106 protein-coding genes (2 of these 106 only partly in view) are annotated in these 112334 nt (G+C 64.2%); 52 read left to right on the top strand and 54 right to left on the bottom strand.

Features of this window, described 5'->3' with window-relative positions; translation table 11 throughout:
- The 4 genes from ACFQ3C_RS17395 to ACFQ3C_RS17380 all read left to right on the top strand — a co-directional run.
- On the top strand, positions 1 to 1509 hold the 3' portion of the coding sequence (locus ACFQ3C_RS17395; RefSeq protein WP_380794536.1) for an adenosylcobalamin-dependent ribonucleoside-diphosphate reductase. Its footprint begins 753 nt before the window's first position; 1509 of the gene's 2262 nt are visible here — the last part of the coding sequence; its start codon lies beyond the left edge, outside the window; the stop codon is at positions 1507 to 1509.
- A 33-nt stretch (positions 1510 to 1542) separates the two neighbouring features.
- A complete protein-coding gene (locus ACFQ3C_RS17390) occupies positions 1543 to 2853 on the top strand; it encodes a DUF2254 domain-containing protein (RefSeq protein WP_380794534.1) in 1311 nt (436 codons plus the stop codon).
- Positions 2854 to 3088: 235 nt separating this feature from the next.
- Positions 3089 to 3475: a c-type cytochrome gene (locus ACFQ3C_RS17385; RefSeq protein WP_380794531.1), complete on the top strand. Its 387-nt coding sequence runs from the start codon at positions 3089 to 3091 to the stop codon at positions 3473 to 3475.
- Between the two features lie 248 nt (positions 3476 to 3723).
- Positions 3724 to 4041, top strand: coding sequence for a hypothetical protein (locus ACFQ3C_RS17380; protein ID WP_380794528.1), 318 nt, complete (start codon positions 3724 to 3726; stop codon positions 4039 to 4041).
- A 57-nt stretch (positions 4042 to 4098) separates the two neighbouring features.
- Here ACFQ3C_RS17380 and ACFQ3C_RS17375 read toward each other — a convergent pair whose 3' ends face one another.
- From ACFQ3C_RS17375 to ACFQ3C_RS17355, 5 genes are all read right to left on the bottom strand, one after another.
- Positions 4099 to 4554, bottom strand: a complete 456-nt coding sequence (locus ACFQ3C_RS17375; protein ID WP_380794525.1) for a universal stress protein — start codon at positions 4552 to 4554, stop codon at positions 4099 to 4101.
- Between the two features lie 143 nt (positions 4555 to 4697).
- Positions 4698 to 5561, bottom strand: a complete 864-nt coding sequence (locus ACFQ3C_RS17370; RefSeq protein ID WP_380794522.1) for a branched-chain amino acid aminotransferase — start codon at positions 5559 to 5561, stop codon at positions 4698 to 4700.
- A gap of 90 nt (positions 5562 to 5651) precedes the next feature.
- Complete coding sequence (locus ACFQ3C_RS17365; RefSeq protein WP_380794520.1) at positions 5652 to 6215, bottom strand: GDYXXLXY domain-containing protein; 564 nt, start codon at positions 6213 to 6215, stop codon at positions 5652 to 5654.
- Entirely contained in the window at positions 6212 to 7489 is a 1278-nt protein-coding gene (locus ACFQ3C_RS17360; RefSeq protein ID WP_380794517.1) for a DUF2157 domain-containing protein, read from the bottom strand. Before ACFQ3C_RS17360 ends, ACFQ3C_RS17365 begins: the two co-directional genes overlap by 4 nt.
- 387 nt (positions 7490 to 7876) lie before the next feature.
- The gene (locus ACFQ3C_RS17355; RefSeq protein ID WP_380794514.1) at positions 7877 to 8365 is read right to left on the bottom strand and encodes a VOC family protein; all 489 of its coding nucleotides are present in this window, start codon (positions 8363 to 8365) and stop codon (positions 7877 to 7879) included.
- Positions 8366 to 8596: 231 nt separating this feature from the next.
- Here ACFQ3C_RS17355 and ACFQ3C_RS17350 point away from each other — a divergent pair, with 231 nt between their 5' ends.
- The gene (locus ACFQ3C_RS17350; protein WP_380794511.1) at positions 8597 to 9172 is read left to right on the top strand and encodes a L,D-transpeptidase; all 576 of its coding nucleotides are present in this window, start codon (positions 8597 to 8599) and stop codon (positions 9170 to 9172) included.
- 46 nt (positions 9173 to 9218) lie between these two features.
- Here the strand turns inward: ACFQ3C_RS17350 and ACFQ3C_RS17345 are convergent, their stop codons facing one another.
- The 3 genes from ACFQ3C_RS17345 to trpS all read right to left on the bottom strand — a co-directional run bounded on the left by ACFQ3C_RS17345 (position 9219) and on the right by trpS (position 13326).
- On the bottom strand, positions 9219 to 10961 hold the full coding sequence (locus tag ACFQ3C_RS17345) for a PHA/PHB synthase family protein (RefSeq protein ID WP_380794648.1): 1743 nt from the start codon (positions 10959 to 10961) through the stop codon (positions 9219 to 9221).
- Positions 10962 to 11176: 215 nt separating this feature from the next.
- On the bottom strand, positions 11177 to 12280 hold the full coding sequence (locus ACFQ3C_RS17340; protein WP_380794508.1) for a hypothetical protein: 1104 nt from the start codon (positions 12278 to 12280) through the stop codon (positions 11177 to 11179).
- Positions 12280 to 13326, bottom strand: a complete 1047-nt coding sequence (gene trpS, locus ACFQ3C_RS17335) for a tryptophan--tRNA ligase (RefSeq protein WP_380794505.1) — start codon at positions 13324 to 13326, stop codon at positions 12280 to 12282. Before trpS ends, ACFQ3C_RS17340 begins: the two co-directional genes overlap by 1 nt.
- A 76-nt stretch (positions 13327 to 13402) precedes the next feature.
- On the opposite strand from trpS, the gene ACFQ3C_RS17330 reads away from it, so the two are divergent.
- The gene (locus tag ACFQ3C_RS17330; protein WP_380794501.1) at positions 13403 to 14107 is read left to right on the top strand and encodes a rhomboid family intramembrane serine protease; all 705 of its coding nucleotides are present in this window, start codon (positions 13403 to 13405) and stop codon (positions 14105 to 14107) included.
- A 133-nt stretch (positions 14108 to 14240) separates the two neighbouring features.
- Positions 14241 to 14882 (top strand): phosphoribosyltransferase, encoded by a 642-nt coding sequence (locus ACFQ3C_RS17325; RefSeq protein ID WP_380794497.1) that lies wholly within the window; start codon positions 14241 to 14243, stop codon positions 14880 to 14882.
- A 4-nt stretch (positions 14883 to 14886) separates the two neighbouring features.
- On the opposite strand, the gene murJ is transcribed toward ACFQ3C_RS17325, so the two are convergent.
- From murJ to ACFQ3C_RS17310, 3 genes are all read right to left on the bottom strand, one after another.
- A complete protein-coding gene (murJ, locus tag ACFQ3C_RS17320) occupies positions 14887 to 16467 on the bottom strand; it encodes a murein biosynthesis integral membrane protein MurJ (protein ID WP_380794491.1) in 1581 nt (526 codons plus the stop codon).
- A gap of 166 nt (positions 16468 to 16633) precedes the next feature.
- Entirely contained in the window at positions 16634 to 19456 is a 2823-nt protein-coding gene (locus tag ACFQ3C_RS17315; RefSeq protein WP_380794488.1) for a [protein-PII] uridylyltransferase, read from the bottom strand.
- Positions 19416 to 20588, bottom strand: coding sequence for a penicillin-binding protein activator (locus tag ACFQ3C_RS17310; RefSeq protein WP_380794645.1), 1173 nt, complete (start codon positions 20586 to 20588; stop codon positions 19416 to 19418). The genes ACFQ3C_RS17315 and ACFQ3C_RS17310 overlap by 41 nt, the downstream gene beginning before the upstream one ends.
- A gap of 174 nt (positions 20589 to 20762) precedes the next feature.
- Between ACFQ3C_RS17310 and rsmI the strand changes: the two genes are divergently transcribed.
- From rsmI to gshB, 3 genes are all read left to right on the top strand, one after another.
- Positions 20763 to 21647 carry a 16S rRNA (cytidine(1402)-2'-O)-methyltransferase gene (gene rsmI, locus ACFQ3C_RS17305; protein WP_380794485.1) on the top strand — a complete coding sequence of 295 codons (885 nt, stop codon included), beginning with the start codon at positions 20763 to 20765 and terminating at the stop codon, positions 21645 to 21647.
- Positions 21631 to 22197, top strand: a complete 567-nt coding sequence (locus ACFQ3C_RS17300) for a YraN family protein (RefSeq protein WP_380794482.1) — start codon at positions 21631 to 21633, stop codon at positions 22195 to 22197. Before rsmI ends, ACFQ3C_RS17300 begins: the two co-directional genes overlap by 17 nt.
- 114 nt (positions 22198 to 22311) lie before the next feature.
- Complete coding sequence (gshB, locus tag ACFQ3C_RS17295) at positions 22312 to 23247, top strand: glutathione synthase (RefSeq protein WP_380794480.1); 936 nt, start codon at positions 22312 to 22314, stop codon at positions 23245 to 23247.
- A gap of 6 nt (positions 23248 to 23253) precedes the next feature.
- Here gshB and ACFQ3C_RS17290 read toward each other — a convergent pair whose 3' ends face one another.
- From ACFQ3C_RS17290 to cobU, 3 genes are all read right to left on the bottom strand, one after another.
- Positions 23254 to 24768, bottom strand: coding sequence for a YifB family Mg chelatase-like AAA ATPase (locus tag ACFQ3C_RS17290; RefSeq protein WP_380794643.1), 1515 nt, complete (start codon positions 24766 to 24768; stop codon positions 23254 to 23256).
- Between the two features lie 96 nt (positions 24769 to 24864).
- Entirely contained in the window at positions 24865 to 25437 is a 573-nt protein-coding gene (locus tag ACFQ3C_RS17285; RefSeq protein ID WP_380794477.1) for a histidine phosphatase family protein, read from the bottom strand.
- The gene (cobU, locus tag ACFQ3C_RS17280; RefSeq protein WP_380794475.1) at positions 25434 to 25967 is read right to left on the bottom strand and encodes a bifunctional adenosylcobinamide kinase/adenosylcobinamide-phosphate guanylyltransferase; all 534 of its coding nucleotides are present in this window, start codon (positions 25965 to 25967) and stop codon (positions 25434 to 25436) included. Before cobU ends, ACFQ3C_RS17285 begins: the two co-directional genes overlap by 4 nt.
- Before the next feature lie 114 nt (positions 25968 to 26081).
- Here cobU and ACFQ3C_RS17275 point away from each other — a divergent pair, with 114 nt between their 5' ends.
- The 3 genes from ACFQ3C_RS17275 (at position 26082) to coaBC (ending at position 29038) form a co-directional block, all read left to right on the top strand.
- A complete protein-coding gene (locus tag ACFQ3C_RS17275) occupies positions 26082 to 26960 on the top strand; it encodes an RNA polymerase factor sigma-32 (protein WP_068287517.1) in 879 nt (292 codons plus the stop codon).
- 68 nt (positions 26961 to 27028) lie between these two features.
- Positions 27029 to 27766 (top strand): ChaN family lipoprotein, encoded by a 738-nt coding sequence (locus ACFQ3C_RS17270; protein WP_380794471.1) that lies wholly within the window; start codon positions 27029 to 27031, stop codon positions 27764 to 27766.
- A 78-nt stretch (positions 27767 to 27844) separates the two neighbouring features.
- Positions 27845 to 29038, top strand: coding sequence for a bifunctional phosphopantothenoylcysteine decarboxylase/phosphopantothenate--cysteine ligase CoaBC (gene coaBC, locus ACFQ3C_RS17265; protein WP_380794468.1), 1194 nt, complete (start codon positions 27845 to 27847; stop codon positions 29036 to 29038).
- 7 nt (positions 29039 to 29045) lie between these two features.
- Here coaBC and ACFQ3C_RS17260 read toward each other — a convergent pair whose 3' ends face one another.
- Complete coding sequence (locus ACFQ3C_RS17260) at positions 29046 to 29894, bottom strand: FG-GAP repeat domain-containing protein (RefSeq protein WP_380794465.1); 849 nt, start codon at positions 29892 to 29894, stop codon at positions 29046 to 29048.
- 346 nt (positions 29895 to 30240) lie between these two features.
- On the opposite strand from ACFQ3C_RS17260, the gene dut reads away from it, so the two are divergent.
- From dut to ACFQ3C_RS17245, 3 genes are read left to right on the top strand one after another with little or no spacing between them, the layout of a single operon-like run.
- Positions 30241 to 30702, top strand: a complete 462-nt coding sequence (gene dut / locus ACFQ3C_RS17255) for a dUTP diphosphatase (RefSeq protein ID WP_380794463.1) — start codon at positions 30241 to 30243, stop codon at positions 30700 to 30702.
- 3 nt (positions 30703 to 30705) lie between these two features.
- Positions 30706 to 31791 carry a HesA/MoeB/ThiF family protein gene (locus ACFQ3C_RS17250; protein WP_380794461.1) on the top strand — a complete coding sequence of 362 codons (1086 nt, stop codon included), beginning with the start codon at positions 30706 to 30708 and terminating at the stop codon, positions 31789 to 31791.
- On the top strand, positions 31772 to 33784 hold the full coding sequence (locus ACFQ3C_RS17245; RefSeq protein WP_380794458.1) for a M3 family metallopeptidase: 2013 nt from the start codon (positions 31772 to 31774) through the stop codon (positions 33782 to 33784). The genes ACFQ3C_RS17250 and ACFQ3C_RS17245 overlap by 20 nt, the downstream gene beginning before the upstream one ends.
- A gap of 55 nt (positions 33785 to 33839) precedes the next feature.
- Here ACFQ3C_RS17245 and ACFQ3C_RS17240 read toward each other — a convergent pair whose 3' ends face one another.
- From ACFQ3C_RS17240 to ACFQ3C_RS17225, 4 genes are read right to left on the bottom strand one after another with little or no spacing between them, the layout of a single operon-like run.
- Positions 33840 to 35336 carry a phosphomannomutase/phosphoglucomutase gene (locus ACFQ3C_RS17240; RefSeq protein ID WP_380794455.1) on the bottom strand — a complete coding sequence of 499 codons (1497 nt, stop codon included), beginning with the start codon at positions 35334 to 35336 and terminating at the stop codon, positions 33840 to 33842.
- A gap of 29 nt (positions 35337 to 35365) precedes the next feature.
- Positions 35366 to 36199, bottom strand: coding sequence for a 3-deoxy-8-phosphooctulonate synthase (kdsA, locus tag ACFQ3C_RS17235; protein WP_380794453.1), 834 nt, complete (start codon positions 36197 to 36199; stop codon positions 35366 to 35368).
- Between the two features lies 1 nt (position 36200).
- Positions 36201 to 38045, bottom strand: a complete 1845-nt coding sequence (locus ACFQ3C_RS17230) for a capsule biosynthesis protein (RefSeq protein ID WP_380794450.1) — start codon at positions 38043 to 38045, stop codon at positions 36201 to 36203.
- Positions 38023 to 38682: an ABC transporter ATP-binding protein gene (locus tag ACFQ3C_RS17225; RefSeq protein ID WP_380794447.1), complete on the bottom strand. Its 660-nt coding sequence runs from the start codon at positions 38680 to 38682 to the stop codon at positions 38023 to 38025. Before ACFQ3C_RS17225 ends, ACFQ3C_RS17230 begins: the two co-directional genes overlap by 23 nt.
- 231 nt (positions 38683 to 38913) lie before the next feature.
- Between ACFQ3C_RS17225 and ACFQ3C_RS17220 the strand changes: the two genes are divergently transcribed.
- Positions 38914 to 39513 carry a uracil-DNA glycosylase family protein gene (locus tag ACFQ3C_RS17220; protein WP_380794445.1) on the top strand — a complete coding sequence of 200 codons (600 nt, stop codon included), beginning with the start codon at positions 38914 to 38916 and terminating at the stop codon, positions 39511 to 39513.
- Positions 39506 to 40300 carry an SseB family protein gene (locus ACFQ3C_RS17215; protein ID WP_380794443.1) on the top strand — a complete coding sequence of 265 codons (795 nt, stop codon included), beginning with the start codon at positions 39506 to 39508 and terminating at the stop codon, positions 40298 to 40300. The genes ACFQ3C_RS17220 and ACFQ3C_RS17215 overlap by 8 nt, the downstream gene beginning before the upstream one ends.
- A 13-nt stretch (positions 40301 to 40313) precedes the next feature.
- Here ACFQ3C_RS17215 and ACFQ3C_RS17210 read toward each other — a convergent pair whose 3' ends face one another.
- The 6 genes from ACFQ3C_RS17210 to ACFQ3C_RS17185 are packed head-to-tail and all read right to left on the bottom strand — an operon-like array spanning position 40314 to position 46871.
- Complete coding sequence (locus tag ACFQ3C_RS17210) at positions 40314 to 41246, bottom strand: 2-hydroxyacid dehydrogenase (RefSeq protein ID WP_380794440.1); 933 nt, start codon at positions 41244 to 41246, stop codon at positions 40314 to 40316.
- A 6-nt stretch (positions 41247 to 41252) separates the two neighbouring features.
- Positions 41253 to 42392 (bottom strand): rod shape-determining protein RodA, encoded by a 1140-nt coding sequence (rodA, locus tag ACFQ3C_RS17205; RefSeq protein ID WP_380794437.1) that lies wholly within the window; start codon positions 42390 to 42392, stop codon positions 41253 to 41255.
- Complete coding sequence (mrdA, locus tag ACFQ3C_RS17200) at positions 42389 to 44332, bottom strand: penicillin-binding protein 2 (protein WP_380794435.1); 1944 nt, start codon at positions 44330 to 44332, stop codon at positions 42389 to 42391. Before mrdA ends, rodA begins: the two co-directional genes overlap by 4 nt.
- Positions 44329 to 44868 (bottom strand): rod shape-determining protein MreD, encoded by a 540-nt coding sequence (locus tag ACFQ3C_RS17195; RefSeq protein ID WP_380794432.1) that lies wholly within the window; start codon positions 44866 to 44868, stop codon positions 44329 to 44331. The genes mrdA and ACFQ3C_RS17195 overlap by 4 nt, the downstream gene beginning before the upstream one ends.
- Positions 44861 to 45793: a rod shape-determining protein MreC gene (gene mreC / locus ACFQ3C_RS17190; protein ID WP_380794429.1), complete on the bottom strand. Its 933-nt coding sequence runs from the start codon at positions 45791 to 45793 to the stop codon at positions 44861 to 44863. Before mreC ends, ACFQ3C_RS17195 begins: the two co-directional genes overlap by 8 nt.
- A gap of 31 nt (positions 45794 to 45824) precedes the next feature.
- Positions 45825 to 46871 (bottom strand): rod shape-determining protein, encoded by a 1047-nt coding sequence (locus ACFQ3C_RS17185; protein WP_380794426.1) that lies wholly within the window; start codon positions 46869 to 46871, stop codon positions 45825 to 45827.
- A 156-nt stretch (positions 46872 to 47027) separates the two neighbouring features.
- Here ACFQ3C_RS17185 and ACFQ3C_RS17180 point away from each other — a divergent pair, with 156 nt between their 5' ends.
- On the top strand, positions 47028 to 47813 hold the full coding sequence (locus ACFQ3C_RS17180) for a 23S rRNA (adenine(2030)-N(6))-methyltransferase RlmJ (protein WP_380794424.1): 786 nt from the start codon (positions 47028 to 47030) through the stop codon (positions 47811 to 47813).
- A 135-nt stretch (positions 47814 to 47948) separates the two neighbouring features.
- Here ACFQ3C_RS17180 and ACFQ3C_RS17175 read toward each other — a convergent pair whose 3' ends face one another.
- Entirely contained in the window at positions 47949 to 49523 is a 1575-nt protein-coding gene (locus tag ACFQ3C_RS17175; RefSeq protein WP_380794421.1) for a 2-isopropylmalate synthase, read from the bottom strand.
- Between the two features lie 263 nt (positions 49524 to 49786).
- Between ACFQ3C_RS17175 and ACFQ3C_RS17170 the strand changes: the two genes are divergently transcribed.
- Together ACFQ3C_RS17170 and ACFQ3C_RS17165 are read left to right on the top strand one after the other, a co-directional pair.
- Positions 49787 to 50452, top strand: a complete 666-nt coding sequence (locus ACFQ3C_RS17170; RefSeq protein WP_380794418.1) for an SDR family NAD(P)-dependent oxidoreductase — start codon at positions 49787 to 49789, stop codon at positions 50450 to 50452.
- Positions 50449 to 51975 carry a cryptochrome/photolyase family protein gene (locus ACFQ3C_RS17165; RefSeq protein ID WP_380794415.1) on the top strand — a complete coding sequence of 509 codons (1527 nt, stop codon included), beginning with the start codon at positions 50449 to 50451 and terminating at the stop codon, positions 51973 to 51975. The genes ACFQ3C_RS17170 and ACFQ3C_RS17165 overlap by 4 nt, the downstream gene beginning before the upstream one ends.
- A gap of 68 nt (positions 51976 to 52043) precedes the next feature.
- On the opposite strand, the gene ACFQ3C_RS17160 is transcribed toward ACFQ3C_RS17165, so the two are convergent.
- On the bottom strand, positions 52044 to 53513 hold the full coding sequence (locus ACFQ3C_RS17160; protein WP_380794412.1) for an MORN repeat-containing protein: 1470 nt from the start codon (positions 53511 to 53513) through the stop codon (positions 52044 to 52046).
- A 166-nt stretch (positions 53514 to 53679) separates the two neighbouring features.
- On the opposite strand from ACFQ3C_RS17160, the gene ACFQ3C_RS17155 reads away from it, so the two are divergent.
- Positions 53680 to 55344: an NAD+ synthase gene (locus ACFQ3C_RS17155; RefSeq protein WP_380794409.1), complete on the top strand. Its 1665-nt coding sequence runs from the start codon at positions 53680 to 53682 to the stop codon at positions 55342 to 55344.
- Positions 55345 to 55418: 74 nt separating this feature from the next.
- Here the strand turns inward: ACFQ3C_RS17155 and ACFQ3C_RS17150 are convergent, their stop codons facing one another.
- Positions 55419 to 55814 carry a metallopeptidase family protein gene (locus ACFQ3C_RS17150; protein WP_380794407.1) on the bottom strand — a complete coding sequence of 132 codons (396 nt, stop codon included), beginning with the start codon at positions 55812 to 55814 and terminating at the stop codon, positions 55419 to 55421.
- Between the two features lie 142 nt (positions 55815 to 55956).
- Between ACFQ3C_RS17150 and ACFQ3C_RS17145 the strand changes: the two genes are divergently transcribed.
- The gene (locus ACFQ3C_RS17145) at positions 55957 to 56508 is read left to right on the top strand and encodes a 2OG-Fe(II) oxygenase (protein ID WP_380794405.1); all 552 of its coding nucleotides are present in this window, start codon (positions 55957 to 55959) and stop codon (positions 56506 to 56508) included.
- A gap of 12 nt (positions 56509 to 56520) precedes the next feature.
- Here ACFQ3C_RS17145 and ACFQ3C_RS17140 read toward each other — a convergent pair whose 3' ends face one another.
- The 3 genes from ACFQ3C_RS17140 to ACFQ3C_RS17130 all read right to left on the bottom strand — a co-directional run bounded on the left by ACFQ3C_RS17140 (position 56521) and on the right by ACFQ3C_RS17130 (position 58372).
- Complete coding sequence (locus ACFQ3C_RS17140; protein WP_380794403.1) at positions 56521 to 57597, bottom strand: 5-(carboxyamino)imidazole ribonucleotide synthase; 1077 nt, start codon at positions 57595 to 57597, stop codon at positions 56521 to 56523.
- Complete coding sequence (gene purE / locus ACFQ3C_RS17135; RefSeq protein WP_380794400.1) at positions 57590 to 58078, bottom strand: 5-(carboxyamino)imidazole ribonucleotide mutase; 489 nt, start codon at positions 58076 to 58078, stop codon at positions 57590 to 57592. The genes ACFQ3C_RS17140 and purE overlap by 8 nt, the downstream gene beginning before the upstream one ends.
- Positions 58079 to 58147: 69 nt before the next feature.
- Positions 58148 to 58372 (bottom strand): YdcH family protein, encoded by a 225-nt coding sequence (locus ACFQ3C_RS17130; RefSeq protein WP_380794397.1) that lies wholly within the window; start codon positions 58370 to 58372, stop codon positions 58148 to 58150.
- A gap of 224 nt (positions 58373 to 58596) precedes the next feature.
- Here ACFQ3C_RS17130 and ACFQ3C_RS17125 point away from each other — a divergent pair, with 224 nt between their 5' ends.
- Positions 58597 to 59010, top strand: a complete 414-nt coding sequence (locus tag ACFQ3C_RS17125; RefSeq protein ID WP_380794395.1) for an Hsp20 family protein — start codon at positions 58597 to 58599, stop codon at positions 59008 to 59010.
- Between the two features lie 3 nt (positions 59011 to 59013).
- Entirely contained in the window at positions 59014 to 59241 is a 228-nt protein-coding gene (locus ACFQ3C_RS17120; protein ID WP_380794393.1) for a DUF1150 family protein, read from the top strand.
- Between the two features lie 80 nt (positions 59242 to 59321).
- Here the strand turns inward: ACFQ3C_RS17120 and ACFQ3C_RS17115 are convergent, their stop codons facing one another.
- Complete coding sequence (locus tag ACFQ3C_RS17115) at positions 59322 to 61028, bottom strand: bifunctional sulfate adenylyltransferase/adenylylsulfate kinase (RefSeq protein WP_380794390.1); 1707 nt, start codon at positions 61026 to 61028, stop codon at positions 59322 to 59324.
- A 178-nt stretch (positions 61029 to 61206) separates the two neighbouring features.
- The gene (gene trxB / locus ACFQ3C_RS17110; RefSeq protein ID WP_380794387.1) at positions 61207 to 62151 is read right to left on the bottom strand and encodes a thioredoxin-disulfide reductase; all 945 of its coding nucleotides are present in this window, start codon (positions 62149 to 62151) and stop codon (positions 61207 to 61209) included.
- 195 nt (positions 62152 to 62346) lie between these two features.
- Here trxB and ACFQ3C_RS17105 point away from each other — a divergent pair, with 195 nt between their 5' ends.
- Positions 62347 to 62847 carry an Lrp/AsnC family transcriptional regulator gene (locus ACFQ3C_RS17105; protein ID WP_068287597.1) on the top strand — a complete coding sequence of 167 codons (501 nt, stop codon included), beginning with the start codon at positions 62347 to 62349 and terminating at the stop codon, positions 62845 to 62847.
- A 54-nt stretch (positions 62848 to 62901) separates the two neighbouring features.
- On the opposite strand, the gene ACFQ3C_RS17100 is transcribed toward ACFQ3C_RS17105, so the two are convergent.
- The 5 genes from ACFQ3C_RS17100 to lgt all read right to left on the bottom strand — a co-directional run bounded on the left by ACFQ3C_RS17100 (position 62902) and on the right by lgt (position 67383).
- Positions 62902 to 63855 carry a Hint domain-containing protein gene (locus ACFQ3C_RS17100; RefSeq protein ID WP_380794385.1) on the bottom strand — a complete coding sequence of 318 codons (954 nt, stop codon included), beginning with the start codon at positions 63853 to 63855 and terminating at the stop codon, positions 62902 to 62904.
- 334 nt (positions 63856 to 64189) lie between these two features.
- Positions 64190 to 64339, bottom strand: a complete 150-nt coding sequence (locus ACFQ3C_RS17095) for a hypothetical protein (RefSeq protein WP_380794382.1) — start codon at positions 64337 to 64339, stop codon at positions 64190 to 64192.
- Between the two features lie 291 nt (positions 64340 to 64630).
- Complete coding sequence (gene pgeF / locus ACFQ3C_RS17090) at positions 64631 to 65386, bottom strand: peptidoglycan editing factor PgeF (protein WP_380794379.1); 756 nt, start codon at positions 65384 to 65386, stop codon at positions 64631 to 64633.
- Between the two features lie 6 nt (positions 65387 to 65392).
- Positions 65393 to 66487, bottom strand: coding sequence for a class I SAM-dependent methyltransferase (locus ACFQ3C_RS17085; protein WP_380794377.1), 1095 nt, complete (start codon positions 66485 to 66487; stop codon positions 65393 to 65395).
- Complete coding sequence (gene lgt, locus ACFQ3C_RS17080; RefSeq protein WP_380794375.1) at positions 66484 to 67383, bottom strand: prolipoprotein diacylglyceryl transferase; 900 nt, start codon at positions 67381 to 67383, stop codon at positions 66484 to 66486. The genes ACFQ3C_RS17085 and lgt overlap by 4 nt, the downstream gene beginning before the upstream one ends.
- Positions 67384 to 67481: 98 nt before the next feature.
- On the opposite strand from lgt, the gene ACFQ3C_RS17075 reads away from it, so the two are divergent.
- Positions 67482 to 67730, top strand: coding sequence for an accessory factor UbiK family protein (locus tag ACFQ3C_RS17075; protein WP_380794372.1), 249 nt, complete (start codon positions 67482 to 67484; stop codon positions 67728 to 67730).
- Positions 67731 to 68242: 512 nt separating this feature from the next.
- Here the strand turns inward: ACFQ3C_RS17075 and ACFQ3C_RS17070 are convergent.
- The 3 genes from ACFQ3C_RS17070 to ACFQ3C_RS17060 form a co-directional block, all read right to left on the bottom strand.
- On the bottom strand, positions 68243 to 74866 hold the full coding sequence (locus ACFQ3C_RS17070) for a Hint domain-containing protein (protein ID WP_380794370.1): 6624 nt from the start codon (positions 74864 to 74866) through the stop codon (positions 68243 to 68245).
- Positions 74867 to 76302: 1436 nt separating this feature from the next.
- Entirely contained in the window at positions 76303 to 76944 is a 642-nt protein-coding gene (locus ACFQ3C_RS17065; protein ID WP_380794368.1) for an NAD(P)-dependent oxidoreductase, read from the bottom strand.
- A gap of 141 nt (positions 76945 to 77085) precedes the next feature.
- Entirely contained in the window at positions 77086 to 77496 is a 411-nt protein-coding gene (locus ACFQ3C_RS17060; RefSeq protein WP_380794365.1) for a DoxX family protein, read from the bottom strand.
- A 134-nt stretch (positions 77497 to 77630) separates the two neighbouring features.
- Between ACFQ3C_RS17060 and ACFQ3C_RS17055 the strand changes: the two genes are divergently transcribed.
- From ACFQ3C_RS17055 to ACFQ3C_RS17030, 6 genes are all read left to right on the top strand, one after another.
- The gene (locus ACFQ3C_RS17055) at positions 77631 to 78533 is read left to right on the top strand and encodes a LysR family transcriptional regulator (protein ID WP_380794362.1); all 903 of its coding nucleotides are present in this window, start codon (positions 77631 to 77633) and stop codon (positions 78531 to 78533) included.
- Between the two features lie 267 nt (positions 78534 to 78800).
- Positions 78801 to 79301, top strand: coding sequence for a type III secretion system chaperone family protein (locus ACFQ3C_RS17050; RefSeq protein WP_380794360.1), 501 nt, complete (start codon positions 78801 to 78803; stop codon positions 79299 to 79301).
- 38 nt (positions 79302 to 79339) lie between these two features.
- Positions 79340 to 80155 (top strand): pyrroline-5-carboxylate reductase, encoded by an 816-nt coding sequence (gene proC, locus ACFQ3C_RS17045; protein WP_380794358.1) that lies wholly within the window; start codon positions 79340 to 79342, stop codon positions 80153 to 80155.
- Positions 80148 to 80486, top strand: coding sequence for a tRNA-binding protein (locus ACFQ3C_RS17040; RefSeq protein ID WP_380794355.1), 339 nt, complete (start codon positions 80148 to 80150; stop codon positions 80484 to 80486). Before proC ends, ACFQ3C_RS17040 begins: the two co-directional genes overlap by 8 nt.
- On the top strand, positions 80486 to 81439 hold the full coding sequence (locus ACFQ3C_RS17035; RefSeq protein ID WP_380794353.1) for a 2-hydroxyacid dehydrogenase: 954 nt from the start codon (positions 80486 to 80488) through the stop codon (positions 81437 to 81439). The genes ACFQ3C_RS17040 and ACFQ3C_RS17035 overlap by 1 nt, the downstream gene beginning before the upstream one ends.
- Positions 81440 to 81533: 94 nt before the next feature.
- On the top strand, positions 81534 to 82655 hold the full coding sequence (locus tag ACFQ3C_RS17030; protein WP_380794350.1) for a beta-ketoacyl-ACP synthase III: 1122 nt from the start codon (positions 81534 to 81536) through the stop codon (positions 82653 to 82655).
- Here the strand turns inward: ACFQ3C_RS17030 and ACFQ3C_RS17025 are convergent.
- Together ACFQ3C_RS17025 and carB are read right to left on the bottom strand one after the other, a co-directional pair.
- The gene (locus ACFQ3C_RS17025; protein WP_380794348.1) at positions 82619 to 83257 is read right to left on the bottom strand and encodes a thymidine kinase; all 639 of its coding nucleotides are present in this window, start codon (positions 83255 to 83257) and stop codon (positions 82619 to 82621) included. The genes ACFQ3C_RS17030 and ACFQ3C_RS17025 overlap by 37 nt on opposite strands.
- A gap of 409 nt (positions 83258 to 83666) precedes the next feature.
- A complete protein-coding gene (gene carB / locus ACFQ3C_RS17020; protein ID WP_380794346.1) occupies positions 83667 to 86996 on the bottom strand; it encodes a carbamoyl-phosphate synthase large subunit in 3330 nt (1109 codons plus the stop codon).
- 365 nt (positions 86997 to 87361) lie between these two features.
- On the opposite strand from carB, the gene bchJ (ACFQ3C_RS17015) reads away from it, so the two are divergent.
- The 4 genes from bchJ (ACFQ3C_RS17015) to aspS all read left to right on the top strand — a co-directional run bounded on the left by bchJ (ACFQ3C_RS17015) (position 87362) and on the right by aspS (position 92201).
- Positions 87362 to 87988, top strand: a complete 627-nt coding sequence (bchJ, locus tag ACFQ3C_RS17015; protein WP_380794343.1) for a bacteriochlorophyll 4-vinyl reductase — start codon at positions 87362 to 87364, stop codon at positions 87986 to 87988.
- A 63-nt stretch (positions 87989 to 88051) separates the two neighbouring features.
- Positions 88052 to 89716 carry a magnesium-protoporphyrin IX monomethyl ester anaerobic oxidative cyclase gene (bchE, locus tag ACFQ3C_RS17010; RefSeq protein ID WP_380794340.1) on the top strand — a complete coding sequence of 555 codons (1665 nt, stop codon included), beginning with the start codon at positions 88052 to 88054 and terminating at the stop codon, positions 89714 to 89716.
- A gap of 3 nt (positions 89717 to 89719) precedes the next feature.
- The gene (bchJ, locus tag ACFQ3C_RS17005) at positions 89720 to 90379 is read left to right on the top strand and encodes a bacteriochlorophyll 4-vinyl reductase (RefSeq protein ID WP_380794337.1); all 660 of its coding nucleotides are present in this window, start codon (positions 89720 to 89722) and stop codon (positions 90377 to 90379) included.
- Positions 90380 to 90407: 28 nt separating this feature from the next.
- On the top strand, positions 90408 to 92201 hold the full coding sequence (gene aspS / locus ACFQ3C_RS17000) for an aspartate--tRNA ligase (protein WP_380794334.1): 1794 nt from the start codon (positions 90408 to 90410) through the stop codon (positions 92199 to 92201).
- A gap of 108 nt (positions 92202 to 92309) precedes the next feature.
- Here the strand turns inward: aspS and ACFQ3C_RS16995 are convergent, their stop codons facing one another.
- Positions 92310 to 93026 carry a response regulator gene (locus tag ACFQ3C_RS16995; RefSeq protein WP_380794331.1) on the bottom strand — a complete coding sequence of 239 codons (717 nt, stop codon included), beginning with the start codon at positions 93024 to 93026 and terminating at the stop codon, positions 92310 to 92312.
- Between the two features lie 229 nt (positions 93027 to 93255).
- Between ACFQ3C_RS16995 and mce the strand changes: the two genes are divergently transcribed.
- Both mce and ACFQ3C_RS16985 read left to right on the top strand, forming a co-directional pair.
- The gene (gene mce, locus ACFQ3C_RS16990; protein WP_380794329.1) at positions 93256 to 93660 is read left to right on the top strand and encodes a methylmalonyl-CoA epimerase; all 405 of its coding nucleotides are present in this window, start codon (positions 93256 to 93258) and stop codon (positions 93658 to 93660) included.
- Complete coding sequence (locus ACFQ3C_RS16985; RefSeq protein ID WP_380794327.1) at positions 93660 to 93935, top strand: DUF1467 family protein; 276 nt, start codon at positions 93660 to 93662, stop codon at positions 93933 to 93935. Before mce ends, ACFQ3C_RS16985 begins: the two co-directional genes overlap by 1 nt.
- A gap of 19 nt (positions 93936 to 93954) precedes the next feature.
- On the opposite strand, the gene ACFQ3C_RS16980 is transcribed toward ACFQ3C_RS16985, so the two are convergent.
- From ACFQ3C_RS16980 to ACFQ3C_RS16965, 4 genes are all read right to left on the bottom strand, one after another.
- Positions 93955 to 94680: an EI24 domain-containing protein gene (locus ACFQ3C_RS16980; RefSeq protein WP_380794325.1), complete on the bottom strand. Its 726-nt coding sequence runs from the start codon at positions 94678 to 94680 to the stop codon at positions 93955 to 93957.
- A gap of 1 nt (position 94681) precedes the next feature.
- Positions 94682 to 95260 (bottom strand): nitroreductase family protein, encoded by a 579-nt coding sequence (locus tag ACFQ3C_RS16975; protein ID WP_380794322.1) that lies wholly within the window; start codon positions 95258 to 95260, stop codon positions 94682 to 94684.
- Between the two features lie 62 nt (positions 95261 to 95322).
- A complete protein-coding gene (locus ACFQ3C_RS16970) occupies positions 95323 to 96444 on the bottom strand; it encodes a class II histone deacetylase (RefSeq protein WP_380794320.1) in 1122 nt (373 codons plus the stop codon).
- A gap of 167 nt (positions 96445 to 96611) precedes the next feature.
- A complete protein-coding gene (locus tag ACFQ3C_RS16965; RefSeq protein ID WP_380794318.1) occupies positions 96612 to 96848 on the bottom strand; it encodes a hypothetical protein in 237 nt (78 codons plus the stop codon).
- Between the two features lie 159 nt (positions 96849 to 97007).
- Between ACFQ3C_RS16965 and ACFQ3C_RS16960 the strand changes: the two genes are divergently transcribed.
- The 4 genes from ACFQ3C_RS16960 (at position 97008) to ACFQ3C_RS16945 (ending at position 98664) form a co-directional block, all read left to right on the top strand.
- Positions 97008 to 97700 carry a M48 family metallopeptidase gene (locus ACFQ3C_RS16960; RefSeq protein WP_380794315.1) on the top strand — a complete coding sequence of 231 codons (693 nt, stop codon included), beginning with the start codon at positions 97008 to 97010 and terminating at the stop codon, positions 97698 to 97700.
- A 121-nt stretch (positions 97701 to 97821) separates the two neighbouring features.
- Positions 97822 to 98094, top strand: a complete 273-nt coding sequence (locus tag ACFQ3C_RS16955; protein ID WP_380794312.1) for a DUF6455 family protein — start codon at positions 97822 to 97824, stop codon at positions 98092 to 98094.
- Between the two features lie 34 nt (positions 98095 to 98128).
- Positions 98129 to 98410 carry a DUF6455 family protein gene (locus ACFQ3C_RS16950; protein WP_380794641.1) on the top strand — a complete coding sequence of 94 codons (282 nt, stop codon included), beginning with the start codon at positions 98129 to 98131 and terminating at the stop codon, positions 98408 to 98410.
- Positions 98410 to 98664: a DUF6455 family protein gene (locus tag ACFQ3C_RS16945; protein WP_380794310.1), complete on the top strand. Its 255-nt coding sequence runs from the start codon at positions 98410 to 98412 to the stop codon at positions 98662 to 98664. The genes ACFQ3C_RS16950 and ACFQ3C_RS16945 overlap by 1 nt, the downstream gene beginning before the upstream one ends.
- A 5-nt stretch (positions 98665 to 98669) precedes the next feature.
- On the opposite strand, the gene ACFQ3C_RS16940 is transcribed toward ACFQ3C_RS16945, so the two are convergent.
- The 3 genes from ACFQ3C_RS16940 to ACFQ3C_RS16930 form a co-directional block, all read right to left on the bottom strand.
- Positions 98670 to 99041, bottom strand: coding sequence for a thiol-disulfide oxidoreductase DCC family protein (locus ACFQ3C_RS16940; protein WP_380794308.1), 372 nt, complete (start codon positions 99039 to 99041; stop codon positions 98670 to 98672).
- A gap of 76 nt (positions 99042 to 99117) precedes the next feature.
- Entirely contained in the window at positions 99118 to 99828 is a 711-nt protein-coding gene (locus tag ACFQ3C_RS16935) for an ABC transporter permease (protein ID WP_380794306.1), read from the bottom strand.
- Entirely contained in the window at positions 99825 to 100718 is an 894-nt protein-coding gene (locus tag ACFQ3C_RS16930; protein ID WP_380794303.1) for an ABC transporter ATP-binding protein, read from the bottom strand. Before ACFQ3C_RS16930 ends, ACFQ3C_RS16935 begins: the two co-directional genes overlap by 4 nt.
- Before the next feature lie 50 nt (positions 100719 to 100768).
- On the opposite strand from ACFQ3C_RS16930, the gene ACFQ3C_RS16925 reads away from it, so the two are divergent.
- Positions 100769 to 101620, top strand: a complete 852-nt coding sequence (locus tag ACFQ3C_RS16925; RefSeq protein WP_380794301.1) for a LytTR family DNA-binding domain-containing protein — start codon at positions 100769 to 100771, stop codon at positions 101618 to 101620.
- 18 nt (positions 101621 to 101638) lie between these two features.
- Here ACFQ3C_RS16925 and rimO read toward each other — a convergent pair whose 3' ends face one another.
- A complete protein-coding gene (gene rimO / locus ACFQ3C_RS16920; protein ID WP_380794299.1) occupies positions 101639 to 103018 on the bottom strand; it encodes a 30S ribosomal protein S12 methylthiotransferase RimO in 1380 nt (459 codons plus the stop codon).
- Positions 103019 to 103255: 237 nt separating this feature from the next.
- Between rimO and ACFQ3C_RS16915 the strand changes: the two genes are divergently transcribed.
- From ACFQ3C_RS16915 to ACFQ3C_RS16900, 4 genes are all read left to right on the top strand, one after another.
- Positions 103256 to 105103, top strand: a complete 1848-nt coding sequence (locus tag ACFQ3C_RS16915) for an ABC transporter ATP-binding protein (RefSeq protein WP_380794296.1) — start codon at positions 103256 to 103258, stop codon at positions 105101 to 105103.
- A 210-nt stretch (positions 105104 to 105313) separates the two neighbouring features.
- Positions 105314 to 105601: a 50S ribosomal protein L28 gene (rpmB, locus tag ACFQ3C_RS16910; RefSeq protein WP_380794293.1), complete on the top strand. Its 288-nt coding sequence runs from the start codon at positions 105314 to 105316 to the stop codon at positions 105599 to 105601.
- Positions 105602 to 105751: 150 nt separating this feature from the next.
- Complete coding sequence (locus ACFQ3C_RS16905; protein WP_380794291.1) at positions 105752 to 106102, top strand: hypothetical protein; 351 nt, start codon at positions 105752 to 105754, stop codon at positions 106100 to 106102.
- Positions 106103 to 106152: 50 nt separating this feature from the next.
- Positions 106153 to 106644 (top strand): copper chaperone PCu(A)C, encoded by a 492-nt coding sequence (locus tag ACFQ3C_RS16900; RefSeq protein WP_380794288.1) that lies wholly within the window; start codon positions 106153 to 106155, stop codon positions 106642 to 106644.
- Between the two features lie 59 nt (positions 106645 to 106703).
- Here ACFQ3C_RS16900 and ACFQ3C_RS16895 read toward each other — a convergent pair whose 3' ends face one another.
- Complete coding sequence (locus tag ACFQ3C_RS16895; protein ID WP_380794286.1) at positions 106704 to 107396, bottom strand: NAD-dependent deacylase; 693 nt, start codon at positions 107394 to 107396, stop codon at positions 106704 to 106706.
- A gap of 217 nt (positions 107397 to 107613) precedes the next feature.
- Here ACFQ3C_RS16895 and hisD point away from each other — a divergent pair, with 217 nt between their 5' ends.
- Genes hisD through ACFQ3C_RS16880 form a run of 3 tightly spaced genes read left to right on the top strand, consistent with a single transcriptional unit; the run spans position 107614 to position 110650 of the window.
- Positions 107614 to 108915: a histidinol dehydrogenase gene (gene hisD, locus ACFQ3C_RS16890; protein ID WP_380794283.1), complete on the top strand. Its 1302-nt coding sequence runs from the start codon at positions 107614 to 107616 to the stop codon at positions 108913 to 108915.
- A 9-nt stretch (positions 108916 to 108924) separates the two neighbouring features.
- Positions 108925 to 109929 (top strand): D-cysteine desulfhydrase, encoded by a 1005-nt coding sequence (locus tag ACFQ3C_RS16885; RefSeq protein WP_380794281.1) that lies wholly within the window; start codon positions 108925 to 108927, stop codon positions 109927 to 109929.
- Positions 109907 to 110650, top strand: a complete 744-nt coding sequence (locus ACFQ3C_RS16880) for an aspartate/glutamate racemase family protein (protein ID WP_380794279.1) — start codon at positions 109907 to 109909, stop codon at positions 110648 to 110650. The genes ACFQ3C_RS16885 and ACFQ3C_RS16880 overlap by 23 nt, the downstream gene beginning before the upstream one ends.
- A gap of 45 nt (positions 110651 to 110695) precedes the next feature.
- Here ACFQ3C_RS16880 and ACFQ3C_RS16875 read toward each other — a convergent pair whose 3' ends face one another.
- Positions 110696 to 111019 (bottom strand): hypothetical protein, encoded by a 324-nt coding sequence (locus ACFQ3C_RS16875; protein ID WP_380794277.1) that lies wholly within the window; start codon positions 111017 to 111019, stop codon positions 110696 to 110698.
- Between the two features lie 268 nt (positions 111020 to 111287).
- Here ACFQ3C_RS16875 and lepA point away from each other — a divergent pair, with 268 nt between their 5' ends.
- Positions 111288 to 112334, top strand: partial view of a translation elongation factor 4 gene (lepA, locus tag ACFQ3C_RS16870; protein WP_380794274.1) — the 5' portion only. Its footprint extends 753 nt past the window's final position; 1047 of the gene's 1800 nt are visible here — the first part of the coding sequence; it begins with the start codon at positions 111288 to 111290; its stop codon lies beyond the right edge, outside the window.

Here is a 112334-nt window from a genome sequence, read left to right as displayed (position 1 = left end):
GAGGCCAACAACCTCAACTATGTCGAAACCATTGCTGCGACAAATCCCTGTGGCGAGCAGCCGCTGCCACCCTATGGCGCGTGCCTGCTGGGGTCGATCAACATGGCGCGTCTGGTGACGGATCCCTTCGGCAAGAAGGCCCACCTTGATCCCAAACAGCTGACCGATCTTGTGGCCGTGGCCGTGCGGATGATGGATAACGTCGTCGATGCCAGTCGTTTCCCGCTGGAGGCGCAGGCCCAGGAAGCGCAGGCCAAGCGCCGCATCGGCCTGGGTGTGACAGGTCTGGCGGATGCGCTGCTGATGGTGGGGCTGCGCTATGGCAGCGAGGAGGCGGCGCGTCAGACCGAGGAATGGCTGCACGCGATCGCCCGCGCCGCCTATCTGGCCTCGGTGGACCTGGCGAAGGAAAAGGGCGCATTCCCGCTGTTCGACGCAGAAAAGTATCTGGCGTCCGGCACGATGCGGGCTATGGACGCGGATGTGCGCGACGCGATCCGCACCCATGGCATCCGCAACGCGCTGCTGACCTCGATCGCCCCCACCGGCACGATCAGCCTTTATGCGGGCAACGTGTCGTCAGGCATCGAGCCGGTCTTTGCCTATGCCTACAAGCGCAAGGTCCTGCAGAAGGACGGCAGCCGCACCGAGGAGGAAGTCGTCGATTACGCCGTGCAGATGTGGCGCGAGAAATTCGGCGATGCCGCATTGCCCGACTATTTCGTCAATGCCCAGACGCTGGCCCCGCTGGATCACGTGCGGATGCAGGCGGCGGCACAGAAATGGGTCGACAGTTCGATCTCGAAGACCATCAACTGCCCCGAGGACATCAGCTTTGACGCCTTCAAGGAGGTCTACATGGCCGCCTATGAAACAGGCTGCAAGGGCTGCACCACCTACCGGCCCAATGACGTGACCGGCTCGGTGCTCAGCGTGTCCGAGGCCACGGACAAGACGCCCGAGGCCGATCAGGGCGCGGAAGTGATCTACATGTCCGAACCGCTGGACCGCCCCCAGGAACTGGAGGGCAACACCTACAAGCTGAAATGGCCCGACAGCGAACATGCGATCTACCTGACCGTCAACGACATCGTGATCAACGGCCATCGCCGCCCCTTCGAGGTCTTCATCAACTCCAAGAACATGGAGCATTTCGCCTGGACGGTGGCGCTGACGCGGATGATCTCGGCCGTGTTCCGGCGTGGCGGGGACGTGTCCTTTGTCGTGGAAGAGCTGAAAGCCGTGTTCGATCCGCGCGGCGGGGCCTGGATGGGGGGCAAATATATCCCCTCGATCCTGGCGGCCATCGGCGGCGTGATCGAGCGTCACATGATCTCGATCGGGTTCATCGAAGGTGAAGGGATGGGCCTGAAGACCGATCCCCAGGCCAATGTCGTGGGCCTTGACGCGCCGCGCGGCAAAGCCTGCCCGTCTTGCGGGCAATACGAAATGCGGATGGTCGAGGGCTGCATGACCTGCGCCAGCTGTGGCCATTCGAAATGCGGCTAGGCCGCGTCTGAGACCGCTCTGACAGGTCGCCGCATGCTGATGCGGCGGCGTGCCGGATGCATGGCATGGGGGCAGCGAGCGATGGTGTCGCGTTACACATGGTACCTGCGGGAGATCCTCAAGAAGGTCTGGGTGCGCGTCGTAGGCTTCGCTTTCCTTGCGCTGCTTTCCGTCGGGCTGGCGCATGTTCTGTCACCCTACCTGGCCGAGGATCTGGCCATCAGGGCCGGGGCTGATGCGGTCGAGCAGCTTCTGGGGGTTCTGACCTCTTCGATGCTGGCGGTCACGACCTTTTCACTCTCCATCGCGGTATCGGCCTTTGCCGCCGCCGCCAGCACGGCCACCCCCCGCGCTGCCGTGCTCTTGCAAGAGGATCGCACGACGCAAAACGTGCTGGCCACCTTCCTGGGGGCTTTCCTGTTCGGGTTGGTGGGATTGGTGGCGCTGAATGCCGATCTTTACGACGCGGCCGGCCGGGTGGTGATTTTCCTGTTCACCATCGTGGTCATCGGTTTCGTCGTGCTGGCGCTGTTCCGCTGGATCGGGCACCTGATGCAGTTCGGTCGCATGGGCGACACGCTGGACAGGGTCGAAGCCGCGACCGCCGCCGCGCTGGAGCTGCGCCTTGCCGATCCCTACATGGGCGGGCGCATTCTGTCGGGCGAACCCGATCACGGGATGCACGGGGTCGATGCCCGGACGACGGGCTATGTGCAGCATGTGGACATGCAGGCGCTGCACGACTGCGCCACAGCCTACGGGGTGCAGGTCTACCTGCGATGCCTGCCTGGCAGTTTCGTCACCATGGGTGCGCCCCTTGCCCGGCTCAGCGGTGCGGCGCCGGATCCCGCGCTATGCGATACGATCTGCCGCGCAATCACCATCGGCAAACGCCGCACATTCGAGGGGGATCCCCGTTTCGGTCTGATCGTTCTGGCCGAGATCGCCTCGCGGGCGCTGTCACCGGCGGTCAATGATCCGGGCACCGCCATTGATGTTCTGGGCCGCTTCGTGCGTATTCTGTCGCTCTGGCGCGACCGGGCCGCACCCGAGATCCGCTTTCCCGATATCTTCGTGCCGCCCATCCTGCCGCGGGATGCGATCGCCGATGCGTTCCGCCCCTTGGCGCGCGACGGCGCCGGCCTGGTCGAGGTGCAGGTCCGCCTGCAAAAGGCGCTGACCGACCTGCGGCGCATCGCGCCGGATACTTTCGGGCAGGCCACCACCCGCATGGCACAAGATGCCCTGGCGCGCGCCGAAGCGGCGGCGCCTGCCGCATCCGACCTTGCCGATATCCGCGCGGCGGCCAGGCTGGTGCCTACACCTGCCGGCGCCCCCGAATGATCAAGCTCGGCCGCCCTGTCCGCGGACCGGTCGGGCGCCTGACGGCGGCCGCGGCGGTGGCGCCGGGGCCTTGCATCAAGTGACGCGTGGCCATGGGGGCGATACACATGGCATAATTGAATATACAACCCATGGGTGATTGAAAGGTCGCAGGATTCATGTCCAACTGGAGGTGGGAAGAAAACGCGCTTTAATATCAGGGGATGGAAAGATGACTCTTTCACGGCTCGTAAGAATGACGGCTGTAACAAGTGCGCTTGTGTTCGCGTCAGTTGCACATGCGCAGAACAAGGAAATCGGCGAAGGTCTCTACGCCGACTATTGCTCGGTATGTCACGGTGATTCAGGCAAGGGTGATGGCGATATGGCCAATGTCCTCACGATACCTTCGCCGAACCTGACCTTGCTGTCGAAAGCCAATGATGGGGTGTTCCCCATGTTGAAGGTCATCCACATCATTGACGGTCGCACCGGCGTGCGTGCCCATGGTGGCCCGATGCCGCTTTTCGGCACCATGTTCTCGGAGCAGAGTGTTGCTGGACCGGATGATTATGGCAGCGTTCTGGAAACGCGCGGACGCGTGCTGTCGCTAGCACTTTACCTAGAATCGATCCAGCAATAATCCATGATCCCATTCGGAGCGGCGCGTTCCGTGCCGCTCCGGCTCTTGCTCCGTGACGATCCCATGCGCCGCAAGGCCATGGCGCAGGCGTCCAACTTCGCTCTATAAAAGGGCGCCTCGCGTGTTGTTTGCATGGGCGTCATGAACATTCTGATTGTCGAGGATAACCACGATCCGGGCGAGATCATCGAGCGGCGCTTGCGCGCGGCCGGGCATCAGATGACTGGAATGCCGACAGGGGCGATGTCATGGACATGCTGATGCATGATGATTTCGACGCCATCATCCTGGACCTGACCTTGCCGCTGGACGACGGTATCAGCATCCTCAAGCAGATGCGCCGCTTCGGCTATCCGCTGGCGCCGGCGCTGGTGGGGGCGATCCCCGGGCCGCTGGCCGAGGAACAGTTGCGGCGCGGCCTTATGATCAATCGCGGCGAAGGGAGCTTTCTTGTCACCTCGAAGATCGCGCTCTTGATCTATGCCATCGCGATCCTTGCGGTTTTCGGCCCCCGGATCTGGGCCTTGCTGCGCAACCGGGGCAAGGGGCAGGTCAGCCGCGCCTGAGCCCAGTATGTCTGGCGGCGGCAAGGGGGCACAAGCCCCGGTCGCCGCCATCCGGCCTCAGGTGATCGCCTCAAGCCGTTCCTTCGACAGATCGCCCGGCACGATCGTGATCGGAACCGCTAGCGAGCCTGCGCTGCGCGTCAACTGGGTGACCAGCGGGCCAGGACCCTTCTTGTCAGTTCCCGCACCAAGAACCAGCACGCCGATATCCTCGTCCTCGCTGATCTGGGCCAGGATCTCGGTCACCGGCTCGCCCTCGCGAATGACCAGTTCCGGATCAACGCCCTGCTTGTCGCGCATCCACTTTGCGAAGACTTCGAAATGCGCATGGATCCGCTCCCGCGCCTCCTCGCGCATGATATCGCCCACGCCGATCCAGTGATTGAACTCCTCCGGAGGGATCACCGACAGGATCTCGACCCCGCCGCCCGTGCGCGCGGCGCGCATTGCTGCAAAGCGCATCGCGTTCAGGCATTCACGGCTGTCATCCAGCACCACCAGAAACTTTCGCATCATGCATTCTCCCTTGGCCGCGATCATGGCGGATGGCACCGATCCGCGCAACTGTCTGCACGCGCGGCGCCTGTTTCTTCTTGCTGCAAATATCCCCGCGCGGAGCGCGTTGCGCCGCGGCCGACCCCGCGCCGCGCGCGGTTTCAGCCCGCGCTGGCCGCCCAATCCCAATAAAGAGCGCGGGCGCGCATTGTGATCGGTCCCACCGGATAGATCGTGTCGTCAAAGGCCGTCACGGGGGTGATCTTGCTCATGTTGCCCGTCAGGAACACCTCGTCCGCGGCGTGGAAATCGTCGAATGTCAGCACCGTTTCACGCACCTCGATCCCGTCCGCGCGCAGGTTGGAAATGTGGCGCGCCCGCGTGATGCCGGCAAGGAAGGTGCCATTCGCGACGGGGGTCAGCACGACCCCGTCCTTGACCATGAAAACATTGGCGGTGGCGGTTTCGGCCACGTTGCCCAGCGCATCGGCCACCAGCGCATTGCCGAACCCTTTGGCGCGCGCCTCTGTCAACATCCTCGCATTGTTGGGGTACAGACAGCCCGCCTTGGCATTCACGACCGCATCCTCCAGCACCGGGCGGCGAAAGCGCGTGCGAGTCAATGTGGTCGAGGCCCCCTCGGCCGGCATCGGGATTTCCTCAAGACAGATCGCGAATCCGGTCCGGTCAGGCGCGGGCACGATCGCCGTCGGATCGCCATCGATGGCCCAGTACATCGGCCGGATATAGACAGCCGCCTCGCGCGGATAGAGTGCCAGCCCCTCGCGCACGATGCCGATCATTTCCTGCGTGGCCACGGTGGGGGTGATCATCAGCGCCTCGGCCGAGCGGTTGACGCGGGCGCAATGCGCCTCAAGATCGGGCGCCATGCCGTTCACGTAGCGCGCGCCGTCAAAAACGGTGCTGCCCAGCCAGCTGCCATGGTCGGCGGCCTTCATGACCGGCACGTCTCCCGCATGCCATGTGCCGTCGAAATAGGTGCGGATATTCGTGCCTGTCGCCATAGTCGGTTCCTTTCGGTGCCTCGCGACTTTAGCAGCCGATCCGGTGCAGTAAAGCCGCGAAGGCCACCGCGCATGGCAAGTTGCCCCACGTCAGTAAAGTGGTTCCTCGTAGACCCGTTGCCCGTCGATCATCAGACCCTTGACCGCCCCATGGCCGGTCGCATCCAGCGCCAGGATCACCCCCATCCGGCCATCGCGGTTGATCCCCTCAAGCTCAAGCGCGCGGTCTTTCGGGGCGAAGTAGCGGTCGATCGGAAAGGACAGGATGATCTCTGTATCAAGCGCGTATTCGAAGGTGCCGCGCAGCAGCGGAACCGGGCTGTCCGGTGGCGCGGCCAGAAGGGTTTCGGCCTCCCAGAACCCGGCGGGGCCAGGGCCCAGCACCACGTAGACGGGCATGCCGGGTTCCAGTGCCGGATCGATCTGAACACTGTCTTGCGCGATGCGGGTGATTGTCAGGTTCAGGATCGTGTAATGCCCGCGAAACAGGTCGCGCGGATCTATGGCGCCGGTTTCCAGAACGACCTCGAACCCGTCCCGCAGCAAGGCTGCGCGATCGGTGACCATCTTTCCCAGGGCCGCGGTCTGTGCCAGGGCCGCCGCGATGATCGCGGCCACCAGCCAGCGGCGGGGCAGGGCGCGCGCGCCGTTCATGATCCGCCCCTTTTTTTCGGGTCCAGCCGCGTGGCCACCCAGGCCCCGCCCAGCAGGATCACTCCCGCGCCAAGATAAAAGCCGCTTGTGCCGATCAGGCTGCCCACGGTTTCACCGTAGACCACCAGAAGCGCCAGCACGAACCCGGTCATGCCGATGCTGCGCAGGCTGCGCAGGTCCAGCCGCCAGCCCATGCGCGTGACCCAGATGAAGGGCACCAGCAGCAACGCTTCCGAGAGAAGCGGTATTTTCGGCAACAGATGCACCACCAGAAGTATCAGGCCCAGGGCCGCGCATACGACAAGATCATAGGCCTGCGACCAGCCCCTGATCCGTGCCAGCAGCGCCAGCACCAGCGCGGGGGCCAGTGTGGCGGCCAGCAGACCCCATAGCGCGCCATGCACCTTGCCATCGCCAGGGATCGGCCGGTCGAAGGCATCATGCGTCAGCGTCAGGTAAAAGACGATCAGCCCAAGGACCAGCGCGGCATAGGCCAGCACCGGGGCCTCGAATCCACGCAACAGGCGTGGACCGGACAAGGATGCCAGCATCGCCGAGATGACGCTGACCGTCCCAGTCAGCAGGATCAGGGCCGCTGCATGCGGTGACTGCACCGTCGCCAATGCGCTCAGCGACCAGAAACACAGGGCCAGCACGCAAAGATGCGCGGCCAGGCGGCTGCGCTGCCACCAGGCCAGCCCGGCCCCTGCCAGCCACCAGACCAGGTAGGGCAGGTTCAACGCATGCGCTGCGGCAGAGATGTCGATCTGCAGGCCATGCCAAAGACCGAAAAGCCCGATGGTCAGCGCCAGCACCATCTGTCCCCGCGTCAACGCGGCCGCCAGCAGGCTGCCCAGCGCCCACAGCCAGACCGCATCGGCGGCATTCCCCTGGATATGATAGATCTGGCTGACCAGCATGATGCCGGCCCCGAAAACCCCGCAACCCAGCAGCATCAGGGCTTCGTGCCACCAGTGAAGGCCGCGCAGACCCGCCCATAGGGCCGCGCCCCAGGCCATCCAGAGCGTCAGCAGCACCAGTCCCAGCCGCAGCAGACGGCTCATCTGTTCCCAGTTCGCCGCGACAAAGGTCATGGCCGCAAAACACAGGCAAACGACCCCGGCGGTGATGATGAACGCGTTGAAACTGTAGCGGGTCTTGCCCTGCTCAAGGTCGTCTTTCAGGCGCTGCGCGGTCGTGGCGTCCAGCATTCCCCTGCTGCGCCAACCCTCCAGCGCCTCGGTGATGACCGCGTTCTTGCTTTTGATATGCATACAGACCTGTCCCTGAAGGTGGTCATGAACCGTGACATCCGGTCCAGCCGATCTTGCCCATATACTGTACCAGCAGGGCCGTTCGGGTAAAGACGCAAGAGCCGTCGGTTTTGCCCGCATGGGGGGCGCGCCGGACCGTTTCATGAAATACACCCGGCCCAAGGGATAGGGGCCGGGCGTCATATGCTGAGAAATCCAAGTGAACAATCAGACCGTCAAAGACACCCGAATAGGGCCGCACGCGTTACACAACGGCACCAATGACAGGCGCGACACGCAAGTCCCTGCCTGTCAGGCACGTGACGCGACGATTGCATGGCGACTAGTCATTTTCATGGCACTCACGGCGCGTTTTTCCGGCATCCCGCAACCTCTGGGCCACAGGGGTCAGCGCGCCTCGGCCAGCAGGGCGTTCAGATCCAGCCTTTTGTTGACCATCTCCAGCTGCCCCTCGGCATTGCGCGGCCAGTCTTCGGGCGCACGGTCGCGGTAGATCTCGATCCCGTTGCCATCGGGGTCGCGAAAATAGACCGCCTCGGACACGCCGTGATCGGCGGCGCCGTCAAGCTCCACCCCGGCCTCGAGCACCTGCGCCAGCGCCGCCCCCAGCGAAGCGCGGTCAGGGTAGAGGAAAGCGGTGTGATAAAGCCCCGTGTGCCCATGCGGGGCCGCGACGCCGCCGCGGCTTTCCCAGGTGTTCAGCCCGATATGGTGATGATAGCCGCCCGCCGCCAGAAAGGCGGCCTGATCGCCATAGCGCTGTTGCAGGGCAAAGCCCATCACGTCGCGGTAAAAGGCAATGGCGCGCTCCAGATCCGCCACCTTGAGGTGAATATGTCCGATGCGGGTTTCGGGATGGGTGCTGTAATCGACCATGTCGTGATCTCCTGTTCTGGCACCAGAATAAGCCCTTCAGGCCCTTCCGATAAGTCCGATTGCTGCACCGCTCTTGTGCACGGGTGCAGATGTGGGAACGGGCGATAACGCGCGCCGCGCGGCATCGTGATTTGCGATTTCGGTCCTGTTGGGGCTCACAGGGCGCGGGTCCGGCCGGCGGCGGGACCCCACCATGACAACACAGGGCCAGGGCAGCCCGAAGGAGGCAGGATGACACATCAATGGACAAGACGGACCCTGCTGGCCGGCGGCGCGGCCGCGCTGCTGGCCGGGCGTGCCGGGGCCGCACAAGACCCGCAGACCCGGCCGGATGGACAGGGGGTCCGCAACAACCTGTCGTCGTTCCGCATGATGCGCTGGCAGGATCATTTCGAAACCCTTGAGAATGGCGTGATCCTGGCCGATACCCGTTCGCGCGCGCTGCATTTCTGGTCCGAGGACGAAAGCATCTACAGGCTTTACCCAAGCTCCGTGCCCGCCAGCGATGACCTGACGCGCCTGGGGCATACGCGGATCGTACGCACCCGCGTGGGGCCGACCTGGACGCCGACACCCTCGATGCGGGAACGCGATCCCGGCTTGCCTGTCACGGTCGCGGCGGGGCCAGGCAATCCGCTGGGCACGCATGCGCTTTACCTCGGGTGGCAGTATTACCTGATCCACGGCACCCATGATACGCGCAAGATCGGGCGCGCCTCGTCCGATGGCTGCATCGGGCTTTACAACCAGCATATCGCAGAGCTTTACAGCCTGGCCAAAGTCGGCACCCAGGTGCGGCTGATCTGACCCGCGCCGGTCGGACAGCCTGTGCAAATGCCGGCTCGCCCGGGCCTCAACCCTGGTGGATATAGGTTCCGGGCGCATCGCACAGGGCAGGATAGCCCTTGTCCCGCGCGCCCATCGCCGGCGGCGCCACTTGTGCCCCGCTGTTCTGCTCCAGCCAGCAGGTCCATTCCTGCCACCACGATCCGGGCCGTGGGTCATGCCCCTTCAGCCAGCTGTCCGGCCCCATGTAAGGCGCGCCCGCTCGGCGGTGGCTGATGCGGTAGTGCCGCCCCTTGTGCCCCGGTTCGCTGAGGATGCCGCCATTGTGCCCGCCCTTCGTCAGCACGAAGGTCAGATCATTATCGGTGAAAAGCTGCGTCTTGTAGACTGACCGCCAAGGCGCGATGTGATCGCTTTCGGTCGCCACCACGAACATCGGCGCGGTGATATCCTTGAGCGCGATCACCTTGCCTTCGACGGCAAAGCGCCCGGCCGTGATCCGGTTTTCAAGGAAGATCCCGCGCAGATATTCCGAATGCATCCGGGCGGGCATCCGCGTCGTGTCGCCATTCCAGACCGTGATATCCGAAGGCAGATCCTCGATCCCCAGGAAATAGCGCCGCACGGCGCGGGTATAGATCAGGTCTTCGGCCCGGATCGCGGCAAAGGTGCGTGCCATCTGGGGCCGGTCCAGATAGCCCTGTTCCCACATCATGTCCTCGAGGAATGCAACCTGGCTTTCATCCAGAAACAGCAACAGCTCACCCGCTTCGATGAAATCGACCTGTGCCGCCATCAGCGTGACCGAAGCCAGCCTGTCATCACCATCGCGCGCCATGCTGGCAGCCGCGATCGCAAGCATCGTGCCGCCCAAGCAATAGCCGTTGGCATGCACTTGTCGCCCCGGCACGATCGCGTTGATTGCATCCAGCGCCGCCAGAACGCCGCGCTTGCGGTAATCCTCCAGCGAAAGATCCGCCTGGTCGGCGGTGGGGTTGCACCAGGAGATGCAGAAAACCGTGAAGCCCTGCGCGACCAGGTGACGGATCAGCGAGTTTTCCGGGGAAAGATCCAGAATATAGTATTTCATGATCCAGGCAGGCACGATCAGAACCGGTTCAGGATGCACCAGGTCGGTCTGGGGGCTGTACTGGATCAGCTCCATGATATCGTTGCGGTAGACGACCTTGCCGGGGGTACAGGCCAGGTGCTTTCCCAATGCGAACTCTTCCGGGATCGGGCGTTTCGCTTGCGTCAACGTCTGAACCACATCGGCGGCAAGATGTGCCGCCCCTTCGGTCAGGTTCTGGCCACGGGTCTGCAGCGTCTTTTCGATGATCCCGGGGTTCAGGGCCGGAAAGTTCGAGGGCGCGACCGTATCCAGCATCTGCCTGATCATGAACCCGGTGCGTTCCGCGCTTTTGTGGCGCAGGCCGCGCAGATCATCGGTGGCATGGTCCCACCAGTCCTGCAGGGCCAGAAAGCCTTGTTGCCATTGGCTGAAAGGCGGCTTGGCCCAATCGGGATGGGTCCATCGCGTATCATTGGCCTTGGGCGCGAATGGCGCGTCCTGGGCCTTGCCGGTCATCTCGGCCGCTGCGTGCTGCATCAGCCTGAGCGTGTTCTGCTGGGCCTTTTCGATCAGCTCCAGCTGTCGGCCCGGCGCGCGGGCCATGTGCAGCCACCAATCGGTCCAGGCATCGGCGACGGCATGGGGCGACACGCCGCCCGTAAGCTGCGCCATTGCCGCCATGACGCTGCGGTCAAGGTTCTGATGCGGGTGTGAGGGGCGTTCATCCTGCGCCGCCATGGTCGGGACGGCAGGCACCACCGCCGGAAGCTGCGGATCACGCGCAGGCGCGGCCTTGCGGGCCCTGGGCACCCCGGGTGCCCTGGGCGCCCTTGTCCGCGTCACACCTGATTTTGCGCCTTTGTCAGCCATCTCGACACCCCATGCGAAAAAGCCATCCTAACCCTCGTGTCCGCGACCGGCTTTGACCTGCGTCAAGCATCAGGCGTCAGGCATCAGGCCCCGCGCAGGTGGCCGGGCTTTCGCCCGGACCCGCGCAGCCGCCGGGACAGGGCCGAAAAGATCAGGGATTGCAGCAGGGCCAGCGCCGCCGCCAACGCTCCGATCAGGCCGCTGAAGATCAGCCAGACCTCATCGGCCATCCGCATGGTCAGCCGCATCACGCGGCTTTTGCCCAGAACCTCGATCGTGCCCACCATCCGCGGACCCAGCGCGTCCGACGCGCGGGCCATGCGCGACAGATCGGCAGGATCGTCGACATATTTCATCAGGTGCAGCCCGTCGCGGACCGAGGTCTTGCCGATCATCTGTCCGGCGTCTTCCGCGATCCTTGCGGCAGGGCGCATCACGTCGGGGCGCAGAAGGCCAACCAGATCATCGAGGCGACGCACCTGGCTGATGCCGTCCCAGGCCACGCCTTCGCGAAAGCTGCGGATCAGGGGGCGCGTGATCGCGTCGGGAAGACGTTTCATGGATTTCGCCAGCTTGGCAAAGCTTGCCCCCGCCTTGACCGTCAGGCTGCCGCCACCGCTTGACGCCGCCAGAGCAAGGGCGGTCAGTCCGACGACCGACAGGATGACCTCGACCTCGTCCACCTCGCGGCCGGCCACGTAATCAAGCCCGCCTCTGACCACCCCGGTCAGATCCCCGACCGCCGACAGTTCGATCGGGGCGCGACACATCAGGACAAGGGTCATGTCGCACGTCGCGGCATCCCGGATGCACTGCAGGCAGGCGACTGCCACTGTCCGCAAACCGCTGTCCTCGTCCCAGGCCTCCGCGCGCCGGTTCAGCAGGTCGGCAGGCAGGGCGATCCCGCGCTCTGCCGCCAACGCCGTGACCGCGTCGATCGCCAGCCAGTTGCGCGGCGCCTCGGCCAGAAGCGCATCAAGCCGGGCTGCAACGGCTGCGGGGGTGGCGTGCACGGCCAGCGCATGTTCGGTCGCCGCCGCGATTCCGGCCGTGCCACGTGCGACGAAGGCCGCCCCGACGGGCGCCTTCGCCAGCGCCGACAGGTTGGTTGCCGATACCGCAAGGGATGCGATCATCAAGCCGGTCAGCAGCAGCCGCGCCAGCCCGCGCACCGCACCGCCCGCCATCAACTGCGGATCATCCCCACGATCTCGTAGGTCTTTTGCAGGATCGGGCTGGCGATCGCGCGGGCGCGGGCGGCACCGTCGCCCAGGATGCGGTCGATTTCCGCCGGGTCCTGCATCAGCCGGGCCATCTCGGTCGAGATGGGTGACAGCCTGGCCACGGCCAGATCGGCCAGCATCGGCTTGAATTCGGAAAACTGCTTGCCGCCCACATCGCGCAGCACCGCATCCACCGTGCTGTCGGACAGCGCGGCATAGATGTTCACCAGGTTGCGCGCATCCGGGCGGCCCTCCAGCCCTGCGGCTTCCGACGGCAAAGCCTCGGGGTCGGTCTTGGCCTTGCGGATCTTCTTGGCGATCGTGTCGGCATCATCGGTCATGTTGATGCGACTTGCGTCCGACGGATCGGATTTCGACATCTTTTTCGATCCGTCCCGCAGGCTCATGACGCGGGTGGCGGCCCCTTCGATCACCGGCTCTGTGATCGGAAAGAAATCGACGCCGTAATCGTGGTTGAACTTGGCCGCCACATCGCGGGTCAGTTCCAGATGCTGCTTCTGATCCTCGCCGACCGGCACATGCGTCGCATGATAGAGCAGGATGTCCGCGGCCATCAGCGCAGGGTAGGCAAACAGGCCCAGCGAGGCGTTTTCGGCATTCTTGCCCGCCTTGTCCTTCCACTGGGTCATCCGGCCCATCCAGCCCATGCGCGCGACGCAGTTGAAGATCCAGGCCAGTTGCGCGTGTTCGGGCACCTGGCTTTGATTGAAAAGGATGGACCTGGCCGGGTCCAGACCGGCGGCGATATAGCCCGCCGTCAGCTCGCGGGTCTGGCGCCGCAACGCGGCGGGGTCTTGCCAGACGGTGATGGCATGCAGGTCGACCACGCAATAGATCGTGGGCGTGCCGCTGTCCTGCATCTGCACGAAGCGCTTGATCGCGCCCAGGTAATTGCCAAGGGTCAACCCGCCCGAGGGCTGGATCCCCGAGAAGACGCGCGGGGTGAAGGCCGCGTTCGGGTTGGATTGCGTGTGGACCGCATCCGCCATGATGACATCTCCGTCTGGATTTATGGGTGCGGCTGGCTTACCCATGCCCCCGAGCCCCGTCAAGCAAAGGTCCGTCATGCAACCTCACCGTCAGAGCCAGGGTGGCTTCAACCCCAGCCCCATCAATCCGCTGCCGCGGGTGGTCATCGCGCTTTTTGCGGTGGTCATGGGCATCGAGGCGCTGTTCAGCCTGGGCGCGCAGGGCATCGTCGGCGGACCGCAGGCCATCGGATGGCGCCTGGGCGCAATCCAGGGCTATGCGTTCTCGGCCGAAATCTTCCAGTGGATGTTGACCAACGGCCGCTGGCCGACCGAGCATCTGGCCAGGTTCGTGACCTATCCCTTCATCCACGGCAGTTTCACCCATGCGCTGTTTGCCGCTGTCATGCTGCTGGCGCTGGGCAAATTCGTGGGCGAAGTGTTTCGGGGCTGGGCCGTTCTGGCGGTGTTTTTCGGGTCCTCCGTCGGTGGCGCGCTGATCTATGGTCTGCTGGCAGGATCGCCGATTCCGCTGCTGGGGGCCTTTCCCGGGGTCTATGGCCTGATCGGCGCCTTCACCTATCTGCTGTGGCTCAGGCTTGGGCAGGAGGGCGGGCCGCAGATCCGCGCGTTCACGCTGATCGCCTTTCTGATGGGGATCCAGCTTGTCTTCGGCATCCTGTTCGGCGGCAGCCGCGACTGGATCGCGGACCTGTCGGGATTCGTCTTTGGCTTCGCGCTGTCCTTCGTGGTCAGCCCGGGCGGGTTTGCCCGGCTGAGGGAAAGACTGCGCCACGACTGATGTCGACCCGGCGCAGGGCGGAAGCGCTCCGCGCGGGGATATTTGCAGCAAGAAGAAACAGAATCGGCTAGACTGCCTGCGGGCGGGTCGGACTGGCTTTGTCCCGGCCGCAGCCCCTTTGGGGAGGTATGCGATGCGTTTTGCCGATCGGACGGATGCAGGGCGACAGCTGGCCGTGGCCGTGGCCGCACTTGATCTGGAGGATCCGGTTGTTCTGGCGCTGCCACGGGGCGGGGTGCCCGTGGCGGTCGAGGTGGCCCGCGTCCTGAAGGCGCCGGTGGATCTTGTCATGGTGCGCAAGATCGGCTTGCCAAGCCAGCCCGAGGTGGCGCTGGGTGCCGTTGTGGATGGACCACGCCCGGATCTGGAAGTGAACGAGGACATCGCGCGGCACGCGGGCTACAACCGGCTGGATATCGTCAAGCTTGCCGAGCCTGCCCTGGCCGAGATCGCGCGACGGCGGGGCGTTTATCTGGCTGGCCGCGATCCTGTGCCCCTCGCCGGGCGCACGGCAATCATCGTGGATGACGGGATCGCGACCGGGGCCACGATCAGGGTGGCGCTGCGGTCTGTCAGGCGGCAGGGCCCGGCGCGACTTGTGCTGGCCGTGCCGGTCGCCCCGCCCGAGGCGCTGGCGCAACTTGCGCCACTGGCCGACGATGTGATCTGCCTGCTGCAACCCGCCAGTTTCATGGCGGTCGGCGCGCATTACGCCGTTTTCGACCAGGTGGACGATGACAAGGTGATTGCCTTGCTGGCCGCGACTGCGGGTTGAGGGATCAGGCGCTGCCACCGCGCTGGAAGGCGCGGCGGAACTCGCCCAGGCGGAAGGCGCCGATCAGCTGGCCAATTCCGAAATAGCTGACGATGCCGATCAGGATCAGCCCGAGCAGCGCCAGGTAGCGCCATCCGGCCATCGCAAAGAAGGGCGACATCCAGACCGTAGCCAGCCAGAGCGCGGCGCCCATCGCGACCGAAGCCCCGATAATCCGCCAGATCCGCCCGTGAAACCGCGCGTCGAACCGCGCGACCTCGCCCATCGGGCGTGTCCCGCGCGCCAGCAGCGCCACCATCACCCAGGCGGCCAGCGTGGTGGCGATGGCGCAGGCGATCCAGCCGATCACGGGCGCAAGCCCGATGGCAAGTACCGCGTTCACGACCATGGCCACGACCGCATAACGGAACGGGCTGCGCGTATCCTCACGCGCGAAATACAGCGGCTGCAGGATCTTCTGCACCACGAAGGCGGGCAGCCCCAGCCCATAGACCGCGACTGCCATGGCGATGGCGGCGCTATCGTCGGATGTGGTGGCCCCGCGTTCGAACAGGACCGAGACAAGCGGCAGCGGCACGACCACCAGGGCCACGGCGGCAGGGATCGTCAGCGCCAGCGAGATCTCGGCGGCGCGGCTGAGCGCATTGCGCCCGCCTGCCGCGTCATCTGCCGCCAGCCGACGGGACAGATCGGGCAGCAGCACCACGCCGATGGCGATGCCCACGACACCCAGCGGCAGCTGGTACAGCCTGTCAGCCGCATAGAGCCAGCCGACGGCCCGGTCGAAATAACTGGCGACCTGCTGGCCGACCAGAAGATTGACCTGCACGACACCCCCGGCCAGCGCGGCCGGAATGGCGATACGTACGAGTCGCCGCATCTCGGGTGTCCAGCGCGGGCGGCGGGGCATCAGGGCAAACCCCGCCTGGCGCGCCGCATACCAGACCAGGGCCAGCTGCGCGACACCGGCGAAGGGGATGCCCCAGATCAGCGCTGTCCCCACATCGAGCCCGGAAAAGGCGGTGAAAGCGGTATCGAGGCCCGCAAAGGCGGCCAGGGTCATCGCCGCGATGAGGATCACGTTCAACAGGACCGGCGCCGCGGCGGCGGCGGCGAAGCGCCCCGTGGCATTCAGCACCCCGGACAGAAGCGCCGCCAGAGAGACGAACAGGATATAGGGAAAGACGATCCGTCCGAATTCGACCGAAAGCGCGAACTGTTCCTGACCGGCAAATCCGCTGGCCATGCCGTAGATCAGCCATGGCATGCACAGCTGTGCGACCAGCGTCAGCACGATCAGGACCGACGCAAGACCCGAAAAGGCATTTTCGGCAAAGCCCTGTGCATCCTCTCCGGCCTCGTATTTCTTCGAGAACATCGGCACGAAGGCCATGTTGAACGCGCCCTCGGCAAAGAAGCGACGGAACATGTTGGGAAGGCGGAAGGCCACGACGAAAGCCTCGTAGGCGGGGCCGGTGCCAAGGTAGGCCAGAATCATCGCGTCGCGCACGAAACCCAGAACGCGGCTGGCGAGGGTCCAGAGCCCCACGGTCATGAAGCCGGCGATCAGGCGGATAGGTTTCATGGCGGGCAGCCTTTCAAGCAGATGCACAGGCAGTATCGCATGCCCTTGCGGGTTGGAAGAGCCTGCCTTGCGGGCGCGGCGCGCGGGGTCAGAAGCCCCGCAGGCTTCTGCCGCCTTGCCTGCACGCGAATGCCGTGCCGAAGGGTGCCGCGGAACCCGCCCGCCGTCACGAGATGGCGCGTTCCACGCCCTTCTCGATCGCGTCGCGCAACTTGCGCTCAAGCGCCTTCTGCTTGGGCAGCGAATGGAATTTCAACCCGAACATGTCCTTGACGTAGAAGGTATCGACCACCTGTTCGCCATAGGTCGCGATCACGGCGCTGGCGATATAGACATTCGCGTTCGCCAGGGTGCGGGTCAGGTCGAACAGCAGGCCGGGACGGTCGCGCGTGTCCACCTCGATGATGGTGTAGATCTCGGAACCCTCGTTGTCGAAGGTGATGGAGGTGGCGACCCGGAAGGCGCGTTCGCGCTTCTTGATCTTGTCGCGGCTCTTGATGGCTTCGGTTGTGACGACCTCGCCTTTCAGGGTCTTGCCGATCATCTGGCGCAGCCGGGGCAGGCGCGTGGCGTCATAGGGGCTGCCGCTTTCATCCTGGATCCAGAAGACGGCCGTGGCAAAGCCGTCCTTGGATGTATAGGTGCGCGCATCGACCACGTTCGCCCCCACCAGCGCCAGCGCCCCCGCAAGACGCGAGAAGATGCCCGGATGATCGGACAGGGCGAAACAGGCGCGGGTTGCGTCGCGATCCTCGTCCGGGACCAGGTCGATCCTGATCTCGTCATCGGGAAGGTCGCGCAGCATATTGGCAAAGACCACCTGCGTGCGGGTGTCGAGACCCTGCCAATAGGGTGGATAATGCCGCCCCAGTTCGGTCTTGAGCGCTGCGGCCTCCCAACCCTTGAGGGCATCGCGCAGGGCCGCTTTCGCCTCGGCGCCGCGGTGTTCACGGTTCAGATCCTCCAGCCCGTGTTCCAGCGCGCGTGTCGTCTCGCGGTGAAGCTGCCGGATCAGCATGGCCTTCCAGTTGTTCCAGGTGTTGGGACCCACGCCGCGAATGTCGCAGACCGTCAGCACCGTCAGCAGATCAAGCCGCTTGCGGGTTCGCACGGCCTTGGCGAAATCGCGCAGGGTGCGCGGATCAGAGAGGTCGCGTTTCTGCGCCATGTCGGACATCAGCAGGTGATAGCGCACCAGCCATTCCACCGTTTCGCAATCCGCCTTGTTCAGGCCAAGGCGCGGCGCCACCTTGCGCGCGATCTGCGCGCCCAGCACGGAATGATCCTCGGCCCGGCCCTTGCCGATGTCATGCAGCAGCAGCGCGACATAGAGAACCTTGCGGTTCACCCCCGCACGCAGGATCCCCGAGGCGACGGGAAGCTCCTCGACCAGTTCGCCCCGTTCGATCTGAGCCAGGTTGCTGATGCACTGGATCGTATGCTCGTCCACCGTGTAGCTGTGGTACATGTTGAACTGCATCATCGCCACGATGGGTTCGAATTCGGGGATGAAGGCCGCCAGCATGCCCAGCTCGTTCATGCGGCGCAAAGCGCGTTCCGGGTTGCCGTGTTTCAGCAGCAGATCCATGAAGATCTGCTGCGCCTCGCGGGTGGTGCGCAGATCGTCGTCGATCAGGTGCAGGTTCGCCGTGACCAGGCGCATGGCATCGGGGTGGATCAGCATGCCCGTCCTGAGGGCTTCCTCGAACAGGCGCAGCAGGTTCACCTTGTCCTTGAGAAACTTTGCCTCGTTCTCGATCGCAAGCCTGTTGTGGATCACCTGGTAGCCGGGCTTGACCTTTGGCACGCGCCGGAAAATCCGCTCCAGCAGCGGGCCGGACTTGACATGCAAGGCTTCCAGCTTCGTCAGGAAGATCCGTGTCAGATCGCCGACAGAAGTCGCATGGCGGAAGTAATCCTGCATGAAATGTTCGACCGCGCGGCGCCCGCCCTTGTCGACATATCCCATCCTTTCGGCGACCTGCACCTGCAGGTCAAAGGTCAGCTGATCGGCGGGGCGCCCGGTGATCAGGTGCAGGTGGCAGCGCACGGCCCAAAGGAAATTCTCGGCCTTCTGGAAGGTCGCGAATTCCTCGGGGCGGAACATCTTGAGGCGGACAAGCTCTGCGGGGTTCTGGACACCATGCAGGTATTTGGCGATCCAGAACAGCGATTGCAGGTCGCGCAGGCCGCCTTTGCCCTCCTTCACGTTAGGCTCGACCATGTAGCGCTGGCCACCTTGCTTTTCGTGGCGGGAATCCCGTTCGTTCAGCTTGGCCTCGATGAATTCCCGCGCGGTCCCCTTGAACAGTTCGGTCTTGAGGCGCCGGTCAAGCTCGGCCGCCAGCTCTGCATCGCCGGCAAGGTAGCGATGTTCCAGAAGGGCCGTGCGGATCGTGAAATCCTCGTCTCCCAGCCGCAGGCAATCCTTGATGGTGCGGCTGGCATGACCAACCTTCAGGCGCAAATCCCACAGGATATAGAGCATCGTCTCGATCACGGATTCGGCCCAGGGCGAGATCCGGGTCGGGCTGAGAAACAGCAGGTCCACATCCGATTGCGGCGCCATCTCGCCGCGGCCATAGCCGCCGACCGCGATCAGCGCCAGACGCTCGCCAGACCCTGCGGGTTTTTGCGGATGTATCAGTCGGATCGCTACATCCTGCGCGCTGGCCACGATGCAGTCGGTCAGCCAGCAATAGGCACGGGTGACCGGACGCGCATCGAAGGGGCGCGCGGAAAACGCTTCGGCGATCGCGGCGCGGCCTTGCTGCAACGCCTGCGACAGGACAGGAACGACCGCCGCGCGGATCTGCCCCGGCTCAAGCCCCGCCGTGGCCGCGGCAAGCGCCTGTGCGACGGCTGGCGCGTCGAAGATCGACGCGGCAGGACAGATCAGATCGTCCGGAGCGGAGCGAAGCGGCAGCGGGACAGCGGTCAGCGCCGGATCACAATCCGGCACCGCCAAAGGTTCTTGGGGCAGGGTCAATCACAACCACCTGTCTGTCGCGAATCTGGGCCACGGCCAGTCCGCGTTCGTTGGTACCATCCGCGCGCAGCCGGAAAATGCCGTTCACCCCCTCGAAGCCGGCGCCTTGTGTCAGGCTGGCCCGGCTCAGCGCATCGGGCCGTCCGGAACTGACCAGGGCACCGATAGCCGCAATGCCGTCATAGGCCAGCCCGCCGATCGCATGTGGCGTCTCGCCATAGGCGGTCTGATACCTGTCACGGAACTGCGCGGTCATGATCGGATCGGGGATGGCGAACCAGCCGCCCTGAACCCCCGGAAGGTCCAGGGTCTGGCTGGGAACGTCCCAGCGGGTCAGCCCGATATATTGCGTGACCGCAGGCGAGATGCCCGCCTCGGGCAACAGCTGCGTCAGCAGGGGCAGCGCGCCAGCGGTGTTGGCGGTCAGAAAGACCGCATCGGCGGCGCCGTTCCGCACGCTGCTGACGATTTGCGGAATCGCCTGCACCACCCCGTTTTGCGAAAACGCGTGCCCGACACTGCCAACAACCGTGCCGCCGCTGCGCGTCAATGCGACCTCGATCGCCTGGCGTCCCGCCTGGCCATCGACATCCTCGGAATAGACCACGACGGCGCGGCCTTTTCCCTGGCGCACCGCATAGCTGGCCAATCGCTGGGCCGTGTTCTCGAAGGTGTGCCCAAGGATGAACAGGTTCCCGCCCGCGATCGAGGCGTTGTTGGTGAAGGCCAGAACGCTGACCCCGCTTGAGGCCACGGCCACTGCCGCAGCATTTGCGTTCTCGCCGTAGACCGGACCCAGGATGATCGCGGCCCCGTCAGCAACGGCCTGAAGTGCTGCTTGCTGTGCGTTGGCCGCAGAGCCGGCGGTGCCGTAGACACGCAGGTCGATGGCCACATCGCCCAGATCCGCGATCGCCAGGCGCGCCGCGTTTTCCAGCGACCGGGCCAGCACCTCGTCGCTGGCATTGGCGGAACCGCGCGGCACCAGCAAGGCAACGGGCACCGGCGTCGATGTGTCAAGAGCCGCGCCCGGTCGCCCCAAGGAGGTGTCGATCGGCTCGCATGCGGCGATGGCACCGATGGCGGCCAGCGCCAGAATGGCACCGCCCTGCGGCAGGATCGCCCGCGACATGCGGCGCATCACGCGGCCCGCGCCCTCGACGATTTCAAGGGCAGGTGTCAGGAATGACTTGCGGGGGGGTGACTTGAACGCGAACATGAAACAGACTTCTCCCTCGACATAAACGGTGATCTGCGCCACCGGCACGCGAAATCATCATAAACACCACGCCGGAGGGGTCCAGCATTGAATTCGAAATCCGTGAATCTCTCACCGGGGCTTTACCTCGTGTCCACACCGATCGGATCGGCGCGCGACATCACGCTGCGTGCGATGGACATTTTGGCAAGCGCCGACGTGCTGGCGGCCGAAGACACCAGAACGCTACGCAAGCTGATGGAAATACACGGCATTCCACTGGGAGATCGCCAGATCTTCGCCTATCACGACCACAATGGCGCGCAGATGCGGCCGCGGCTACTGGATCTTCTGGCGCAGGGGCGCAGCCTGGCCTACGCGTCCGAGGCGGGCACGCCCATGGTGGCCGATCCGGGTTTCGATCTGGCGCGCGCGGCACGAGAGGCAGGGTTTGCCGTCACCGCGGCACCGGGCGCGTCGGCCGTGATCACGGCGCTGACCGTCGGCGGCTTGCCGACAGACCGCTTCTTTTTCGCAGGTTTCCTGCCCAATAGCGCCAGCCAGCGCAAGACGGCACTGCGCGGCTATGCCGATATCCCCGGAACGCTGGTCTTTTACGAATCGCCGAAACGGATCGGTGCAATGCTGCGAGATTGCGCCGAGGTCCTGGGCGAAGACCGCAAAGCCGCGCTGTGCCGAGAACTGACCAAGAAATTCGAGGAGGTCATATCCGGCACCTTGCGGGAGCTTGGCGATATCTGCGCCACCCGAAGCCTGAAAGGCGAGATCGTGGTGCTGATCGAGAGGAAGTCTTCGGAGAATGTTAGGGAATCTGATGTAGAACTGATGCTTGCAGAGGCGTTGAAGGAAAAATCGGTGCGCGATGCGGCGGATATCGTGGCGGCGCGGACCGGGCTGGCGCGCAGGCAGGTCTACCAGATGGCCCTCAAGCTGGAGCAGGAAAGGAGCAGGAAAAATGACACTTCGCTTTGATCCGGCAGGGGTTTCGGCCCGGCCAGTCCAGCTTGATCTGCCACTGGCCATGCCTCTGGCGGCGCCGCTGTCCATGCCGGGGGCGCCAGGGCTGAAAAGCCGGGCTACGGTGTCGTCGCAGCCCAAGCCATGCCCCAAGCCATCCCCCAAGACACCCGTGGCATCCCCTTCGGTACAGCAAGCGCGCCAGACACGTGGCCGGCTGTCATACCTGTCGGGACTTGCCGCTGAAGATGCTGTCGAAAAAGCCTATGTGCAAAAGGGGCTGAAGCCTGTTGTGCGTCGCTGGCGCGGATCGCGGGCGGAAATCGACATGATCTTTTCGGATGGGGATGCGCTTGTGTTCGTCGAGGTCAAGAAAAGCCGCAGTTTCGATACGGCGCTTCGATCCCGTGGTCGCGCGCAATGCGACCGCATTCTGGAGGCGGCTACGGAATTTCTGGGGCAGACCCAGAGATCGCAACTGACGCAGATGCGATTCGATCTGGCCACGGTCAACAGCTTTGGCGCGCATTTCATCCTGGAAAACGCCTTCGCCCTGGAATGCTGAAGATATGGGTCAGGCACGCCCCGGCCTGAACTGCGCGCGGCGGTTGCGGCATTTCGGATTGTCTCGCCGCTTTGGTTGCGCCATGTAAAGGCTCTATCCTCAGGGGAGCCGGACATGAAAATCGCCTTTCAGATGGACCCGATCGGGCCGATCAACATCAATGCCGACAGCACGTTCCGCCTGATGGAGGAAGCCCAGGCGCGTGGTCACGAGCTGTTCTACTACACCCCCGACCAGCTGGCCTACCAGGAGGGTCGAATCACGGCGCGTGGCTGGCCGGTCACCGTGCAGCGGGTGCAAGGCGACCATTATCGGCTGGGCGCGCAAACCGAGGTTGACCTGTCGGAATTTGACGTGGTCTGGCTGCGCCAGGACCCGCCGTTCGACATGTTCTACATCACGACCACGCATCTGCTGGACCGGATCCACCCCAAGACCCTTGTGGTGAACGATCCTTTCTGGGTGCGTAATTCGCCCGAGAAACTGCTGGTTCTGAATTTCCCTGACCTGACCCCGCCCACGACGATCGCGCGAGATCTGGCAACCATACGTGCCTTCAAGGATCGCCATGGCGATGTGATCCTCAAGCCGCTTTATGGCAATGGCGGTGCGGGTGTGTTCCGGCTGACCTCGGATGACCGAAACCTGTCCTCGTTGCACGAACTCTTCACCGGCTTCAGCCGCGAGCCGCTGATTGTGCAGAAATATCTTCCCGATGTCAGCAAGGGCGACAAGCGTGTCATCCTTGTGGATGGCGAAGCGGTGGGCGCAATCAACCGTGTGCCGGCTGCGGGCGAAACCCGGTCCAACATGCATGTGGGTGGACGTCCTGAAAAGATCGGCCTGACGGAACGCGATCTTGAGATATGCGCGCGCATCGGCCCGGTTCTGCGTGAAAAAGGCCAGGTTTTCGTGGGCATCGACGTGATCGGGACATGGCTGACCGAGATCAACGTGACCTCGCCCACTGGCATTCAGGAGCTGGAGCGGTTCGACGGTGTGAACATCGCGGCCGGAATATGGGAACGGATCGAGGCGCGGCGCGCCTGATCGGGATCAACTTTCCCGGACACCCACAAGACGATAGCTTGCGGCCTCGGCCACATGTGTGCTTGCGACGCCTTCGGACCCTTCCAGATCCGCAATGGTGCGCGCAACCCGCATGACGCGGTGATAGCCGCGCGCGGTCAGGCCAAAGCGTTCGGCGATACGCCCCAGCAGCGCCCGCCCCGCCGCATCGGGTGTCGCGACGCGATCCAGCACCGCCCCCTCTGCATCGGCGTTCAGATGCATGTCTGCCACCTCGGCAAAACGCGTGGCCTGGATCTGCCGTGCCGCAGCCACACGCGCTGCGACCTGCACCGAGCTGTCGCCCGATGCGGGCAGATCAAGGTCGGTATAGGCGACGGGCGGCACTTCGACACGCAGGTCGAAGCGATCCATCAGCGGGCCGCTGATCCGTCCGATGTAATCCTCGCCGCAGATCGGGGCGCGGGTGCAGGCCCTTGCCGGATCGGTCAGATAGCCGCATTTGCAGGGGTTCGCCGCCGCGACCAGCATGAAGCGGCAGGGATAACGGACATGCGCATTGGCCCGCGCCACCATCACCTCTCCGGTTTCGATCGGTTGGCGCAGGGTCTCCAGCACACCGCGCGGGAATTCGGGAAACTCGTCCATGAACAGCACCCCGTGATGCGCCAGGCTGATCTCGTCGGGCCGTGCGGAGCGCCCCCCGCCCACGATCGCGGCCATGGAAGCCGTATGATGCGGCTCGCGGAAGGGCCGTGCGCGTGAAATGCCACCCTCGTCCAGCAATCCGGCCAGCGAATGGATCATCGAGGTTTCCAGCGCCTCGGCCGCCGTGAGCGGCGGCAGGATGCCGGGAATGCGCGCCGCCAGCATCGACTTGCCCGATCCGGGCGTGCCCAGCAGCAGCAGGTGATGCCGCCCGGCGGCGGCGATTTCCAGCGCGCGCTTGGCGCGTTCCTGTCCCTTCACATCGCGCAGGCAGCGCGCATTTGTCAGGCCCGTGACCTCGCCGGGTTCGGCCGGCGCGATGGGCGACTGCCCGGTGAAATGACGCACCACATCCATCAGGCTTGCCGCTGCGATGACCTGGCAGCCACCGACCCAGGCCGCTTCTGCCCCCGAGGCGCGGGGACAGACCAGAATGCGGCCTTCCTCTGCGGCGGTCATGGCTGCGGGCAGGGCGCCCAGCACGCCGACAAGGGATCCATCCAGCGACAATTCCCCCAGCGCGGTAACGCCTTCGACCGCATCGGCGGGAATGATGTCAAGCGCGGCCAGCAGCGCCAGCGCGATCGGCAGGTCGAAATGGCTGCCTTCCTTGGGAAGATCCGCAGGCGACAGGTTCACCGTGATCCGCTTGCTGGGCAGGGCAATCGCCATGGCGCTCAGCGCGGCGCGTACCCTGTCGCGCGCCTCGGACACGGCCTTGTCGGGCAGGCCCACGACCGAAAAGCCCGGCAAGCCCGGCGTGACCGCGCATTGCACCTCGACCGTCCGGGCCGAGACGCCTTCAAAAGCCACCGTATAGGCGCGCGCCACCATCCCCGACCCCATCCTTCACCATGGTTAATGGCTAAGCTGTTTTTCTTTCGGAATGATTAACGAAGATCCGCCGCGCCATTGGCGCCGGGCGCGTGATCAGGGCAGGTGGTTGATCCGCAACGCGTTCCATGACCCGTCCTGGTGGTGCAGTTCGGTCAGCGACAGATTGGCGATCCGGTGCGAAAACGCCGCGTAGGCGCCGATTTGCAGGGCCTGCTGCACCTGTGTCAGGATCACGCCGAAATGGGCCACCGCGATGATGTCCCGGCCGGGATGGTCCGCCATCAGCCGGGCCACGGCGCGGTCAACGCGGGCGCAGACCTCGTGCCAGCTTTCACCGCCGGGCGGGCGGATGTCGCCGGGAGTCTCCCAATAGGCGCGCAAGCGGGCCTGATCCTCGACCTCGTCGAAATGTGCAAGCTCCCATTCACCGAAATGGATCTCGCGCAGGTCCGGATCATGCGGCAGGCGTTGCCGCCCGGCCGCAATCGCATCCGCCGTGGCGCTGGCGCGCACCAGGTCCGAGGAGATCACGAGGGCCTCGGCGGGCAGGACGCCCGACAGCCGCGCCAACTGCGCGCTGTCCGACAGGTCGGCCGGCAGATCGGACCAGCCGACCATGGTCTTGGCATGGGTCGGCCCGTGGCGCACCCAGAAAAAGCGGCTCATGCCCGACACCCCGGCAAGGTGCCTTTCAGTACCAGCGGCAGACCGGCCATCACCGCCACGACAAGCGGCGCCTGGGCTGCAAGCCTCTGGTTCAACTCGCCTTGTGCCTGGCGAAAACGGCGGGCCAGGGCATTTTCGGGCACCACGCTCATGCCGATCTCGTTGCTGACAACCACGACCGGGGCAGCACAGGCATCCAATGCCGCCAGCAGCGCTGTTTCCTGCGCCGCAAGATCATGATCGGCCAGCATCTGGTTGGTCAGCCACAGGGTCGCGCAATCCAGCAATACCGCCTGATCCGGTCGCGCCGCCGTCAGGGCAGGGGCCAGATCCAGCGGCGCCTCATGGGTCAGCCATCCCGCGCCCCTGGCGTTGCGATGGCGTGCGATCTTGCCGCGCATCTCTTCGTCCCAGGCCTGGGCCGTGGCCAGGTAGACAGGCGCCAGCCCGCTGTCCAGAACCAGCCGTTCCGCAAAGGCGGATTTCCCTGAGGCGGCCCCTCCCAGAACCAGGGTCAGCTTTGGCAACATGTCAGACTCATGTTTTTTGATCCGATCGGTTTCTGCCTGCGTATCAAACATCAAGACAAAGAAAAACGGCCCTCTGGCGTCCCTGGCGCACCGGGCCATTGTTAGGGGGTAAAAATGGCACTTGATGCACCAAATGACATGACCCTGTCGCGCAAAGCCATGAAGGCCGAGCTTCTGGATGCCGAGACAGAGCTGAAACTTGCCTACGCCTGGCGCGATCACCGTGACGAGGCGGCGCTGCACCGCCTGATCACCGCCTATATGCGCCTTGCCATTTCGATGGCGTCGAAATTCCGCCGCTACGGCGCGCCGATGAACGACCTGATCCAGGAGGCCGGTCTTGGCCTGATGAAGGCGGCCGACAAGTTTGACCCGGATCGCGGCGTGCGTTTTTCGACCTATGCGGTCTGGTGGATCAAGGCCAGCATCCAGGATTACGTGATGCGGAACTGGTCGATGGTCCGGACCGGATCGACATCCAGCCAGAAATCGCTGTTTTTCAACCTGCGTCGTGTGCAGGCCCGGCTTGAGCGTGAGGCGCAGGCGCGGGGCGAAGAGCTGGATCGCCACCAGATGCGCCAGATGATCTCGACCGAGATCGGCGTACCGCTGCATGACGTCGAGATGATGGAGGGCCGGCTGTCGGGCTCGGACTTCTCGCTCAACGCCACCCAGTCCTCCGAGGATGAGGGGCGCGAATGGATCGACACGATCGAGGATGAGGGCAGCCAGGCCGCCGATATCGTCGAGACCGCGCATGATACAGCGGCCCTGCGCAACTGGCTGCTTGACGCGCTGGCAGCACTGAATGACCGCGAACGGTTCATCGTACGCGAGCGCAAGCTGCGCGACGATCCGCGCACCCTTGAAAGCCTGGGCGAAGAACTGGGCCTGTCCAAGGAACGTGTGCGTCAGCTTGAAGCCGCGGCCTTTGCCAAGATGCGTAAAAAGCTGGAAAGCCAGTCGCGCGAGGTGCAAGACTTCCTCGCATGAGATGTCTTGCCCTGATCGCTGCACTCGCGTGTGGGCCCGCTTTTGCGGGCCCTTTGCCTGATGACCTGATGGAACGCGCAGCCGCAGCCCCTGTGATCATCGTGGGCGAGGTGCATGACAACCCGGCCCATCATGACGCGCAGGCCGCCCTTGTCGCCCATATCCGGCCCGCCGCGATCGTCTTCGAGATGCTGACCACGGAACAGGCGGCGCGGGTCACACCGCAGAACCGCAATGATCAGGCGATGCTGGCCGATGTGCTGGGCTGGGCCGAAAGCGGCTGGCCCGATTTCACCCTGTACTACCCGATCTTTGCCGCGGCACCGCAGGCCGCGATCTACGGCGCCGCCGTTCCGCGCGATGCCGCCCGCGCCGCGATGCAGGCCGGCATTGCCGAAAGTTTCGGCGATGATGCATCCGCCTATGGTCTGACAGATCCCTTGCAGGCCGATTTGCAGGCCGCGCAGGAGGATTTGCAGCAAGAGGCTCATTGCAACGCCATGCCGCCCGAAATGCTGCCCGTGATGGTCGATCTGCAACGGCTGCGCGACGCGGTGCTTGCCCGCGAAACCCTGCGGGCCCTGGATGCGACGGGTGGCCCTGTCGTGGTGATCACCGGCAATGGCCATGCCCGTCAGGATTGGGGTGTGCCCGCCTACATTGCGGGGCTTCGTCCGGACCTGCCGGTTTTCACGATCGGCCAGCAGGAAGACGGGGCGGGTACGCCGGGGGGCTTCGACGCGGTTCTGTCTGCCCCGGCGGTCGACCGGCCTGACCCCTGTCTGCAATTCCGCAGCAAGGGCTGATCCGGCAGGCGCGTGACCCGGCCTTGTCAGCGGGCGACGCGGGACATACTGTCGGCCCATCTGGCGGAGGCGCAGAACATGCTGGCAGGCAAACGCATTCTTCTGATCATCGGCGGCGGCATCGCGGCCTACAAGTCGCTTGACCTGATCCGCCGTCTGCGCGAACGCGGCGCGGCGGTGACACCTGTTCTGACCAGGGCAGGCGCCGAGTTCGTGACGCCTCTGTCGGTCTCGGCGCTGGCGGGCGAGAAAGTCTTTACCGATCTCTTCGACCTGACCGACGAGGCCGAGATGGGCCACATCCAGCTGTCGCGCAGCGCTGATCTTGTCGTGGTCGCCCCTGCAACGGCTGATCTGATGGCAAAGATGGCCCATGGCCACGCGAATGATCTGGCATCGACCCTGTTGATGGCGACGGATACGCAGGTGCTGATCGCGCCCGCGATGAATGTGCGGATGTGGGAGCATCCCGCGACGCGGCGCAACCTGGCGCAGCTTTTGGCCGATGGCATCCGTGTCGTCGGCCCCAATGCGGGCGACATGGCCTGCGGCGAATATGGCCCCGGCCGCCTGTCGGAACCGCTTGAGATTGTCGCCGCGATCGAAACCGCGCTGGGGCAGGGCTCCTTGACCGGCAAGCGGATACTGGTGACGTCCGGCCCTACCCATGAACCCATCGACCCTGTGCGCTATATCGCCAACCGGTCATCCGGGGCGCAGGGCACGGCAATTGCCCATGCCCTGGCGGCTCTGGGGGCCCATGTGATCTTTGTCACCGGCCCCGCCGATGTGCCCCCGCCGCAAGGGGTGCAGGTGGTCCGGATCGAGACCGCGCAGCAGATGCTTCAGGCGGTCGAAGCCGCCTTGCCCGCTGATGCGGCCGTTTTTGCCGCCGCCGTGGCGGATTGGCGCGTGGCATCATCCTCTGGTTCCAAGATCAAGAAGGACGCAGGCCGCCTGCCGGTGCTGGAATTCGCCGAAAACCCCGACATCCTGGCTACCGTCAGCCAGCGCAAGGCGGATCGTCCCGGCCTGGTGGTGGGCTTTGCCGCCGAAACCGATGACGTGATTGCCAATGCCACGGCCAAGCGCGCGCGCAAGGGCTGCGACTGGATCGTGGCCAATGATGTCAGCCCCGCTACCGGGATCATGGGCGGCACGGAAAATGCCGTGCATCTGATCACCGCCCACGGGCGCGAGGATTGGCCGCGCATGTCCAAGCAGGATGTGGCCGCGCGTCTGGCCACCCGGATCGCACAGGCGCTGGGCTGATCGCTGTTCAGTTCGCGCAGGTCAGTGCCCTGGTCAGATCCTGCCTGTCCTGCAAGGCGCCCAGATCGCGGCTGACCAGTTCACCCTCCTGCCAGCCAACCGCGACGATGCGGCGCCAGTCGCCCGAGGCCAGTATTGCCTCGACCCGGCCAGCGCAGTCGCGCACGCCGCCTGCGATATCTTCCTCTCCGATCCGATGATTTGTCACGCCTTGAAGCGCGCCGCGCGGGACAAGGCGGTCACCCTCCAGTCCGACAAGGCGCATGGTCTTGCCCAGATGCGGGGTTTCCACATAGGCGATCTCGGGCTTGCCATCGCTGGTGAAGTCGCCGACCCCGAAGGGCGCAAGCCAGCGGAAACGCGTCCCGATGAAATCGGTGCTGGCAAGAAGCGTCAGGTCGGGCGTGCCGGATGCGGTCTTGCCCAGCTCCCACACGGTCAGGCGCGCGCCTTTGCTCTCGTGGCTTTGCACAACGACGATTTCCGGCCGCCCATCGCCCGTGACATCCCACAACCGGGGGGTGGCATCTTCGAACACCAGTGGCGCATCCAGCGTGACACGGATGCCGATCCGGGGTTGCGGGCAGTCTTCACAGACCTGCGCGCTGACCGTCAGGCTGGTGAAGGCGGCAATACGCCCCAGCACGTTATGCGGATAGCGATCGGTCGGACCTGACAGACTGACGGCGACCGGCCAGGGCAGGGACGCGCCCGCCGGAGGTTTGGGGCCGGCGACAGACACCTCTGTCGGTTGCGCGGGCGCCGGCGCGGGCGCGATGATCAATGCCGCAAGAATGCCGACGAAAATTGTGTGAATAAGCAGACTAATTCGCATGATATTGTCATGATCTTTCATAGGGCAGAATTTTATTGCTATATCTTGCATCGGCGCGCTGCTGGGTCGGGTCGTGGCCCATACCTTGATGCCACGCGCACCGCTGACCCGGCAGCCTAGAGGGTGGGGCGGCAACCGCCTAGCCCTTCGTGGCCCTTTTCGATCAAAAGCCGGTGATCCCGGTCGCGTGATCCGCCTGCGCTACCGTCTTGTCCCGCAGGATGGTCCCTGATGCCTTGCAACGCGGGGTCTTTCGGTTATGTCTTCAGGAACAGCCGCAGGCGCCAACAGGCCAACCGCGCGGCGCATCGCCCCGTCCGGCAGGATCGGGCCCGACCATCACGATGCACAAGGCAAGAGGCGTCATATGCTGATCATCCGCTGCACCAGGACGCCCGAGGCCGATCCCGCGCTGCCGTTGCCGACCTATGAAACGGCAGGCGCTGCCGGGGCGGACCTGCGCGCGAATTTTCCGCCCGATCAGCGCGACGGCGTCACCCTTGCCCCGGGCGCGCGCATGCTTGTGCCGACAGGGCTGCGGCTTGAAATTCCCGACGGGTTCGAAGTGCAGATCAGACCCAGGTCCGGCCTTGCGCTGAAACACGGGATCACCCTGCCCAACAGCCCCGGCACCATCGATAGCGATTATCGCGGTCCCTTGGGCGTGATCGTGATGAATGCGGGCAGCGATGCGTTCCACATCGCCCATGGCGACCGCATCGCGCAGATGGTTGCCGCACCGGTGCTGCGCGCCACCTTTGATCTTGTCGACAGCCTTGATCCGACCGCGCGCGGGCAGGGCGGCTTCGGCTCGACCGGGCGGGGCTGAGGCATGGCGCTGGTTCTTGTCATGGCGGGTGTTCTCTGGGGTATCGGGGCCTTCATGGGCACGCCGCGCCGTATGCGGTGGATCATGATTGCTATTCTGTGGGTCGGGGTCGTGGTGATTCACCTGACCCTTCCGCAAACCGCGCCCTTGCGTCTGGCGACAGGGGGCAGTGCCGCGCCCTGGCTGCTGTTGGGGGGCTTTGCCGCCTTGGCAATCGGTTACCGCGCTGTGCTGGCGCGGTTGCGCGCGCGCGCAGATGCGGGCGCTGAAAACCTGGCTGGCCCTGCGACCTCAGGCGCGTTTTCCCCCACGGAACTTGACCGCTACGCCCGCCATATCGTGTTGCGCGAACTGGGCGGCACGGGACAGCGCCGCCTGAAAGAGGCCAGGGTTCTGGTGATCGGCGCGGGTGGGCTTGGCGCGCCCGTCCTGATCTATCTGGCGGCCGCAGGTGTGGGCACGATCGGCGTGATCGACGACGACAGCGTGGACAACTCCAACCTGCAACGGCAGGTGATCCATACCGATGAGCGCATCGGCATGCCCAAGGTCTTTTCCGCCGAGGCCGCGATGCGCGCGCAAAACCCTTTCGTGACGGTGCGCCCCTACAATCGCCGCCTGACAGCCGATGTGGCGACCGATCTGTTCTCTGAATACGACCTGATCCTTGATGGCACCGATGACAGCGCCACGCGCTATCTGGTGAACCAGACTGCCGTCGCTCTGGGCAAGCCGCTGATCTCTGGCGCGCTTTCGCAATGGGAAGGCCAGATTGCCCTGTTCGACCCCGCGCGCGGCGGCCCCTGCTATCAATGCGTCTTTCCGCAAGCCGCAGCGCCCGGTCTGGCCCCCTCTTGCGCCGAGGCGGGGGTGATTGGCCCCTTGCCGGGCGTGATCGGATCCATGATGGCGCTGGAGGCGATCAAGCTGATCACCGGCGCGGGCCAGGATCTGCGTGGGCGCATGCTGATCCACGACGCGCTTCACGCCGAACACCGCACCATCCGCCTTCATGCACGTGCAGATTGCCCGGTCTGCGCCAATATGCGCCCCGCAGGAGAGACAGAAAATGACAAACCCGCTGCTTGATACCTGGACCACGCCTTTTGGCCTGGCCCCTTTCGACCGCGTGGAAGACGCGCATTTCGCCCCCGCCTTCGACGCCGCGCTTGATGCCCACAAGTCCGAGATCGACGCGATTGCCACCAACCCTGACGCCGCTGATTTCGACAACACCATTGGTGCGCTGGAATCGGCGGGCAAGGCGCTGGACCAGGTTCTGTCGGTTTTCTACACCGTCGCAGGGGCCGACAGCACGCCCGCGCGTGAGGAATTGCAGCGCGCCTTCTCGCCCCGGCTTGCGGCGCATTCCGCGGAAATCACCGCCAACAAGGCACTTTTTGCCCGCGTCGCGGATCTGTGGGCGCGTCGCGACGCGCTTGATCTGAGCGCAGAGCAGCAGCGCGTTCTGATGCTGACGCATCGCGGCTTTGTCCGCTCGGGGGCTGCCCTGACCGGGGCCGAGGATGCGCGCATGGCCGCGATCAAGTCGCGCCTGGCCGTGCTGGGCACGCAGTTCACCCAGAATCTTCTGGCGGATGAACGGGCCTGGGCGCTGCCCCTGTCCGAGGACGATCTTGAAGGGCTGCCCGATTTTCTGGTCTCGGCCGCCCGTGCGGCGGGGCGTGAGAAAGGCGCCGAAGGCCCGGTCATCACCCTGTCGCGGTCGTTGATCACGCCGTTTCTGCAATTCTCGCCGCGCCGCGATCTGCGCGAGCTGGCCTGGCGCGCCTATGTGGCGCGTGGCGCCAATGGTGGCGCCACCGACAACCGCAAGATTGCCGCCGAAATCCTGTCGCTTCGGGCAGAGCGCGCGGCACTGCTGGGGTATGACAGCTTCGCCGCTTACAAGCTGGAAACCGAGATGGCCGGAACGCCGCAGGCGGTGCGCGACCTGCTGATGGCTGTCTGGACCCCCGCCCGCGCGCAGGCCCAGGCAGATGCCGCCGTGCTGGAACGCATGATGCATGAAGACGGGATCAACGGCGATCTTGAACCCTGGGATTGGCACTATTACGCCGCGCGCCGCCGTCAGGCAGAACACGATCTGGATGAGGCCACGCTGAAGCCCTACCTGCAACTGGACCGGATGATCGAGGCCAGCTTTGCCTGTGCGAACCGGCTGTTCGGGCTGGAATTCACGCCGCTGAACCTGCCGCTTTACCATCCCGATGCCCGCGCATGGGACGTGACGCGCAATGGCCAGCATGTCGCCGTCTTTATCGGCGACTATTTCGCGCGCGGCTCCAAACGCTCGGGCGCGTGGTGCTCGGCGATGCAGTCACAGGCCAAGTGGCCGCAGGTGCGGCACCCGATCGTGATCAACGTGTGCAACTTCGCCAAAGGCGATCCTGCGTTGCTGTCTTATGACGATGCGCGCACGCTGTTCCATGAATTCGGCCATGCCCTGCATCAGATGCTGTCTGATGTGACCTATCCGTCGATCTCGGGCACATCGGTTGCGCGCGATTTCGTGGAACTGCCCAGCCAGCTTTACGAACACTGGCTGGAAGTGCCGGAGGTGCTGGCCGAATTCGCCACCCATGCCGAAACGGGCCAGCCCATGCCACGTGACATGCTTGACCGGCTTCTGGGCGCCGCGACCTTCGACATGGGTTTTCAGACTGTTGAATATGTCGCCTCGGCCCTTGTCGATCTGGCCTTTCACGAAGGCACCCCGCCCGCCGATCCCATGGCGATGCAGGCTGAGGTGCTGGCCGAACTGGGGATGCCGCGGGCCATCGCGATGCGCCATGCCACGCCGCATTTCGCCCATGTGTTTTCCGGCGACGGCTATTCCAGCGGGTATTACAGCTACATGTGGTCCGAGGTGATGGACGCCGATGCCTTCGCGGCCTTCGAGGAGGCCGGCAGCGCCTTCGACCCGGAGCGGGCCAGGGCGTTGGAGACCTTCATCCTGTCCGCTGGCGGATCGCGCGACCCGGCAGAGCTTTATACCGCGTTCCGCGGGCGCCTGCCGGGCGTCGAGGCCCTGCTGAAAGGGCGCGGACTGGCTGCGTGATACGAAAAAAGGCCCCGGGTGTCCGGGGCCTTTGTCAGTCAGGTTCAGCCTGACCTCAGATCGTCTGGTCGTAGTCGCCCACGCTGGGCTCTGTGCGGATCACCGCGTCGATCTCGGCGAAGATCGCCCGCATCTCGGCTTCGGATTCCGGGCTTTCGCACACCACCACCAGGTTGGGGGTGTTGGATGAGGCGCGCACAAGCCCCCAGCCGCCATTGTCCAGGATCACCCGCGCGCCATTGACGGTGACAACCTGCGCGATCTTGCGCCCGGCCAGCGTGCCCCCGGACTCATGCTTGGCCACCAGCTTGGCGACAAGACGTTCCAGCACCTGGTATTTTTCGGTGTCGGCGCAATAGGGCGACATCGTCGGCGTTGCCCAGGTCTGCGGCAGGGCGCGGCGCAGGTCGGACATGGACATGTCCGGGTTGCGGTCCATCAGCTTGCAGATCTCGACCGCGACGCGCATCCCGCAGTCATAGCCGCGCCCGATGGGGCCGGCCAGAAAGTAGTGGCCCGATTTCTCGAACCCGGCCAATGCGCCCAGTTCCTTGACCCGGCGCTTCATGTGGCTGTGCCCGGTCTTCCAGTAATCCGCCTTGACCCCGTTCTTGATCAACTCGGGGTCCGAGGCGAACAGTCCCGTCGATTTCACATCCGCGACAAAGGTGCTGCCGGGATAGAGTTTCGACAGATCCCGCGCCATGATGACGCCCATCTTGTCGGCGAAAATCTCTTCGCCCTCGTCATCGACCACGCCGCAACGATCACCGTCGCCATCGAACCCCAATGCGAAATCCGCGCCCGAGGCTTTGACGCTGTCGGACATGTCATGCAGCATTTCCAGCGCTTCGGGGTTCGGGTTGTAATGCGGAAAGGTGTAATCCAGCGTGTTGTGGCTGGGGATCACCTCAACCCCCAGGCGTCGGAACAGTTCGGGCGCAAAGGCAGAGGCGGTGCCATTGCCGGTGGCACAAACCACCCGCAGCTTGCGGGTCATGCGGAAATCGCCCACCAGATCGTCCAGATAGGCGTCGCGCACGCCATCGACGAATTCATAGGCGCCGCCGGGGGCAGTCTGGCCTTCGCCGTTCAGAACGATGTCGCGCAGTTCGGCCATTTCGTCGGGACCATGGGTCAGGGGGCGGTCAAAGCCCATCTTGACCCCGGTCCAGCCATTGGGGTTGTGGCTGGCGGTGACCATGGCCACGGCCGGCACATCCAGATGAAACTGTGCGAAATAGGCCATCGGCGACAGCGCAGGGCCGATATCCTTGACCGTGATTCCGGCCTGCATCAGCCCCAGGATCAGCGCATTCTTGATCGACAGCGAATAGTCGCGGTAATCGTTGCCGACCGCGATCACCGGCGCGATGCCGCGCCGCCGCATCTGCGTGCCAAGCCCCAGCCCCAGTGCCGTGATGCCGGGCAGGTTGATCTGGTCTGGGTATTTCCAGCGCGCGTCATATTCGCGAAAGCCGGTCGGCGTGATCATCGCGTCACGCAGGAATTCCCAGGTGTTCGGTGTCACGGTAGGCACGGGTTTGGTCACTTGTTCAATCTCTCTTGTCTGAAAGGAATTCAAAGGCGGATAGGATCGGCCTTGGCCAAACGGTCAAAGGCCATCAGGCTGCCGATCAGCGCCTCCATCCGGTGGAGCGGGATCATGTTGGGGCCGTCCGAGGGGGCATTGTCGGGATCTTCATGGGTCTCGATGAAAACCGCGGCAATGCCCAGCGATACCGCCGCGCGCGCTATCACCGGGGCGAATTCGCGCTGGCCGCCGCTGGATCCGCCCTTGCCGCCGGGCTGTTGCACCGAATGGGTGGCATCCATCACCACAGGATAGCCGGTCGCGGCCATCTGGGGCAGGGCGCGCATGTCGGTCACCAGGGTGTTATAGCCGAAAGACGTGCCGCGTTCCGTCAACAGGATCCGGGTGTTGCCGGTGCTTTCGATCTTCGCGATCACATTCGGCATGTCCCAGGGTGCCAGGAACTGGCCTTTCTTGACGTTGATCACCGCACCGGTCTGACCGGCCGCCAACAGAAGATCGGTCTGGCGGCTCAGGAATGCGGGTATCTGCAGCACATCGCAAACCTCGGCCACGGGGGCGCATTGCGCCTCTGTATGCACATCGGTCAGAACCGGCAGGCCCAGGCTGTCCTTGACCTGTTGCAGCACGCGCAGCCCCTCTTCAAGGCCCATCCCGCGCTGTCCTGACACCGAGGTCCGGTTCGCCTTGTCGAAGCTGGCCTTGAAGATGTACTGCGCGCCGGCCGCGTCACAGATGGTCTGCATCCGCGCCGCGATCATCAGCGCGTGATCCGCGCTTTCCAGCTGGCAAGGCCCCGCGATCACGGTCAGGGGCGCGTCATTGCTGACGTTCAGGGATCCGATCGAGACCATGTTCATGTCAGCTGGACACCTGTTCGCGCAGGATCGAGGCGGTGAGTGAGATCATCAGGTAAATTCCCGAAAAGATGAGGAAGGCAAGGATCGTATTCTCGAACGCGCGCGGATAGGTCGGCTCGTCCGGGGCCACGGGCCGCACGCTGGTGGTCAGGTATCGCACCTGACGGTTCGCCTCAAGCTCGGTCTGCTTTTCGTTCTGCAACGCCGATTGCAGGAACATGTCCGCCGTGGCCAGATCGGCCTGCGCCATCTGGATCTGTGCGGCCATCGCGGCCAGCGAACTTTGCCCTTCGGTCGCGTCATTCAGCCGACGGTTCTGCCTGTCCAGATCGTTCCGCAGCAACTGCACCTCAGAGCGCAGCGCGTCCACCCGTGCCGCGTTGGGCCGCAGGTTGTTCAGCTGCGAATTCAGCGCCAGTTCCTTTTCCTGAAGCTGCAATTCGACCGAATTGATCAGCGCCCGGATGCTGGCAATCTCGCCCTGAGGGTCCAGCATCGACCCTTCCTGCAGGGCAACAAGGCGTTCCTGGGCCTCGCGCCGCTCGGCTTTGGCGGTTTCCAGGCTGGCGCGCGCATCGCGCATCTGGTCTTCGCGCTTGCGCCGTGACAGCTCATCCACCCGGTCTTCGGCATATTGTATCAGATGCGAGGAAAACTCGGCGCTGATCTGCGGGTCGGCGGCGATGACTTCCATGCGGATCACACCTTCGGTGGGATCATATCCGATCTTCACGTTCTTCTTGTAGACCTTGTAGGCCGCTTCATCGGAGGCTTCCGTTTCCAGGCGCTGGATCGGGTCGATCCATTCCTGTTTGAAATGGGCCTTGAAACCCATATCCTCGTTCAGGCGGATCATCGCATCGCGCGACTGCATGTAGGATTGCACCGCGATACTGTCCTGGTTGGTTGCGAATTGCGTCCCGCTGAGCAGACCGCCCAGACCCGAGCCGCCTTGTGCATCCGCCTGAAGGATCAGGAATTCCGATTTGGTGGCATACATCGGCGTCGCATGGACGAAATAATACCAGCCGGCCAGGATCGTCGGCAGAAAGACGAAGGCACTCAGCCGGGTGAGCAGCAGCAGCATCTTGCGCCGCCGACGACGGGCGATGTCGCGCTGGATGTCCATGACGTCGCGCGTCCTGCGCTCTGCCGGGCTGATCTGGGTCGAAGGAAGGTAGGGGTTGCCGGACGGCATGGTTTGCGGCAGTTGCACGCGCCCGATCGGGGTTCCCCCGACGGGGGAGGCCGGGCCTGGCTCGCGCTGCGTCGGGGCGATCCCGTCATCTTCGCCCTCATCCTCGCGCGGCATCACAAGGTCAAGCATGGTGGTGCGCTGGAACGGGTCGATCCCTTCTGCGCGCAGCAGGCGGACCGCGTCGAAATCCGACGTGGGCGCAAGCCCGTGTTTCTGCGCCACCCGGCGCGCCATGCGCAATTGCCGCCCCGTCAGCCCCTCTCGCCGGATCGCGTCGATCTCGTGGCCGGCATCGGCATGGGGCGCGGCTGTCACCAGTTCGGAAAAATCCGGGCCATAATCATCCGGGATTGTGGGCTGGCCCTGCGCCGCGAGGGCTGCGGCGCGGCGGCGCTCGATATGGTCGGCAAGCTCTTCGGTCTGTCTGGCTGTGTCCGGATGCGGCGCGGACATTGCGGCAGGCTGCGGGATCAGCGGACGCGCATTCACGGCCCGTCCTGCGGCATGCCCTGCGGCCCGTTCTGTGGCATGTCCTGCGGCCCGTTCCGTGGCATGTCCCGCCGCGGCATGGCTCTGGCTGATTTCGGCCTCAGGCTCGATCAGGCTGCGGCGGATGCGGAATTTTCTAGCCTTGGGTTTCGTAATCATAGAGCTCTTTCGCTTCTTCCAAGGTGTCAAACATGTGCAGTTTGCCATCCATCAGCACGGCGGCTGACTTGGCAAATTTTTCGATGACCTGGGGCTGGTGCGATACGATGATCACCGTCGTGGTCCGCAGTCTTTCGCGCAGCACGTCGCCAGCCTTGCGATTGAATTCCACATCCGTCGACGCGGGCATCCCTTCGTCGATCAGGTAGATGTCGAAATCCAGCGCCAGCATCAGCGCAAACGAGAACCGCGCCCGCATCCCCGAGGAATAGGTGCCGAGCGGTTGCTCAAAATATTCGCCAAGATTGCAAAGCCAGCGGCAGAAGGCTTCGACATAGTCGGGGTCCAGCCCATAGAGACGCGCGATATAGCGGCTGTTTTCCACCGCCGACACGCGTGAGACGACGCCGCCCATGAAACCCAGCGGAAAGCTGATGCGCGTGCCCCGGCGGATCACCCCCTCATCGGGTTTTTCCAGCCCCGCCATCATGTTGATCAATGTGGTCTTGCCGGTGCCATTCGGTGCCAGAATGCCCAGCGAATTGCCCAATTCCACGCGAAAACTGACGCGGTCAAGGATCACCTTGCGCTGTGTGCCCGTCCAGAAGGACTTGCTGACATTATCGAATTCGAGCATTCAACGCTCCGGTCTGCTCCTGCCCACCCTCTTAACGGGGTTGTGCTAACTCACACTTACCAACGGCTCTGGGCATCTGTCGAGCCGTTGACCAATAATCACACCCTTTCGAGGCCATATTATGGCTTTCGTGAACGACTGTATCTTATCTTGCAAAAATTCGCCAAGCCGAAGTTGCTTCGCGTTCCCGCCGGTATGGAACCATCAAGGCCGCATGCTAGACTGACCCCGATGACCGATCCTGAAAGCGATCTTGCCCGCGATATTGCCGCCTGCACCCTGTGCCGTTCGCGTTTTGCCGCCACGGCCACGGCCCATGCGCCGCGTCCGGTGGTCTGGTTTCGCCCAGGCGCGCGGCTGCTGATCGCAGGGCAGGCGCCGGGAATGCGCGTGCACCTGTCGGGACGGCCCTTCGATGATCCTTCTGGCGATCGGTTGCGCGACTGGCTGGGTTTGTCGCCGGATGAATTCTATGACAGGGACAGGGTTGCGATCGTGCCCATGGCCTTCTGCTTTCCGGGCTATGACGCCAAGGGGGCGGATCTGCCGCCACCAGCGGTCTGTGCGCGCACGTGGCACGGGCAGGTCATGGCCGGGCTTGGGCAGATCAGCCTGCGTATTCTGGTGGGCGGGCATGCCCATCGCTGGCACCTGGGCCACCGCCGGCCCGTGACGCAGACAGTGGCGGATTGGCGCGTGCAGGCCCCCGGGGTTTTCCCCTTGCCTCACCCGTCCTGGCGCAATACCGCTTGGCTTCGCAAAAATCCGTGGTTCGCGGCAGATGTCCTGCCCGAACTGCGCGCCGCTGTCCGGAGAGTGATGGATGACTGACCTGACCCCGCTTGATGCCGCCCATGCCGCGATGGAAGCAGCTCCCGATGATGATGGCGCGCGCCTGCGCTTCTACGAGCGGCTGGCCGATTGCGAGCTGTTCCTGCTGCTGACCGAAGAGGCGCAAGGCGAAAACATCACCCCCGAAGTCTTCGAACTGGCGGATGAAAGCTTTGTCCTGGTCTTCGACCGTGACGATCGCCTGGCGCAATTCGTCGGAAAACCCGCCCCTTATGCCGCGCTGTCCGGGCGTGTCATTGCGGGGTTGCTGGCAGAGCAGGGCATCGGGCTGGGCGTCAACCTGGACGTGGCGCCGTCGTCGATCCTGATCCCGCCGCAGGCAGTTGCATGGCTGGCGGGCACCTTGGGCAATGCCCCCGCAGAGGCCGAAGCCCGGATCGAGGCTGTCGCGCCCCCGCTCGGCCTGCCCGATCTGCTGCTGACTTCGCTTGACGCCAAGCTTGCCAGTGCCGCGGGTCTGGCCGATGCAGCCTATCTTCTGGGTGTCACCTACGAGGGGGGCGGCAAGGGGCATATGCTGGCCTTTGTCGATGCAGCACCAGGCGCGCAGGGCGCCCTTGCGAAGGCCGTGGCCGAGGCGCTGACCTTCTCGGGGATCGAGGCGGGCGCGCTGGACGTGGCCTTTTTCCGCGCGGCCGAACCGATGGCGGCGCGGCTGGCCCAGCATGGCCTGCGCTTTGATCTGCCGCAGCCTGCCGAAGCCGTGCAGGAGGTGCTGCGCATGGCGCCGGGATCAGACCCGGCACGGCCGCCCAAGCTGCGTTAGGCCCCGTCCGGGATCAATAGCCCAGCTTGCGATCCACCAGATGCACGAAAGGCGCGCCTGCTTCGCCGCGCCGCACGTTTTCCGCGATCACGCGCGAGGCCGAGGCGGGGCGCGTCTCGGAGGCGATATGCGGCGTGACCGTGACCGACGGATGCGCCCAGAACGGATGATCGGCGGGCAGCGGCTCCACCCGGAAAACGTCCAGCGTGGCATGGCCGACCTGGCCGCTGTCCAGCGCCGCCAGCAGTGCATCATCGTCGATCAGCGCGCCGCGTCCGGGGTTCAGGATCACCGCGCCGCGTGGCAGCCGCGCCAGGTTTGCAGCATCCAGCAGGTTCTCTGTCGCACCGGTCAAGGGCAGCAGCAGCACCAGGATCTGGGCGCTTGACAGCGCCTGCGCCAAACCCGCATCGCCATGCAGGCAGCGCACGCCCGCCAGATCACGGGGGCTGCGGCTCCAGCCGGTCACGTCGAAACCCAGGCCCGCCAGGGCCGTGGCGCAGGCAGACCCCAGCGCGCCCAGACCCAGGATCGTGACCGCGCGGTCCTCGGCCAGCGGCGGCACATGTTTGTCCCAGCGCCCCTTCAGCCCGTGGATATGCGCGTCCATCCCCAGATGGTGGCGCAGCACATGGCCTGTCACCCATTCCATCATCCCCTGGGTCAGCCCATGATCCACCATGCGCGCCAGCGGCTGGGTCAGCGTGGTGTTGCCGACCACGTTCTCGACCCCGGCCCAGAGGTTTAAAACCGCCTTGCACCGCGTATAGGGGGTGAAATCCTGCACCGTGCTGTTGGGCGCATAGACGATGTAATCCACCTCGTCCGGCGCGAAGTCGGTCCGCAGATCGGCAAAGACGCCCGCATCGCGCAGCGCGGTCTTCAGCGGTGTTTCATAGGCGGCCCAGCTGTCAGGCTTGGCGGCGAAAAGGATATTCACGGTCATGCGGTCTTACCTTGGTTTGTGGATATGGGCGCTTTGAACCAGCCCGAAGGCCACCATCAGCACCAGCATCGCCGATCCGCCGTAGCTGACCAGCGGCAAGGGCACGCCGACGACGGGGGCAAGGCCCATCACCATCGACATGTTCACGGCAAAATAGAGAAAGAAGGTCAGCGCGACCCCCAGTGTCAGCAAGGATGCGAAACGATCCTTGTTCGACAGGGCGCTGGCGACGCAGAAGATGATGATCAGCGCATAAAGCCCCAGCAGAGAGATCCCGCCAATGAAGCCGAATTCCTCGGCCAGGGTGGTGAAGATGAAATCGGTATGTTTCTCGGGCAGGAAGTTCAGCCGGCTTTGCGTCCCCTGCATGAAGCCACGGCCGGTCCAGCCGCCTGATCCCAGCGCGATCTTGGCCTGCGTGATGTGATAGCCCGCGTTCAGCGGGTCCTGCGCCGGGTCAAGGAAGGTGTCGATCCGGCGATACTGATAGTCCTTCAGCAATTGCCATGACGTCCCGCGCGACTGGAACACCGCCACCACCAGCCCCACGCCCGACGCGATGACGGCGGCGAAATAACCCCAATGCACCCCGGCCACGAACATCAGCCCCCCGCCGCCGAACACCAGCAGCAGCGCGGTGCCAAGGTCCGGCTGGGTCAACACCAGGAAGGTGGGCAGCATGATCAGGAACAGCGGAACCGCCACCCAGAACGGATGTGACATCTTCTTCATCGGAAGCCAGTCGTAATAGGCGGCCAGAAACATCACCAGCGTGACCTTGGCCAGCTCCGAGGGTTGCAGACGCATGAAACCCAGGTCGATCCAGCGCTGCGCGCCCATGCCGGTGGTGCCGAAGAATTCGACCGTCAGCAGCAGGGCCAGAGACACCAGATAGGCCACGGCGGCCATGTTGCGCCAGAACCAGATCGGCACAAGCGCCACGATGAACATGGCCACCAGCCCCAGTGCGAAACGCTTCATCTGCGGCTCGACCCAGGGCCGGAAGGACCCGCCCGCAACGGAATAGAGCATCAGAAACCCGACGCTGGCCACGGCAACCAGCAGCAGCACCAGCGGCCAATTGAGATAGAGCACCTTGCGGACGCCCGAAGGCACCGTCTTGACGGTATATTCAAGATAGCTCATGCGCGATCCTGTCCGGGGCGGGCGGACGGCGCGCGTTCACGGCGCAGCCGTTCCTGCAATGCCTGGATGCGGGCACGGTCGCCCTCGGGATAGGCATCAAGCGGCGGGTCGCCCTTGTAAAGCGCCTGCAGCGTGATGTCGCGCGCCACCGGCGCCGCGACAGCGGATCCGCCGCCGCCATGTTCCACCACCACGGCCACGGCGACGCGCGGATCATCATAGGGGGCGTAGTTCACGAAAAGCGCGTGATCGCGCCGTTCCCAGGGCAGATCTTCGTTGCGGATGACGCCGCGCGCCCGTTCGGCCGCCGTGATGTTGCGGACCTGGCTGGTGCCGGTCTTGCCCGCCATGCGATAGCCATCGGTGATGATCCGGCTGCCGTAGGCCGTGCCGCGGCGGTTGTTCGTCGCCTCGAACATCGCGCGACGGATCGCGCGCATGTGGTTTTCGTTGAAGCCCAGCGGTTCCGCGGCGATGACGGGCTGTTCGATCCCGTCGATGCTGCGGATCAGGCGCGGTTCCACCTTGCGGCCAACGGCCAGCCGCGCGGTCATCACCGCCAGATGCAGCGGCGAGGTCAGAACGAAACCCTGCCCGATCGAGGCGTTGACCGTGTCGCCCACCACCCAGTCCTGGCCCACGTTCTCACGCTTCCAGTCGCGGGTGGGGGCACGGCCCCGCGCCACCGCAGACATCGGCAGATCGAAGCGCACGCCGATGCCCAGCTTCTCGGCCATCGCCGACATTGCGTCGATCCCGACCTTCAGCGCCAGATCGTAGTAATAGACATCGCAGCTTTCGCGCAGCGCGGTTTCCAGGTTCATGTGACCATGGCCCGCGCGTTTCCAGCAGTGAAAGCGCCGTCCCGATACTTCCAGGTGACCGGGGCACCAGACGGTTTCCTCGGGGGTGATCACACCCGCATCCAGCGCGGCCAGCACCGTGACCATCTTGTAGGTGGACCCGGGCGGATAAAGCCCCTGCACCGACTTGTTGGCCAGCGGGCGATAGGTATTCTCGGTCAGTTCCGAATAATCCGCGACCGAGATCCCGCGCACGAAAAGGTTGGGATCGAAACTGGGCGCCGAGGCGATGGACAGCAGATCCCCCGTCGCGCAATCCATCACGACAGCGGCGGCGCTTTCGCCCGCAAGCCTGGCCTGGACGTAGGATTGCAAGGCATTGTCCACGGTCAGCTGGATATTCGCGCCGGCCTTGCCCTCCTGGCGGTCGAGTTCGCGCATGACCCGTCCCGCGGCATTCACTTCGACCCGTTTGGTGCCTGCCTTGCCGCGCAACACCTCTTCCATCCGCGATTCAAGCCCGACCTTGCCGATCTGGAAGCGCGGGATTCGCAGCAGGTGATCGGGGTTCTCGATCCGTGCGAGGTCGTAATCGCTGATCGGACCCACATAGCCCACGACATGCGCGAAATCCGGCCCCATCGGATAGGCGCGTGACAGGCCGACCTCGGGGGTGACGCCGGGCAGGGCGGGGGCATTGATCGCAACCTTCGAGATATCTTCCCAACTGACCCGGTCAGCCACGGTGACCTGGGTATCGCCACGGCTGTCGCGCATTTCCTTCAGGGCGCGCTGCTGATCATCCTCGCCAAGGTCGATCAGCGCCGCGAGACGCCGCATCACAAGGTCGATGTCGCCGGCATCCTCGCGCACCATGATGATCCGGTAGCTGGGCTGGTTCTCTGCGATCGTTGCGCCGTTGCGATCATAGATCTGCCCGCGCGCGGGCGCGATCAGCCGGATGCTGATCCGGTTTTCCTCGGCCAGAACGCGGAACTGGTCGGCCTGTTCCACCTGCATGTACCGCATCCTGAGCCCCAGGATTCCCATGAAGGCCAGCTGTGCGCCACCCAGGACCAGCCCGCGCCGGGTGATCCGGCGGGATGAATCGGCGCTGTCCTTCGGATTGCGTCTCATATCCGTTGCCCCAGCCTGTCCAGATCCCCTGGCGCCGCCTTGCGTACGCCAAAGACCCATTGCGACAGCATGACCACGACCGGATAGCAGATCAAGGTCATCATCATGTGAATGATGGTCAGCCCCAAAGGCGCCTGCGGCACCATCAGGATGGCCAGAACCAGCCGGTTCGCCACGGATATCGCCAGGAAGACAACGGCGACGGCAAGCCATTCCATCACGAAGGGTTGATCGCGCAGGTTGCGCGCCCGGTTCCGCAGAGCCTGGGTTCCAAGCACCATCAGGGCCGCCCACAGGCCCGGCGGACGCAGGAACAGAAGATCGGCCAGCAGAACCACAAGCCCGATCGACAGGGCGGGCACGAATTCCGGTCTCCGCAGCACCCAGGCAAAGGTGAAGGCCACCAGAAGATCCGGGCCGGCCCAGGCCTGCGGCTGAAAATCCAGCGGGATCAGCTTTGCGAAGATCAGCGCCAGCGCAAGCGCCAGGTACATCAGACGCATGCCCCAAACGCGGGTGGCGCTACCCTCAGCCATTGCTGTCCTCCGTCTCGGACAGTGTCGCGCCATCCGCGGGCAGGGGGGCGGGGGTCAGACGCTCCTGCCTGGGCGCGACCAGCGCGCCGGGGTCCCTGATCACCTCGGTGCCGGGATTGCGTAGCACGCGCAGGAATTCCAGCCGCTCGTAATCGGCGGCCAGGATCACGCGCAGCCGCCCGCCGGGGTCGGTGGCGACCTGCCCGATCAGCAGGCCGGCCGGAAAGACCCCGCCATCACCCGAGGACACGACCCGGTCACCGGGGCGCACGAGGTCGGGATCCTCCAGGAACGAGATCAACGGCGCGGCCGTATTGTCGCCCTGCACGATCGCGGCCTGGCCCGAAGGTTGTATCGTCGCCGGGATCCGGCTGGCGGGATCGGTCAGCAGTATCACGCGGGACGTATCGCGCCCCACGCCCGAGATCCGACCCACAAGGCCGATCCCGTCCATCGTGGCCCAGCCATCGACGATGCCGTCGCGCGCGCCCACGTTCAGAAGGACCGATTGCCGGAAGGGCGATCCGCTGTCGGCCAGCACGACGCCCGTCACGAAGGTCAGGCGCGGGTCAAGACGGACCTTGTTCAGATCCAGAAGGCGCGCATTCTCCTGCTCCAGCTGAAGCGCGGCCTCTTTCCAGGCCTTCATCTTCTGCAATTCGTTCCGCAGGTCCTGGTTCTGCTGCACGATGCGCTGATAGCTCTGGAAGTCCCTGACCAGGTTCACCGTCGCGGTCACCGGCGCCATGGCCCAGTCGAAACTGGGCACGACGCGGTCCACGACGGCGGCGCGAAAGCGTTCGACACGCGGGCTGTCGATCCGCCACACCAGGAAAAGTCCGACCAGGCACAGGACCAGCACCCCCAGCAGCAATCGCTTGAGGGGGGCCAGGTAGTCTTCAGCCTGCGATTTGTCCTTTGCCAAGTCGGACCCCTGATGTCAGAGGGTGAAAGGATCAGCTGTCGTAATCGATCGCGTGACGCAGCTGTTTTTCGTATTCAAGTGCCTTGCCTGTCCCCAGCGCCACACAGTTCAGCGCCTCGTCCGCGATGGACACGGCCAGGCCCGTCTGTTCGCGCAGCGCCAGATCCAGATCGCCCAGCAGCGCGCCGCCACCCGTCAGCATGACGCCGCGATCCACGATGTCGGCAGCCAGGTCCGGCGGTGTCGCTTCCAGCGCGGTCATCACCGCCTCGCAGATTTGCTGCACCGGCTCGCTGAGGGCTTCTGCCACCTGCGCCTGGCTGATCTCGGTCTCTTTCGGCACGCCGTTCAGCAGGTCGCGGCCCCGGATCATCATCGAGGTGCCGCGCCCGTCATCGGGCATCCGCGCCGTGCCGATCGAGGTCTTGATGCGTTCCGCCGTCGCCTCGCCCACCAGCAGGTTGTGCTGACGACGCAGGTAGTTGATGATCGCCTCGTCCATCCGGTCGCCACCCACCCGGACCGACCGGGCATAGACGATGTCGCCCAGCGACAGCACCGCAACCTCGGTCGTGCCGCCGCCGATATCCACCACCATGTTGCCAGTGGGGTCCGTGATCGGCATCCCCGCACCGATGGCCGCGGCGATGGGTTCGGCGATCAAGCCCGCCTTGCGCGCCCCTGCAGAGAGTACCGACTGCCGGATCGCGCGTTTCTCGACCGGAGTCGCGCCATGGGGCACGCAGACGATGATCTTGGGTTTTGAAAAGGTGGACCGCTTCAGCACCTTGCGGATAAAGTGCTTGATCATCTCTTCGGCCGTGTCGAAATCGGCAATCACACCGTCCCGCATCGGGCGGATCGCCTCGATGCTGCCGGGGGTGCGGCCCAGCATCAGCTTGGCATCCTCGCCCACTGCCAGAACCTTCTTTACACCATCCTTGATATGGTAGGCCACGACCGACGGCTCGCTGAGGACGATGCCCTTGCCCTTGACATAGACCAGTGTATTGGCTGTGCCCAGGTCGATCGCCATATCCGAGGCGAAAATGCTTGGCATCTTATCGAAAAGTGACATCGCGTCAGTCCATTGTTGAATTTGTGCAAGTTGCCTGCGACTCTGCCCATGCAGGCCACTTGCCCTTATAGGGGTAGGGTGGCCCCAGCGAAAGACCCCGCTTGATTCTTCATCAGCGCACTTTCGCCATTCCGGCCGATGGGATATGCAGCGCGGATGCTGTCCTACCAACATATCTATCATGCAGGCAATCCGGCGGATGTTCACAAACATGCGCTGCTCTGCCGCATGCTTGCCTACCTGACGGCCAAGGACAAACCGCTGAGCTATCTGGAAACGCATGCCGGGCGGGGCCTCTACCTGCTGGATGCGCCCGAAGCCCTGAAGACCGGCGAGGCCGCCGCCGGTATCGGCGCGGTCTTGCGCGCTGGCGGAATGGCGGCCGACCATCCCTATCTGGCAGCCCTGGCGCAGGTGCGCGCCGGCCATGGCCCGCAAGCCTATGCGGGATCGCCCCTGCTGGCCGCACAGATCCTGCGACCTGCCGACCGGATGCATCTGGCCGAATTGCATCCGCAGGAACATGCGGCCCTTGAATTTGCCATGTCCCCCCATGGTGCGCGCATCCACCGTCAGGACGGGTTCGCCATGGCCCAGGCCGTTTGCCCGCCGGAACCGCGACGCGGCCTTTTGCTGATCGACCCAAGCTACGAGATCAAGACGGATTACGACACGATCCCCGACCAGATCGGCAAGCTGCACCGCAAGTGGAATGTCGGCATCATCTGCCTGTGGTATCCGATCCTGACCGGGGGCGCCCATGGCCCGATGCTGGCAGCCCTGGAGGCGCAGAACCTTCCCGGCGTGCTGCGCCACGAGGTCCGCTTTCCCCCTGTACGCCCGGGTCACCGGATGGTCGGCTCGGGGATGTTCATCGTGAACGCGCCCTGGGGGATCGAGGCGGAAGCACAGCGTCTGACAGCCATGTTCGGCAAGCGCTGAGTCCGGGTTGGGGGCTGTCTGCCCCCGTCCCTGCGGGACCCCCCCGAGGATATTTCAGGCAAGAAGAAGCCGGAAAAGCAAAAGGCCCGCCGCGGGATGGCGACGGGCCTTCAAGATCATCTCGGCTCACCGGGATCAGCTGACATCCTTGTAGTTGATCTCGCGGCGATCGGCGCCGGGGCCGGCCTTGTCGCGCCGCACCAGAAGGCGGTTGAGCGCGTTCACGTAAGCCCGCGCCGAGGCCACGACCGTATCGGTGTCGGCGGACTGGCCGGTGGCGATCATGCCATCCTCTTCCAGTCGCACACTGACCGTGGCCTGGGCATCCGTGCCCTCGGTCACCGCGTTCACCTGGTAGAGTTGCAGCCGCGCCTTGTTGGGATGCAGCGCACGTACCGCCTTGAAGGTCGCATCCACCGGGCCGTCGCCATGTTCGGTGGCGATCATCTCCTTGCCGTCGACTTCCATCTCGATCGTGGCTTCGGCCGGACCGCCCGTGCCGCAGATCACCTTGAGCGAGACGATCTGAAGCCGGTCATTGCCCGCATCCGCCGTGGCCGAGACGAGCGCCACGATATCCTCGTCATAGACTTCCTTCTTGCGGTCGGCCAATTCCTTGAACCGCACGAAGATATCCTTGAGCTGGTTGTCCCCCACCTCGTGACCCAGCTGGCGCAGCTTGTCGCGCAGTGCCGCGCGGCCCGAATGCTTGCCCATCACCAGGTTCGAGGCCGTCAGGCCGATATCCTCGGGGCGCATGATCTCGAAGGTTTCGGCGTTCTTCAACATCCCGTCCTGGTGGATGCCGGATTCATGGGCAAAGGCGTTCTTGCCCACGATCGCCTTGTTGAACTGCACCGGAAAGCCCGACACGGTGGCCACGCGGCGCGAGATGTTCATGATCTTGGTCGTGTCGACACGGGTGCGGTAGGGCATGATGTCATTGCGCACCTTCAGCGCCATCACCACCTCTTCCAGCGCGGTATTGCCCGCGCGTTCACCCAGGCCGTTGATCGTGCATTCGATCTGGCGCGCGCCCGCCTCGACCGCCGCCAGGGCGTTGGCGGTCGCCATGCCAAGGTCATTGTGGCAATGGGTGGCGAAGATCACCGTATCGGCGCCGGGCACGCGTTCCTTCAGCATGCGGATCAGCGCGGCGCTTTCGCGTGGCGCGGTGTAGCCCACGGTATCGGGAATATTGATCGTTGTGGCGCCTGCCTTGATCGCGATCTCGATGACCCGGCACAGATAGTCATGTTCGGTGCGGGTGGCATCCATCGGCGACCATTGCACGTTGTCGCACAGGTTGCGCGCATGGCTGACGGTCTGGTGGATGCGGTCGGCCATCTCGTCCTGGGTCAGGTTCGGAATGGCGCGGTGCAGCGGCGAGGTGCCGATGAACGTGTGGATGCGGGGGCGCGCGCTGTGTTTGACGGCCTCCCAGCAGCGGTCGATATCGGCGAAATTGGCGCGCGCCAGGCCGCAGATCACGGCCTCCCGCGAGCGTTCGGCGATTTCCTTGACAGCGCGGAAGTCCCCCTCGGAAGCGATGGGAAAGCCCGCCTCGATGATATCCACGCCCATGTCATCCAGCAATTCCGCGATTTCCAGCTTTTCGGAATGGGTCATGGTGGCGCCGGGGCTTTGTTCGCCGTCGCGCAATGTCGTGTCGAAGATCAAGACGCGGTCTTGTGCGGATTTGTCGGTCATGTCGGGTCTCTTTTCATGTCTGCTGATGGTCGTGGCGCGGGGTGCACATCCTCTGAGCGGTCGCGCCAGGCCGGCACGCTCAGAGGCGGCTTAGCGACAGCAGAAGGGCAGCAGCGAAAGCGGCGCGCAAAGCGCGGGACGGGGTCGCATTATGTGCCAGCATCGTCATGACCTCAGGTTATACGCGCGCCACCGCAAATGAAAAGCCCGAATTTCAGGGCGCGCGCATTGAAGACCGCAGTCTTGCGCCTAGGTCCCACGCTATGGAAAAAGCATTGATCATAGGGGCTTCGGGCGGCATCGGCGCCGCGCTCGTGGCGGCCCTGCAGGGGCGCGGTGTGGCCGTGACGGGGCTGTCGCGCCGCGACGATGGGCTTGATGTCACGGATGAGGACAGCGTGGCCGCCGCCCTTGGCGCGCTTGAGCCGGGGTTTGACCTGGTCCTTGTGGCAAGCGGCGCGCTGGTGATCGACGGGGCCGAACCGGAAAAGACGATCCGGCGGGTGACGGCCAAGGCCATGGCCGATCAGTTCGCGCTGAACTGCATCGGGCCGTCCCTTGTGCTGAAACACAGTCTGCGGTTGCTACCCCGCGACAGGCGGGCCGTCTTTGCCGCGCTTTCGGCACGGGTCGGTTCCATCGGCGACAACGCGCTTGGCGGCTGGTACAGCTATCGCACGGCCAAGGCCGCGCTGAACCAGATGATCCATACCGGCGCCATCGAACTGGCGCGCAGCCATCGCCATGCCCTCTGCGTGGCGCTGCATCCGGGCACGGTCGCCACGCGCTTTACCGCCGATTATGCCGCCACCCATGATCGCGTGGCGCCGGATCAGGCCGCAAGCAACCTGCTTGGTGTGATCGCGGGGCTGACACCCGCCGAAACGGGCGGTTTCTTCGACTGGCAAGGCAAGAGGGTAAGCTGGTGACGCGTCTGGTTCTGGTTCTGGGCGATCAGCTGTCCGATGGCATGGCGGCGCTGAAAGCCGCCGATCCCGACCGCGACGTCGTCATCATGGCCGAGGTTGCTGAAGAGGCGGGCCATGTGCCCCATCACCCCAAGAAGATCGCATTCCTGTTTGCCGCCATGCGCAAGTTCGCCGCGCGCCTGCAGGATGCGGGCTGGCGGGTGGACTACACCCGGCTGGACGATCCGGACAACAGCGGCAGCATTCCCGCAGAGCTGCTGCGCCGCTCCGCGCATCACAAGGCCTCCGGCGTGATCGCCACCGAACCCGGCGACTGGCGCTTGCGCGCTGCGCTCGAGGACATGCCGCTCAAGCTGCACATGCTGCGCGATGATCGCTTCATCGCCACCGCGACCGAGTTCGAGGCCTGGGCCAAGGATCGCAAGCAACTGCGGATGGAGTATTTCTATCGCGAGATGCGCCGGAAGACCGGCCTTCTGATGGAGGGCGATCAGCCCGCCGGCGGCCAATGGAACTATGATCATGACAACCGCAAGCCTGCGCCCGATGCCATCACCTTTGACGGGCCGCTGAGATTCGAACCCGATGCCATCACGTCCGAGGTGCTGGATCTCGTCGAGGCGCGGTTTTCCAACCATTTCGGGCAGTTGCGCCCCTTCTGGTTCGGCACGGATCGCGATCAGGCGCTCCAGCACCTTGAACATTGGATCGCGGGCGGTCTGCCGGGTTTCGGCGACTATCAGGATGCGATGCTGGCGGATCAGCCCTTCATGTATCATGCGCTGATCGGGCTTTACCTCAATGCGGGCCTTCTGGACCCGCTGGAGGTCTGCCAGCGCGCCGAGGCCGCGTGGAAAGCAGGCCAGGCCCCCCTGAACGCGGTCGAAGGCTTCATCCGCCAGATCATCGGATGGCGCGAATATGTGCGCGGCATCTGGTACCGCGAGGGGCCCGATTACATGACGCGCAACGCGCTGGGCCACACCAATGATCTGCCCGATCTCTACTGGGGCGCGCCCACCGACATGCGCTGCATGGAACGCGCGGTGACGCAGACGGCCGAAAACGCCTATGCCCACCATATCCAGCGCCTGATGGTGACGGGCAATTTCGCGCTATTGGCCGGGATCGACCCCGCGCAGGTCCAGGACTGGTATCTGGCGGTCTATGCCGATGCTTATGAATGGGTCGAAGCCCCCAACGTTGTCGGCATGAGCCTGTTTGCAGATGGCGGAATCATCGCGTCCAAACCCTATGTGTCGTCGGGCAACTACATCGACAAGATGTCCGATTACTGCGGTAGCTGCGCCTACCGGGTCAAGGACAAGACCGGGCCGCGCGCCTGTCCGTTCAACCTGCTTTACTGGCATTTCCTGATCCGCCACCGGGAACGGTTCCGGTCCAATCCACGGATGGGGCAGATGTATGCCACCTGGGATCGCATGGCCGAGGATCGCCGCGCCACCGTTCTGGCCGAGGCCGATGCCTTCCTGGCGCGGATGCAGGCCGCAAAGCGCATCTGACGGGCCAGGCGCGCCCTTTTTCTTCTTGCTTCAAATATCCATCGCCGCGCTGGCGACCGGGCGCGCCGTCAGTCGGCGGGCACGACCGGCGCATCGCTGGGGGCTGCCTCCGGCGCAGGGGCGGTGGCGGCGCCATCCGTGGCGGGCGGGGCGCCGTTCTGCCACTGGCCCGTCACCTCCTGGCCCGAGGCATAGCGCATCGTGCCTTCGCCCTGGCGGCGCCCTGCGCTGAACATGCCGTCATAGACATCGCCATTGGCATAGGTTGCGGTGCCGCGCCCGTCGATTTCGCCGGCGCGCCATTCGCCCGTGTAGGAAAACCCGTCTGCCATCACGATCTGGCCCTGGCCTTCGCGCTGCCCGTTCACGAACTGGCCGGTGTAGACGGTACCATCGGGATAGGTGGCGACGCCCTGCCCATGGCGCTGACCGTCCAGCCACTCGCCGTCATAGCGATAGCCGTCGGGATAGGTCATCACGCCAGTGCCATGGTTCTTCGCCTCGCGAAACCCGCCCTCGTAGATCAGGCCATTGGCATAGACCGCCCGGCCCTGGCCCTGGATCACGCCGGCCTGCCACGTGCCCTCATAGGTGGATCCGTCGGGATAGGTGATCGTGCCGGTGCCGTCCGGCAGATCCGCGCGGAACTGTCCCTCATAGACCGATCCGTCAGGATAGGTGACGCGGCCTTGCCCGTCGATCCGCCCCGCCACCCATGACCCCTGGTAGACATAGCCGTCGGTCCCGGTAAAGACGCCCTCGCCATGGCGCAGGTCATCGGCGAATCCGCCGACATACGTGTCGCCATTGGCATAGGTGACGCGGCCTTGCCCCTCGCGGCGGCCTTCGACCAATGTGCCCTCATAGACATCGCCATTGGGTTGGGTCAGCCTGCCTTCACCGTTGATCTGCCCGTCTTTCCAGGTCCCCTCGTAGATCAGCCCGTCGGGCATCGTCAGTGTGCCCGTGCCTTCGCGCGCGCCGCGCACCACGGCGCCTTCATAGACAGCCCCATCCGGATAGGTGATCCGCGCATTGCCATCCTTGACGCCGCGATCCCATGTGCCGTCGTAGACATAGCCGCCGGGGCTTTGCATCACGCCGCGCCCGTGGTGCAGGGCTTCCAGGAACCCGCCCTCATAGCGCATGCCGTTGGCATAGGCGGCGATGCCCTGTCCGGTGATCTTGCCATCGACCCACTCGCCCTCATAGGTGCCGCCATCGGTAAAGACGATGCGGCCCACGCCTTCGGGCTTGCCGCGCTGGAACTGGCCCTCATAGACCGATCCGTTGGGAAAGCGCGCCACGCCGTTGCCGCGGATCTCGCCATCGACCCAGTCGCCGGTATATTCGTAACCGTTGGGCAGCCGGTAGGTGCCCGTGCCATGCTGCAGCCCGTTCAGAAACGTGCCCTCATAGACCCCGCCATCGTCATATTGCTTGGTCTGCACATCGCTGGTCTGCTGGGCCGACAGGCTCGTGCCCAGGGTCAGCCCTGCCACAAGGCAGATCCCGAAGATCTTGCGCGTCTGCTTCATGCCATGTCCTTGATCGCTGATGCCCGCCCGGCGCGGACAGGCCTTGCTCAGCCCCGGAACCTAAAGGAGGGCGCGCCGCCAGACAACGCCTTTTGCCGCATATCGGCTTTCCCTTGCCACGTGATCTGCTAAGTCATCGGGTGAATGACCGATCAGAGGGCAGATCATGGCCGCGCGTTTTCGCCTGACACTTGCACAGCTCAACCCCGTCGTGGGCGATCTTCAGGGCAATGCCGCCCGTGCGCGCGCTGCCTGGGAACAGGCCCGTGACGCAGGCGCCGACATGCTGGCGCTGCCAGAGATGTTCATCACCGGCTACAATACGCAGGACCTGGTGATGAAACCCGCCTTTCAGCAAGCGGCCATTTCCCTCATCGAGGCGCTGGCGCGGGACTGCGCCGAAGGTCCCGCCATGGGAATCGGTGGTCCCTGGGTCGAGAAGGGCAAGCTTTATAACGCCTGGTTCATCCTGCAGGGCGGGCGGATCACCGCCCGCGTGCTCAAGCAGCATCTGCCGAACGAGACGGTGTTCGACGAAAAGCGCATTTTCGATGCCGGCCCGCCCCAGGGGCCCTACAGTATCGGCCCCGTCAGGATCGGCAGCCCAATCTGCGAGGATGCATGGCACCCCGATGTCGCCGAAACGCTGGCTGAAACCGGGGCAGAGCTGCTGCTGGTGCCCAATGGCAGCCCGTATTTTCGCGGCAAGATGGAAGTGCGCCAGAACATGATGGTCGCGCGGGTGATCGAAACCGAATTGCCGCTGGTCTATCTGAACATGGTGGGCGGGCAGGATGACCAGGTCTTTGACGGCGGGTCCTTCGTGCTGAACCCCGGCGGTGCGCTGGCCGTGCAACTGCCGCTGTTCGACGAAGCGGTCGTGCATGTCGACTTCACCCAAGGCCCCGACGGCTGGATCGCGACCGAGGGCGCGCGCGCCCATATCCCCGATGCGATGGAACTCGATTACCGCGCCATGGTGGAATCCTTGCGCGATTACATGGGCAAGACCGGATTTCGCACCGCAATCCTGGGGCTGTCCGGCGGGATCGACAGCGCCATCGTGGCCACGATTGCCGCCGATGCGATCGGGGCGGACAATCTGCGCTGCGTGATGCTGCCCTCGGAATATACCTCACAGGCATCGCTGGATGATGCCCGCGCGGTGGCCGATGCGCTGGGCTGCGCCTATGACACGGTGCCGATCAGCGCCGCCCGCGCCGCAGTGACGCAAACGCTTGCGCCACTTTTCGCAGGCCGCGACCCGGATCTGACCGAGGAAAACATCCAGTCGCGCCTGCGTGGACTGTTGCTGATGGCGATGAGCAACAAGTTCGGCAACATGCTGCTGACCACGGGCAACAAATCCGAAGTGGCCGTGGGCTATGCCACCATCTATGGCGACATGGCGGGCGGCTATAACCCGATCAAGGACATGTACAAGACGCGTGTCTTCCAGGTCTGCCGCTGGCGCAATGAAAACCACCGCGCCTGGATGAAAGGTCCGGCGGGCGAGGTGATCCCGACCCGGATCATCGAGAAACCCCCCAGCGCCGAATTGCGACCCGACCAGAAGGACGAAGACAGCCTGCCCCCCTACGAGGTGCTGGATGCGATCCTGATGCTGCTGGTCGATGCCGAAGCCTCGGTCGAGGATTGCGTGGCCGCAGGCTATGACCGTGCCACGGTCAAGCGGATCGAGCATCTGATTTACATCAGCGAATACAAGCGGTTCCAGTCAGCACCCGGCACACGCCTCAGCCCGCGCGCTTTCTGGCTGGATCGCCGCTATCCGATCGTGAACCGCTGGCGCGACGACAGCGGGGCCTGATCCGGGCCTGATCCGGACCAGATCGGAACGGGGCGCGTGACGGGGCGCGTGACGGGACGCGTAACGGGGCGCGCCTATTCCCACCAGCGGTCGATGGCGGCGATGTCATCGTCCGACCAACCGAAATGATGGGCGAATTCATGGATGGTCACATGGGCCACCAGATCCGCGACCGTCACATCGCCGCGTTCGCGCCATTCATCCAGGATCGGCTCGCGGAAAAGCCAGACGGTATCGGGCCCCATCGGCTGATCGAACACCGATTTTTCCGTCATGGGAATGCCGTCGTAGAGCCCCGTCAGATCAAGGGGGTCGTCAATCTCCAGCTCGCGCAGCATGTCGGTATCGGGCCAGTCCACAACGCAGATCGCGACCTGCATCGCCGCGCCGCGGAACGGTGCGGGCAGGCCATCCACCGTGTGGCGGGCCATCTCTTCGATCTGGTCAAGGCTGGGCAAGGTATCGGTCATGCAGGCGATATGGCCTGCCCCATGCGAAAATGAAATCCCTGTCGGGCGGACAAGGTGAAAAACGACCTGCCCGTCGCGTTCAGACAGGCAGCCGCCCGCGCGTTTTGGCACAAGACCGCGTCTTTCACACAAAGGTAACAGGATGATCGCAGTTCATGCGAGGCAGGCGGCCTTTTCCGCCGAGGAATGCGAGCGGATCGTGGCGCTTGCCGATGCCGCACCCGCGCGTGATGCGCGGCTCGTGGGTCAGAACCAGGATCACAACCTGCGTCGCGCCGATCTGGTCTGGCTGGATGACGTGCCCGGCAGCGAATGGGTCATGGACCGCATCATCGACGTGGTGCGCGAGGCCAATCGCGATGTCTTCGGCTTCGATTTGCAGAGTTTCTCGGAAAGCGCCCAGGTCGCCCGCTACGGGGCCGAGCGCGAGGGCCATTTCGACTGGCATTCCGACATCGGTGATGGCCCGCTGGCGCGTCAACGCAAGCTGACGATGGTGGTGCAACTGTCAACGCCCGATGGTTACGCGGGCGGGCGGCTGGAAGTCATGCCAAGCGCCCACGCGCAAGAGGCCAGCCTGGGGCAGGGCGATGCCACGATCTTTCCCAGCTTCCTGCTGCACCGCGTCACGCCCGTCACCAAGGGGCAGCGCCAGTCCCTGACGATCTGGGCGCATGGGCCGGCCTTCCGCTGAAGGCCGCGACCCTCAGCCCTTGGGCGTCACGATCCGGTTGATATGGCCCATCTTGCGGCCGGCCTTGACCTCTGCCTTGCCGTAAAGGTGCAGGGCGGTTGCCGGTTCCCGGGCCAGATCAGGCACACGGTCCATGTCGGCCCCGATCAGGTTTTCCATCACCACATCGGCATGGCGCGACCCGTCGCCAAGCGGCCAGCCCGCAACGGCGCGGATATGCTGTTCGAACTGGTCGATGGTGCAACCGTTCTGCGTCCAGTGACCGGAATTGTGCACACGCGGCGCGATTTCGTTCACGATCAGCCCTTGGGGTGTAACGAAGAGTTCAACCCCCATGACGCCCACATAATCCAGCGCGTTCAGGATCCTGGCAGTCAGCAGCACCGCATCCATCCGCAGCGCGGCCGACAGGCGCGATGGTACCGTGGTCCTGTGCAGGATACCGTCGCGATGCACGTTCTCGCCGGGATCGTAGCAGGCGACATCGCCACGCGTATTCCGCGCGCCGATCACCGAAACTTCGTACTGGAAATCCACGAACCCTTCCAGGATCGCAGGGCTGCCCGCCATGTCGGCCAGCGCGCGGGGCGCATCCGTCGCCGCCATCAGCCGCGATTGCCCCTTGCCGTCATAGCCGAAGCGCCGTGTCTTCAGGATCGCGGGCACGCCAACGGCTGCAATCGCGGCCTCCAGCGACGCGGCATCGTCCACCGCGGCATAGGGGGCGGTCTTCAGCCCCAGCCCGGTCAGGAAATCCTTCTCGGTGATCCGGTCCTGGCTGATCCGCAATGCCTCGCGGCCCGGACGGATCGGACGCAGCGGTTCCAGCAGGTCCAGCGCGGTGGTGGGAATATTCTCGAACTCATAGGTGATCACATCGACGGCGGCCGCGAAAGCGCCCAGTGCGGCCGCATCCTCATAGGGGGCGGTTGTCACCTGATGCGCCACGTCAGCGGCTGGCGGATGCGCGCCCGGCTCGAAGATATGGGTGCGAAAGCCCAGCCTGCTGGCTGCGACCGACAGCATCCGGCCCAGTTGACCGCCACCCAGAATGCCGATCGTGGCGCCTGTTTTCAGCATGTCACTCATCCACCGGCACCTCGGGGATCGACGCGGACAGATCCGCGCGCCAGGCATCCAGACGTGCGGCCAGCGCCGCATCTTGCAGGGCAAGGATGCCCGCCGCCATCAGCCCGGCATTGGCCGCACCCGCCGCACCGATCGCCATGGTCGCGACCGGATAGCCGCGCGGCATCTGCAGGATCGAATAAAGACTGTCCACGCCAGACAGCGCCTTGGTCTGCACCGGCACGCCGATCACCGGCACGCGGGTCTTCGACGCCATCATGCCCGGCAGATGCGCCGCCCCGCCCGCGCCCGCGATGATCACCTGCAAGCCGCGATCCACGGCGGTCTTGCCGTAATCCCACAGCCGGTCGGGCGTGCGATGCGCCGACACGATCCGCGCCTCATAGGGCACGCCAAGCGCATCCAGCATGTCGGCTGCTTCCTTCATGGTGGGCCAGTCCGACTGGCTGCCCATGATGATCCCTACCTTGATATCGGCCATGCGCGCGCACCCCCTGTCAGATTGAGCGCGCACTATAGCCAAGGCGCGGGCCTGTGCAATGGCACGGGATCAGGCGATGATATCGGGGGTCAGGCGGTCCTCGATCCGGGCAATCATGTCCTTGAGGCGCAGTTTCTTCTTCTTGAGCCGCTGTATGGTCAGCTGATCGCCTGTTCCCTTTTCCACAAGGGCGGCGATGGCATCATCCAGATCGCGATGCTCGCGGCGGAAAACCTCCAGCTCCACTCGCAGCACATCGTCCGTCTTCATCGACATATCGCTGATGGCGTTCATGGCGTGAATTTCCCAGGCAGGTGATTCCCCCCCGTGTCCGGCACGGGCGTTCAACATACTGAAAAACCGGCAAATCGCAAAGCGTCTCGGTGCTGCGGGCCATGTCTTGTTTCGGGAGTCATCTGGGGACTTGTGCAGCGCGGGCCCGCGCCCCATATTTCTGACAGACGGGTTGCCGAAAAGGGGCCCGTGCCTGGACGGTCGCTTTTGACAAGGACGTGTCGATGACGAAACTGACGTTGGGGTCGCACCCCTATCTGCTGGGTTTCGACCAGCTGGAACGGTTGCTGGAGCGGAACGCGAAATCCGGCAATGAAGGCTATCCGCCTTTCAATATCGAACAGACCTCGAACAATTCCTATCGGATCACCCTTGCTGTGGCGGGTTTCGCCGAATCCGACCTGGCGATCACGGTCGAGGATCGCCAGCTGGTGATCCGCGGCCGCCAGCGCGACGACGGTGAGGGGCGCGTCTATCTGCATCGGGGCATTGCCGCGCGGCAATTCCAGCGCAGCTTCGTGCTGGCCGACGGTGTCGAGGTGGGCGAGGCGATCATGGAAAACGGTCTGCTGCATGTGGACCTGACCCGCGCCGAACCCGAGACGGTTGTTCAGACCATCAGGATCAGGAAAGGATAAGCCATGGATGTGAAATTCGATTTCGGTGATGAGGGCGAGAACCCCATCGTTTATGTGCGCCCCGTGAAAGTGGCGGACCTGCCCGAGGAAATTCGCCAGCAGGCAATGGGTGTGGACACGCTTTATGCCGTGCATGACGCGACCGGTAATCAGCTGGCCCTGGTCAAGGACCGCCGCCTGGCCTTCGTGCTGGCGCGCCAGAACCAGATGGACCCTGTCACCGTCCATTGACGCGGCTGACATGTCCGGCACATTGAAAAAGGCCGCGTCCCTGGGGATGCGGCCTTTTGCGTTTCAGGACGGGGCGCGGATCAGACCGCGATAAGCCCCATGCTTTCCAGCTTCAGGATCACCTGATGGGCGCAGTTGTCCACGTCCACGTTTTCGGTGTCCAGACGCAGCTCGGGGGTCTCGGGAATATCGTAGGGATCGGAAATCCCGGTGAATTCCTTGATCTTCCCTTCGCGCGCCAACTTGTAGAGACCCTTGCGGTCGCGGCGTTCGCATTCCTCCAGGCTGGTTGCGACATGGACCTCAAGAAAGGCGCCGAACTGCTCGATATCTTCACGCACGGCGCGGCGGGTGGTGGCATAGGGCGCGATCGGCGCACAGATGGCGATCCCGCCGTTCTTGGTGATCTCGGACGCGACATAGCCGATCCGGCGGATGTTCAGATCGCGGTGTTCCTTGCTGAAACCCAGCTCCGAGCTGAGGTTCTTGCGCACGACATCGCCGTCCAGCAGGGTGACGGGGCGGCCGCCCATCTCCATCAGCTTGATCATCAGCGCGTTGGCGATGGTCGATTTGCCCGACCCGGAAAAGCCGGTGAAGAACACGGTAAAGCCCTGCCGGGACCGGGGCGGGCGGGTCCGGCGCAGTTCGGTCACCACCTGCGGGAACGAGAACCATTCAGGGATTTCCAGCCCTTCGGCCAGGCGGCGGCGCAATTCGGTGCCGGAAATATCCAGCACGGTCGAGCCTTCGGGCACTTCATCGGCCGGGAAATACTGTGCCTTTTCCTGCACATAGACCATGTGCTTGAAATCGACCATCTCCAGCCCGATCTCGGCCTCGTGTTCCTTGAACAGGGTCTGCGCGTCATAGGGACCATAGAAATCCTGGCCCGCGCTGTTCTTGCCGGGGCCGGCGTGGTCGCGGCCCACGATGAAATGGGTGCAGCCGTGGTTCTTGCGGATCAACCCGTGCCAGACGGCCTCGCGCGGGCCGGCCATCCGCATCGCGAGGTTCAACAGGCTCATCGTCGTGGTGGCGGAAGGGTACTGATCCAGAACCGCCTCATAGCAGCGGACGCGGGTGAAGTGGTCGACATCGCCCGGCTTGGTCATGCCCACGACCGGATGGATCAGCAGGTTGGCCTGCGCCTCGCGCGCGGCGCGGAAGGTCAGTTCCTGGTGCGCCCGATGCAGCGGGTTACGGGTCTGGAAGGCCACGACCTTGCGCCAGCCCAGCTTGCGAAAGAGCGCGCGCAATTCGTTGGGCGTGTCGCGGCGCGCCTTGAAATCATAATGCACGGGTTGCTGGATGCCGGTGACCGGCCCGCCCAGATAGACCGCTCCGGCGGTGTTGTGCAGATAGTTCACGGCCGGATGGGCGGAATCGTCCGCGCCAAAGACCTTTTCCGCCTCGAGCGCCTTGTTGGGTGTCCAGCGGTCCGTCACGGTCATCGTGGCAAGGATCACGCCTTCCTGATCGCGCAGGGCGATATCCTGCCCGATCTCCAGCTTCTCGGCAAAGCCTTCGGGCACATCCAGTGTGATCGGCATCGGCCACAGCGTGCCATCGGCCAGGCGCATCCGGTCCACGACGCTGTCGTAATCCTCCTGGGTCAGGAACCCCTTCAGCGGGTTGAAACCGCCGTTCATCAGCAGTTCCAGGTCACAGACCTGGCGCGGCGTCAGATCCCAGCTTATCAGTTGACCCGCCTCGATCTTGAGTTTCTGCGCGCTCTCATACGAGACGTAAAGTTCGGGGATCGGGGCCAGGTTGGGGATATACATGACAGGACTTTCAATGCGGACAAGACGGGAACAAGGTCAACGACAAGCGGGGTGCCCGCGCAAAACCCGCGCGGGATCGAGCGCCGTCTAGCGCCTGAAAGGGACGAAATTCAAGCGAACTTCGTCCCAAACTATGATTTCGGACGAAAGTGAGTCCTTTTTGCTGATCTCTGGACGATTATTCCTGATGTTCGGCCAGGAAGCGTTCAGCGTCCAGCGCCGCCATGCAGCCCATGCCCGCCGATGTCACGGCCTGGCGGTATTTGTGGTCCGTCAGGTCGCCCGCAGCGAAGATCCCGGGAATCGATGTTTCCGTGCTGCCGGGCTTGACGGTGACGTAACCGCCATTGTGCAGTTCCAGCACATCCTTGACCAGTTCATTGGCAGGCGCATGGCCGATGGCCACGAACACGCCCTTGCAGGGGATTTCGGTGATGGCGCCGGTTTCGACATGCTTGACCCGCACGCCGGTGACGCCTTTGGGATTGTCCTCGCCAAGGACGTCTTCCAGCTGATGAAACCACAGGGTTTCGATCTTGGGGTTCTTGAACAGCCGCTCCTGCAGGATCTTCTCGGCCCGCAAACTGTCGCGCCGATGGATCAGCGTGACTTTCGAGGCGAAGTTGGTCAGGAAAAGCGCCTCCTCGACCGCGGTATTGCCGCCGCCGATCACCACGATTTCCTGACCGCGGTAGAAGAACCCGTCGCAGGTCGCGCAGGCGGACACACCGAAACCCTTGTAGGCATCTTCCGACGGCAGGCCCAACCATTTCGCGCGCGCGCCCGTCGCCAGAATCACCGCATCGGCCGTGTAGGTCGTGCCGCTGTCGCCCGTGGCCACGAAGGGCCGCACGCTTGTATCCAGCGACACGATGATGTCGCCGATGATTTCGCAGCCCATCGCCTTTGCATGATCCTGCATCCGCACCATCAGGTCGGGGCCTTGCACTTCGGTATCGCCGGGCCAGTTCTCGACCTCGGTCGTGGTGGTCAGCTGGCCACCGGGTTCGATTCCCTGAACCAGGATCGGCTGCAACATGGCGCGGCTGGCATAAACGCCGGCGGTATAACCTGCAGGCCCCGATCCGATGATGAGAACCTTCGTGTGTCGCGTGTCGGCCATGGGTGCCACCTTTGTCTTTGAAACATGTGTTGGCACAGCATATAGACCCGCTACACGAGGGCGAAAAGCCCCAAGCTGGTATCGGGATGATCTGCCAGGCCGGGCATAGTTGAAACGATCTTGCGTATTGGCGAAAGAATATTGCGCGCGCCACTGGCGATGCTATAAGAAACCGTCCTCAAGGAGAGCAGAAACATGGCCGGAACGCGGCTTGACCCGATTGATCGGAAAATCCTCGCGGAATTGCAGGCAGATGGTCGCATGACCAATGTCGAACTGGCAAAGCGCGTCGGCATTTCGGCACCGCCCTGCCTGCGTCGCGTCCGCACATTGGAAGAGGCAGGATATATCCGTGGCTATCACGCCAAGGTCGATCCGCGCGAACTGGGCTTCGAGGTGCAGGTCTTCGCCATGGTCGGCCTGCAAAGCCAGGCCGAGGCGGATCTGTCCGCCTTCGAGGCGCGCTGTCGCGCCTGGCCCCTGGTCCGGGAATGCCACATGCTGAACGGCGAAGTGGATTTCATCCTGAAATGCGTCGCCCCGGACCTGAGCACATTCCAGTCCTTCCTGACAGAGCAACTGACCGCCGCCGACAACGTGGCCAGCGTCAAGACCAGTCTTGTGATCCGCTGCGCCAAGGACGAACCCGGTGTGCCCTTCGACGTGCTGGAAGCCCGTTTGAGCCGTTCTGCCTGATATCGCGATGACGATGAGACAGGGCGCCATTCATGGCGCCCTTGCCCTTTTGCCTTATGCCGCCGTCAGGCTTTCCAGCGTCGCCAGCGAGGCGCGCGGATAGGCCAGCGGCCCGAAGTCGTCCAGGCTGCGGATATGCGGGAACAGCGACAGGAACACCGATAGCGTGTTGGGCCCGATCCGCTGTTCCAGCCCCAGGCCCGGATGGAAGCTTTCCATGTCCAGGCCAGACACCTTGATCGACGCGTGACGGTCCAGGCACAGGTGATACACGGTCACTGGGCGCGGCGGCGTGATGCGGATCGCGTTCATGCCATCCTCGAAATCCGCCACCGGCGTAAAGACCTGGCCTGACCGGGCGCCCTTGCCCTGCAACTCGCGCAAGGCGGCAGGTCTGTGCAGCATGCGCGCACCGGGCCCTGCAAGCACATCCGCCATGGGGCGTCCCATGCCGAAAGTATCCGCCATGATGCGGGTCACGCGTGTCTGGTCAGGATCCTCCGTGGTCGCGTCGGGAAGGATCGTCATCGACCCGATCCACAGGACGGGCCTTGCTCCGAACTCGGCTGTTTCGATCTGCATGCCGGGCAGAAGATCCTCGATCGCGCACAGACCTTCGGTCGTGGTCAGCAGTGTGCCGCGGGCAAATGCGGAAAAGGCCGATTCGAACAGGGGCGTGGCCGGGGCGACATGGCCGCTTTGAACGATGTCGCCGTTCTTTCCCAGGGCGCTCACCTCGTAGCGGCGCATGGCAGGCATCGCGCCAGTCGTCGGTGCCGCGCGCAGCGGTTGCGGCGCGGGACGGGCCTTGGACATCGCGGGCACGTGGCTGTGGAATGCGGATGTGCGTGCCGACTCGCAGGGTGGCTTTGCCGCCGGCGTGTCGCGCGCCTCCTGCAGGACAGAGGCTGCGGCTGAACAGGACGGCATCGCCCCTTGGGCAAGCGTGATGCCGGAAGATGTCTTGTGCGTTGCCAGATACCTGGCCGAGGGGGCGTGCAATGCCATGCGCTTCACCATTATTTGGCGTCGCAGTCGTGTCGGCCCCCACCGACAACACCGAAAGGACTTTGGTTTCATGTCTTTTTCAGTGATTTGAAAGGACCGAATTCCGCCACTTTTGTCAAAAATTCAGGACAATCGAGGGCAGCAAGGCGTCAATCCCGGTTTGTGCAGGTTTTTGTTTCGGCTGTCGGGACAAAACCGCCACATTTTGATTCGACTTGTGTCAGCTTTGCGCGCTACGCCCGATTCCCTGTGCCCGGTCCTGCCGCACTCTGGCCGCACATGAAAAAGGCCGCCCCGGGAGGTGGGCGGCCTTTGTCTTGCACAGGAGGAACGTTCAGGCGTGGCGGACCAATGCCGGCGCGGCGCGCCGCTTCACGATCATTGCTGCGCGCAGTTTGCCGCGTTGCCACGGCAAAGAGGTTTGGGCCATTTCGACACTTTTTGCGGTTTCGAGGACCGACTTGATCCAGCGCTTGTTTTTCATCTGTCTTGTCTCCGTCCTCTGATCCGGCTTGTCCGGCCTTGCCATCAAGGTTTGGCCAGTTCTGGAAACAATCTGACGGATCAATGCGGCATTGTTTTGTCCGATCGCGTGTCAATCTCGTGGCGGGCCGGATTCTGTATCGAATAACGCGGCCTGTCAGGGATGGATTTGAAATAATACAAATAAATCAGTTGGTTGGAATTTCTATTGGAAACAAAGCCAGATGAATCAAGGCGATTGTTTCCCGCATCTTCGGTCAGTACTGCGGGGGGCTGCCGCATTCTTGCCCGATTACAGGCGGATGACCGAGATCAGTCTGCCGTAATCAGCCTCGCCGGCATGGGTGGTGCGCCGGTAGGAAAAGAATCGCTCGGGGTCTGAATAGGTGCAATGGCGTGTCCACTCGGCATGGCCGATCCCGGCACCGCGCAGGCGGTGCAACCCGTAGGCGGGCAGGTCGAACATCATCCTGTCGCCTTTGCCCTGGGCAAAGAAGCGGGCGTTGTCAGTGTCCTCGGCCAGGAAATCCTCGAAGAACTCGGGGCCGACCTCATAGGCTTGCTGGCTGATTGATGGTCCGATCACCGCATGAATGGCGTCGCGGCTTGCGCCCAGCCCCTCCATCGCGGTGATGGTCGCCTCAAGCACACCGTCCAGCGCGCCCCGCCAACCGGCATGTGCGGCACCGATGACCCCGGCCTGCCTGTCGGCAAACAGCACGGGCTGACAGTCGGCGGTCAGTATGGCCAGTGCCACCCCCGGCGTGGCCGTCACCATCCCGTCCGCGCGGGGTTTGTCGCCCGGCGGGCCGGACAGGGACACCACGTCCGGCGAATGGACCTGGTGAACGGTGACCAGGTGATCCGGCGTGACGTCCATCGCTTGGGCGACGCGCGCACGGTTGATCGCCACGATTTCGGCCTGATCCGAGGAACCCGGCCCGCAGTTCAGACCCTGGAACACCCCCGAGGACGCACCGCCGCGACGGGTAAAGAACCCGTGTCTGAGTGGCGACAGCGCCTCTGATGTGATGATTTCCAGCGTCATAGCGGCTCAGGCATCCAGTCCGGGGGGCGGGGGGGCGCCCTTGGGAAACAGCGCCACCACTTTGAAGAGCGTCCCCATTTCCCCAGGGTGCGTCAAGCGCCGATGTGCGGCGATGTGATCATCAAGTGCGGCGCCGGTCAACCGTTCGGCCAGCGCCTGCGCGCGGGGCGTGATGCCCAGCCGTTCCAGGAACACGCCTTGGGTGGTCAGGCGGCTGTGGGCGCAAGGGACATCGGCCAGAAGCGCCTCGAAATCCACATGGGCTGTCAGATCCACCTCGCCGGGCTTGTCGAAGGGAGATGCATATGTCTGCCGCCCCATCGCCTGCAGCGTATCGCCCAGGGACCGCCAGTCGCCATAGTCGTCGATCAGGGCAAGCCCACTATGATCTGCGATACGTTGGCCGACCTGCTGCGCGATTACCGGGGCCGCGGCGCAAATCTCGACGATGTCATTCGCGCGCGTGTCGGCAAGCCGCGCCTGCAGCGCCGGGTTTGCCGGGGCAGGGACCAGCCCGACCACCAGCTGGTCCATCGTCGTGCTGACCACCATCTCAGAGAAACCCGCGTCAGTGCGCAAGAACTGACGGATCGGCAGCGCGTCGAAAAACTCGTTGGCCACAAGGTAAAGCGGCATCTGCGGCAAGCTGTCGACGCCGTCATGCCAGGTGATCCGGTCTTTTGGCGCAAGGCCCGCCAGCGTTCTGGCCTGACTGTCGCGCATCCGGTCCGATGCCTCGACCAGATGCACGTGGGCCGCATCGTGAAACCCCGGCACCTTGCGGGTCACGCGCAGGATATCGGCCATCAGCGTGCCGCGCCCCGGTCCCAGCTCGGCCAGTGCGAAGGGGGTGGGCTGCCCCTGGTCAAGCCAGGCCTGTGCAAGGCAGAGGCCGATCATTTCGCCGAACATCTGGCTGATCTCGGGCGCGGTAATGAAATCGCCGGACGCGCCCAGCGGATCGCGTGTGGTGTAATAGCCCAAGGTGGGATGCAGCAGGCATTCGGCCATGTATTGTGCGATTGTCAGCGGACCCTGTGTCCGGATCCGGTCAAGCAGGATACGCCCCAGCGCATTCGTCTCATGGGGCTTGTCGATCATGCGGCAATGCCCCTTGCCCGCCGCCGCGCCAGCATGATCAGCACCAGGCCCGCGGCCAGCATCGGCAGCGACAGAAGCTGCCCCATCGTGATACCTGCCTCGCCCAGCCGGATCACATGGCCCAGCGGATTGTCCGGTGTGATGAACTGTGCATCGGCCTGCCGGAAATATTCGACCACGAAACGTGCGGCGCCATAGCCTGCCAGAAACACCCCCGTGATCTGGCCCGGCACCTTCAGCGCATCCCGCCGAAACGCCAGCCACAGCATCAGGGCCAGCAGGACGGCGCCTTCCAGGCCCGCCTGATAAAGTTGCGAAGGATGGCGCGCGCAAAGCCCCACCACGCCCGCACAATCCTGCGCGGCAGCGCCCGGAAAGGCCACGCCCCAGGGCAGGTCTGTGGGCCGCCCCCAAAGCTCGGCATTGATGAAATTCGCAAGCCGCCCCAGCATCAACCCCACCGGCACGCCAAGTGCGACCGCATCGGCAGCCGCAAGGCGCGGCACCTTCTGGCGCCAGGCGAAGATCCAGGCCGCCACGACAACACCCAGGAACCCGCCATGAAAGGACATGCCGCCCTGCCAGACCATCGGGATCTGCGCCGGATTGGCCAGATAGTAGCCCGGCTGATAGAAGAGAACGAAGCCAAGCCGACCACCCGCGATGATCCCGATGATGATCCAGGTCAGCAGGTCTTCGACCTGGGCCTTGGTCATGGGCGGTGTGTTTCCATGCCAGAGCGCCGGTCGCCGCAGGGCCGCCAGGGTGATCTGCCAGGCCAGGATGATACCCAGGATATACGCCAACGCATACCAGCGCAGGGCGAACTCCATCCCGAAAAGGCTGATGGAAAAGATTTCGGGCGAAATCTCGGGGAAAGGGATCATGGCGCGCATCTGCGTCTGTCTGCCTCTGGCTTGTAGGGGAAGTCAACCTTGTGGGCCGCCCCGTTGCAGCCCATATAGGGAGGTAAAGGTAACGCTGGAGAGCCGCAATGCAGACGCGCAACAAAATTCTGGACGACATCTCGCAACTGATGACCAATGCCATGGGTGTGGCGCAGGGCGCCAAGGACGAGGCCGAGACGGCCATGAAGTCGATGATCGACCGCTGGCTGGCGGATCGCGATTTCGTGACGCGCGAGGAATTCGACGCGGTCCGCGCCATGGCGCAAAAAGCGCGCGAGGAAAACGCGGCCCTCAAGGCCCGTCTGGATGCGCTGGACGCGCAGCAGACCAAGTAAAGCCCTCCGGTAGCTGGCCGATCGCCGCGACGCGCGTCCCGACAAGGGCGCGCGTTTGCCGTTTCGCCGCATCGCGCCGAGGGGAAAACAGGCGGCACGCCCTGTGCCTGAATATCCGGGTGCAGCGCGAAGCGGGATTCGGCCGGGTTTGACAGGGGAGTTGTCAGCAGCCCGGACGCTGTACAAACTCAAGCGACCTGCCGCCCCCAGGCCAAAGGCGCAGAATCCGCAGGCGTGAACACCTCAAGGCGTTCTGTCTGTCGCCGTTCTCCGGTTCGACAAAGACACCGCAGAAAGCGATGCCCCACATGTTTCGCGCGCGGCCCAAGCCCTGCACGCTGTCGATCCCCATGTTTCGCAGCGGGGCGAAGATCAGCCTTCCCCCTTGCGGGTTCCCGATATGGATGGACCCAGGGGATCGAAAAGAAATCTCTGTCCCGATCAAGAACATGGCCTGTCGCGGGATCCGTTGTGGCGCGGCCGTTGAACCGCGCCACGGATTGGCGGACGTGTCAGGCTGCCTGGTTCTGCCCTCCGTTGGCTTCATCCGGCGACCGCAGAACCGAGTCACGAAGCGCCATGGCCTCCCGCTTGTTCAGGCAAACGCGGCAGGTATCCCCGTAGCTCTTGAACTCGGAAGCGGCCAGTTCCGGGAAGAGAGCATAAAGTTCCTCTCTTGTCGCAACATCCAGACCGTTGACGCCCTGCACCCCGGGATGGAAGCTTTCCGACCGACACCCCTCGGCATAGACGATTTCATGTTGATCGAAGAGGATGTGGAAATATTCCACCTCGCCGCCTTCGACAACGCGAACCCGCTTGCCATCCACAAGATGTTTGGCTGCAACCAGCGCCTCAAGCTCGTCGACGTATAGCTCGACCTGTGCCCCCGAAACGAGCATCCGGTGTTGCGGGGATACCTTTATGGCGCGTGTATTGCCGATCGTGCCCGCGGCGAATTCGATCGGAGCGAATTTGCCGACCGCAGCCACTATCCGCGCGCCGATCCACTTGATGGTCTGGAACCCATGGTCAAGCGTCAGGACCCTGTCGCCAACCTTGAGGTCTTGCACCTCGATCTCGCCACCCATGGTCTTGATGCGGGTTCCCGCCGTAAAGCAGGGTGGCGTAATCAGGTTCTCGATCTCCGAGAAATTGACCGTGATCGTTTCGCCCTGGTCGTTCTCATAGGTGAAAGTGCCCGAGAAAGACCCCGTCCCGTCATCGACAGGCCCGGTAATCCACCGGAACTGGCTCAGGTTCAGACCTGTCACGTCAAGCGTATCGCCCGCATCGCCATTGGCGGTGTCGTCGGGATTGCCGTCGGTCGCATCCGTACCACCATCGATGGTGATCGTGCCCGGCCCGTCGGTATCGGTCCCGTCGAAAGTGATGTAGTCGTCGCCCGATCCGCCGGACACGATATCACCCGACGCCACAACGAAGTCGTCATCGCCCGCGCCGCCGTCCAGCACATCGGCGCCAAGGCCGCCTGTCAGCGTGTCGCTGCCGTCGCCGCCCAGGATGCTGTCATCGCCCGCGCCGCCGATGACCTCGTCATCGCCCGCACCCGCGTCGATCGTGTCATCGCCCGCGCCGCCGGTGACGCTGTCGTCGCCCGCGCCGGTCGCCACATCGATCGGGCCGGTCGCCGCCGTGCCGTCGATCGTGTCGTTGCCGGTGCCGGTGATGATGCTTTCGATCTCGGTGAAGGTGATGTCCGGCGTGCCATCCGCATCCAGACCGTCGACCGTCCCGCTTTCCGGGTTGGCCCCCAGCACCACGTCGAGGTTGGCCGTCTGGTCGCCCAGGTCCAGCACATCGCCCGCATCGCCATTGGCCGCGTCGTCGGGATTGCCGTCGGTCGCATCGGTGCCCCCGTCGAGGGTGACATCGATATCCGTGGCAGGATCGGTCGCGTCCAGCGTGAACACGTCATCGCCGGATCCGCCCGTGGCGGTATCCGCACCGCCCACCGCGATGTCATCATCGCCCGCGCCGCCGTCGAGCACGTCGGTGCCTTCGCCGCCCGCCAGGGTGTCGGACCCGGCGCCGCCGTCCAGCACATCGCCGCCGTCGCCGCCCAGCAAGGAGTCGTTGCCGTCGCCGCCCAGGATGCTGTCGTCGCCAGCACCGCCGGTGATCACGTCATTATCCGCGCCACCGTCGATCGTGTCATTGCCCGCGCCGGCGTCGATCGTGTCATCGCCGCCATTGCCGAGGATCGAGTCGTCGAGGCCATCGACACCGTCGATCTGGTCGTTCTGCGGGTCCGCATAGCCGGGACCCATCAGCTCGCCCGTCTCGGCGCCGTCGACCACGCCATCGGGCAGGCCGAGGACATTCTCGATCTCGGTGAAGGTGACCGTGATCACCTCGCCTTCGGCATTGGTGTAGCTGACCGTGCCCGAGAAGGAGCCCGTGCCGTCATCCACCAGCGGCGAGACGATCGTGACATTGTCCAGCCCGGTGAAGTCGAGCGTATCGCCCGCATCGCCGTTCTCGGTGCCCGCCGGATCGCCGGAGGTCGCATCCGCGCCGCCGTCGATGGTGATCGTGCCGGGGCCGTCGGTATTGGTCGGATCCAGGATGAACGCGTCATCGCCGCCGCCGCCCAGTGCGGTGTCGCCGGCGCCGAGGATGATGTCGTCATCGCCCGCGCCGCCGTCCAGCACATCGGCGCCAAGGCCGCCTGTCAGCGTGTCGGAGCCGTCGCCGCCCAGGATGCTGTCATCGCCCGCGCCGCCGATGACCTCGTCATCGCCCGCACCTGCGTCGATCGTGTCATCGCCCGCGCCGCCGGTGACGCTGTCGTCGCCCGCGCCGGTCGCCACATCGATCGGGCCGGTCGCCGCCGAGCCGTCGATCGTGTCGTTGCCGGTGCCGGTGATGATGCTCTCGATCTCGGTGAAGGTGATGTCCGGCGTGCCATCCGCATCCAGACCGTCGACCGTCCCGCTTTCCGGGTTGGCCCCCAGCACCACGTCGAGGTTGGCCGTCTGGTCGCCCAGGTCCAGCACATCGCCCGCATCGCCATTGGCCGCGTCGTCGGGATTGCCGTCGGTCGCATCGGTGCCCCCGTCGAGGGTGACATCGATATCCGTGGCAGGATCGGTCGCGTCCAGCGTGAACACGTCATCGCCGGATCCGCCCGTGGCGGTATCCGCACCGCCCACCGCGATGTCATCATCGCCCGCGCCGCCGTCCAGCACATCCGTGCCTTCGCCGCCCGCCAGGGTGTCGGACCCGGCGCCGCCGTCCAGCACATCGCCGCCGTCGCCGCCCAGCAAGGAGTCGTTGCCGTCGCCGCCCAGGATGCTGTCGTCGCCAGCACCGCCGGTGATCACGTCATTATCCGCGCCACCGTCGATCGTGTCATTGCCCGCGCCGGCGTCGATCGTGTCATCGCCGCCATTGCCGAGGATCGAGTCGTCGAGGCCATCGACACCGTCGATCTGGTCGTTCTGCGGGTCCGCATAGCCGGGACCCATCAGCTCGCCCGTCTCGGCGCCGTCGACCACGCCATCGGGCAGGCCGAGGACATTCTCGATCTCGGTGAAGGTGACCGTGATCACCTCGCCTTCGGCATTGGTGTAGCTGACCGTGCCCGAGAACGAGCCCGTGCCGTCATCCACCAGCGGCGAGACGATCGTGACATTGTCCAGCCCGGTGAAGTCGAGCGTATCGCCCGCATCGCCGTTCTCGGTGCCCGCCGGATCGCCCGAGGTGGCGTCCGCGCCGCCGTCGATGGTGATCGTGCCGGGGCCGTCGGTATTGGTCGGATCCAGGATGAACGCGTCATCGCCGCCGCCGCCCAGTGCGGTGTCGCCGGCGCCGAGGATGATGTCGTCATCGCCCGCGCCGCCGTCCAGCACATCGGCGCCAAGCCCGCCTGTCAGCGTGTCGGAGCCGTCGCCGCCCAGGATGCTGTCATCGCCCGCGCCGCCGAAGATGATGTCATTATCCGCACCACCGTCGATCGTGTCGTTACCGGCATCGCCATCGATGAAGTCATTGCCGCCATTACCGGCGATGCTGTCATCGCCCGTGGTGATGATGTCACCGCCGCCGTCGGTCGGACCGTTGCTGTCATCATAGCCGAGGATCATGGCCTCGCCGGTCTCTTCACCGTCGACCACGCCATCCGGCAGGGGGCCCTGCGGATCGGTCAGGATCGTCTCGATGCCCTCAAATGTGAGGGTCGAGCCGTCGGCGAATGTCACCGTGCCGGCCGTCGCGCCTGCGTCATTGGCATCGGCTGCGTCGGTGATCGTCACCTGACCCGCGCCGCGCAGGTCAAGCACGTCATTGTCGGTGTTCTGGTCGGGGCCGTTGCCGCCGTCGATCACATCGCCCGCGCCATCGGCGGCCGAGGAGACGATGAACGTATCGTCCCCGCCTTCACCGAACATCGTGTCAGCGCCTTCGCCACCGATGATCTGGTCATCGCCGCCTTCGCCATCGGTGACCACTTCGCCGACACCCGCGCCGAAAAAGGCGGGGCTGATCCACACGGAGTTATCGCCAAAATGGGTGATCGAGACACGCGTAAGCGGTTCGTTGGCCATATAGGTGAAGGTCGTTGCGGGATCCTGGATACCCGCACCGAAGGGTTCATTATTGGTTACGCCAAAGGACCCCCCGTTGGACGTGGGGTCGAGGGTCAGGGCAGACCCCACAACGACCGTTGCTGTGACAAGCTCACCGGCCGCGTTGAAGCCCGAAATGTTGACGGTCTCGCCGGTTTGGATGCCGCCGATGACCACGGCGAACCCTTCGACATCCTCGCCCCCGAAGTCCCAGGAATGAGATTGGGATCCGGTACCATTGTTATCCAGAGAAGAGCGCCAGGCGTTGTCGCTTCGATTCGCGCCCCCGGTGTAGCTGTCGGGCAACTCACCAATGTAGACGGGGAAGGACACACCGTCGTCGCCGCCAACATCGTCAGGTCTCCACTGGGCCGTCACTTCGCCGAAGGTCTGCGTATTGCCAGCGCCAAATTCAAACGTGCGAACGGCCAGACGCGGACCTTCGCCGCTGTCGCCGTAGATGATGTCGTCGCCCGCACCGCCACTGATCGTGTCGTTCCCGGGCACCGTGCCGTTGTCGACGACCACGTCGCTGATCGTCGCGGAAAAATCGCCGTAAAGCTGGTCGTTCCCGGTGTTGCCTTCGATGCTGTCGTTGCCCGAGCCGCCGTAGACCAGGTCGTTGCCCAGGCCTGCATCGATCGTGTCGCCGCCGCCGTTGCCGAGGATGATGTCATTGTTACCATCCGCCCCGTCGATGAAGTCGCCGCCGCTGTTGGTCGCGCCAAGGCCGTCGTTGTAGCCCGGGTTCATCACCTCGCCGCTGTTCTCGCCGTCGACGATGTCGTCCAGAAGACCGCGAAGATCCTCGATTTCCGTGAATTCGACGGTGATCGTCTCGCCTTGGGCGTTCTCGTAGGTCACAACGCCCGAGAAGGACCCGGTGCCGTCATCGACCGGCGCCGAAACGATCGTGACGTTGTTCAGGCCGGTAAAATCGAGAATGTCGCCGGCGTTGCCGTTCTGGTTGCCCGCCGGATCGCCCGAGGTGCCATCTGCGCCACCGTCGATGGTGATCGTGCCGGGGCCGTCGGTATTGGTCGGATCAAGGATGAACTCGTCATCGCCGCCGCCGCCCAGAGCGGTGTCGCCCGCGCCGAGGATGATGTCGTCATCGCCCGCGCCGCCGTCGATATTGTCGGCGCCAAGGCCGCCCGTGATCGTGTCAGACCCGCCTTCGCCCAGGAGGTTGTCAGCACCCGTACCGCCATCAAGCACGTCGTTCCCGCCGCCGCCAAGCAGCGCGTCGTTTCCGTCACCGCCGATGAGGCTGTCGTTGCCTGCGCCACCTATCAGGCTGTCGTTGTCGGCGCCGCCGTCGATCGTGTCATTGCCAGCGTCTCCGTTGATCGTGTCATTGCCGCCGTTGCCACGGATGCTATCGTTGCCGCTGGTGATCTGGTCACCGCCGCCATCGGTTGGGGCGTTGTTGTCGTTGTAGCCCAGCCCCATGTTCTCGGCGAAGTTTTCACCGTCGACCACGCCATCGGGCAGGGCCGACGTGGCCTCTTCAAAGTCGCGCACGACCAGGTTTCCGGCAATGATCTGGGCCGAGCTGGACGGGGACCAAGACCCATCTGGGTTCTGCGTCCATCCGGCGGACTGAAAGGCTGCGACCTGATCGGGACGCAAAAACAGGTTGAGGCCGTCGATGTCGGTAATTGCCGCACCGCCGCCGTCAATCTGCGAAGACCCGACCGCAGTCGCGCTCATGGTGCCAAGGGTAAGCTGGTCGTTACCCGTGGACATATTGATGTTGGCAAGGTCCCAATTATTGCCGATGACGAAAACGTCGGTGTTGGCGTTGGTGCCGGTGATGTTTCCGAGCACCACGGCATTGTCGCCGATCGTCAGGTTTGCGGAAGCGGTGGACGACCCCGAAGCCAGGTTGATGGCGTTGCCGACACTCGCGTTGTCGCCCATGACAACGGTTCTCTCGCCGTTGAAGTGGGTCGAGACGATCTGCCCAGTGATCGTCGCATCGTCGCCGAAGGTGATGCTGGACGTCTGGTCGGCGGCCGACCCGGTCGCGCCGGTGACGGTGCCGCCGATGGTCGCTCCATCGCCAAAGCTGAGCACGGCGGACCCGCCGGCCGTGCCATAGACGGATTCAGCAACATTCGCACCGCTGCCGAAGGAAATATCTGCATCCGCCGGGCCAAGGTTGTTCACATAGCCTTGCACGGTGACGTTGTTGCCCGCAGCCACGGTGAACGTGCCTGTAGACGCCAGATTGCTGCCGTCGATATCACCGATAGTCGCGCCGTCGCCGACATTGACCGTCAGGTTCTGGCCGTTGGCATCAATCGCATAGGGCGATGAGTCGACCCCGGGGGCGATGTTGACGGTCGGCTGGGTTCCGGACCCGAAGACAATCGAGCGCAGGTTGTCGGTCGTGCCACCCGTCAACGAGCTGGCGATGTTGACCGTGAAATTGGTCGCGCCGTTGATCGTGATGTTGCCGGTCGCACCCGCTGCGATGTTGAAGATGTCGCCGGGATTCGCCGTGAACGTGCCGCCGCTGACGGGGATATTGATGATAGCCATGTCTTAGACCTCCGTCTTGGTGTTCGTGCGGCCGGAAAGCGTGATGCTGCGGGCGATGTGGTTGGCAAACTTCAGGACAGGGGTCATGGGACAAATCTTTCGCGCGATGACCTGTCGAGAGGCCAATAAATCATGGGGGAGGGCGCGCCCTTCTGGGCTGCCGGAAAATTCTGGAAGGGGCGTGGGGTTTCTAGCTCAAGCGGCTGGACAACACCGGATCACTCCGACGTTACGACCAACCGAGGCAAGAAAAGGACCCGGGTGCCACGGAAACCGATCTGGTCAGGTCGAAACTGACCGATGGTTTCAGGCTACAGCTGGGTGCTCGATCCTGTGTGATCGAGGTTATCTTCGCGTTGTACTCGTACATAATGCCACCTTTGAGCAGAACCAAAAGCGATGCTCCCGCGCCTGTCTTGCGTGGCATTCGAAACAAGAGGCCCCCACCTCTTACACGTCGTTTCGATCCCGCGTCGCCGGTCAAGAATGTGGCGACGTCTCGCAAGGCGCAAAAACACCTTGGAACCATGAGTAAACTGAAATTGCGGACAAATCATGGCTATGTCGCGTTCAGCATTACGCGATGGTGTCATCACGGGATGGCATGGCGGTTTTTGTCGTTAAACCCTTAGTTTTCTTGGCGTTTGATGGATTTTTTGTCGTGAAATGCGATTGACGACTGTTTCCCCTTGCCTTGATCTACTGTTCGCGTCGCATTTTTTGCCTGCTCTGACGGCTCACGACTGAATCAGCGCTGAAAATGGACGTGGAATGTCGCGACATGCAGCTAGAACACTGAAAAATGATCCCGCAGCACGACTTTGGCGCGCAGTGATCTGCCATTTTCAATAAAAAAGCAGCTTTTCACGTCACCCAAAGGCCACGCCCTTCCAGCTTTGCGGCCAGAAATGCTGGCCAGGGAGGGTGCGCTGACGCAAACATCATGTCACGTGACGGCTTTGTTTACGATTTGAAGATAGTTTTCACGAAAAGGACATAGTCTCGATTCGGATTTGGCCGCACCTTGCGGGCCTGTTTCAGCACTGTTCCTTTTGGTCTGATCTTTCGCGCGCGCAACGGTCGCCCTGACGGCGGCGGCGCCCCAGCCCGATCCGGATCGCAAGACGCAAGGTGAACCAAATCTGGTAAGGCAGCCACGGCCCGGATCTCTGCCGCGTTGCAAGGGGTCTGGGCAGGCGCGGGCTTGTCGCGATGAACAGTCGCCGCACGGGGGGCGCCACGCCGTCGGGCCGCGACCCCGGCGAGGGGCGCGGCCTGGAATAACGATATCAGGAAACGTGATGACAGGGATAAGCCGCGTTTCGGTCCCGTCAGTCAGCCTGTCATTGTATGTAGGCCGGCACGCGCAGACGCGACAGATCCGCCGCCAAATGGTCCGGCGGGCGCAATCGATCGACCGCGCCCGCGGGTCTGCGTCATTTTTCCGAGATCACCGGCGTCTGGCGGACATGGCTGTCCTGTTCGACGCAATCGAGCATGAAGTCCGCAACCGCGCTGCGGCGCACCATCATGCCCGGTTTCGGCTGTGTGGCGGTGCCGACGATCAGGGGCTTTTCCTTGTTGGCGTTGGACAGGCCCATCGCCCGCACAAGCGTCCAGCGCGCATCCGAACCGCGATAGGCCCTTTCGACGCTGTTGTGATCGGCATAGGCGTAGCCAAGATTGGTCCGCCGGATCAGGAAACGCATGATCCAGGGAGAGGTTTCGAAGCTGTCCCCGACACCGGCTGCCGAAAGCGAAACCACTCTTTGACCGCCCAGCGCGATGATGTTTTCGGCAACCTTTGTCAGGATTTTCTCTGTCGTCAGCGGTTTGGCCCAGGGCAAGTCCGAGCTGCGCGGGTTGTTCAGCGCCACCAGAATGGCGTCGCATCCCTCGGCCGCAGCGGCGAGGGCGGCCGCATCGGTTGGTGTGCCCTTCAGAACCGCCAGGCCCGGACGCGCCTGCAGGCTGTCGGGATTACGCACAAGGCTTGTGATCTGATGCCCGCGGGCCAGCCCCTTTTCGACGATCAATTGTCCGGTGCGCCCACTGGCGCCCAATACCAAGAGTTTCATTCTGTTTCCTTCTGAATAAGACGCCGCAACAAAGCCGGCACGCCTTTGTGTTCAGGTCATGTTTGTGAGTGTTGCGATCTTCGTGCGGTGGCGCTTTCGCAATTCAGCGTGGCGCGACGTCTTGCTTCGGGGGCACCCTGTTCAGGCTTGACCTCGCGCAGCAATCGGCGCCTTGCGGCCGCGTCCCCATAGCACGATCAGCGCGAGCGTGATGTAGACGGCGTTTGTCGGCAGCACGACGAATTCCCCGCGCGAGACGTGGAACAGAATGGCCAGAACCTGCAACAGCACACAGCAGGCGGCGGCGATGACGGTCAGGCGCGGCATGATCCGCGTCAGCGATGGCAGCAGCAGGCCAAGGCCGCCGGCAAGGTCGATCACGCCCATGGAGCGGACGAATGTCGCGGAATATTCGCCGGCCCAGGGCATCATGGCCGAAAGTTCGGGGATCGGTGTCATGGTTTTCATCACGCCAGCCATGATGAAGGCCCCGGCGCCAAGGACCTGGGCCGTCCAGATGCCGATGTTCGCACCCTTGGAGACAGAAGGCATTGTAGTAGTAAAGGACATGGGTTTCTCTTTCGTGGAATGTTGAAACGGGACTTCTGCAAAGACGATCTAAGGGAAATGGGTCATCAGAAAAATGGGGATAGTTTCGAAGATCATGTTCGAATAATCTGAACGTCATGGATGCCATCACCCTTGATCAATTCGCGGTCTTTCTTGCCATCGTTGAAGAGGGCAGCTTTGCCGCGGCTGCGCGTCGGCTGGGCCGCGCGCAATCGGCCGTCACCTACGCGGTCCAAAAACTTGAGGATCAATGCGGTGTCACGCTTTTTGACCGCAGCAGTTATCGCCCCACCCTGACCGAGCAGGGCCGCGCCCTGTTGCCGCGCATTCGGCGGATCATGGAGGATCTTGGCGAATTCCGCGTGCAGGCACAAAGCATGGCGCAAGAGGTCGAAGCCGAACTTGTCCTTGTCGTCGAAACCTTTGTGCCGCTATCGCTGATTGCCCCCGCGCTGCGCCAGTTCCACGCCGCGTTTCCGATGGTGCAATTGCGGATCATCGCCGTCCGGCCCCAGGATGCGACCAACCAGCTTGTAGCACATCGGGCGGACCTCGGCCTGTTCATGCAGTCGCCCAACCCCGCGCCGGATCTGGACAGCCGGCGCGTCACCGGGATTGACTTTGTCGCGGTGGCGGCGCCGGACCATCCCCTTGCAAAGCTTCCGCCGCAGTTTCCGAAAGAGGCGATGCGGGACCATCTTCAGATCGTCGTGTCGAACCCCAGACCTTCCGGCGATGCAAGCAGCTATGGGGTTGTCGGTGTGAACCAGTGGCACGTCAGCGAGGTCCGGTTGCGCCACGATCTGATCCGGCAGGGAATAGGCTGGGGGTCGATGCCGCGCCCCATGGTCGAAGCCGACCTCGCGCGTGGTGATCTTGTGGTTCTGCAACCTGCACAATGGGATTCGACCGATACGATGCCAAGCTTCACGATTGTCGTGGCGCGGCGCAAGGAAAAGGCCCTTGGGCCCGCCGGTCGTTTCCTGCTGGCGGCCATATCGGCCCGGCAGACCGGCTGAGCCCTGCACGGCGGACAGCCGGGCAAATCCAGAAGGCGCGGAAAGATGCTGGGCGGGCGCAGCGCCAAAGGATTGATCACGATCCTGTGGTCCAGACTGCTTGATCCACATATTATTGAGGTTATCCCCAAAATATTGCTTTACAGGTCGGACCAGTCATACCACCATATCTAGTAAGGGCGCGGGGAAAAGCCTCCGTCCTTAGAGCAGGCACCTAGCGGTTGAGGCGCTTTGGCGCTTCGATGCTACAGGCAGAGAGGTGGCGCCATGGCACTATCCGAGCATTACCTAGAGGACGACATTCACCCCATCGATATCGTCGAGAATATCGCCGAATATCACGATTGGGATTTCGACCGCATCGGTCAGGACCAGATCGCCATGGCGGTCGAGGGCCAATGGCGGACCTATTCGATCACGCTGGCCTGGTCCAGCTATGACGAGACCCTGCGCCTGATCTGTACCTTCGAGATGGAGCCGCCCGAGGCGCGATTGCCGCAACTTTACGAGACATTGAATGCCGTGAACGACCAGTGCTGGGCCGGGGCCTTCACCTTCTGGGCCGAGCAGAAGCTGATGGTCTGGCGCTATGGCCTGGTCCTGTCGGGCGAGCAGGTCGCCAGCCCCGAACAGATCGACACGCTGATCAACGCCGCTGTCATGAGCGCCGAGCGTTACTACCCGGCCTTCCAGCTGGTGGTCTGGGGCGACAGGTCGCCGGCTGATGCCTTGCAGGTCGCCATTGCAGAGGCTTACGGGCGAGCGTAACACTGCCCCCCGACGCGAACAGCCGAGGGGGACATTCCATGGATATGCAAGAACTTGGCCGCAGGGGGCTGGTCCTTCTGGGCTGTGGTAAGATGGGGTCGGCCATGCTGGCCGGATGGCTGGCGCGCGGCTTGCCACCCTCTGGCGTCTGGGTCATCGACCCCAACCCCTCGGACTGGCTGCGTGCGACCGGTGTGCAGATCAATGCCGATCTTCCCGGCTCTGCCGCCATCGTCATCGTCGCGGTCAAGCCGCAGATGATGGGGGCGGCCCTGCCGACCCTGGCGGCCATGGGCAATGGCGAGACGCTGTTCATCTCGGTCGCGGCAGGCACGCCCATCGCAAGGTTCGAAGAGGTTCTGGGGGCGCTGACGCCGATCGTGCGCGCCATGCCCAACACCCCCGCCGCCGTGGGGCGCGGCATCAGCGCCATTGTCGGCAATGCCCATGCGGGCCCCAAAGGTCTGGACGCGGCCGAGGCGCTTCTGTCTGCCGTGGGGCAGGTGGTGCGCCTGGAGAACGAAGGCCAGATGGATGCCGTCACCGGCCTGTCCGGATCGGGTCCGGCTTACGTGTTTCACCTGATCGAAACGATGGCCGCCGCGGGCGAGGCGCAAGGCCTGTCCCCCGATCTGGCCCTGCAACTGGCCCGCGCCACCGTGGCGGGGGCCGGCGCATTGGCCGAAGAGGCTGATGAAACCCCCGCGCAGCTGCGGATCAACGTGACCAGCCCCAATGGCACCACGCAGGCCGCGCTTGAGGTGCTGATGGACCCTGAAACCGGGTTTCCCGCGTTGCTGGGCCGCGCGATCAAGGCCGCCACCGACCGGTCGAGGGAGCTGTCGCGTGGCTGAGATCAGTTTTGACGATTTCCTGAAGGTGGATATTCGCGTTGGCCGCGTGATCCGCGCCGAACCCTATCCCGAGGCGCGCAAGCCCGCGATCAAGCTCTGGATCGACTTCGGGGACGAGATCGGGGAAAAGAAGACCTCGGCCCAGATCACCGCCCATTACAGCCCCGATGCGCTGCTGGGCAAACAGGTAATGGCCGTGGTGAATTTCCCGCCCCGGCAGATCGGCCGCTTCATGTCGGAAGTGCTGGTGCTGGGGGTCTCTGACGCGCAGGGCGGGATCGTCCTGCTGTCACCCGATCTGGATGTCCCACTTGGTGGAAGGATGCATTGATGCCCAAGGTTCTGATCAGCCGCCGCTTGCCCGATAGCGTGCTCGAGGCGGCGTCGAAGATGTTCGACATGGAATTGCGCGACAAGACCGCGCCGATGACCCCGTCCGAGATGCGCTCGGGCCTCGCGCTTTATGATGCGATCATGCCATCGCTGGGAGACAGGTTCTCGGCCGAGATATTTGCCGAATTCGGTCGCCCCCGCTGCAAGCTGCTGGCGAATTTCGGTGTCGGCATCAACCATATTGACGTCGATGCCGCGCGCGCCCATGGCGTGAAGGTCACGAATACACCCGGTGCCGTCACCGATGCGACCGCCGATACGGCGATGACCCTGATCCTGATGAGCGCGCGGCGCGCGGGCGAGGGTGAACGGCTGGTGCGTTCGGGCAAATGGGAAGGGTGGCATCCCACGCAGATGCTGGGCCTGCATGTGACCGGCAAGACGGTGGGAATCGTCGGTATGGGACGGATCGGGCAGGCCATCGCGCGGCGCTGTCACTTCGGGTTCGGGATGGAGGTTCTGTTCTTCAACCGTTCGCCCAAGACGGTGGAATTCCCGGCGCGCCAGGTGGATAGCCTGCATGACCTGGCGGCTGCGGTCGATATCCTTGTGGTGGCCACGCCAGGCGGTGCCGAGACGCATCACCTGATCAACGCCGATGTGCTGGCCGCGATGCAGCCCCATGCCCATCTGGTCAACATCGCCCGTGGCGATGTGGTGGAAGAGGCCGCGTTGATCACCGCCCTCGAAGGGCGCCGGATCGGTGGCGCGGGTCTGGATGTCTACGAATTCGAACCCCAGGTACCCGACGCGCTGCGCAAGCTGGACAACGTGACGTTGCTGCCGCATCTGGGCACCTCGACCCTTGAAGTGCGCGAAGCGATGGGGCGGATGGTTCTGGACAACCTTGCCGCGCATTTCGCGGGAAAGCCCCTGCCGAACCCTGTCTGACCCAGGGTCAAGCCCGATGCATCCCGGGGCATGAGGTCTTGACCTTCTGCATGCGCCGGGGTGATCTGGGGCAACATCAGGGAAGGGGCGCACCATGTATCAGCCGGTCATCAGCGGGACGGGGGTTTTCACACCCTCGCAGGTCATCACCAATGACGAACTGGTTGTGGCCTTCAACGCCTATGCGGATCGGTTCAATGCCGAACACGCGGACCAGATCGCCGCGGGCGAGGTCGAGGCCAAGGAACATTCCTCGTCCGAGTTCATTTTCAAGGCATCCGGGATCGAACAGCGCTACGTGCTGGACAAGACCGGGGTTCTGGACCCGGCGGTCATGCATCCCGTCCTGCGCCAGCGCAGCGATGAAGAACCGGGCGTGATGGCCGAGATGGCGCTGGACGCCTGCACCAAGGCCCTGTCGATGGCAGGGCTGACCGGGGCGGATGTTGATCTGGTCATCTGTGCAGCCAGCAACATGGAACGCGCATATCCCGCGATTGCCGTTGAAATACAGCAGCTTCTGGGTGCGGGGGGCTTTGCCTTCGACATGAACGTCGCCTGTTCGTCCGCCACCTTCGGCATTCAGGCCGCCGCCGACATGGTGCGCGCAGGCTCGGCGCGCTGCGCGATCGTCGTCAATCCCGAGATCTGTTCAGGCCATCTGGAATGGCGCGACCGCGATTGCCATTTCATCTTTGGCGATGTCTGCACCGCCACCGTGATCACGCGCCAGGAGGATGCGAAAGGCCCGCATTTCCGTATACTGTCCACGCGTTGCGCCACGCAGTTTTCCAACAACATCCGCAACAACAACGGCTTTTTGCGCCGCTCGCGGCCTGACGGTGTGGCGGACCGGCGCGACATGCAGTTCATGCAGAACGGGCGCAAGGTCTTCAAGGAAGTGGTGCCGATGGTGTCAGAGCATATCCTGCACCATATCGAAGCCGAAGGCGTGCAGCCCTCGCAGTTGCGCCGCCTCTGGTTGCATCAGGCCAACAAGACGATGAATGACTTCATCGGCCGCAAGGTGCTGGGCCGGGATCCCGAACCGGGCGAGCAGCCGAATATCCTGCAGGAATACGCCAATACCTCTTCGGCCGGGTCGATCATCGCCTTTGCCAAGCATTCCGCTGATCTGAAACCCGGTGACCTTGGGCTGATCTGTTCCTTTGGCGCGGGTTATTCCGTGGGGTCGGTGCTGATCCAGCGGGTCTGATCGCCGCCCACGGCACTGCGGGGACGATCGCCCACCGCCTCGCGCCAGTGACGTCGGCACAGGCTCAGGTAGGTTTCATTGCCACCGATCTGCACCTGCGCCCCGTCACGCAGCGCACGCCCCGCGGCATCCTTGCGGACCACCATCGTGGCCTTGCGCCCGCAATGGCAGATCGTGCGTACCTCGCGCAGCTCATCCGCCAGCGCCAGCAGCGTGGCCGAGCCGGGGAACAATTCCCCCCTGAAATCGACGCGCAACCCGTAGCACATGACCGGCACGCCCAGATCATCGACGGCGCGCGCCAGATCCCAGACCTGTTCGGGTTCAAGGAATTGCGCCTCGTCGATGAATACGCAGGCGACAGCGCCCTGATCCAGCCTTTTGGCCAGCCGGTCGAACAGGTTGTCGCCCGGGGCGAATGTATCCGCAGCCTCGCCAATGCCGATACGGGATGCAACGCGCCCGTGACCGGCGCGCCCGTCGACTTGCGCGGTCAGCAGATAGGTCTGCATGCCGCGCTCGCGATAGTTATGCGAGGCCTGCAGCAGCACGGTCGACTTGCCCGCGTTCATGGTTGAGAAATTGAAATAGAGCTTCGCCATGCAGCGATCTAGCGCGGCCATTGCGTCAAGCGCAAGACGTCTTGGTCATGATGGCGGCGGGGTATCCAGGGCAGAGGATCAAGCGCATGGGGGGCAAGGAGTGGGCGCGTCGCAGTCAAGCTGTCGCAGTCCGCCGCATGGTCTGCCATTTCTGGCCCTGGCCCTCTCCTTGGGCTGGCATGCGGCGGACTTAACCAGACCCCGATGGAGAATCGAGGCTACTCGTCAAGACTGCGAACTTCGCAGTGACCCCCAGTAATAACCTATGGTCGAAAAAGTGCTACAAGAAATATGTATCCGAAAGTATGTTATTTTCGTGACGCCGAAAAGACACAGCAAAACGCCGCCCCAGGGCATGGGACGGCGTTTTGTTATAAGTATTCAAAAAGTCGTATGTTTTTTTTGCGAGTCAACCCTGAAGCGGCATCACGGTGAAATCGCCCTCTGACCGCGCGCGCATGGCAAGGGCGGCCGCATGGCTTCCCGCTGCGGTTGTAAAGTAAGGGATCTTGTCATATAGCGCCACTTTGCGGATTTCGCGGCTGTCCTCGACCGCTTGCGCGCCTTCGGTGGTGTTCATCACCAATGTGATGCCGCTATCCTTCAGCATGTCGACGATATTCGGCCGGCCTTCGTAGACCTTGTTCACTGTTTCGCAGGCGACACCGTTCTCCTGCAGCCAGGCGGCCGTTCCCCGTGTCGCCACGATCTGCAGGCCAAGCGCTGTCAGGATACGCGCGGTTTCGACCATATCGGCGGTCTTGTCGGCATCACGGATGGAAATGAACACCTTGCCTTCGCGGGGCAGATCGGTGCCGGCACCCAGCTGCGCCTTGAGGAAGGCCAGCGGGAAGGACACGTCCCACCCCATCACCTCGCCGGTCGAGCGCATTTCCGGCCCAAGGATCGTATCGACGCCGGGGAACCGCGCGAAGGGCAGAACCGCCTCCTTGACCGAGAACCACGGCATCGCCGGATCGGCCAGCGTCAGCGGATCGGCCATAGGCAGGGTGCCGGGTTTTGCGTCCTTGGGGTAGGGGCCGCGCAGGGGGAAGTTCGCCATCGGCTCTCCCGCCATCAGGCGCGCGGCAATCGACGCGATCGCGCTGTCCGTCGCCTTTGCCACGAAGGGCACGGTGCGCGAGGCGCGCGGGTTCACCTCGATCAGATAGACTTCATCGTCCTTGACCGCGAATTGCACGTTCATCAGACCCACGACACCCAGCGCAAGGGCCAGCGCCTCGGTCTGCTTGTGGACTTCGTCGATGATGTCCTGGCTCAGCGAATAGGGGGGCAACGAACAGGCGCTGTCGCCGGAATGCACGCCGGCTTCCTCGATATGCTGCATCAGGCCCGCGACATGCACGGTCTTGCCATCGCAAAGCGCGTCCACATCCATTTCGACCGCGCCGGACAGGTAGCTGTCCAGCAAGACGGGGCTGTCACCCGACACCACCACCGCTTCGCGGATGTAGCGTTCCAGATGGGCCATGTCGCGCACGATCTCCATCGCGCGGCCGCCCAGCACGTAAGACGGACGGATCACCAGCGGAAAGCCGATTTCCTCGGCAATGGCCATCGCCTGGGCATCCGTGCTGGCGATGCCGTTGCGCGGCTGTTTCAGGCCAAGGCGCTGGACAAGCTGCTGGAAACGCTCGCGGTCTTCCGCAAGGTCGATCGCGTCGGGCGTGGTGCCCAGGATCGGAATGCCCTCTTCGTACAGCGCATTGGCCAGCTTCAGCGGCGTCTGCCCGCCGAACTGCACGATCACGCCATGCAACGTGCCGTTCTGCTCCTCGACCCGCAGGATTTCCATGACATGTTCAAAGGTCAGCGGCTCGAAATACAGCCGGTCCGAGGTGTCGTAATCGGTCGACACGGTTTCAGGGTTGCAGTTGATCATGATGGTTTCATAACCCACGTCCGACAGCGCGAAGCAGGCGTGGCAGCAGCAATAATCGAACTCGATCCCCTGACCGATCCGGTTAGGGCCGCCGCCCAGGATCACCACCTTCTTGCGATCAGACGGGCGCGCCTCGCATTCCACGTCGCCCATCGCGGGGGCCTCGTAGGTGGAATACATGTAAGGCGTCTGCGCCTCGAATTCCGCGCCGCAGGTGTCGATCCGCTTGAACACGGCGTTCACGCCAAGGTTCTGGCGGGCGCGGCGCACGTTTGCCTCAGACCGGCCGGTCAGGTTGCCCAGCCGTGCATCGGTGAAGCCCATCATCTTGAGCTTGCGCAACCCGTGTTCGGTGACGGGCAGGCCATGCTTGCGGATCTCTTCCTCGGTCTCGACGATCTCGCGGATCCGGGCCAGGAACCAGGGGTCGAACATCGTGGTCGCGTGGATCTCGTCATCGGTCAGCCCGTGCCGCATGGCCTGTGCGATGGTGCGCATCCGGTCCGGGGTGGCCATCGAGATGGCCTTGATCACGGCCGATTTCTCGGGGGCGCCCTCGATCATGACCTCGTCAAAGCCGGTCAGGCCGGTCTCCATCGAGGCCAGCGCCTTTTGCAGCGACTCATGGATCGTGCGGCCAATGGCCATCGCTTCGCCCACCGATTTCATCGCCGTTGTCAGGTTAGGCTGCGAACCGGGGAATTTCTCGAAGGCAAAGCGCGGGATCTTTGTCACGACATAGTCGATGGTCGGCTCGAAACTGGCGGGCGTGACCTTCGTGATGTCATTGTCCAGCTCGTCCAGCGTGTAGCCGACGGCCAGTTTCGCGGCGACCTTGGCGATGGGAAAGCCCGTCGCCTTTGAGGCCAGCGCCGAGGATCGCGACACACGCGGGTTCATCTCGATCACGACCATGCGCCCGTCAGCCGGATTGATCGCCCATTGCACGTTGGACCCGCCGGTTTCCACGCCGATCTCGCGCAGCACGGCGATCGAGCCGTTGCGCATGATCTGGTATTCCTTGTCGGTCAGTGTCAGCGCCGGGGCCACGGTGATCGAGTCGCCCGTATGCACGCCCATCGGATCGACGTTTTCGATGGAGCAGACGATGATGGCATTGTCGGCCTTGTCGCGGACAACCTCCATCTCGAATTCCTTCCAGCCCAGCAGCGATTCATCCACCAGGATCTGCGCCATGGGCGAAGCTTCCAGTCCGGAGCGGCAGTAATATTCATAGTCGTCGCGGTTGTAGGCCACGCCGCCGCCGGTGCCTCCAAGGGTGAAGGCGGGACGGATGATGGCGGGCAGGCCGATTTCCTCAAGCGCGTCCATCGCCTGCTTCAGACCGGCGGCGATGTCGTACTTGCCGTTGTCCTTCTTGGGGGCGGCCACGATGGTTGCCTTTGGGTTTTCCAGCCCGATCCGGTCCATCGCTTCGCGGAACAGTTTGCGATCTTCCGCCATTTCAATGGCCTGGCGGTTGGCGCCGATCAGTTCCACGCCGAATTTCTCCAGCACGCCCATGTCGGCCAGCGCCAGCGAGGTGTTCAGCCCCGTCTGCCCGCCCATGGTGGGCAGCAGCGCATCGGGGCGTTCCTTTTCGATGATCTTGGCCACGACCTCGGGGGTGATGGGTTCGATATAGGTGGCGTCCGCCAGACCCGGATCGGTCATGATGGTGGCCGGGTTGGAGTTGACAAGGATGACGCGGTAGCCTTCCTCACGCAGGGCCTTGCAGGCTTGTGCGCCGGAATAGTCGAACTCGCAGGCCTGTCCGATCACGATGGGACCGGCTCCGATGATCATGATGGATGAGATATCGGTTCTTTTTGGCATGTCGGTCCCCTTTTTCGCGCGGATCGGAAAGCAGCATCCACCCGCGCGGCAGCCCAGCGCGGAGGATGGCCTCCGCGCGCAAATTCTCGTGGGTTATAGACATCCCCGAATGCGGCGCAAGCCCTGTTGGCGGCGAAATTCAGCCTTCCACAATCCTTCAGTGCAGCACTTGACCTCCCCGCAACCGATACCCATGTCAACTTTGATTGACAAGTTATGGTCACGGTTGGCGTTGCGACGCCGCTTTTTCCTTTTTACGCCATACGCGCCCCCTGTTTTCGGGGCTGCCTGCGGGGGGTCCTCCCTGCGGGAAGGAAAGGATTTCGCATGGCCCGATTGGCCCGTCATAAGACTGGGGCGGCGCTGTGACCGCCCCGACGGCAGGACTGCTGCGCCCGCCGCGTCGTCGCGGCATGATGGGCGCGCAGACGGTGCTGCCGCTGGTGGCGGCGGTCGAACGCAATCTTGGTGGCGCCATCGTCGCCCAGTTGCTGGACGAGGCCCGCTTCACACGGCTGCCTGAGCATGGCGAGCATGTGCGCGAACGCCAGGTCGCTGTTCTGCACCAGGCGTTGCGGCGGCAATTCCCCGACCAGGCCGAAATGATCCAGCGCGAAGCCGCGCGTGATGCGGTCGAATGGATCATGTACAACCGCATTCCGGCGCGGGCCCGCCTGCTGATGTCAAGCATGCCCTGGGCCATGGCTGTCTGGATGCTGGGCCGCCATGCCGCGCAGAATTCCTGGGCCTTTGGCGGATCGGGCCAGTTCCAACTGCTGAGCACCAGTGAATTCCAGCTGAAGGACAACCCGCTTGTCAGGGGTGAGCACAGCCCCAACCCGATCTGTGCATGGCACGAAGAGTTGTTTCAGCAGACCTTCCGCCGCATGGCCCACAGCCGTCTGCGTTGCACCGAGACAAGCTGCATGGCGGCGGGGGCGGATGCCTGCCGTTTCCATCTGGTGATGGAGCCTGCCGCGCTCTCCGCTTGATCTGTGTCAATTAAAGTTGACATTCAATGTGTCAGAATTTCTGAAAACCTCAGGGAGTCTGCCATGCGCATTCTGTTCGTTCACCCCAATTATCGCTCGGGTGGGGCCGAGATTGCGGGCACCTGGCCTCCGGCTTGGGTTGCCTATCTGACGGGCAGCCTGCGCCGCGCCGGATTTGATGACATCCATTTCATTGATGCGATGACCGATAATATCGCGGACGAGGATCTGGGACGCCGGATGGCGGCGCTGGACCCCGATGTGGTGGGGGTTACCGCGATCACGCCCTCGATCTACCGGGCCGAGGATGTGTTGAAGCTGGCGCAGGACCATTGCCCGCGCGCGGTCCGCATGATGGGCGGGGTACATGCGACCTTCATGTTCAAGCAGGTCATGTCCGAGGCACCCTGGGTCGATGTGATCGTGCGCGGCGAGGGCGAGGAGATCCTGACCGAATTGATGCTGACGATCCAGGATGGCCGCTGGCCCGCCGACCGCCACAAGATCAAGGGCATCGCCTTTACCGAAGGCGATCAGATCGTGGCCACCCCTGCGGCCAGCACCGTCAAGGATCTCGACGGGATCAACCCTGACTGGTCCATCCTGGAGTGGGAGAAATACAAGTACATCCCGCTGAATACCCGCGTCGCCATTCCCAATCTTGCGCGCGGCTGCCCCTTCACCTGTTCCTTCTGTTCGCAGTGGAAGTTCTGGCGCGACTACCGCGTGCGCGACCCGAAAAAGGTCGTGGACGAGATCGAGGACCTTGTGAACAACCACCAGGTCGGGTTCTTCATCCTTGCGGACGAGGAACCCACGATCAACCGCAGGAAATTCATCGAATTCTGCCAGGAGCTGATCGACCGGGGCCTGCCTGACCGCGTGAAATGGGGCATCAACACCCGCGTCACCGACATCTACCGCGACCGCGAGTTGCTGACGTTCTACCGCAAGGCGGGGCTGGTGCATGTGTCGCTTGGCACCGAGGCCGCAGCCCAGATGAAGCTGGATATCTTCAACAAGGAAACCAAGGTTGAAGAGAACAAGACGGCCATCAAGCTCTTGCGCGATGCCGATATCCTGGTCGAGGCGCAATTCATCGTGGGTCTGGACAACGAAACCCCCGAGACGCTGAACGAGACCTACAAGATGGCCTGGGACTGGCAGCCCGATCTGGCCAACTGGTCGATGTACACGCCCTGGCCCTTCACCCCGTTGTTTCAGGAGCTCAAGGACCAGGTCGAGGTTTTCGATTTCAGCCGCTACAACTTTGTCACCCCCATCATGAAACCCGCCGCGATGACGCGGGACGAATTGCTGGACGGGGTGATGAACAATTACCGCCGCTTCTACATGAAAAAGGCGCTGTTCCATTACCCCTGGCGCGGCACCGGGTTCCGCCGGCGCTATCTGCTGGGGTGTCTGCACGCCTTTCTCAAGGCCGGTTTCGCGCGCACCTTCTATGATCTGGGCAAGGTCGGCTATGCCGGGCCGCAATCCAAAGGGCGGCTGGATTTCCATTTCGATCAGACCCGCACCATCGCCGAGGCGCAGATGGAGGATTGGGACGCCTCCGCCGACAAGGCCGCCCGCGCGGCCGAGCGGCGCGAAGCTCTGCGCGCCCAGGGCAAGGAGCGCGCGATCGAGCGGGCCAAGGATTTCAGGATGCCCAACGGGGCCGAGGTGAAAGCCTGCGGCGGTGGCTCGCAGCAGATGGAGGATGTCTGAGCCATGCAGGCGGGGCAGGGCCGTGGGGTGATAGGGCCAAATGCGGTTCTGCAACTGGTGCCCTTGCTGGACCGTGCGGGCGGGGCCGACTGGCGCCACAGGCTGATCAAGGGCGCGGGTCTTGACGCGCTGCCCGACGGGTCAGGCATGATCCCCGAAGCGCCCGTGGCGCGCCTGCATCAGGTCTTGCGGCGCGACCGGCCTGATCTTGCGGCGGGCCTGGGCTGGCAGGCGGGGCTGGCGACGGGCGATTACATCCTGGCCCACCGTATTCCGCGCGCGGCGCAAGGCCTGCTGAAGGCGCTGCCCCGGAAGCTGTCGGCACGTCTTCTGTCGCAGGCGATCGCGCGCAATGCCTGGACCTTCGCCGGATCGGGGCAGTTCGTGGTCATCAGCCCGCTGGTCTTCGACCTGCGCGCAAACCCCCTGGTGCGGGGCGAAGTGGCGGATCACCCGATCTGCGACTGGCATCGGGGCGTGTTCACGCGGCTTTACCAGCGCCTAGTGCACCCGTCCCTGACATGTGCCGAAGCGCGGTGTTGCGCCATGGGCCACACCGCCTGCCGGTTCGAGATGCATCACGATGCATCCCGATACACGGCATTTCGGGCTGATCCCTTGACTTCCAAGCGCGGGCGCGGTGTATCACGGCCAACCGATTGACGCCGATTGACCCTGAAGGGACCGCCCCATGCACGCCTATCGCAGCCATACCTGCGCCGCTCTGAACATCTCTCACGTGGGCCAGTCGGTCCGCCTTTCCGGTTGGGTGCACCGCGTGCGCGACCATGGCGGGCTGCTGTTCATCGACCTGCGTGACCACTACGGCGTGACACAGGTTCTGTGCGACCCTGACAGCCCGGTGTTCGCACAGGTCGAAAAGGTGCGCTCCGAATGGTGCATCCGTATCGACGGCGAAGTGAAGGCGCGGGATGCCGCGCTTGTGAACAGCAAGATCCCCACCGGCGAGATCGAGGTGTTCATCCGCGATATCGAAGTGCTGGGCGCGGCAAAGGAATTGCCCCTGATGGTTTTCGGCGATCAGGAGTATCCGGAAGAAACCCGCCTGCGTTACCGCTTTCTTGATCTGCGCCGCGAAGCGATGCAGCGCAACATGACCCTGCGCTCGGATGTGGTCGCCTCGATGCGCAAGCGCATGTGGGACAAGGGGTTTCGCGAATACCAGACACCGATCATCACCGCCTCCAGCCCCGAAGGCGCGCGCGATTTCCTGGTGCCCAGCCGCCTGCATCCGGGCAAGTTCTATGCCCTGCCGCAGGCCCCGCAGCAGTTCAAGCAGCTGCTGATGGTGTCGGGCTTCGACAAGTATTTCCAGATCGCGCCCTGCTTCCGCGACGAAGACCCGCGCGCGGACCGCAGCCCCACGGATTTCTACCAGCTGGACATGGAAATGTCCTTCGTCACCCAGCAGGATGTGTTCGACACGATCTCGCCCGTGATCGCCGGTGTGTTCGCCGAGTTCGGCGGTGGTCGCCGCGTCGATGCGCCTGAGGCCTGGCCGCAGATCTCCTACAAGGATTCAGCCCTCTGGTATGGCACCGACAAGCCCGACCTTCGCAACCCCATCAAGATGCAGGTCGTGTCCGAGCATTTCGCAGGCTCCGGTTTCGCCATCTTCGCAAAGCTGCTGGAACAGGACGGCACCCAGATCCGCGCCATTCCCGCCCCCGGTGGCGGCAGCCGCAAGTTCTGCGACCGCATGAACGCCTTTGCCCAGAAAGAGGGTCTGCCCGGCATGGGCTATATCTTCTGGCGGCAGGCCGAGGATGGGTCGGGCATGGAAGCCGCAGGTCCCCTTGCCAAGAACATCGGCCCCGAACGGACCGAGGCGATCCGCCAGCAGCTTGGCCTTGGCGTGGGCGACGCGGCCTTCTTCCTTGGCGGCAAGCCCAAGCAGTTCGAAGCCGTCGCTGGCAAGGCGCGCACGGTGATCGGCGAGGAACTGGGCCTGACCGACAAGGACCGTTTCGCCTTTGCCTGGATCGTGGACTTCCCGATCTACGAGCAGGACGCCGAGACCGGCAAGATCGACTTTGAACACAACCCGTTTTCCATGCCGCAGGGCGGGATGGAGGCGCTGATGGGCGATCCGCTGGCGGTGCGCGGCTATCAGTACGATCTGGCCTGCAACGGCTATGAACTGGTGTCGGGTGCCATCCGCAACCACAAGCCCGAGATCATGTTCAAGGCATTCGAGATCGCAGGCTACGGCAAGGACGAGGTTGAAAAGCGCTTTGGCGGCATGGTCAACGCCTTCCAGTATGGCGCCCCGCCCCATGGTGGCTGTGCGGCGGGCATCGACCGGATCGTGATGCTGCTGGCGGATGAGGCAAACATCCGCGAGGTGATCCTCTTCCCGATGAACCAGCGCGCCGAAGATCTGATGATGGGCGCCCCCAGCGAGCCCTTGGCCCAGCAATTGATGGAGCTGAACCTGCGCGTCATCCCGCAGGATCAGAAATAACCCTCCGGCAGAGTTTAGGTTGATAAATTGCAATTAAGGGGCGACTTTATGTCGCCCCATATGCGTTTTTGGACATGATTTCACAAGCGGCGCTGCGCGCGCATCCTGTCAGATAGCGACGCGGTCGGCGATCCTGTCCTGCAACAGCCCGGCCAGATGCGCCAGGTCAGATCGCAGCGGCTGCCCCGCCGCACGGGCCGCCACCACGGATTGGTTGGCCGCGCGCAGGGGGGTGTCCCCGGCCAAAACGGCGACCCCTTCAAGGAATTGCGTGACATAATCCAGAACACTGTCATCCTCTGCCGCTGACAGCAGATGGGCCACATGGGCGATATCGTCGCGATAGGCTGTCGTGTCGGGGCTGATCGTCTCGTCATGCAGAACGCGCGGCGTGGGTGGCTGATGATCCTGCGGCAGATGGCTCAGGATCAGCTCCTGGAAGAACGCGATGGATCGCAGCGGCTTTTCAAGAAAACCGTCAGCGCCAGCAGCCAGGCAGGCATCGCGCGATTGATCGTTGCCGCTGATCCCCATGATCAGGCCGATCCTGGGGATCGTCTGCGCGGCTTCCGCGATCAGTTCCGCGCCGGACCCGTCCGGCAGGCCGACATCCACGATCAGAACCGACGGTCTGTAGACCTGCAAATGCCGCCGCGCCGAGCGCAGGCAATCTGCACGCCGGATCCGGGCACCCGAACGCATGCAGAGCAGGCGCATCGCCTCGGACGCGAAGCGGCTGTCTTCGACCAGCAAGACCGTCAGACCCAGAAGCGGGCGCGCGGCAGAGGGAAAACGCAGCGGGGCAAAGGGGTCGCGGTCATCCATTGGGGCATCCTTCTGTGAAAACGGGTGTCATGTCGGTCGCACGGCATGTGGCCGATGATTCTGTAAGCGCGGCAGCCAGGGCCATTCCCCATCAAGATTGGGATGACATCCCTAATTTGGGGTTAACGCTGCCCCCTGCGCGCGGATGCCGCCCCCGGTTCATCTTGCCTAAATCGCCCCCGCACCCCATAACCGGCCCGACACCCGCCGCAGAAACAGGAGCTTGCCCATGATCGGACGTCTCAATCATGTCGCCATCGCCGTGCCGGACCTTGCCGCCGCCGCGGCACAATATCGCGATGCGCTGGGCGCCAAGGTCGGCGCACCGCAGGACGAACCCGATCATGGCGTGACCGTCATCTTCATCGAATTGCCGAACACCAAGATCGAATTGCTCTTCCCTCTGGGGGATGACAGTCCGATCAGGGGGTTTCTGGAAAAGAACCCGGCAGGCGGCATTCACCATATCTGCTATGAGGTCGATGACATCATCGCGGCGCGCGATCATCTGCAAGCCACCGGCGCGCGCGTTCTGGGAACCGGAGAGCCGAAGATCGGTGCCCATGGCAAGCCGGTGCTGTTTCTGCATCCCAAGGATTTCAACGGCTGCCTTGTCGAGCTGGAGCAGGTCTGATGGCTGTCACCTCTGCCCTGGTTCTCTATGCGGTCCTGTGGTTCCTGACCTTCCTTGTCGTGATTCCGATCCGGCTGAAGACGCAGGGCGATGTCGGCCAGATCGTTCCCGGCACCCATGCGGGCGCGCCCCATGATCATCAACTGCGCAAGAAGGCATGGATCACCACCGCCGTCGCGGCCCTGCTATGGGCCATCATCGCCTATCTGATCATTTCGGGCACGCTGACCGTCAGGGATATCGATTGGTTCGAGCGCATGGGCCCGCGGTCCTGAACGCGCGCGGCGCCAGGTTTCAGCCTGTCGCGGAACCTGGCCCCACACGGGCGCGCAGCCCGTGGAACAGATGCGTGAAAGTGGCGGCCCCCAGAACCGGGATCGCCAGGTTCACAAGGGGAATCGACAGCGGCATCGCCATCAGCACACCCGCCAGCCAGACAACGCCCGCATGTTGCTTGCGCATGCGGGCAGCCTCGGACCGGCCCAGGTGCCTGATGGCGACAAGCGTGAAATATTCCCGCCCCAGCAGAAAGCCGTTCAACCCCCAGAAAATGAAAAGCGCCACGGGCGAGAAGACCAGATAAAGGATCAGCGCCACCAGGTTGGCCAGGATCATCACGCCCAGAAACCCCAGAGAATCGCGCAGCGCCTCAAGCAGCGGTACGGCGCGCGCCTGTCCCGCCTGCGGGTAATGCCGCGCCTCGACCGCATCGGCCACCCGGTCCAGGAACAGCCCCGAAATGGCCGAGGCGACAGGCACCATCAAGACGACCGACAACAGCAGCATCGCCACGGGGCCCGACCATCCCGCCAGGGTGGCGATCCATTGAACCTCGCCAACAAGCGGCAGCGTCACGCCATCGCCAGCCCACCACAGCAACAGCGCCTGCACCCCGGCCGCGGCCAGGGCCAGCAGCAGCAGCGCCAACCCGATCCCCAGCCATAGCACCCGCGACAGCCGCCGGTCGCCCAGTTGGCCCAGCGCTTTCAAAAAGGATGTCAGCACAAGGGCGGCTGACATCTCAGCTGTCCTGCCAGGTCACGATCCGGTCCAGGTCGGGCCGCGGGCGGTCGGGTGGCGCGCTGGTTTCCGTGCCGATATGGATGAAGCCTGCGATCCGCTCATGCGCGTCAAGCTCAAGCGCTGCGCTCATGAACCCACGGTCATGGCTGGGCCAGCCAGACAGCCAGTTGGCGCCCCAGCCGCTGGCCAGCGCCGCGTTCAGAAGGGCCAGGCAAACGCCGCCGACGGCATAGGTCTGTTCCAGCGCCGGGATCTTGTCCGACGCCTTGTGCACCTCGATCACGGCAATGGCCAGCTGGCCGGTCTCGAATTGCTGCGCGCCCTTGTCGGCCTGTTCCGCCTCAAGGCCCAACGCTGTGGCGCGGGCGCGGGCATGTTCCCCCAGCCGCCGCAATGCCGCACCCTGCAGCACGACAAAGCGCCAGGGTTCCAGCTTGCCGTGGTCGGGGCTGCGGCTGGCGGCGGTCAGGATCCGCATCAGTTCCGCGCGGTCGGGAACCGGCAGGCCCAGGGTCTTGGCGGGGCGTGACCGGCGGGTCAGCAGGAACTCCATCGCGGCGGGATTGGGGTCAGGCATGAGGCGTCCTTTGCTCCGGTCTGTCATGGTTGTGCCCTATGTCGTGCCTCGCCGCCGCGGGGTCAAGGCGCGGGGGGCAGCGGCAGCAGGGTTTCCGCCATCTCGGCAATCAAGGTGCCGACAAAGTCATCCATGCGCGCCGAGGGTTGCCGCGCCGCCACGATCGCGGCCATCGGATCGGGGGCTGCAATCGCGCTACGCGCCATTTCCTGGATCACCGCATGGCCGCAGAAGGGGACATAGGCCTCGGAATAACCACCCTCATGCACCATCACCAGGCGCCCGCCGCAAAGCCTGTCGGCGGCCGCCATGACCTGCCGGGTCATCACGCCGAAGGTCTCGGCCGTGGCCAGCATCCGCGCCAGCGGATCGAAACATCCCGCATCATAGCCGCAGGCGACGATGATCATGTCGGGCTGGTACTGATCCAGGGCGGGCAGCACGATCCGCTCCATCGCCTGCAGATAACTGACATGACCGGCGCCGGGCGGCAGGGGAATGTTCATGTTGAAACCCGATCCGGCGCCACGGCCACGCTCTTCGATGAAGCCGGTGTCGGTCGGATAATTGCGATCCTGGTGCAGGCTGATGGTCAGAACATCCGCGCGATCAAGAAAAATCGCCTCGGTTCCGTTACCGTGATGCACGTCCCAGTCGATCACGGCGATACGCCCGCCATGGCCTGCGGCCCGCGCCGCACCGATGGCGATGGCGATATTGTTCAGCAGGCAAAAGCCGTTTGGCCAGTCGGGCAGGCAATGGTGACCGGGCGGGCGCGACAGCGCATAGGCATTGTCGCATTCGCCCCGCCAGACCGCCAGCAGCGCCGCCTTTGCAAGGCCGGCCGACAGCGCCGCGATCTCGAATCCGCCCCTGGCAAAAGGTGTCCGCAGACCCAGCTCACCCCCACCCTGATCGGAAAGCTCCTTGAACCGGCGCAGGAAACCGTCTGGATGGACGCGGGCCAGATCCTCCCAGCTTGCGGGCGCGGCGCGGCGCATGTCCAGCGCCTCGCTCAGCCCGGTCACATCCAGAAGGTTCTTCAGCCGCCGCTTGGTTTCGGGATTTTCCGGCAGGCCGCCTGCCGCAAGGGGCTGTACCAGCCCGCCCAGTGGCAGTGTCAGCGCGTAATTGCCGCCCGCATGCCAGAAACACCTCTCGTCCCAGAAAAATCCCGTCGCCATCATGCGCTCCACCCGTTTCTTCTTGCGACAAATATCCCCGCCGGAGGCGGAAAGTCCATCTGTGTGATCCCGCATGCTGCCGGGCGAGGGACGACGGGGCAGATGCCTCCGGCGGGGATATTTGCGGCAAGAAGAACCGGGGGTCTGCCTGACCGCAGCCCTGCGGCCTAGTCGGCGGGGCGCAGGTAATACACGCCTTCGGGCAGGTTCAGCGCCGCGGCAAGGTCGCGCAGCTGGGTCATCGAGAGCGTGATTTTCTCTGTCCGCTCAAGCCGGGTGTCGAACTGTTCGATGGTCACGCAATCCTCGAAGGCATTGACGATCACATCTTCCAGAAGATGGCTTTCGCCCTCGTCGACAAGGGTGATCACCGTCGCGTCGAATTCGTGTTCGATGGTAAACATGGGATCAGCTTACGCCGTGCCGTGGCCAATGCAAGCCCGGCCTTCACGCCTTTATCGGCTGCTTTGCGCCGTTTCGCCGTCAACTGCGCGTGAGCAGGGCTGGCGCAGGATCACCGGGCTGCTAATGATGATAGCGAGATGGTTCCGAGGGAGATCGCGATGCGCTGGTTCGTTCTGACGGCAATGATGGGTCTGGCCGGCTGTGTCAGCCCGGTCGAGATGCCACAGGTCCAAAGACCCGTCGCGTCTGCGCCGCCGGCGCAACAGGGGGCGGCGCGCAGCTTCGCGGCAGTGGTGGATCGCGTCAAGCCGGTGGCCGAACAGGAATGCCGCCGCCAGCTTCCGCGTGGAAATTGCGATTTCCAGATCGTCGTGGACACGCGGCCCGGCCAGCCGCCAAATGCCTTCCAGACGCTGGACAGCGCCGGCAGGCCCGTGATCGGTTTTACTGCGGCGCTGCTGGATGACATGCGCAATGCCGACGAACTGGCCTTTGTGATGTCCCATGAGGCGGCCCATCATATCGCCGGACATATTCCGCGCCAACGCCAGAACGCAGCCGCGGGCGCCGTGATCTTTGCGGGTCTCGCGACATTGACGGGGGCGGATGTGAACACCGTCCGCTCGGCGCAGGAGTTGGGCGCCACGGTCGGCGCGCGCAGCTACTCCAAGGAATTCGAACTTGAGGCGGATGCGCTGGGCACCGCCCTCGCCATGCGCGCGGGCTTCGATCCGATACGGGGGGCCGAATTCTTCAACCGTATCCCCGATCCGGGCGACCGTTTTCTGGGCACCCACCCGCCCAATGCCGATCGGGTCGCAACTGTGCGCCGGGTCGCCACCGGCCTTTGACGGGCCGCGCCACCCACAGGCCGAGCGATTGATTCAGGTCAAGGAAGGCGCTTCAGCTTTCGTGTTTCACTGATCCTGCGCCCGATCCTTGAGGAGGTCGGGGCAGGCCAAGGAGACACGGATGCCGTCAAGCAAGACAATTCGCCGACACGCTGCGCTGGTTGACCGGATGGCCAGCACCTTGGGCAATGATCTGGAAGAATTGGTGATGCGCGGCCAACTGGCGCCAGACGCCGTTCCGGACATGGTCCTGCGATGCACGGCCTGCGCCAATCCCGATGGCTGCGAGGCCTGGCTGCAACGACAGGACGCGGCTGCCGCTGCTCCGAAGGCCGCCAGCACGCCCTATTATTGTCGCAACGGGGATATCTTCGATGCCCTCAAGCCCACCTGAATCAACCCAAAAGACGGGTGCAGAGCAAGGTTGCATCATCCTGCACCTGGGAGATCCTGATCGCCATTTCTGGTTGGTCCGCTCGGTCGCGCGGGTGATGGGGATCAGCCTGGGCGAGGCGCTGCTGCAGGGCGCAATGGAGCAGGATGCTTGCCGAAGGATGATTGATCGCTGCCGTACCTGTGCCGTGGTGCGGGCCTGCCATGACTGGCTGGCGGAATCCTCGGGCCGTGCCGATGCGCCGCCCCCCGGATGCGTCATCTCGACAGACCTGAACCGTTTGAAATGCATGACACGAAGCAAAGGAGCCCATTGATGGGATTGCTGGAGAAGATCGACCGCCGGACCGGCGTCATGACACGTATGGCCGACACGCTGGGGGCGGATTTCGCCGCGGCCATCGCGCAGAGGCCAGAGGCCGTGCGCGACTATCGCCAGGCGGTGATGCGCTGCACCGGCTGCGGCCACGAGGGGGAATGCACCGCATGGATGCAATCCCATCCGCAAGCGGAAGAGGCGCCGGACTATTGTCGCAACAAGGATATTCTTGAAAGCCTGGCGAAGGCCTGAACCGCTCAGCCGCGGCGTTGTCGCCGCACATGGGCGTGGTACAGCCAGGGCGCAAGCAGGTGGTCATAGATCAGCGTTGCCATGTGCCGGATGCCCGGCAGCGCCACGACCCGCGCGAGCCACCGATAGCGCGGCATCTGCTGCCAGAGGGCGATGAAGGCCGGAATGCCTGACAGGACCTGGCCTTGCTGCACCACATGCAGGCGGCGCGCGGCCTGATCGGCCGTCACACCCCACATCCCCAGATCGACCCGGTTCAGATCGTCGAACCCGATCGCCAGGCCTTCGCGGCCGGCGTAGTCGGCGTAATGCGTGATCTCTGCCCGGCAGACCGGGCAGTCGTGATTGTAAAGAACGCGGATGTTTGTCTGTTGCATGGCCCAGAGGTAGGGGCGGGGCGGCAGGTGGCAAGGCCCCGTCGCCCCAACCGGCCCGCCGCTGCGGCGGACAGCATCAGGCGGAAAGGCCGCGTCGCCTTGGCAATCTGGTCAGACCCGTCATCGCCGTCGCCGCAAGGGTCCATGTGGCCAAGAGGCCCAGATCCTGCGGCGTCCAGGCCCGTCCCTCTATCGCGGCCCAGGCCAGTTCGCCCATCGCCCTTGTCGGTGTCCATGTCGAGATGGCGTGGATCGTGGCGGGCATGGCCATGGGCGGCACCCAGAGACCGCCCAGATAGGCCAGCGGCACAGCCGTGCGGGCCGAGGCGACGCTGCCCAGGGCAATCCCCATCATCGTGGCCGTCACCGTCGCCATCAGGCAGACCGTGGCCAGCCGGATCCAGGCGCGGGCGGGCAGGTCCACATCCGTCATCACATGTGCAAGCGCGATGACCAGCGCCACGGCAATGGTGACAAAGATCACCGCCGCGAGGATCCGCGCGATCCATTGCGGCATGGCCGAACCCGGCAGGCTGCGCTGCCATGTGGCGAAGGGGCTGGCGCGGTCCTGCGCCACGCTGACGCCGAACTGGAAGAAACCCACGCCCAGCACCGCGTAGACCGCGAAAGAGGCCATCGCATTGGCCGCCCATGTCCCGCCACCGCTGTTTGCGCCGAAAAAGGCATAGAGCATGGCCGGAAACAGCACCGTGGGTATCCAGAACCCCGGTTGGCGGAACAGGATCCGCAGGGTCAAAGCGAGTTCGGCAAACAGGTGGCGGATCATGGGCGCGTCCCTTCTTGGCGCAGGTGATGGATCAGGTCCTTCAGTTCGAGCGGTTGCAGCGTCAGGTTGGCAAAAGGCAGCGCCTCGGCGACCATGCGGCGCAGGGCGGTGTCGCTGTCGGCTGTTTCGGCCTGCCAGCGGGCACCGTCATGGCGGGCCCCAAGCCAGAGGGGCGGCACAAGGTCCGGCGGCAGATCGAACCCAAGCCGGGTGATCCTGGCGCGCGCGCGGATCGCGTCGATCCGGCCGGCCAGCACGGTCTCTCCCCGGTCGATGACAGCGATGGAGGAACAGATCGCCTCGATCTCGTCCCAGTGATGCGAGGTCAGCACAAGCGCCCCGCCTTGCGCGACATAGCCGCGGGCCATGACGCGAAAGGCATCCTGTGCGGCGCTGTCCAGCCCGGAGGTGGGTTCGTCCAGAAAGACCAGCCGGGGCTGGCCCACGAAGGCCAGCGCCAGCGCCACGCGGCGCATCTGGCCGCCCGAAAACCCGGCAACGCGCCGGTCGATCAGATCGCCCAGGCCGAAATCGGCGATCAGGCGGTCGATCGCGGGGGGCACGCCATAGCGCTGCGCCGCATAGCTCAGGATCTCGCGCGGGGTGACCTGATCGGGAAGATCCCTGGCCTGCGGCGTGGCGCCGGTCCATCGGCGGGCGGCCGGGCTGCCCGGGGGATGCCCGAAGACCAGCGCCTGACCTGCATCGGGGACGCGCAGGCCCATCAGCATCGCCAGGGTGGTGGATTTGCCGGCCCCGTTAGTGCCCAGCAATCCCAGCGCCTCGCCGGGGGCAAGATCGAGGTCGATCCGCGCGACGGCCTGTACCGCACCGAAGCGCTTGGCCAGTCCGCGCGCATGGATGGCAAGGTCTGAAGAATGGAGTGTCATGTGCGATCCCGCTGCTTGCAACTTTTCGGGGGGACCCTATTCATAGGGGTATGCGCCAGGCCAAGACAGGTTACGTGTCCGACATGGAAAAGACCGCGAATGACGGACCGGTGGCGTTGACGCTTCGCCAACTGCATCGCCAGCTTCGCGGCCCCGCCTTCTGGATCGTCGTGGGCGGCATGGTTCTGATCGCGGCGGTGGCGGGGCCCTATTACACGCTTGAGCGTCTGAACTTTGCCGAAAGGCTGGTCAATTGGGGCGTCATCATCGGCCCGTCCGCGGTGCTCATGACCTTTTTGTCGGCGCTTGCCCATCGCGTGACCGAGGCGTGGGGATGGAACTGGGCGCTTGTGGCATTGCTGGCCGGGATCGGGGGGATACTGCCGGTTCTGGCCATTGTCTGGCTGGCCGGGGGGCTGGCCGCGGGCTTTGGGATAGGCGGGCCGGGGATTGCCACGCTTGCGGCCTATGTCGCGCCATCGGTGATCGGGGTCACGCTGGCGGTCAATGCCTATATCGAGGTGCAGGACCGGATGACACCGGCGGCACCCGCTATGCCCGCGCCACGGCAGCCCGAGGTGGTGGCGACGGTGTTGCAGGGCAAACTTCCGCATCATCTGGGCCGCGAGATCGTGGCTCTGCGCGCGCAGGATCATTACCTTGAGGTGACGACCGCCAAGGGACAGTGCATGGTGCTGATGCGACTGGGCGATGCGGTGCGCGATCTTGAGGGGGTGAACGGGATGCAGGTGCACCGGTCCTGGTGGATCAGCCTGGACCATGTGGCGCGCGTCGAAAAGGGCGCGAACGGCCCCGAGGTCGTGATGCGCGACGGCCAGCGGGTGCCGGTGGGGCGCAGCTATCGCGCGGCCTTTCGCGCGGGCATGGCGGGCAGGGGCTGATCCTTTGGGGCGGGCGGCCTAGACCACGCGCCCCCAGAGGTCATATTCCCCGGCCTCGTCCACCTCGACCTTGACCACGTCACCCACGGCCAGGGCCTCAGTGCCCTCGTCGATGAACAGGTTGCCGTCGATTTCGGGCGCGTCGGCCCAGGTGCGGCAGGTGGCGATGCCGTCTTCGTCGATATCCTCCACGATCGCCTCGACCACGCGGCCAACCTTGGCGGCCAGTTTCGCCTCGGATATGGCTTGGGCCTTTTCCATGAAGCGGTCCCAGCGGTCCTGCTTGACCTCGGGGGCCACATGGTCGGGCAGGGCGTTCGACCGCGCGCCGGCCACGTTTTCGTATTGAAAGCAGCCGACGCGATCGAGCTGCGCCTCGTCCAGCCAGTCCAGCAGGGTCTGGAATTCATCCTCGGTCTCGCCGGGATAGCCCACGATGAAGGTAGAGCGCAGGGTGATATCGGGGCATTGGCTGCGCCATGCGGCGATCTCATCCAGCGTTTTCGCCGCCGCTGCGGGCCGCGCCATGCGGCGCAGCACATCGGGGTGCGCGTGCTGGAAGGGGATATCGAGGTAGGGCAGCACGCCCGACGCCGGATCCGCCATCAGCGGGATCAGGTCCCGCACATGCGGGTAGGGATAGACGTAATGCAGCCGCACCCAGGCCCCGAGGCTACCCAGATCGCGGGCCAGATCCGTGATATGGGCGCGGTGGCCGTTGGCGGTGGCGTGCTTGATATCCACACCGTAAGCCGAGGTGTCCTGGCTGATCACCAGCAGTTCCTTGACCCCGTTCTGCACCAGCTTTTCCGCTTCGCGGATGACGGCATGGGCGGGGCGGCTGACAAGGCGGCCGCGCATGTCGGGGATGATGCAGAACTTGCACTTGTGATTGCAGCCTTCCGAAATCTTCAGATAGCTGTAGTGGCGCGGTGTCAGCGACACGGCGGATGCGGGCAGCAAGTCGATGAACGGATCGGGCGCGGGCGGCACGGCGCGGTGCACCGCGTCCAGCACCGCCTCGTATTGATGTGGGCCGGTCACGGCCAGCACCTTGGGATGTGCACCGGTGATATATTCAGGCTCCGCGCCCAGACAGCCGGTGACGATCACGCGACCATTCTCGGCCAGCGCCTCGCCGATGGCATCAAGGCTTTCGGCCTTGGCGCTGTCCAGAAATCCGCAGGTGTTCACGATCACCGCATCTGCCCCGGAATAATCGGGGCTGATCGCATAGCCTTCGGCGCGCAGGCGGGTCAGGATACGCTCCGAGTCCACCAGCGCCTTGGGGCAGCCCAGGCTGACCATGCCGATGGTCGGCTGGCCGGGGCGGGGCGCATCCTTGATCAGGGCGCGGGGGGCAAGGTCGGGGCGGAGGCTGGGCGGGTTCTGGGTCATTGCGCGCATATAATGCGGCGCAGCCCGCGTGGGAAGCAGGATTCGGACCCGTCGCGTCGCGCAGGCTTTGCGGGCGTGACAAGCGCGCGCCGGCGGATTAGTCTTTCCGCACTGACGGAGGATGCGCCCCATGTATCGCGGGATCTGGTTTACCTGAGCACATAAGCCCTTGCATGGGCATTGTGGGCGCGTCTGTGCGCCCTAGTTTCTCGTATCCGTTTCCGGAAGGCGCCTTTCATGTTCCGTTTCTTCGAAAACCTTGTCGATCCCTATTGCCCCTATCCTGAAAAGGACACACCCCCGCAGACACTGTGGCGTTTCATGCTGGATTACGCACAGCCCTTCCGCCGCGTCTTCTGGGTCACCGGCTTTCTGTCCGTGCTTGTGGCGGCGGTCGAGATCGCGCTGATCTGGGTGATGGGCTGGATCGTCGATGCGCTGCAAGGTGATCCCGCGCAGTTCTGGGCGGATCATGGCTGGCAGATGATCGGGTTGGTCGTCTTCATCCTTGTGCTGCGTCCGGCCATCCAGGGGCTGGATGTGCTGCTGCTCAACAACACGATCCTGCCGAATTTCGGCACGCTGATCCGCTGGCGGGCCCATGCCCATGTGTTGCGGCAAAGCGTGGGCTGGTTCGAGAACGATTTCGCGGGACGCATCGCCAACCGCATCATGCAGACCCCGCCGGCGGCGGGCGAGGCGGTGTTTCAGGTCTTCGATGCGATCACCTTTTCCATCGCCTATGTCGTGGGCGCGGTCGTGATTCTGGGACAGGCCGATGCGCGGCTGATGCTGCCCCTGATCGCCTGGCTGGTGGCCTATGCCGCGCTGATGCGCTGGGCGATCAAGCGGGTGCAGCCCGCCTCCGAGGCGGCATCGGACGCGCGCAGCGCGGTCACCGGGCGGGTGGTGGACAGCTATACCAATATCCATTCGGTCAAGATGTTCGACCAGCATGGGCGCGAGCTGGACTTCGCGCGCGAGGCGATCGAGGACGCGCGCACCACGTTTCAGGCCGAGATGCGGCTTTATACCAAGATGGATTTCGGTCTGGTCTTTCTGAATGGCCTCTTGATCGTGGGCGTCGTCGGATGGGCCATCTGGCTCTGGATGCAGGGGCAGGCGAGCGTGGGCGCGGTGGCGGCGGCCACGGCGCTGACCCTGCGTCTGAACGCGATGACCGGCTGGATCATGTGGGCCCTGACCACGTTTTTCCGCCAGCTGGGGGTCGTCGCCGAAGGGATGCAGACCATCGCCCAGCCCATTACCCTGCCGGATGCGCCGGATGCCGTGCCGTTGCGCGTCACCAGGGGCGAGATCGTGATGGAGGGTGTGCGCCACAGCTATGGCCGCGCCGGTGGCGGGCTGGAACAGGTCGATCTGCGGATCGCACCCGGTGAGAAGGTGGGGCTTGTGGGCCGATCGGGTGCGGGCAAATCGACTCTGATGAAGCTGCTGCTACGCTTCTACGCAGCCGAAGGCGGGCGCATCCTGATCGACGGGCAAGACATCGCCCATGTCACCCAGGCCAGCCTGCGTGCCCATATCGGCATGGTCCAGCAGGACAGCGCGCTGCTGCATCGTTCGGTCCGTGAGAACCTTCTCTACGGTCGCCCCGACGCCACCGAGGACCAGATGCGCCGCGCCGCCGCACAGGCGCAGGCGCTGGAATTCATCCCCGATCTTCAGGATGGCAAGGGGCGGCGCGGGTTCGACGCGCAGGTCGGCGAGCGCGGCGTCAAGCTGTCAGGCGGGCAACGCCAGCGGATCGCGCTGGCGCGTGTCATCCTGAAGGATGCGCCGATCCTGCTGCTGGACGAGGCGACGAGTGCCCTGGACAGCGAGATCGAAGCCGCCGTGCAGGACACGCTGTACGGCATGATGGCAGGCAAGACGGTGATCGCGATTGCCCACCGCCTGAGCACCATCGCGCATATGGACCGGATTGTCGTGCTGGACCGGGGCCGCATCGCCGAGGAAGGGTCCCATGCCGATCTGCTGGCGGCGGGGGGGCTTTATGCGGCACTCTGGGCGCGGCAGTCGGGTGGTTTTCTGGGCGATGATCTTGAGGAGGGGGCGGCCTGAGGCCCCCACCTTGTCTGTCGCCCAGTCTGTCGCTTTGTCTATCACCCTGTCTGCGGCGTTGTGTGCGGCCGAGTTTGCCGCCGCTTTGGCCTTGACGCCTGTGGCGATTCCGCCTAATCACCCCAAACGGAATTCGGGGCGCCGCCGGTCGCGGTGCCCTTATGTGTTGAAGGCGCCGGATGCGCCCCTGATCAAGACGAGGATAAAGCCATGTCGCGCCGCTGCGAACTGACCGGAAAAGGCCCGATGTCTGGCAACAATGTCAGCCACGCCAACAACAAGACCCGTCGCCGGTTTCTGCCGAACCTGAACGACGTGTCGCTGCAGTCCGAAACACTGGGTCGCACCGTGAAGCTGCGTATCTCCGCAGCCGCCCTGCGCTCGGTCGATCACCGTGGCGGTCTGGACGCGTTCCTGGCGAAAGCCAAGGACGACACGCTGTCCGACGCGGCGCTGAAGATCAAGAAAGAGATCGCAAAGGCACAGGCAACCGCCTGATCGCCTTGACGTGACGACTTCGGGAACAGCCCTGCCGGTTCGGCGGGGCTGTCTCCTTTTGTGCAAGCGTGTCTTAGGGCTGCCGCGATCATGGCCGCTGCGACCGTTTAGGCCCTTTCACGGTTGCAAAGGCTTGCATATATGACGGGCATGAGCCGTCGATACCGCCCCTTTGCTGCCCTTGTGCTGGCCTGTCTTCTGGTCCTGACGGCCCAGTCCATGGCCGTGGCGCGCGGCATGCCGGGGGCGGCGGGGTCAATCGTGCTGTGCACGGGCACCGGACCCGTCACCATCCTGACCGATGCGGAAGGCCAGCCAATCGCGCCGGCCCATGTCTGCCCGGATTGCACCCTTTCGCTGATCGTGGCCGTCGCGCAGGCCGTCCCGGATGCCGTGCGTCCGCAAGGCCGCGCCGATGCGGTGATCCTGCCTGCCGCGCGTCCGGCCCTCCTGCGCGGCAGCTATCCTTTTTCCGCGCGCGACCCGCCGGCGCAGGCCTGATCCAGAACACTCAAGATCAGACCAGACAGCAGACAAAAGGGAGAGACACGATGTCTTTCAAATCCACTATTATTGCGGCCAGTGCTGCCGCTTTCCTGGCCCTTCCCGCATTTGCCGCAGGCATCGAGGTGCATGACGCCTATGCCCGCAGCGCATCCGAGATGGCCGTGACGGGCGGCGCCTTCATGGTCATTCAGAATCAAGGCGGGGAAGCCGACCGTTTGATCGGCGCATCATCGGACGCGGCCGAAAAGGTCGAACTGCATACGCACAAGGAAGACGCCAATGGCGTGATGCGCATGATCCATGTCGAGGAAGGCTTCGATCTGCCTGCGGATGGCGAGATCGTGATGGAACGCGGCGGTCACCATGTGATGTTCATGGGCCTCAAGCAACCCATGAAACAGGGTGACATGATCGACCTGATCCTGACCTTCGAAAAGGCCGGCGACGTGGCCGTGCAGGTCGAGGTGGATCTTGAGCGCATGCCCCAGGCCGGGGCGCATGGCAGCATGAACCATGGCACGATGAAAAAGAACTGACGGGAACACACCCCGCCGGATCGAAAAGGCCGGGCCCCTTTGGGTCCGGCCTTAGTCGTTCAGTCGCCCAGCATCTCTGCCACCCAGGCCGGCACCGCGACCGAGGCCATGCCAAGCCGCGTTTCCGCGAAATCCGACACGACGGCCGATGGCTCTAGATTGATCTCGACCGTATGCGCGCCTGCACGATCCGCATCCTGCACGAAGGCCGCCGCCGGATAGACCTGACCGGATGTGCCGATGGCCGCGAAGATTTCCGCGGCGCGCAGCAGGTCCCATATCCGATCCATGTGATACGGCATCTCGCCGAACCAGACGACATCGGGGCGCGCGGTGGGCGCGGCGCAGGCGGGGCAGGGGTGGCCGGGCTGCATCTCGGGCGGGGCCGCCCAACGATGCCCGCAGGCCGCGCAAAGCGCACCGGCCAGCGTGCCATGCATATGCAGCACGTCGCGCGATCCCGCAGCCTCGTGCAGGGCGTCCACGTTCTGCGTCACGATCGTGACCCGACCGGGATAGGCCGCCTCAAGCCGCGCCAGCGCATGATGCGCGGCATTGGGGCGCGCCGCGGCAGCCTGCTGGCGCCGCGCGTTGTAGAAGCGGTGCACCAGTCCGGGGTCGCGGGCAAAGCCTTCGGGCGTGGCCACATCCTCGATCCGGTGCCGGGACCACAGCCCGCCTTCGTCCCGGAACGTGCCAAGACCGCTTTCGGCGGAAATACCCGCACCTGTCAGGATCACGATCGGTCCCATCTGTCAGCCTTTCCCGTGCAATATGCGATCCAGCCTAACGGCTTTGCGCCGCGTGGCAACATGCCTGACCATGCCGGTGACGGGGGCTGCCGCCGCCGCGGTTTCAGATTTCCCGAAACGCCGTTTCACGGCTTTGAAAATGGGTCCTCGCCCCGATGGAAGATCCTTGTCCCGCAGGGCGATATTCCGCTCAATGCAGGGTGAAAGGACCCCTCCCATGGCTATCAGACACCTCAAATCCGCGCGCCCGCAGCCCCCGGGGGCCCAGGCCGATACCGCCGATGGGGTCCGCATTCTGCTGGCCCAGCTTGCCCAGGGCGGCGAGGACAAGGCCCTTGATCTGGCCCGCAGGCTGGATGGCTGGACCGGACCGATCGTCGTGACCCCCGAAGCGGTGGCCCGCGCCATCGCCACCGTGCCCCAAGGGCTGCGCGATGATATCGCCTATGCCCATGACAACATCCGCCGCTTTGCCGAAGCGCAGCGCGCCACCTGCGCCGACATGCAGCTGGAACTGCGCCCCGGTCTTGTGGCCGGGCAACGCTATGTCCCGCTGGCCGCCGCCGGCGCCTATGTGCCGGGCGGGCGCTATGCCCATATCGCGAGCGCGCTGATGACGATCACCACCGCCAAGGTGGCGGGCGTGGGCCATGTGACGGCCGCCTCTCCGGCGCGGGCGGGGCAGGGGATTCCGGCACCGATCCTTTATGCGATGCATCTGGCCGGGGCCGATCACATCCTGGCGCTGGGCGGGGTGCAGGCCATCGCCGCCATGGCGCAGGGGCTGTTCGGGGCGCGGCCTGCCGATATCATCGTGGGGCCGGGCAACCAATACGTGGCCGAGGCCAAGCGCCAGATGTTCGGCCCGCTGGGCATCGACATGTTCGCGGGTCCGACCGATTCGATGGTCCTGGCGGATGAGGGCGCGGATCCCGATCTTGTGGTCTGGGATCTGGTCGGCCAGGCCGAACATGGCGCGAATTCCCCGGTCTGGCTGGTCACCACCTGTGAAAGCCTGGCGCGCAGGGTGATGGAGGCCGTCCCCGGCTGCCTCGCGCAACTGCCCGAACCCAACCGCAGCGCCGCCGCCGAGGCCTGGGACAGTCTGGCCGAGGTGATCCTGTGCGACACGCCCGAGGAGATGGCTGCGGTCGCCGACCGCTTCGGGCCCGAACATCTGCATGTGCAGGCGCATGACCTTGACTGGTGGCGCGCGCGCCTGTCCTCCTACGGCTCGTTGTTCCTGGGGGCCGAGGCGACAGTGGCTTTCGGCGACAAGGCATCTGGCCCCAACCACGTGCTGCCCACATCGGGGGCCGCGCGCTACACCGGCGGTCTGTCGGTGCACAAGTTCCTCAAATGCGTGACATGGCAGCAGGTCAGCGCGCAGGCGCTGCCCGATCTGGCGCGCGTGACCGCCAGTATCAGCCGCGCCGAGGGGATGGAGGGGCATGCCCGCAGCGCCGAGATCCGTCTGGACAAATTTTGCGCCATGCCCAGACTGGCCGCCAACACCTGAGGAGGCCCCATGAACCTTGCGAAATTCCCGCGCGTCCGCCTGGCGCATCTGCCGACCCCGCTGGAACCGCTGCCGCGCCTGTCCGCAGCATTGGGCGGGCCGGACATCTGGATCAAGCGCGACGATTGCACCGGCCTGTCCACGGGCGGCAACAAGACCCGCAAGCTGGAATTCCTGATGGCCGAGGCGCAGGCCCAGGGTGCCGACATCGTGCTGACGCAGGGGGCGACGCAGTCCAACCACGCGCGCCAGACGGCGGCGGCGGCGGCGCGCCTGGGCATGGATTGCCATATCCTGCTGGAGGACCGGACCGGCTTCAACCATCCCGACTACCGCCACAACGGCAACGTGCTGCTGGATCACCTGCATGGCGCCACCATGGAACATCGCGCCCCTGGCCCCGACATGAACGCCGAGATGGAGGCCGTGGCCGACCGGTTCCGCGCGCAAGGCCGCAACGCCTATGCCATTCCCGGCGGCGGATCGAATGCCACCGGCGCGCTGGGCTATGTCAACTGCGCCTTCGAGATGCTGTCGCAGTTCAACGATCTGGGGCTGAACGTCGATCACATCGTCCATGCCACCGGATCGGCGGGGACGCAGGCCGGGCTGATCACCGGGCTGAAGGCGATGAACGCAGGCATTCCCCTGCTGGGCATCGGCGTGCGCGCGCCCAGGGCCAAGCAGGAGGAAAACGTCTACAACCTTGCGGTCAAGACGGCCGAAAAGCTGGGCTGCGCGGGCGTGGTCGCGCGCGAGGATGTTGTCGCCAACACTGATTACGTCGGTGACGGCTATGGAATCCCCGCCCCCTCGACCATCGAGGCGATCCAGATCTTCGCCCGGACCGAGGCGATCCTGCTTGACCCGGTCTATTCCGGCAAGGGCGCGGCAGGGCTGATCGACCTGATCCGCAAGGGGCATTTCACCAAGGGGCAAAAGATCGTCTTTCTGCATACCGGTGGCGCCATCGGGTTGACGGGATATACCCATGCCTTCGACTTCGGTGGTTGAGCCCGCAGCGATGCGGCCGGTCGGGATCCTTGGCGGCATGGGTCCCGAGGCGACGATCCTGCTGATGCAGAAATGCCTGGCGGCGGTCGCGTCAACGGCGACCGGTCCGCTGGATGACGCCGACCATATCCCGCTGATCGTGCATCAGAATCCGCAGGTGCCCAGCCGCATTGCCCGGCTGATCGAAGGGCAGGGACCCGATCCCGCCCCGGTGCTGGCGCAGATGGCGCGCGATCTGGCCGCGGCAGGCGCGCAGGCCTTGGCCATGCCCTGCAATACCGCCCATCACTACGCCGACAGCCTGCGCGCGGCCACCGCGTTGCCGTTTCTCGACATGATCACGGCCACCGCGGATCACCTGACGCAGGCGCGCGCCCGACGGATCGGCATGCTGGCCTCGCCCGCCACGCGTCTGACAGGTGTCTTTGATCGCGCCCTTGCCGCGCAGGGCCTGGTTCCCGTCTGGTTGTCCGATGACGCGCCGCTGCTGGACCTGATCCGCGCGGTCAAGGCAGGGCAACCCCTGTCCGGCCTTGCGCCCCGCATGACGGCCCTTTGCGGGCTGGCCGTGACCCGGGGGGCCGATCACCTGCTGGTGGCTTGCACCGAACTGTCGCTGCTGACCGATGCGCTGCCCGAGGGCGTGCCGGCAACGGACAGTCTTGACTGTCTGACAAGCCAGATCGTGGCCTTTGCCCGGCCCGGGGTTTCTTCTTGCTGAAAATATCCTGAAAGGCCCGGGCGGATGGAGCGCCGCCCGCTGCCCCTAGCTGCACATGGCCGCTGCGGTTTCCCCGAAGGCGCGATACTTGCGCCAGAATGCCTCGTGATTCTGGCTGTCGGATTGCCGGACATCCTGCGCCTTTTGCGGGTCGCGGAAAAACTTCGCGGCCATGCGCTGATCACTGCGTGACAGCGTCTGATCGGCGACTTGCTGGATGCAGCGGCACAGCCGCAGCGAACGCGCCTTGCGATCCGAGGCCATGCAGGCCCGATCGATCGGCCCGGCCATCGCCACCCCCGGCGACATCACAACGGCCACAGGGGCCAGCATACCGGCCAGGGCGGCCGCCATTAGCAACTTTTTCATCACACGCCTCTTGTCTGCCCCCGCTGATCCGGCCTTTGCGGCCATGTTGCACCGGGTCTTTCTGCTCGGTCCCGACTATGCCCGAAAAAACGCCTCTGTCAAAGGCCCGAAATGCCGCGCCAATGCTGCATTTCGGGGGGCGGCCGCCGGGACGTCGGGCCTGGATCCGACCTGCAGCGCATTTCCCCTGCGCTTACAGTTGCGATGAACCTGCACAGCCCTTCAAGCCACCTTGACCAAAGCCGGTTTCCCCATCATATCCCCCTGCATGACAGAGCTTTCGCGCATCCGCAATTTCTCCATAGTTGCCCATATCGACCACGGGAAATCCACCCTGGCCGACCGGCTGATCCAATCCACCGGCACCGTGCAGGACCGGGACATGAAGGAACAGCTGCTCGACAGCATGGATATCGAACGCGAGCGTGGCATCACGATCAAGGCCAACACGGTCCGCATCGACTACAAGGCCGATGACGGGCACACCTATGTGCTGAACCTGATCGACACGCCCGGCCACGTGGACTTCGCCTATGAGGTCAGCCGCTCCATGCGCGCGGTCGAAGGCTCGCTGCTGGTGGTGGACAGCACCCAGGGCGTCGAGGCGCAGACCCTCGCCAATGTCTATCACGCGCTGGACGCGGATCATGAGATCGTGCCGGTGCTCAACAAGATCGACCTGCCCGCCGCCGATTGCGATCGCGTGGCCGCGCAGATCGAGGATGTGATCGGCATCGACGCATCCGAGGCGATCCGCGTCAGCGCCAAGACCGGCATCGGCATCCATGAGACGCTGGAGGCGATCGTCAAGCGTCTGCCGGCCCCCAAGGGTGACCGCAACGCACCCCTGACCGCCATGCTGGTGGATAGCTGGTATGACGCCTATCTTGGCGTGGTCGTCCTGGTGCGGATCATGGATGGCGTTCTGAAAAAGGGCGACCGCATCACCATGATGCAGAACGGATCCGTGCACCAGGTGGACCGGATCGGCGTGTTCCGTCCGCAGATGCAGAATGTCGATGCGCTGGGCCCCGGCGAAATCGGCTTCATCACCGCCCAGATCAAGCAGGTGCGCGACACCCGCGTGGGCGATACGATCACCCATGAAAAGAAGGGCGCCACCAAGGCGCTGCCGGGCTTCAAGCCGTCGCAACCCGTGGTGTTCTGTGGCCTCTTCCCGGTGGACAGTTCGGAATTCGAGGATCTGCGCGACGCGATCGAGAAGCTGGCGCTGAACGACGCATCCTTTACCTATGAGATGGAAACCTCGGCCGCACTCGGCTTCGGCTTCCGCTGCGGCTTTCTGGGTTTGCTG

The organism is Seohaeicola saemankumensis (assembly GCF_042678485.1).
GTDB classification, from domain to species: domain Bacteria; phylum Pseudomonadota; class Alphaproteobacteria; order Rhodobacterales; family Rhodobacteraceae; genus Seohaeicola; species Seohaeicola saemankumensis.
This window is presented reverse-complemented; position numbering and strand designations above follow the sequence as displayed.

Coding starts and splice junctions, on each gene's coding strand:
- mrdA (WP_380794435.1), bottom strand. CDS start 44,332: ATGAGACGCAATCCGAAGGACAGCGCCGATTCATCCCGCCGGATCACC.
- purE (WP_380794400.1), bottom strand. CDS start 58,078: ATGGCCGATATCAAGGTAGGGATCATCATGGGCAGCCAGTCGGACTGG.
- ACFQ3C_RS17345 (WP_380794648.1), bottom strand. CDS start 10,961: ATGGCGGCGCAGGATGAACGCCCCTCACACCCGCATCAGAACCTTGAC.
- ACFQ3C_RS16875 (WP_380794277.1), bottom strand. CDS start 111,019: ATGAAAAAGTTGCTAATGGCGGCCGCCCTGGCCGGTATGCTGGCCCCT.
- ACFQ3C_RS16985 (WP_380794327.1), top strand. CDS start 93,660: ATGGCTGTCACCTCTGCCCTGGTTCTCTATGCGGTCCTGTGGTTCCTG.
- ACFQ3C_RS17030 (WP_380794350.1), top strand. CDS start 81,534: ATGTATCAGCCGGTCATCAGCGGGACGGGGGTTTTCACACCCTCGCAG.
- ACFQ3C_RS17385 (WP_380794531.1), top strand. CDS start 3,089: ATGACGGCTGTAACAAGTGCGCTTGTGTTCGCGTCAGTTGCACATGCG.
- ACFQ3C_RS17140 (WP_380794403.1), bottom strand. CDS start 57,597: ATGAGTGACATGCTGAAAACAGGCGCCACGATCGGCATTCTGGGTGGC.
- ACFQ3C_RS16940 (WP_380794308.1), bottom strand. CDS start 99,041: ATGCAACAGACAAACATCCGCGTTCTTTACAATCACGACTGCCCGGTC.
- ACFQ3C_RS17120 (WP_380794393.1), top strand. CDS start 59,014: ATGGATGTGAAATTCGATTTCGGTGATGAGGGCGAGAACCCCATCGTT.
- ACFQ3C_RS17050 (WP_380794360.1), top strand. CDS start 78,801: ATGGCACTATCCGAGCATTACCTAGAGGACGACATTCACCCCATCGAT.
- ACFQ3C_RS17215 (WP_380794443.1), top strand. CDS start 39,506: ATGACTGACCTGACCCCGCTTGATGCCGCCCATGCCGCGATGGAAGCA.
- ACFQ3C_RS17075 (WP_380794372.1), top strand. CDS start 67,482: ATGCAGACGCGCAACAAAATTCTGGACGACATCTCGCAACTGATGACC.
- ACFQ3C_RS16895 (WP_380794286.1), bottom strand. CDS start 107,396: ATGGGACCGATCGTGATCCTGACAGGTGCGGGTATTTCCGCCGAAAGC.
- ACFQ3C_RS17175 (WP_380794421.1), bottom strand. CDS start 49,523: ATGACCGACAAATCCGCACAAGACCGCGTCTTGATCTTCGACACGACA.
- ACFQ3C_RS16995 (WP_380794331.1), bottom strand. CDS start 93,026: ATGGATGACCGCGACCCCTTTGCCCCGCTGCGTTTTCCCTCTGCCGCG.
- ACFQ3C_RS17125 (WP_380794395.1), top strand. CDS start 58,597: ATGACGAAACTGACGTTGGGGTCGCACCCCTATCTGCTGGGTTTCGAC.
- coaBC (WP_380794468.1), top strand. CDS start 27,845: ATGCTGGCAGGCAAACGCATTCTTCTGATCATCGGCGGCGGCATCGCG.
- ACFQ3C_RS16955 (WP_380794312.1), top strand. CDS start 97,822: ATGCCGTCAAGCAAGACAATTCGCCGACACGCTGCGCTGGTTGACCGG.
- ACFQ3C_RS17105 (WP_068287597.1), top strand. CDS start 62,347: ATGGCCGGAACGCGGCTTGACCCGATTGATCGGAAAATCCTCGCGGAA.
- mce (WP_380794329.1), top strand. CDS start 93,256: ATGATCGGACGTCTCAATCATGTCGCCATCGCCGTGCCGGACCTTGCC.
- ACFQ3C_RS17285 (WP_380794477.1), bottom strand. CDS start 25,437: ATGAGCCGCTTTTTCTGGGTGCGCCACGGGCCGACCCATGCCAAGACC.
- ACFQ3C_RS16900 (WP_380794288.1), top strand. CDS start 106,153: ATGTCTTTCAAATCCACTATTATTGCGGCCAGTGCTGCCGCTTTCCTG.
- ACFQ3C_RS17230 (WP_380794450.1), bottom strand. CDS start 38,045: ATGATTACGAAACCCAAGGCTAGAAAATTCCGCATCCGCCGCAGCCTG.
- ACFQ3C_RS17350 (WP_380794511.1), top strand. CDS start 8,597: ATGACACATCAATGGACAAGACGGACCCTGCTGGCCGGCGGCGCGGCC.
- ACFQ3C_RS16965 (WP_380794318.1), bottom strand. CDS start 96,848: ATGTTTACCATCGAACACGAATTCGACGCGACGGTGATCACCCTTGTC.
- proC (WP_380794358.1), top strand. CDS start 79,340: ATGGATATGCAAGAACTTGGCCGCAGGGGGCTGGTCCTTCTGGGCTGT.
- bchJ (WP_380794337.1), top strand. CDS start 89,720: ATGCAGGCGGGGCAGGGCCGTGGGGTGATAGGGCCAAATGCGGTTCTG.
- ACFQ3C_RS17185 (WP_380794426.1), bottom strand. CDS start 46,871: ATGTCACTTTTCGATAAGATGCCAAGCATTTTCGCCTCGGATATGGCG.
- ACFQ3C_RS17300 (WP_380794482.1), top strand. CDS start 21,631: ATGACACTTCGCTTTGATCCGGCAGGGGTTTCGGCCCGGCCAGTCCAG.
- dut (WP_380794463.1), top strand. CDS start 30,241: ATGCTGATCATCCGCTGCACCAGGACGCCCGAGGCCGATCCCGCGCTG.
- ACFQ3C_RS16905 (WP_380794291.1), top strand. CDS start 105,752: ATGAGCCGTCGATACCGCCCCTTTGCTGCCCTTGTGCTGGCCTGTCTT.
- ACFQ3C_RS17195 (WP_380794432.1), bottom strand. CDS start 44,868: ATGGCTGAGGGTAGCGCCACCCGCGTTTGGGGCATGCGTCTGATGTAC.
- ACFQ3C_RS17150 (WP_380794407.1), bottom strand. CDS start 55,814: ATGACCGATACCTTGCCCAGCCTTGACCAGATCGAAGAGATGGCCCGC.
- ACFQ3C_RS17085 (WP_380794377.1), bottom strand. CDS start 66,487: ATGATCGACAAGCCCCATGAGACGAATGCGCTGGGGCGTATCCTGCTT.
- ACFQ3C_RS17155 (WP_380794409.1), top strand. CDS start 53,680: ATGGCCGCGCGTTTTCGCCTGACACTTGCACAGCTCAACCCCGTCGTG.
- ACFQ3C_RS17070 (WP_380794370.1), bottom strand. CDS start 74,866: ATGGCTATCATCAATATCCCCGTCAGCGGCGGCACGTTCACGGCGAAT.
- ACFQ3C_RS17365 (WP_380794520.1), bottom strand. CDS start 6,215: ATGAACGGCGCGCGCGCCCTGCCCCGCCGCTGGCTGGTGGCCGCGATC.
- ACFQ3C_RS17130 (WP_380794397.1), bottom strand. CDS start 58,372: ATGAACGCCATCAGCGATATGTCGATGAAGACGGACGATGTGCTGCGA.
- ACFQ3C_RS17375 (WP_380794525.1), bottom strand. CDS start 4,554: ATGCGAAAGTTTCTGGTGGTGCTGGATGACAGCCGTGAATGCCTGAAC.
- ACFQ3C_RS17290 (WP_380794643.1), bottom strand. CDS start 24,768: ATGGTGGCGCGCGCCTATACGGTGGCTTTTGAAGGCGTCTCGGCCCGG.
- ACFQ3C_RS17390 (WP_380794534.1), top strand. CDS start 1,543: ATGCTGATGCGGCGGCGTGCCGGATGCATGGCATGGGGGCAGCGAGCG.
- rpmB (WP_380794293.1), top strand. CDS start 105,314: ATGTCGCGCCGCTGCGAACTGACCGGAAAAGGCCCGATGTCTGGCAAC.
- trxB (WP_380794387.1), bottom strand. CDS start 62,151: ATGGCCGACACGCGACACACGAAGGTTCTCATCATCGGATCGGGGCCT.
- ACFQ3C_RS16970 (WP_380794320.1), bottom strand. CDS start 96,444: ATGGCGACGGGATTTTTCTGGGACGAGAGGTGTTTCTGGCATGCGGGC.
- ACFQ3C_RS17065 (WP_380794368.1), bottom strand. CDS start 76,944: ATGAAACTCTTGGTATTGGGCGCCAGTGGGCGCACCGGACAATTGATC.
- ACFQ3C_RS16935 (WP_380794306.1), bottom strand. CDS start 99,828: ATGATCCGCCACCTGTTTGCCGAACTCGCTTTGACCCTGCGGATCCTG.
- ACFQ3C_RS17355 (WP_380794514.1), bottom strand. CDS start 8,365: ATGGTCGATTACAGCACCCATCCCGAAACCCGCATCGGACATATTCAC.
- ACFQ3C_RS16885 (WP_380794281.1), top strand. CDS start 108,925: ATGAACCTTGCGAAATTCCCGCGCGTCCGCCTGGCGCATCTGCCGACC.
- ACFQ3C_RS16915 (WP_380794296.1), top strand. CDS start 103,256: ATGTTCCGTTTCTTCGAAAACCTTGTCGATCCCTATTGCCCCTATCCT.
- ACFQ3C_RS17275 (WP_068287517.1), top strand. CDS start 26,082: ATGGCACTTGATGCACCAAATGACATGACCCTGTCGCGCAAAGCCATG.
- ACFQ3C_RS17100 (WP_380794385.1), bottom strand. CDS start 63,855: ATGGCATTGCACGCCCCCTCGGCCAGGTATCTGGCAACGCACAAGACA.
- ACFQ3C_RS17115 (WP_380794390.1), bottom strand. CDS start 61,028: ATGTATATCCCCAACCTGGCCCCGATCCCCGAACTTTACGTCTCGTAT.
- ACFQ3C_RS17160 (WP_380794412.1), bottom strand. CDS start 53,513: ATGAAGCAGACGCGCAAGATCTTCGGGATCTGCCTTGTGGCAGGGCTG.
- ACFQ3C_RS17060 (WP_380794365.1), bottom strand. CDS start 77,496: ATGCCTTCTGTCTCCAAGGGTGCGAACATCGGCATCTGGACGGCCCAG.
- ACFQ3C_RS17035 (WP_380794353.1), top strand. CDS start 80,486: ATGCCCAAGGTTCTGATCAGCCGCCGCTTGCCCGATAGCGTGCTCGAG.
- ACFQ3C_RS16975 (WP_380794322.1), bottom strand. CDS start 95,260: ATGCCTGACCCCAATCCCGCCGCGATGGAGTTCCTGCTGACCCGCCGG.
- ACFQ3C_RS17310 (WP_380794645.1), bottom strand. CDS start 20,588: ATGTCGCGGGCGATCCTGCCGCAGGGCGGTGCCATTCTGGCGCTGGCC.
- kdsA (WP_380794453.1), bottom strand. CDS start 36,199: ATGAACATGGTCTCGATCGGATCCCTGAACGTCAGCAATGACGCGCCC.
- ACFQ3C_RS17360 (WP_380794517.1), bottom strand. CDS start 7,489: ATGCATATCAAAAGCAAGAACGCGGTCATCACCGAGGCGCTGGAGGGT.
- ACFQ3C_RS17210 (WP_380794440.1), bottom strand. CDS start 41,246: ATGACCGTGAATATCCTTTTCGCCGCCAAGCCTGACAGCTGGGCCGCC.
- ACFQ3C_RS16960 (WP_380794315.1), top strand. CDS start 97,008: ATGCGCTGGTTCGTTCTGACGGCAATGATGGGTCTGGCCGGCTGTGTC.
- ACFQ3C_RS17380 (WP_380794528.1), top strand. CDS start 3,724: ATGGACATGCTGATGCATGATGATTTCGACGCCATCATCCTGGACCTG.
- ACFQ3C_RS17180 (WP_380794424.1), top strand. CDS start 47,028: ATGCTGTCCTACCAACATATCTATCATGCAGGCAATCCGGCGGATGTT.
- carB (WP_380794346.1), bottom strand. CDS start 86,996: ATGCCAAAAAGAACCGATATCTCATCCATCATGATCATCGGAGCCGGT.
- ACFQ3C_RS17225 (WP_380794447.1), bottom strand. CDS start 38,682: ATGCTCGAATTCGATAATGTCAGCAAGTCCTTCTGGACGGGCACACAG.
- ACFQ3C_RS16925 (WP_380794301.1), top strand. CDS start 100,769: ATGCGCCAGGCCAAGACAGGTTACGTGTCCGACATGGAAAAGACCGCG.
- ACFQ3C_RS17145 (WP_380794405.1), top strand. CDS start 55,957: ATGATCGCAGTTCATGCGAGGCAGGCGGCCTTTTCCGCCGAGGAATGC.
- aspS (WP_380794334.1), top strand. CDS start 90,408: ATGCACGCCTATCGCAGCCATACCTGCGCCGCTCTGAACATCTCTCAC.
- rodA (WP_380794437.1), bottom strand. CDS start 42,392: ATGAGCTATCTTGAATATACCGTCAAGACGGTGCCTTCGGGCGTCCGC.
- ACFQ3C_RS17055 (WP_380794362.1), top strand. CDS start 77,631: ATGGATGCCATCACCCTTGATCAATTCGCGGTCTTTCTTGCCATCGTT.
- hisD (WP_380794283.1), top strand. CDS start 107,614: ATGGCTATCAGACACCTCAAATCCGCGCGCCCGCAGCCCCCGGGGGCC.
- ACFQ3C_RS17025 (WP_380794348.1), bottom strand. CDS start 83,257: ATGGCGAAGCTCTATTTCAATTTCTCAACCATGAACGCGGGCAAGTCG.
- pgeF (WP_380794379.1), bottom strand. CDS start 65,386: ATGACGCTGGAAATCATCACATCAGAGGCGCTGTCGCCACTCAGACAC.
- ACFQ3C_RS17220 (WP_380794445.1), top strand. CDS start 38,914: ATGACCGATCCTGAAAGCGATCTTGCCCGCGATATTGCCGCCTGCACC.
- ACFQ3C_RS16945 (WP_380794310.1), top strand. CDS start 98,410: ATGGGATTGCTGGAGAAGATCGACCGCCGGACCGGCGTCATGACACGT.
- ACFQ3C_RS16880 (WP_380794279.1), top strand. CDS start 109,907: ATGCCTTCGACTTCGGTGGTTGAGCCCGCAGCGATGCGGCCGGTCGGG.
- ACFQ3C_RS17170 (WP_380794418.1), top strand. CDS start 49,787: ATGGAAAAAGCATTGATCATAGGGGCTTCGGGCGGCATCGGCGCCGCG.
- ACFQ3C_RS16930 (WP_380794303.1), bottom strand. CDS start 100,718: ATGACACTCCATTCTTCAGACCTTGCCATCCATGCGCGCGGACTGGCC.
- ACFQ3C_RS17260 (WP_380794465.1), bottom strand. CDS start 29,894: ATGAAAGATCATGACAATATCATGCGAATTAGTCTGCTTATTCACACA.
- ACFQ3C_RS17250 (WP_380794461.1), top strand. CDS start 30,706: ATGGCGCTGGTTCTTGTCATGGCGGGTGTTCTCTGGGGTATCGGGGCC.
- cobU (WP_380794475.1), bottom strand. CDS start 25,967: ATGTTGCCAAAGCTGACCCTGGTTCTGGGAGGGGCCGCCTCAGGGAAA.
- lgt (WP_380794375.1), bottom strand. CDS start 67,383: ATGCGCGCCATGATCCCTTTCCCCGAGATTTCGCCCGAAATCTTTTCC.
- murJ (WP_380794491.1), bottom strand. CDS start 16,467: ATGAAACCTATCCGCCTGATCGCCGGCTTCATGACCGTGGGGCTCTGG.
- gshB (WP_380794480.1), top strand. CDS start 22,312: ATGAAAATCGCCTTTCAGATGGACCCGATCGGGCCGATCAACATCAAT.
- ACFQ3C_RS17270 (WP_380794471.1), top strand. CDS start 27,029: ATGGAACGCGCAGCCGCAGCCCCTGTGATCATCGTGGGCGAGGTGCAT.
- ACFQ3C_RS17245 (WP_380794458.1), top strand. CDS start 31,772: ATGACAAACCCGCTGCTTGATACCTGGACCACGCCTTTTGGCCTGGCC.
- ACFQ3C_RS17325 (WP_380794497.1), top strand. CDS start 14,241: ATGCGTTTTGCCGATCGGACGGATGCAGGGCGACAGCTGGCCGTGGCC.
- ACFQ3C_RS17330 (WP_380794501.1), top strand. CDS start 13,403: ATGCAACCTCACCGTCAGAGCCAGGGTGGCTTCAACCCCAGCCCCATC.
- ACFQ3C_RS17370 (WP_380794522.1), bottom strand. CDS start 5,561: ATGGCGACAGGCACGAATATCCGCACCTATTTCGACGGCACATGGCAT.
- trpS (WP_380794505.1), bottom strand. CDS start 13,326: ATGGCGGATGCGGTCCACACGCAATCCAACCCGAACGCGGCCTTCACC.
- ACFQ3C_RS17095 (WP_380794382.1), bottom strand. CDS start 64,339: ATGAAAAACAAGCGCTGGATCAAGTCGGTCCTCGAAACCGCAAAAAGT.
- rimO (WP_380794299.1), bottom strand. CDS start 103,018: ATGACCCAGAACCCGCCCAGCCTCCGCCCCGACCTTGCCCCCCGCGCC.
- bchE (WP_380794340.1), top strand. CDS start 88,052: ATGCGCATTCTGTTCGTTCACCCCAATTATCGCTCGGGTGGGGCCGAG.
- ACFQ3C_RS17340 (WP_380794508.1), bottom strand. CDS start 12,280: ATGGCGGGCGGTGCGGTGCGCGGGCTGGCGCGGCTGCTGCTGACCGGC.
- ACFQ3C_RS16980 (WP_380794325.1), bottom strand. CDS start 94,680: ATGTCAGCCGCCCTTGTGCTGACATCCTTTTTGAAAGCGCTGGGCCAA.